General features: G+C 57.8%; 88 protein-coding genes, 1 pseudogene and 1 CRISPR repeat array. Of the genes and pseudogenes, 37 read left to right on the top strand and 52 right to left on the bottom strand.

Annotated features, from left to right (window positions below):
* The first annotated feature begins 445 nt into the window (after positions 1-445).
* The 3 genes from PZA18_RS14365 to PZA18_RS14375 all read left to right on the top strand — a co-directional run bounded on the left by PZA18_RS14365 (position 446) and on the right by PZA18_RS14375 (position 1,822).
* The gene (locus PZA18_RS14365; protein ID WP_284101551.1) at positions 446-988 is read left to right on the top strand and encodes a GNAT family N-acetyltransferase; all 543 of its coding nucleotides are present in this window, start codon (positions 446-448) and stop codon (positions 986-988) included.
* 113 nt (positions 989-1,101) lie between these two features.
* A complete protein-coding gene (locus PZA18_RS14370; RefSeq protein WP_284101552.1) occupies positions 1,102-1,380 on the top strand; it encodes a putative quinol monooxygenase in 279 nt (92 codons plus the stop codon).
* Between the two features lie 94 nt (positions 1,381-1,474).
* Entirely contained in the window at positions 1,475-1,822 is a 348-nt protein-coding gene (locus PZA18_RS14375) for a hypothetical protein (RefSeq protein WP_284101553.1), read from the top strand.
* A 288-nt stretch (positions 1,823-2,110) separates the two neighbouring features.
* On the opposite strand, the gene PZA18_RS14380 is transcribed toward PZA18_RS14375, so the two are convergent.
* The 3 genes from PZA18_RS14380 to PZA18_RS14390 are packed head-to-tail and all read right to left on the bottom strand — an operon-like array spanning position 2,111 to position 5,498.
* Entirely contained in the window at positions 2,111-3,283 is a 1,173-nt protein-coding gene (locus PZA18_RS14380) for an ABC transporter permease (protein WP_284101554.1), read from the bottom strand.
* Positions 3,280-4,047, bottom strand: coding sequence for an ABC transporter ATP-binding protein (locus PZA18_RS14385; protein WP_284101555.1), 768 nt, complete (start codon positions 4,045-4,047; stop codon positions 3,280-3,282). The genes PZA18_RS14380 and PZA18_RS14385 overlap by 4 nt, the downstream gene beginning before the upstream one ends.
* The gene (locus tag PZA18_RS14390) at positions 4,044-5,498 is read right to left on the bottom strand and encodes an alpha/beta fold hydrolase (RefSeq protein ID WP_284101556.1); all 1,455 of its coding nucleotides are present in this window, start codon (positions 5,496-5,498) and stop codon (positions 4,044-4,046) included. Before PZA18_RS14390 ends, PZA18_RS14385 begins: the two co-directional genes overlap by 4 nt.
* A gap of 271 nt (positions 5,499-5,769) precedes the next feature.
* On the opposite strand from PZA18_RS14390, the gene PZA18_RS14395 reads away from it, so the two are divergent.
* The 3 genes from PZA18_RS14395 to PZA18_RS14405 all read left to right on the top strand — a co-directional run bounded on the left by PZA18_RS14395 (position 5,770) and on the right by PZA18_RS14405 (position 9,734).
* Positions 5,770-7,734 (top strand): acetoacetate--CoA ligase, encoded by a 1,965-nt coding sequence (locus tag PZA18_RS14395; RefSeq protein WP_284101557.1) that lies wholly within the window; start codon positions 5,770-5,772, stop codon positions 7,732-7,734.
* 301 nt (positions 7,735-8,035) lie between these two features.
* Entirely contained in the window at positions 8,036-9,220 is a 1,185-nt protein-coding gene (locus PZA18_RS14400) for a response regulator transcription factor (RefSeq protein WP_284101558.1), read from the top strand.
* Positions 9,221-9,281: 61 nt separating this feature from the next.
* Positions 9,282-9,734, top strand: coding sequence for a hypothetical protein (locus tag PZA18_RS14405; RefSeq protein WP_284101559.1), 453 nt, complete (start codon positions 9,282-9,284; stop codon positions 9,732-9,734).
* A 14-nt stretch (positions 9,735-9,748) separates the two neighbouring features.
* On the opposite strand, the gene PZA18_RS14410 is transcribed toward PZA18_RS14405, so the two are convergent.
* Both PZA18_RS14410 and PZA18_RS14415 read right to left on the bottom strand, forming a co-directional pair.
* Entirely contained in the window at positions 9,749-10,351 is a 603-nt protein-coding gene (locus tag PZA18_RS14410; protein WP_284101560.1) for a hypothetical protein, read from the bottom strand.
* Positions 10,352-10,390: 39 nt separating this feature from the next.
* Positions 10,391-11,173 (bottom strand): hypothetical protein, encoded by a 783-nt coding sequence (locus PZA18_RS14415; protein ID WP_284101561.1) that lies wholly within the window; start codon positions 11,171-11,173, stop codon positions 10,391-10,393.
* A gap of 749 nt (positions 11,174-11,922) precedes the next feature.
* Between PZA18_RS14415 and PZA18_RS14420 the strand changes: the two genes are divergently transcribed.
* On the top strand, positions 11,923-13,032 hold the full coding sequence (locus tag PZA18_RS14420) for an aromatic ring-hydroxylating oxygenase subunit alpha (RefSeq protein WP_284101562.1): 1,110 nt from the start codon (positions 11,923-11,925) through the stop codon (positions 13,030-13,032).
* Between the two features lie 255 nt (positions 13,033-13,287).
* Positions 13,288-14,160, top strand: coding sequence for a hypothetical protein (locus tag PZA18_RS14425; RefSeq protein ID WP_284101563.1), 873 nt, complete (start codon positions 13,288-13,290; stop codon positions 14,158-14,160).
* 81 nt (positions 14,161-14,241) lie between these two features.
* On the opposite strand, the gene PZA18_RS14430 is transcribed toward PZA18_RS14425, so the two are convergent.
* Entirely contained in the window at positions 14,242-15,042 is an 801-nt protein-coding gene (locus PZA18_RS14430) for a flagellin (protein ID WP_284101564.1), read from the bottom strand.
* A gap of 141 nt (positions 15,043-15,183) precedes the next feature.
* Positions 15,184-16,083, bottom strand: coding sequence for a LysR family transcriptional regulator (locus tag PZA18_RS14435; protein WP_284101565.1), 900 nt, complete (start codon positions 16,081-16,083; stop codon positions 15,184-15,186).
* A 245-nt stretch (positions 16,084-16,328) separates the two neighbouring features.
* Between PZA18_RS14435 and PZA18_RS14440 the strand changes: the two genes are divergently transcribed.
* The 4 genes from PZA18_RS14440 to PZA18_RS14455 all read left to right on the top strand — a co-directional run bounded on the left by PZA18_RS14440 (position 16,329) and on the right by PZA18_RS14455 (position 22,025).
* Positions 16,329-18,023 (top strand): thiamine pyrophosphate-binding protein, encoded by a 1,695-nt coding sequence (locus PZA18_RS14440; protein WP_308447392.1) that lies wholly within the window; start codon positions 16,329-16,331, stop codon positions 18,021-18,023.
* A 54-nt stretch (positions 18,024-18,077) separates the two neighbouring features.
* Positions 18,078-19,262, top strand: a complete 1,185-nt coding sequence (locus tag PZA18_RS14445) for an acyl-CoA dehydrogenase (protein WP_284101567.1) — start codon at positions 18,078-18,080, stop codon at positions 19,260-19,262.
* An 85-nt stretch (positions 19,263-19,347) separates the two neighbouring features.
* Positions 19,348-20,598, top strand: a complete 1,251-nt coding sequence (locus PZA18_RS14450) for a CaiB/BaiF CoA transferase family protein (RefSeq protein ID WP_284101568.1) — start codon at positions 19,348-19,350, stop codon at positions 20,596-20,598.
* Positions 20,595-22,025: an aldehyde dehydrogenase family protein gene (locus PZA18_RS14455; protein WP_284101569.1), complete on the top strand. Its 1,431-nt coding sequence runs from the start codon at positions 20,595-20,597 to the stop codon at positions 22,023-22,025. The genes PZA18_RS14450 and PZA18_RS14455 overlap by 4 nt, the downstream gene beginning before the upstream one ends.
* Positions 22,026-22,285: 260 nt before the next feature.
* Here PZA18_RS14455 and PZA18_RS14460 read toward each other — a convergent pair whose 3' ends face one another.
* From PZA18_RS14460 to PZA18_RS14475, 4 genes are read right to left on the bottom strand one after another with little or no spacing between them, the layout of a single operon-like run.
* Positions 22,286-22,720, bottom strand: a complete 435-nt coding sequence (locus tag PZA18_RS14460; RefSeq protein WP_284101570.1) for a cytochrome c — start codon at positions 22,718-22,720, stop codon at positions 22,286-22,288.
* Positions 22,721-22,741: 21 nt separating this feature from the next.
* Complete coding sequence (locus PZA18_RS14465) at positions 22,742-25,837, bottom strand: efflux RND transporter permease subunit (RefSeq protein ID WP_284101571.1); 3,096 nt, start codon at positions 25,835-25,837, stop codon at positions 22,742-22,744.
* Positions 25,838-25,839: 2 nt separating this feature from the next.
* Positions 25,840-26,883: an efflux RND transporter periplasmic adaptor subunit gene (locus tag PZA18_RS14470; protein ID WP_284101572.1), complete on the bottom strand. Its 1,044-nt coding sequence runs from the start codon at positions 26,881-26,883 to the stop codon at positions 25,840-25,842.
* On the bottom strand, positions 26,883-27,500 hold the full coding sequence (locus PZA18_RS14475) for a TetR/AcrR family transcriptional regulator (RefSeq protein WP_284101573.1): 618 nt from the start codon (positions 27,498-27,500) through the stop codon (positions 26,883-26,885). Before PZA18_RS14475 ends, PZA18_RS14470 begins: the two co-directional genes overlap by 1 nt.
* Positions 27,501-28,215: 715 nt before the next feature.
* Between PZA18_RS14475 and PZA18_RS14480 the strand changes: the two genes are divergently transcribed.
* Entirely contained in the window at positions 28,216-28,965 is a 750-nt protein-coding gene (locus PZA18_RS14480; protein WP_284101574.1) for a 4'-phosphopantetheinyl transferase family protein, read from the top strand.
* 43 nt (positions 28,966-29,008) lie between these two features.
* On the opposite strand, the gene PZA18_RS14485 is transcribed toward PZA18_RS14480, so the two are convergent.
* The 3 genes from PZA18_RS14485 to PZA18_RS14495 all read right to left on the bottom strand — a co-directional run bounded on the left by PZA18_RS14485 (position 29,009) and on the right by PZA18_RS14495 (position 32,579).
* Positions 29,009-30,142 carry a slipin family protein gene (locus tag PZA18_RS14485; RefSeq protein ID WP_284101575.1) on the bottom strand — a complete coding sequence of 378 codons (1,134 nt, stop codon included), beginning with the start codon at positions 30,140-30,142 and terminating at the stop codon, positions 29,009-29,011.
* 665 nt (positions 30,143-30,807) lie between these two features.
* A complete protein-coding gene (locus tag PZA18_RS14490; RefSeq protein WP_284101576.1) occupies positions 30,808-32,034 on the bottom strand; it encodes an MFS transporter in 1,227 nt (408 codons plus the stop codon).
* Positions 32,031-32,579: a GNAT family N-acetyltransferase gene (locus PZA18_RS14495; RefSeq protein ID WP_284101577.1), complete on the bottom strand. Its 549-nt coding sequence runs from the start codon at positions 32,577-32,579 to the stop codon at positions 32,031-32,033. The genes PZA18_RS14490 and PZA18_RS14495 overlap by 4 nt, the downstream gene beginning before the upstream one ends.
* A gap of 282 nt (positions 32,580-32,861) precedes the next feature.
* On the opposite strand from PZA18_RS14495, the gene PZA18_RS14500 reads away from it, so the two are divergent.
* The 4 genes from PZA18_RS14500 (at position 32,862) to PZA18_RS14515 (ending at position 38,141) form a co-directional block, all read left to right on the top strand.
* Positions 32,862-33,263, top strand: coding sequence for a hypothetical protein (locus tag PZA18_RS14500; RefSeq protein WP_284101578.1), 402 nt, complete (start codon positions 32,862-32,864; stop codon positions 33,261-33,263).
* Positions 33,264-33,802: 539 nt separating this feature from the next.
* Positions 33,803-36,379 (top strand): DNA mismatch repair protein MutS, encoded by a 2,577-nt coding sequence (mutS, locus tag PZA18_RS14505; protein ID WP_284101579.1) that lies wholly within the window; start codon positions 33,803-33,805, stop codon positions 36,377-36,379.
* Between the two features lie 418 nt (positions 36,380-36,797).
* Complete coding sequence (locus PZA18_RS14510; RefSeq protein WP_284101580.1) at positions 36,798-37,202, top strand: hypothetical protein; 405 nt, start codon at positions 36,798-36,800, stop codon at positions 37,200-37,202.
* A gap of 156 nt (positions 37,203-37,358) precedes the next feature.
* Positions 37,359-38,141: a substrate-binding periplasmic protein gene (locus tag PZA18_RS14515; protein WP_284101581.1), complete on the top strand. Its 783-nt coding sequence runs from the start codon at positions 37,359-37,361 to the stop codon at positions 38,139-38,141.
* A 283-nt stretch (positions 38,142-38,424) separates the two neighbouring features.
* Here PZA18_RS14515 and PZA18_RS14520 read toward each other — a convergent pair whose 3' ends face one another.
* From PZA18_RS14520 to PZA18_RS14530, 3 genes are read right to left on the bottom strand one after another with little or no spacing between them, the layout of a single operon-like run.
* Positions 38,425-39,024, bottom strand: a complete 600-nt coding sequence (locus PZA18_RS14520) for an alpha/beta hydrolase (RefSeq protein ID WP_284101636.1) — start codon at positions 39,022-39,024, stop codon at positions 38,425-38,427.
* Positions 39,025-39,047: 23 nt separating this feature from the next.
* The gene (locus PZA18_RS14525) at positions 39,048-39,356 is read right to left on the bottom strand and encodes a (2Fe-2S) ferredoxin domain-containing protein (RefSeq protein ID WP_284101582.1); all 309 of its coding nucleotides are present in this window, start codon (positions 39,354-39,356) and stop codon (positions 39,048-39,050) included.
* The gene (locus PZA18_RS14530; RefSeq protein ID WP_284101583.1) at positions 39,353-40,468 is read right to left on the bottom strand and encodes a hypothetical protein; all 1,116 of its coding nucleotides are present in this window, start codon (positions 40,466-40,468) and stop codon (positions 39,353-39,355) included. The genes PZA18_RS14525 and PZA18_RS14530 overlap by 4 nt, the downstream gene beginning before the upstream one ends.
* A 288-nt stretch (positions 40,469-40,756) precedes the next feature.
* Between PZA18_RS14530 and PZA18_RS14535 the strand changes: the two genes are divergently transcribed.
* Entirely contained in the window at positions 40,757-41,233 is a 477-nt protein-coding gene (locus PZA18_RS14535; protein WP_284101584.1) for a WbuC family cupin fold metalloprotein, read from the top strand.
* A 209-nt stretch (positions 41,234-41,442) separates the two neighbouring features.
* Here PZA18_RS14535 and PZA18_RS14540 read toward each other — a convergent pair whose 3' ends face one another.
* The 8 genes from PZA18_RS14540 to PZA18_RS14575 form a co-directional block, all read right to left on the bottom strand.
* Entirely contained in the window at positions 41,443-42,870 is a 1,428-nt protein-coding gene (locus PZA18_RS14540; protein WP_284101585.1) for a DUF4384 domain-containing protein, read from the bottom strand.
* A gap of 1 nt (position 42,871) precedes the next feature.
* Positions 42,872-43,528 carry a hypothetical protein gene (locus PZA18_RS14545; RefSeq protein WP_284101586.1) on the bottom strand — a complete coding sequence of 219 codons (657 nt, stop codon included), beginning with the start codon at positions 43,526-43,528 and terminating at the stop codon, positions 42,872-42,874.
* Positions 43,525-45,450 carry an adenylate/guanylate cyclase domain-containing protein gene (locus tag PZA18_RS14550; RefSeq protein ID WP_284101587.1) on the bottom strand — a complete coding sequence of 642 codons (1,926 nt, stop codon included), beginning with the start codon at positions 45,448-45,450 and terminating at the stop codon, positions 43,525-43,527. Before PZA18_RS14550 ends, PZA18_RS14545 begins: the two co-directional genes overlap by 4 nt.
* Positions 45,451-45,769: 319 nt before the next feature.
* A complete protein-coding gene (locus PZA18_RS14555) occupies positions 45,770-48,499 on the bottom strand; it encodes a protein kinase domain-containing protein (protein WP_284101588.1) in 2,730 nt (909 codons plus the stop codon).
* Positions 48,500-48,788: 289 nt separating this feature from the next.
* Positions 48,789-49,244, bottom strand: a complete 456-nt coding sequence (locus PZA18_RS14560) for a YybH family protein (protein ID WP_284101589.1) — start codon at positions 49,242-49,244, stop codon at positions 48,789-48,791.
* 14 nt (positions 49,245-49,258) lie between these two features.
* Positions 49,259-49,906 carry a LysE family translocator gene (locus PZA18_RS14565; protein WP_284101590.1) on the bottom strand — a complete coding sequence of 216 codons (648 nt, stop codon included), beginning with the start codon at positions 49,904-49,906 and terminating at the stop codon, positions 49,259-49,261.
* Positions 49,907-50,218: 312 nt separating this feature from the next.
* Positions 50,219-52,939, bottom strand: a complete 2,721-nt coding sequence (locus PZA18_RS14570; RefSeq protein WP_284101591.1) for a M1 family metallopeptidase — start codon at positions 52,937-52,939, stop codon at positions 50,219-50,221.
* A 388-nt stretch (positions 52,940-53,327) separates the two neighbouring features.
* Complete coding sequence (locus PZA18_RS14575; protein ID WP_284101592.1) at positions 53,328-53,750, bottom strand: helix-turn-helix domain-containing protein; 423 nt, start codon at positions 53,748-53,750, stop codon at positions 53,328-53,330.
* Between the two features lie 381 nt (positions 53,751-54,131).
* Here PZA18_RS14575 and PZA18_RS14580 point away from each other — a divergent pair, with 381 nt between their 5' ends.
* The 9 genes and pseudogenes from PZA18_RS14580 to PZA18_RS14620 all read left to right on the top strand — a co-directional run bounded on the left by PZA18_RS14580 (position 54,132) and on the right by PZA18_RS14620 (position 60,981).
* The gene (locus tag PZA18_RS14580; RefSeq protein ID WP_284101593.1) at positions 54,132-54,626 is read left to right on the top strand and encodes a type IVB secretion system protein IcmW; all 495 of its coding nucleotides are present in this window, start codon (positions 54,132-54,134) and stop codon (positions 54,624-54,626) included.
* Positions 54,627-54,663: 37 nt separating this feature from the next.
* Positions 54,664-55,539 (top strand): hypothetical protein, encoded by an 876-nt coding sequence (locus tag PZA18_RS14585; RefSeq protein WP_284101594.1) that lies wholly within the window; start codon positions 54,664-54,666, stop codon positions 55,537-55,539.
* On the top strand, positions 55,536-56,276 hold the full coding sequence (locus PZA18_RS14590) for a hypothetical protein (protein ID WP_284101595.1): 741 nt from the start codon (positions 55,536-55,538) through the stop codon (positions 56,274-56,276). The genes PZA18_RS14585 and PZA18_RS14590 overlap by 4 nt, the downstream gene beginning before the upstream one ends.
* A complete protein-coding gene (locus tag PZA18_RS14595; protein WP_284101596.1) occupies positions 56,269-57,486 on the top strand; it encodes a hypothetical protein in 1,218 nt (405 codons plus the stop codon). The genes PZA18_RS14590 and PZA18_RS14595 overlap by 8 nt, the downstream gene beginning before the upstream one ends.
* Positions 57,483-58,664 (top strand): hypothetical protein, encoded by a 1,182-nt coding sequence (locus PZA18_RS14600; protein WP_284101597.1) that lies wholly within the window; start codon positions 57,483-57,485, stop codon positions 58,662-58,664. The genes PZA18_RS14595 and PZA18_RS14600 overlap by 4 nt, the downstream gene beginning before the upstream one ends.
* Complete coding sequence (locus PZA18_RS14605) at positions 58,664-59,779, top strand: M23 family metallopeptidase (protein ID WP_284101598.1); 1,116 nt, start codon at positions 58,664-58,666, stop codon at positions 59,777-59,779. Before PZA18_RS14600 ends, PZA18_RS14605 begins: the two co-directional genes overlap by 1 nt.
* Positions 59,780-60,009: 230 nt before the next feature.
* A complete protein-coding gene (locus PZA18_RS14610) occupies positions 60,010-60,192 on the top strand; it encodes a type II secretion system protein (RefSeq protein WP_284101599.1) in 183 nt (60 codons plus the stop codon).
* A 188-nt stretch (positions 60,193-60,380) separates the two neighbouring features.
* Positions 60,381-60,497 (top strand): annotated as a pseudogene (locus PZA18_RS14615) (prepilin-type N-terminal cleavage/methylation domain-containing protein); the annotation flags it as partial.
* Between the two features lie 133 nt (positions 60,498-60,630).
* Positions 60,631-60,981, top strand: coding sequence for a hypothetical protein (locus tag PZA18_RS14620; RefSeq protein WP_284101600.1), 351 nt, complete (start codon positions 60,631-60,633; stop codon positions 60,979-60,981).
* A gap of 69 nt (positions 60,982-61,050) precedes the next feature.
* On the opposite strand, the gene PZA18_RS14625 is transcribed toward PZA18_RS14620, so the two are convergent.
* Positions 61,051-62,022 carry a threo-3-hydroxy-L-aspartate ammonia-lyase gene (locus tag PZA18_RS14625; protein WP_284101601.1) on the bottom strand — a complete coding sequence of 324 codons (972 nt, stop codon included), beginning with the start codon at positions 62,020-62,022 and terminating at the stop codon, positions 61,051-61,053.
* Entirely contained in the window at positions 62,019-62,663 is a 645-nt protein-coding gene (locus PZA18_RS14630) for a helix-turn-helix transcriptional regulator (protein ID WP_284101602.1), read from the bottom strand. The genes PZA18_RS14625 and PZA18_RS14630 overlap by 4 nt, the downstream gene beginning before the upstream one ends.
* Before the next feature lie 280 nt (positions 62,664-62,943).
* Here PZA18_RS14630 and PZA18_RS14635 point away from each other — a divergent pair, with 280 nt between their 5' ends.
* Positions 62,944-63,225: an HU family DNA-binding protein gene (locus PZA18_RS14635; RefSeq protein ID WP_284101603.1), complete on the top strand. Its 282-nt coding sequence runs from the start codon at positions 62,944-62,946 to the stop codon at positions 63,223-63,225.
* Between the two features lie 166 nt (positions 63,226-63,391).
* Here PZA18_RS14635 and PZA18_RS14640 read toward each other — a convergent pair whose 3' ends face one another.
* From PZA18_RS14640 to PZA18_RS14695, 12 genes are all read right to left on the bottom strand, one after another.
* On the bottom strand, positions 63,392-63,895 hold the full coding sequence (locus PZA18_RS14640; RefSeq protein WP_284101604.1) for a GNAT family N-acetyltransferase: 504 nt from the start codon (positions 63,893-63,895) through the stop codon (positions 63,392-63,394).
* Positions 63,896-64,585: 690 nt separating this feature from the next.
* On the bottom strand, positions 64,586-66,802 hold the full coding sequence (locus tag PZA18_RS14645; protein ID WP_284101605.1) for an Ig-like domain-containing protein: 2,217 nt from the start codon (positions 66,800-66,802) through the stop codon (positions 64,586-64,588).
* A 540-nt stretch (positions 66,803-67,342) separates the two neighbouring features.
* Positions 67,343-68,665, bottom strand: coding sequence for a TldD/PmbA family protein (locus tag PZA18_RS14650; RefSeq protein ID WP_284101606.1), 1,323 nt, complete (start codon positions 68,663-68,665; stop codon positions 67,343-67,345).
* 130 nt (positions 68,666-68,795) lie between these two features.
* Positions 68,796-70,232 (bottom strand): TldD/PmbA family protein, encoded by a 1,437-nt coding sequence (locus PZA18_RS14655; RefSeq protein WP_284101607.1) that lies wholly within the window; start codon positions 70,230-70,232, stop codon positions 68,796-68,798.
* A 226-nt stretch (positions 70,233-70,458) separates the two neighbouring features.
* Positions 70,459-73,973: a CRISPR direct-repeat array (repeat unit 37 nt; unit sequence GTTTCAATTCGCGGCCGTCTGAATGGACGGCCGAATT).
* 217 nt (positions 73,974-74,190) lie between these two features.
* Positions 74,191-74,481 (bottom strand): CRISPR-associated endonuclease Cas2, encoded by a 291-nt coding sequence (gene cas2, locus PZA18_RS14660; protein ID WP_284101608.1) that lies wholly within the window; start codon positions 74,479-74,481, stop codon positions 74,191-74,193.
* A gap of 38 nt (positions 74,482-74,519) precedes the next feature.
* Positions 74,520-75,548 carry a type I-C CRISPR-associated endonuclease Cas1c gene (gene cas1c, locus PZA18_RS14665; protein WP_284101609.1) on the bottom strand — a complete coding sequence of 343 codons (1,029 nt, stop codon included), beginning with the start codon at positions 75,546-75,548 and terminating at the stop codon, positions 74,520-74,522.
* A 14-nt stretch (positions 75,549-75,562) separates the two neighbouring features.
* A complete protein-coding gene (gene cas4, locus PZA18_RS14670; RefSeq protein ID WP_284101610.1) occupies positions 75,563-76,180 on the bottom strand; it encodes a CRISPR-associated protein Cas4 in 618 nt (205 codons plus the stop codon).
* A 61-nt stretch (positions 76,181-76,241) separates the two neighbouring features.
* Positions 76,242-77,177 carry a type I-C CRISPR-associated protein Cas7/Csd2 gene (gene cas7c / locus PZA18_RS14675; protein WP_284101611.1) on the bottom strand — a complete coding sequence of 312 codons (936 nt, stop codon included), beginning with the start codon at positions 77,175-77,177 and terminating at the stop codon, positions 76,242-76,244.
* Positions 77,178-77,179: 2 nt separating this feature from the next.
* Positions 77,180-78,940, bottom strand: a complete 1,761-nt coding sequence (cas8c, locus tag PZA18_RS14680) for a type I-C CRISPR-associated protein Cas8c/Csd1 (protein ID WP_284101612.1) — start codon at positions 78,938-78,940, stop codon at positions 77,180-77,182.
* Positions 78,937-79,620 (bottom strand): type I-C CRISPR-associated protein Cas5c, encoded by a 684-nt coding sequence (cas5c, locus tag PZA18_RS14685; RefSeq protein WP_284101613.1) that lies wholly within the window; start codon positions 79,618-79,620, stop codon positions 78,937-78,939. The genes cas8c and cas5c overlap by 4 nt, the downstream gene beginning before the upstream one ends.
* Positions 79,621-79,650: 30 nt before the next feature.
* On the bottom strand, positions 79,651-79,836 hold the full coding sequence (locus PZA18_RS14690) for a hypothetical protein (protein ID WP_284101614.1): 186 nt from the start codon (positions 79,834-79,836) through the stop codon (positions 79,651-79,653).
* 318 nt (positions 79,837-80,154) lie between these two features.
* The gene (locus PZA18_RS14695) at positions 80,155-82,551 is read right to left on the bottom strand and encodes a CRISPR-associated endonuclease Cas3'' (protein ID WP_284101615.1); all 2,397 of its coding nucleotides are present in this window, start codon (positions 82,549-82,551) and stop codon (positions 80,155-80,157) included.
* 656 nt (positions 82,552-83,207) lie between these two features.
* Here PZA18_RS14695 and PZA18_RS14700 point away from each other — a divergent pair.
* Positions 83,208-84,833, top strand: coding sequence for an isovaleryl-CoA dehydrogenase (locus PZA18_RS14700; protein ID WP_284101616.1), 1,626 nt, complete (start codon positions 83,208-83,210; stop codon positions 84,831-84,833).
* 409 nt (positions 84,834-85,242) lie between these two features.
* The gene (locus PZA18_RS14705; RefSeq protein WP_284101617.1) at positions 85,243-87,822 is read left to right on the top strand and encodes an Ig-like domain-containing protein; all 2,580 of its coding nucleotides are present in this window, start codon (positions 85,243-85,245) and stop codon (positions 87,820-87,822) included.
* Positions 87,823-87,892: 70 nt separating this feature from the next.
* Here the strand turns inward: PZA18_RS14705 and PZA18_RS14710 are convergent, their stop codons facing one another.
* The gene (locus tag PZA18_RS14710) at positions 87,893-88,342 is read right to left on the bottom strand and encodes a hypothetical protein (protein WP_284101618.1); all 450 of its coding nucleotides are present in this window, start codon (positions 88,340-88,342) and stop codon (positions 87,893-87,895) included.
* A 427-nt stretch (positions 88,343-88,769) separates the two neighbouring features.
* Between PZA18_RS14710 and msrA the strand changes: the two genes are divergently transcribed.
* The 7 genes from msrA (at position 88,770) to PZA18_RS14745 (ending at position 93,654) form a co-directional block, all read left to right on the top strand.
* A complete protein-coding gene (gene msrA, locus PZA18_RS14715; protein ID WP_284101619.1) occupies positions 88,770-89,330 on the top strand; it encodes a peptide-methionine (S)-S-oxide reductase MsrA in 561 nt (186 codons plus the stop codon).
* Positions 89,331-90,035: 705 nt separating this feature from the next.
* Positions 90,036-90,266, top strand: coding sequence for a hypothetical protein (locus tag PZA18_RS14720; RefSeq protein ID WP_284101620.1), 231 nt, complete (start codon positions 90,036-90,038; stop codon positions 90,264-90,266).
* Between the two features lie 448 nt (positions 90,267-90,714).
* Positions 90,715-91,338: a tetratricopeptide repeat protein gene (locus PZA18_RS14725; protein ID WP_284101621.1), complete on the top strand. Its 624-nt coding sequence runs from the start codon at positions 90,715-90,717 to the stop codon at positions 91,336-91,338.
* A 293-nt stretch (positions 91,339-91,631) separates the two neighbouring features.
* Positions 91,632-92,120: an RHS repeat domain-containing protein gene (locus tag PZA18_RS14730; RefSeq protein WP_407951188.1), complete on the top strand. Its 489-nt coding sequence runs from the start codon at positions 91,632-91,634 to the stop codon at positions 92,118-92,120.
* Positions 92,117-92,506, top strand: coding sequence for a hypothetical protein (locus PZA18_RS14735; protein WP_284101622.1), 390 nt, complete (start codon positions 92,117-92,119; stop codon positions 92,504-92,506). Before PZA18_RS14730 ends, PZA18_RS14735 begins: the two co-directional genes overlap by 4 nt.
* A 2-nt stretch (positions 92,507-92,508) precedes the next feature.
* A complete protein-coding gene (locus PZA18_RS14740) occupies positions 92,509-92,883 on the top strand; it encodes a DUF4288 domain-containing protein (RefSeq protein WP_284101623.1) in 375 nt (124 codons plus the stop codon).
* A gap of 366 nt (positions 92,884-93,249) precedes the next feature.
* Positions 93,250-93,654: an RHS repeat domain-containing protein gene (locus PZA18_RS14745; protein ID WP_407951189.1), complete on the top strand. Its 405-nt coding sequence runs from the start codon at positions 93,250-93,252 to the stop codon at positions 93,652-93,654.
* Between the two features lie 59 nt (positions 93,655-93,713).
* Here PZA18_RS14745 and PZA18_RS14750 read toward each other — a convergent pair whose 3' ends face one another.
* The 12 genes from PZA18_RS14750 to PZA18_RS14805 all read right to left on the bottom strand — a co-directional run bounded on the left by PZA18_RS14750 (position 93,714) and on the right by PZA18_RS14805 (position 107,563).
* The gene (locus PZA18_RS14750; protein WP_284101624.1) at positions 93,714-94,055 is read right to left on the bottom strand and encodes an FKBP-type peptidyl-prolyl cis-trans isomerase; all 342 of its coding nucleotides are present in this window, start codon (positions 94,053-94,055) and stop codon (positions 93,714-93,716) included.
* A 321-nt stretch (positions 94,056-94,376) separates the two neighbouring features.
* The gene (locus PZA18_RS14755; RefSeq protein ID WP_284101625.1) at positions 94,377-96,275 is read right to left on the bottom strand and encodes an adenylate/guanylate cyclase domain-containing protein; all 1,899 of its coding nucleotides are present in this window, start codon (positions 96,273-96,275) and stop codon (positions 94,377-94,379) included.
* Between the two features lie 99 nt (positions 96,276-96,374).
* Complete coding sequence (locus PZA18_RS14760; RefSeq protein ID WP_284101626.1) at positions 96,375-97,370, bottom strand: tRNA nucleotidyltransferase/poly(A) polymerase family protein; 996 nt, start codon at positions 97,368-97,370, stop codon at positions 96,375-96,377.
* Positions 97,371-97,376: 6 nt separating this feature from the next.
* Positions 97,377-98,258, bottom strand: coding sequence for a Fic family protein (locus tag PZA18_RS14765; protein ID WP_284101627.1), 882 nt, complete (start codon positions 98,256-98,258; stop codon positions 97,377-97,379).
* Between the two features lie 75 nt (positions 98,259-98,333).
* On the bottom strand, positions 98,334-99,581 hold the full coding sequence (locus PZA18_RS14770) for a lanthionine synthetase LanC family protein (RefSeq protein WP_284101628.1): 1,248 nt from the start codon (positions 99,579-99,581) through the stop codon (positions 98,334-98,336).
* 90 nt (positions 99,582-99,671) lie between these two features.
* Positions 99,672-99,935, bottom strand: coding sequence for a hypothetical protein (locus tag PZA18_RS14775; RefSeq protein ID WP_284101629.1), 264 nt, complete (start codon positions 99,933-99,935; stop codon positions 99,672-99,674).
* 634 nt (positions 99,936-100,569) lie between these two features.
* Positions 100,570-100,785, bottom strand: a complete 216-nt coding sequence (locus tag PZA18_RS14780) for a class I lanthipeptide (protein ID WP_284101630.1) — start codon at positions 100,783-100,785, stop codon at positions 100,570-100,572.
* A 95-nt stretch (positions 100,786-100,880) separates the two neighbouring features.
* Positions 100,881-101,075 (bottom strand): class I lanthipeptide, encoded by a 195-nt coding sequence (locus tag PZA18_RS14785; RefSeq protein ID WP_284101631.1) that lies wholly within the window; start codon positions 101,073-101,075, stop codon positions 100,881-100,883.
* Positions 101,076-101,313: 238 nt separating this feature from the next.
* Positions 101,314-104,454: a lantibiotic dehydratase gene (locus PZA18_RS14790; RefSeq protein ID WP_284101632.1), complete on the bottom strand. Its 3,141-nt coding sequence runs from the start codon at positions 104,452-104,454 to the stop codon at positions 101,314-101,316.
* Positions 104,455-105,281: 827 nt separating this feature from the next.
* Entirely contained in the window at positions 105,282-106,166 is an 885-nt protein-coding gene (mmsB, locus tag PZA18_RS14795) for a 3-hydroxyisobutyrate dehydrogenase (RefSeq protein WP_284101633.1), read from the bottom strand.
* Between the two features lie 99 nt (positions 106,167-106,265).
* On the bottom strand, positions 106,266-106,544 hold the full coding sequence (locus PZA18_RS14800; RefSeq protein WP_284101634.1) for a hypothetical protein: 279 nt from the start codon (positions 106,542-106,544) through the stop codon (positions 106,266-106,268).
* 2 nt (positions 106,545-106,546) lie between these two features.
* Positions 106,547-107,563 (bottom strand): NAD(P)H-quinone oxidoreductase, encoded by a 1,017-nt coding sequence (locus tag PZA18_RS14805; protein WP_284101635.1) that lies wholly within the window; start codon positions 107,561-107,563, stop codon positions 106,547-106,549.
* Positions 107,564-107,835 lie beyond the last annotated feature (272 nt).

A 107,835-nucleotide genomic window follows, 5' to 3' on the forward strand; every position in this document is an offset into this window, starting at 1 on the left:
TCAGTAAGAAATGGACCATGCCAATCCGTGACTGGAAGGCAGCGCTGACTCGCTTTACGATCTGCTACGAAGACAGGCTGCCGCAGCAGTAACACAACCCCGGTTACACAAAATTAGGCACACCCTCCTACGACACGCAATCGCCCTTTCAAAGGCATCTCCATTTCCAATTTGGTGTGGTGCGGACGCTATCAGCGAGTCCGACTACGAAGCTCTCGACGCTGGTGATGTGTCCCGCTTTAACTATCCGCTTGCTGGTGAGCCGAGTGAAATACTGCAAGGGGCGATTGAAACGATTGCAGAACACCACCCGAATGCAACCGTCTGGATTGAGCATGTATCCGCGCTCTAACAAGTCCGCCAATGGGACGGTAAACTGCTGCGGTGTCTGGTTCTCCCCGCTGCGCTCCTGCGCCCGTTACGTTCAAGGTTAGAGGTTCTTTGTATGCCTATTGCATTGCCAGATGAAATCAACACAGACCGACTAGTCTTGCGTCAACCCCAGCTCAGTGATGCTGCTGCTTTATTTAATGCCTATACGCAAGACCCGGTTGTTGTTCGCTATCTGGTTTGGTCGCCTCACAAAAATATGGCAGAGACCGAAAACTTTATCGCCTACTGCCGCGATGCTTGGGATAAAGGTAAAACGCGCCCCTACATCATTTCACCGCAAAGCGAGCCAACTCGCCCGATTGGCATGTTAGACGCTCGCTTTCATCGCCATATGGTTGATCTAGGCTATGTGTTGGCCCGGGAGCATTGGGGGATGGGCCTAATGACCGAAGCGGTCAGTTCGCTTACTAACATCGCCTTGGCTAATCCTTCTTGTTTCCGTGTTCAAGCCACCTGTGATACAGAAAATTTGGCCTCTGCTCGAACGTTGGAGAAAGCAGGCTTTACTCTTGAAGCCACCCTCCAACGCTACATCGTGCATCCCAACATCAGCGACACCCCAAGGGCGTGCTTCATGTATGCAAACTGCAAGTAAGCGAATCTCTATCCGTTCAGTCAACCTGATTACCCAAAGCTACGCTTTGGGCTGCCACTGTTGCTGCGCAACTCCGGCAGCAGGTTATTTCCAACGTTAAGCGTGGAGCCACAATGAGTATTACTCGAATTAATGAGTTTCAATCTGCACCGGGCAAGGAAGAGGAACTGTTTTTGTTCTTGAATTCGATATTGCCATATATTGCTTCGTCAGAAGGCGCCATTTCCTGCGAGGTTTTGCGCCACGCAGAAAATAAAAGCTCTTTTGTTGTAATTGAAAAGTGGCAAAGTATTGAGGCGCATAAACAATCAGTTAGTCAATTTCCAAAAGAAAAAATGCAAGCTGCAATGAGTCTCTTTGGTCTTCCGCCAAAAGGGGCATACTATGCCTAATGCTTCGTTTAACTTGGATCGCCAACAAGGCTGGCAGCTTCACCTGCTTTCGGCTTTGCTGCCTGCCGGTTAACTCAAACTTTAGGCTAGATGCATGACCGAAAAAGAAAAGCTTCACGAAATTCACTATGTATTGAGCAATTTCAGCCATTTGCTTAATGAAAATGAAAGGATTGCACTAGGTGCCTTTGCATTCATTGCTGCTAAAGATGGCCATACTTCCAATGAGTTCGTTTTAAAAGGCGGTGCAGAACCAAATGCAGAATCGAGGCAATTACTTTCCGATGGGATGCAACCTTTAAGGAAAAAATTGGCGGATCGCTTATTGAATGAATACAAAGCGCTTATTTATGAAAATAGCTGCAAACAATGCGGCCGCCTTCCTGCGACACCGCGCGCGAAACAATGCCTTGGCTGTGGTTATTCTTGGCACGCGGGGTAGGGTTTGGCCTAATGTGTGGCTCTAGCCAACACCCAAAAGCGTCGCTTTTGGGTTCCCTCCTCTATGCTCCGATGTGGCTTGACTCTCACGTTAGTGCCGCACGAGCAACCTATGTTTGCCCTACCTCGCGTAAGGATCTGCGGCATTTCCAGCGTTGAAGAAGTTCAATTGGCAGTCCGGGTGGGTGCGTCCGCCCTTGGGTTCGTTTTGCATATGCCTAGCGGACCAGTGTCATCTCAGATGGCATCCCCCAAATAGCAGCGGTTGGCCATGGCCGCTGCAGCCGGTTTAGCGCGAAGACAGCAGTTTTTCTTTGGCGAGTAACTGACTCAGCCCCCACACGCAAAGTATTGAGCCAAGCAGGGGCACCAGCCATGCGGCAAGCCATTCGGTGCCCATGACGGTATCGCCGCGTAGCACTTTACCCAGCAACAGATATTGGCCGTTGATCGGCACCCAGACCAGCCAGTCCGGCTCTTTGGCGAAGCGCAGGATCGACGCCAGTGGCATCAGCCCCGCCAAAGTCAACAGCACGGTGATGGAAGCCTGGGCTTCCTTGACGCTGCGGCCGGTTGAGCCTGCCAGCAACAGGGCTGCCGGCACCAGCGCGGCAAAGGGCGTCAGCACTGCCAGGAAGCCCGCCGCTTCGGGCAGGCCGAAGCGGAAGGCGATGCCGCTATCGGGCAGGGGTACCAGGTTCATGGTGATGTAATAGCCGGCAATGCTGCCAACGACGGCGCAGAGATTGTAGGCGCTGGCGGCCAGCCACTTGCCGGCAGCTATGGCCAGTGGTGATACCGGCAGGGCGATCAAGGGCTCCAGCGACTGTCGTTCGCGTTCGCCGGCGGTCAGCTCCAGTGCGGCGGCCAGCGAGCCCATCAGACCTGTGAACAGGGCGTAGAAGGCGATCAGCATCCCGGCGGAGCTGGCGCTTTGTGCCGGGGTGGCCAGGTCCATTTCCCCGACTTCCAGCGGTTGTGCGACGACCGGCGCAAGGCCCCGCAGCAGCAGGCGGTCTCGGCCCCAGGCTTCGCCATAAGCCTTGAGCAGACGTTGCAGCACCCGCTGCGTGGGGTTGAAGCGGTCGCGTGAGCTGTCGATCAGCAAGGTAACGCCGGCTGCCCGGCCTTGCTGGATCTGGCTGGAGAAGTCTTCGGGGATGAGCAGGACTGCCGCCAGTTCGCCATTGGCAACTTGGCGCCGGTAGTCGGCGCCGGCATTGCTGGTTTCGACTCCTTGCCGTTGCAGGAATGCCAGCAGTGCCGGTGCGCTGGCGCCGTTGACGACCGGCAGCTCGATGCGCGAGAGCTTGTCTTTCTGCGCGTGGGCGGCGAAGGCCAGAATGCCGATCATCAGGGGGCCGGAGGTGATGATGATGATGGCCAGTGCAATCAGCGATTTGCGGTCGCGCCGTAATTCAGTGAATTCCTTGCGGAATACGGTCAGGATCGTTGCGATCATCCGAACAGCCCTTCCTCGGTACCCAGTAGTTTGACAAAGGCATCTTCCAGCTGATCACACCCAGACTGGGCCAGGAGGTCGGATGGAGTGCCTGCGGCGACGACCTGTCCGCCGTGGATGATGAGGATGCGGTCGCACAGGGCAGCAACTTCCTGCATCAGGTGGCTGGAAAACATCACACATTTTCCGGATTGCCGCAGATCTTGAATCAGCCCGCGCATGGCTCGGGTGGCCAGGATGTCGAGCCCATTGGTCGGTTCGTCCAGCAGAATGGTTTGCGGATCATGCACCAGTGCTCTGGCGACGGCGGTTTTCATCCGCTCCCCTTGTGAAAATCCCAGCGCCGGGCGGTCGGCGATCTTGCTCATGCCCAGCCGCTCGATCAGTTGCTGGCTGCGTTCGGCAGCAAGTTGGTCGGGCAATCCTTGCAGCTTGGCAAAGTACTCAATGTTCTCGCGGGCGCTGAGTCGTGGATATAGCCCTTTGGCATCCCCCAGCAGGCCCAGCTGACGACGGGCTGCGGCACCTTCCCGCTCGATGTCATGGCCATCAATGCGGACGCTGCCGGAATCGGCCCGGATGACGCCGGCGAGAATCCGCAGCAGCGTGGTTTTTCCAGCGCCGTTCGGGCCGAGCAGGCCGGTGACCTCGCCATCGGCGGCGGTAAAGCTGACTTCCTTCAGGGCTTCGACCTGGCTTTTGACTCTGCGTAGGCGGCCGGTAACGGTTTCGAAGTGCTTGGCAACTTTGATGACTTCGATCATGGCCGTGCCTCCAGAGTGGAGATGTAGGCGGGGGGGCGTGGTGCGCGCGTCAGATCCCGCACGCAGTCTTCAGACAGCTTGCCAAAGCCTGCTTCGTCGATAAAGGTTGCCAGAAGTTTGGGCATGCAACGATACGGCGAGACAATGTGCCCGTAGTTCGGCAAGACGATATGTCGGCTGTTGCTGAGGGTTTTTCGGGCCATTTCTGCCATGGCGGGAGGGGTGACCGGGTCCATGCCGCCCGAGAGCAGCAGGGTAGGGATGCTGGAGATGGTTGGACGGAACTGATCCGGCGGGGCTTTGCCGTGGGGAAATCGCTGGCAGGTGCTGGCAAATTCACTGGCCATGCCGCCAAAAACCGGGTTGGCCGCGCGGATGGCCGCATGGTCTCGCTGCTGCTGGAAGTCTTCGGCGCACAGCACTGCCAGACGCATCTCGCTGCCTATCTGCTCGCCAATCTTTGACTGGGCTTCAAAAGCCATCGCAAACAGCGGGGCGACGTCACCGGCTTTGGCTTGTTCGATCAGCCGTGGGATCAGTGCGGTGGTTTCTGGTAGATAGAGCAGGGGCTGCAGGGCTGCGGCAACGCTGGCGCGATGGATCTTGCCAGCCAGCGGTTTGCCCGTGGCCGGATGGCTGAACCGCACTGCCAGAGGCTGCTGGTCGAGCTGGTCCAGCCAGCGCAAGAGCCCGGCGTAGCCTTCGGGCTGGGCTTGTCGGCAGGCGGTCTGCTTCTGGCAGTCAGCAAACACTGCCTTGAGCGAGGCTTCGTTGTGGGCGACGAGATCCAGCGGGACGGCTACCGATGACGGTGCGACGCCATCCAGTATGACGCTGCGCACCTGTTGCGGGTAACGCTTCATATATTCGAGCGCGACTCGGCTGCCATACGAGCCTCCCCACAGGTTGATGCGTAGGTAGCCTAATGCGCTACGAGCGGCATCGACATCTCGCAGGTAGTCGAGCGTGGTATGGGCCGCCGGATTGCCCTTGAGGCTGGCCAGGCAACGCTGGATAGCGGCTTCGGCATCAATCTGGCCTAGCAGCGCTGCCAGCGGATCTTTGGCGCCAGGGTCTTCACAATGCAAGGTTGGGCTGCGGCCGGTACCGCGCTGGTCAACCAGCACAATGTCACGTTCTTTGCGGATGCCTGCCAGTGCCTGCGCAACGGGGGCAAGGTTGCTGGCGGCTTCTCCCGGTCCGCCAGCCAGCAGGAACAGCGGGTCGGACTTCGGCGTGCGGGCAGCGGCTGGCAGTACGGCAACGTGAATGGCCAGCATCTTGTCGTTGTTGCCAGGGGATTCTGGAACCATCAGCTTGCCGCAGCGGGCTGCGCTATCGAGCTTGGGCAGCCAGCATTCGGCGAGGGTCAGTTTCTGAGGAGGGGTGGCATGGGCCGGCAAACCACTTAGCAGCGCCAGCGCACTCAGGACGAATACAGAAAATCTCATAAGCAGGAACGGTCTTCGTCGGCGAGGAATGGCAGATTCTCTACGAGCGCTGGCTGTGGCGGCAAGTCTTGTCCGCGTCGATATCCGCCTGCTGGCCCGGCGTTTGTGGGGGCTACGATACTTTTTATGGTGCTGCAGTCGGAGTTCGCGCATGTGGCAGGCGGTTTTCGTGCTGGATTGCGGTAGTATGGGCGCCGCCCAAGAGGCCACTTAGAAAACGTCAATAGAGCCTAACTACATATCACCGAATATCAGATTCTGGAGCGAGACCATGTCCGATACTGTCTGGACCCCTAGCCCGCAAGCAATTGCCCAAAGCCAAATCAGTCGTTTCATTCAATTTGTTAATGCCGAGCATGGCCTCACCCTGCGGAACGATCGCGAGCTGTATGACTGGTCGGTAAAGGAACTGGCCACCTTCTGGCACGACATGTGGCGCTTTGCGGGTATCCGGGCCAGTCGGCAGCCAGAAGTGATACTGCAGGATGGCGACAATATGCCGGGGGCCAAATGGTTTGTTGGTGCCCGTCTCAACTACGCAGAAAATCTGCTGTCACGTCGAGATGACGCACTGGCATTGGTGTTTCAGGGGGAAGACAAAGTCAACCTGAGCCTGACGCATGCCGAACTTTATGATCAGGTGGCCCGACTGGCAGCCACCCTGCGCCGGATGGGTGTGGGCGAGGGCGATCGTGTTGCTGGGTTCATGCCCAATATGCCGCAGACAGTGATTGCCATGCTGGCGACGGCCAGTCTGGGGGCCATCTGGTCTTCCTGCTCGCCGGATTTCGGTATTCAGGGTGTGCTCGACCGCTTTGGTCAGATTGCCCCCAAAGTCTTGTTCACCGCCGACGGCTATTACTACAGCGGCAAGCAGATTGATTCTCTGGAGCGTGTCGGTAGCATCCTGGCGCAATTGCCGAGTGTCGAGAAAGTCGTGGTTGTGCCCTATACCCAGTCTGAGCCTGATCTGGGCAAGCTGGGCGAGTCATCGGGCCGTGGCGTGGTCTGGAATGATTTTCTGGCTGCCGAGCAGGGGCTGGATATCGTGTTTACCCAGGTCGCCTTCGATCATCCGCTCTTCATCATGTATTCGTCCGGAACGACCGGCGTACCCAAGTGCATCGTGCATTCAGTGGGGGGAACCCTGCTGCAGCATGTGAAAGAACACATCCTGCATGGCGATCTGACACGTGACGACCGGATTTTCTACTACACCACCTGTGGCTGGATGATGTGGAACTGGCTGGTGTCGGCCCTGGCCATCGGCGCGACAGTGCTGTTGTACGATGGATCACCGTTCCATCCGGGCCCGCGCGTACTGTGGGAATTCGCGGCCAATGCCAAAGCCACCACATTCGGCACCAGTGCCAAGTATTTGTCTGCACTGGAGAAAACCAGCTATCGCCCTATTGACAAGGTAGATCTGTCAGCGCTGACCGCGGTTTTGTCCACCGGCTCGCCATTGCTGCCGGAGAGCTATGATTTTGTCTATCGCCATATCAAGGCCGATATCCGCCTGAGCTCGATTTCGGGCGGCACCGACATCATTTCCTGCTTTATTCTGGGCAATCCCTGCAAACCGGTGGTCCGGGGTGAATTACAGCAGCGGGGCTATGGCATGGCGGTGGATATTTTCAACGACGATGGCAAGTCAGTCCGGCAGGAAAAAGGCGAGCTTGTCTGCACTCGACCGTTCCCGTCGATGCCGATCGGATTCTGGAACGATGCAGATGGCAGCAAGTATCACGCTGCGTATTTCGAGCGATTCGACAACATCTGGTGTCATGGGGATTACGCTGAATTGACGGCTCATGATGGCATTGTGATTTATGGCCGTTCCGACACAGTTTTGAATCCGGGCGGGGTGCGGATTGGTACGGCCGAGATCTACCGGCAAGTGGAAACCTTTGCCGAGATTGCCGAGTCGATGGCGGTTGGCCAGGACTGGCAGGGGGATGTGCGTGTGCTGCTGTTTGTGAGGATGCAGCCAGGGTTCACGCTGACCGACGAGCTGATCAAGCGTTTGAAAGACCAGATCAAGCTGGGCGCCACCCCGCGCCATGTGCCGGCCAAGATCATTGCGGTGGCGGATATTCCCCGCACCATCAGTGGCAAGATCGTCGAGCTGGCCGTGCGCAATGTCATTCACGGTATGCCCGTCAAAAACAAGGACGCATTGGCCAACCCGGAAGCCCTGCAGTTATTCGAAAACCTCGCCGAGCTGCAGAGTTGAGGATGCGCTGAGCGGGATCAGTGCTGATCGGAAGGGGATGCGCAGGCATCCCCTTTTCATTTGCCCGTGCGGTCTCCTGATCAGGACTTGGTCGCAGATCGGCTATTGCCACAGTTAGGTGGATTGACCTCTCAAAAAGGGCGGCGATCTGAAAATGTCTTGCCTATGATGGATTAGGCGCGATGGATGCTGGCTGCAGTTTTGTCTCGGCTTATCAGCATTCCGTGAAAGACATCAGGTGGGTGCACGCCGGGCGAAGCGCAAGCCAATAATCATTGGTGCATCCAGCGAGGAGGCAGGCATGTCCACAAAGGTATTGGTTGTCGATGACGATGAAGATTTTCGTAGCCTGATCACCGAGTCGATTTGTGATCAGTTTGCCGTGTTGGGGGCTTCCACCGGAGTGGAGGCACTGAGCACGGTGCGACGTGAACACCCCCCCATCGTATTGCTCGACGTCAATATGCCGGGCATGAACGGTTATCAGACCTGCGAATCGCTAAAAGGCATTGATCCCGAGATCCGCGTGGTATTCGTTTCCGCCGAAGACACTCTGGATGCCCGCATCAAAGCTTATGATGCCGGAGCGGACGACTTTGTGCAGAAGCCGTTTCGGGTGGCAGAGCTGGTACGCAAGCTGCGGGTGCTTGAGCAGCTGGTGGACGATGCCGACCGCCTGCGCGAAGCGGTCAAGAATGCGTCGGACTTTGCCATTCAGGCAATGGTTGCCTCGGGCGAGCTGGGGGCGATTGTTGATTTTACCCGGCGCGCCTTTGGCAGCCACGATGCCGATAATTTGTTGAAATCACTGATCGGCGTGTTGTCTTCGCGCTTTGATCTCATCGCCTCGGCCCAGGTGCGGATTGAGGGCGGGCAACGCACGCTCAATAGTGATGGCCGGTCCAGTCCGCTGGAGGCCGAGTTGCTGACAGGTCTGGCCAGCGACAATCGGCGTGTCTTCGAATATGGGCGACGGCTGGTGGTGAACTTCCCGCATGTCACGGTGCAGATTCGTGATATGCCGCTGGAAGATCAGGAAGCTCGCGGCCGGGTGCGTGATAACGTCCAGATGCTGGTGGAAATCGCCGAAACCCGCATCGAAAGTCTGGTCATCGAAAATCGCATCCATGCGCACAAAGTCCATGCGCTGAATGCCATTGAGTCCACCCGTACGGTTGTGGTCGAGCTGGAAGCCGAATACAAGCGTCAAGCCTCGATTTCGCTGGCGCTGTTTCAGGATTTACGCCGCCAGTTTGAAGACCGTCTGCTCTACCTTGGCCTGACCGACAAGCAGGAACAGGCGCTGGTCCAGTTGATTGCGGGTAGCGCAGATCAGGCGGCGGCACTGTATGAGGCAGGCTTGGCGTTGGATAAGCGCTTCGCCAGCATCACCCGCGAATTACAGGAGTCGCTGCAACTCAAGGACGAAGGCAGCGCCGAACTGAAAGCCAAGTCATCAGGCAGTGAGTCGATCATGCTGTTTTGAGCCCATAGCCACAGCGGAGTGGCGGCTGATACGCACTGCAAGGTGAGAGTAGGGTACGCCTTTGATTCACATCAGCTACTTCTTCGGCCTGGCCGCTGCGGGCACCTTCTTCTTGTCGCTGACTCTGGGTTTTGTACTGGAGCAGTGCCTGGACTTACTGGCGCTGCTTGTGGGCATGACGCTGCCCGCAGAATGGCTGCGCCCCCTGATTTATCTATCGATAGCCTTGATCTGGATTGGCTCGCTAGCAGTTTTGGGCTGGCGCAGACGAGGACTGTCGCCGCCGTTGCGCCGCGCGGGCCAACGGGACCGGCTGGTAGTGGCCGGCCACATTCTGCTGCTGACAGGGCATGCTCTGGTGGCGGCAATGCTGATCATCGACAACATCGGCCTGCTTTTGATTCTGCCGCTTATCGCGGTAGTCAGCCTGTATGCCGCCGCCGTGCTATTGCTGGAATTGTCACGGCGCCAGGCACGCCGCCCTTCGCAAGCTGATGACCCAATATCCCCCTGAAAAAGTCGCGCACGCTAATTGGCGGCTGCTTCCGGTGAAAACTGGCAGCTTTTCTCTCCGGGGTCATCGAAGTACAAGCCATTTGCGTGATTCTGGAAGTTGAAGTAAGCGAGAGTGCGTTCTTCAGTCGCCAGAGCCTCGGCCCGCGTCTGCATGATGCGACGATGCATGTCCTGCGGGGTGGTGCGAGCTTTGTTCATGACGGTCGGATTCATCAGACAGGCGATGGCATTGGCAATCTGCTGACCAGCCTGTCGCGCAGACTCTTTGTCGTGGACGGTCTCTACCGCTTGCATCCAGCCGTGCGCGAGTTGGCGCATGCCTTGTCGCGTGACGGCCGAATCGGCAAATTCCTTGTCGATATATTGTTCGATATGGTCAGGCAGCCCATTGCGATCGGCATCGACTTCCAATGCCCGTAGCGCAGCACTATCGCCCGGTTTCGGTTTGAGCATCGGGTGCAGGTTTGGGGTTGCCGAGGTCGCCATCACTGGAGGGGCTGGCGGGGGCGCAGTGGGTGTTGCAAGGGCTGGCGGGGTGGCACCGGGCCACCAGATCAAGGCAACCAGGCCGGCGGCACAGAGCACCGCTGCGACAATCAGAATCCGGGATTTCATACCGATCAAAGCAAGCCCGGCAGAAGCCGGGCTGTTGGTTTAGCGCAGCACGGGAGCGGCAGAACGGCGGTCGATTTCACGCACGATCGCAAGCTCAGCCGGCATGGAGCTATCCATATAGATTTTCGTGAACGAATGGCCGAGGAAATCCTTGAAGGGATGAAAGCCCTGGCTGATGTTGGAGGGCAGTACGCTCTTGATGATGCGTAGTGCCCCGATTACGGCATCGGCAGATGAGGTCACGTAGGTTGAATTTGGCATGGTGCGGGCCGCAGGCGAAGCCACGCCCACTGCAAACACATTGGGTGCTTGCGCTGCAGATTCGCCGATCAGGATATTTTGCGAAATATTGGCGTATAGATTGCCTTGTGAGTGTGGCACCAGAACCAGCTTGCGATTGGCTGAAAGATGCTGCCGATAAAACTTCAGATGCTCGGGCAGCTCGGGGGTGACTTCTTTGCTCAGTGTGGCGACATATTTATCGCGTAGTGCAGTGCTCATCCAGCCGGGGGTGACGTTACCGCCATCGACCATCTGCCAGAAGCCCGATACCTTTTCCCCCTCCTGTCCTTTTTGCTTGAACACTTGGTAGAGGTCGCTGAAGAAGCCATTGGTGGCGTTATAAGCGTTGCCGTAGACATAACCTTTGCCGGCACCACGCGCCGATACCCGCTGCTTCAAAACCTGCATGCTGGCGATGGCGTCATCGAAGGTGTTGTTCATGCCGTTGACAAAAACGACGGCGGTTTCGCCGTTTGCGGCAAAAACCGAGGCGCTGGCAAAGGCCAGCAGCGTGGACATCAGGGGTTTGAGCAGGCGCATTTTTAATTAGGCTCTCCATGCGGGTTGACGTTGTCTCCGTTTCACGCGGGCTGTCTTGTGAAAATTGCAGCCATATTTCGTGAAACTTTTCGCATGGTAGGGGAGCGCGTGCTGCGCAACAAGCTTTTTTGAGTTAATGCTCCATTTAATAAAATCTGAGTTGTACAATAACTCTATAAATGACTGTTGGTCTGCTGCGTCAACGACTTAGTCTTCTCGGGATGGCGGAGACTGGCGCTCCTCGCGGTCTGGTGCCATACAGATTAGGGGCGCCATACGGTATTTAAGATGAGGTTGCGCCAAGAGAGCATTTGCTCTGGTTGCTTGATGCCTTGCTTTTCGCGTGCGCGCCAGCCGTTTTTATCTGGCTAGGGAAATGGCTGATACCCAAAGATGAAGAAATAGGGCAGAGGTGCTGAAATAAGAATAGTTATCAATAAGCTGCGAAGGGGTTCTGGATTTGCGCCAGATCATGAAAACGTCACATTTTGGCTATGTTTTTAATTTTCTTGGCGTTTTAGCCTAGAAAACGGTTGCGCCGGGGGGGGAATTGCTCCACAATCCGCCCTCCTTTTTTGCCGGCAGTTCTTGGGGCGGTTAGTGAGTTGGGCTGAGATATTGGCTTTTTTCATTGATGCGCACTCGATCCAAACCGGCTAGTTGGGTCGATATACTGCGTCGAAACTGCGGCGCGGCATGTCTGGTTTTCTTACACCTTCGGGTTTCCCGATTGCTTGGGGGTATGGGATATGTCCAACCTGGCTCAGTCGAACCTGCTGCAGGCTGCCAATGCGCAACTGCCAGTTTCCGCCTACTTTGACGAATCACTTTATCAGCTCGAATTAGAGCGCCTTTTCGCGCGTGGCCCGCGATATTTTGGCCACGAATTGATGGTGCCGAATACCGGTGACTATCAGGTACTGGAAATGACCGATGGCGCGCACTACCTCAAGCGCGCCGAAGACGGCATCAAACTGCTTTCCAATGTCTGCCGGCATCGCCAGGCAGTCATGCTGCAAGGGCGCGGCAACGCATCCACGACCGTTTGCCCACTCCATCGTTGGACTTACGACAATGGCGGCAAGCTGATTGGTGCGCCGCACTTTCCGCAAAACCCCTGTCTGCATCTGCCTGAAACTGAGCTGGTCAGCTGGAATGGACTGCTGTTTGATGCACGCCGAGATGTATTTGCGGATCTGGCCAAACTTGGTGTTGCCAAGGAGCTGGATTTTGCCAACTACCATTTCCACAGCGTACAGGTCGAACATTACCAAGGTAACTGGAAGACTTTCATCGAGGTGTATCTGGAAGACTACCATGTCGTACCTTTCCATCCGGGTCTTGGGCAGTTTGTTGAATGCGATGACCTGAAATGGGAATTTGGTGACTGGTACTCGGTGCAGACGGTTGGTGTCAATAACCGTCTGGCCAAAGCCGGTTCCAAGGTATATGCCGACTGGCACAAGCAAGTACTGGACTTCTACCAGGGCGAAGTGCCTGCCCACGGTGCGATCTGGCTTACTTACTATCCGGGCATCATGGTTGAGTGGTATCCGCATGTTTTGGTGATTTCCACCATCGTGCCGACGGGTGTGCGTTCTTACAAGAATGTGGTCGAGTTCTACTACCCAGAAGAAATCGCCCTGTTCGAGCCTGACTTCATTGCCGCTGAACAGGCGGCTTATATGGAGACGGCGGTTGAGGATGCCGAAATCATCCGACGCATGGAGGAAGGTCGTGAGGCCTTGTACCGTGCCGGGAGAAACGAGGTTGGCCCGTATCAGAGCCCTATGGAAGATGGCATGGCCCACTTCCACGAGTTTCTGCGTCGAGAACTTGGCGACGCAATTCGCGACTGAGTGGGATCTTGCGTGTCAGAAAGGGAGCTTCGGCTCCCTTTTTTCTTTTGCGCTGATGGTCGGTGGGGGCTGAGGTCAATGGCTCGACTATGCTCAAAGTACAGACCGTAGTTGTTAGGTCGCAGCCGGAGACACGCGGCAAAGTAGTGACGATGGTGGCGTATCCGCTGTTCAGAGGTCATTTCTGTAGCGGATCGGCAACGATGTAGTCAGCAACGGGGTTGTCATTGAGGTCAATACGCGACGAGCCGGATCATGCGCTTCCCACAATATTGGGCTAGTGCCCAAACAGAAATCCTTGTTGATGATCGTCGATTCGCAATCGACATCTGGCGGAGCAGTGATGATAGCCAATCTGCAGCGGTGCTGGCGGCCAGAGAGGCGGCGGAGGCTATGCGCGGCAGAAGCCCTCGTGCTGAGCGCCCTGGTTGCTATGGCTATGGGGACCACCCCTTGCGGGAGGAGGTGCTGACACGCATTCAGGATGAGCGGGGGCGGGAAGTAGCCGTCATCAGCCGTAATAAAATGGGCTGCCGAGTGCTCAATACCCACCACGCCCTGTTTGTAGATATTGATTACCCTACCCATCATCCCTCGCTACTGGAGCAGCTGAAGATCAAAGTTGATCATTGGCTCGGGCATCCAATACTGCCAACTTTGCGCAATGCCGATGAAGCAGTGGCCTTGGAACGCGTGATGCATCTGGTGCGCCGGCATCCCGATTGGCAATTCCGTGCCTATCAGACTTATGGCGGTATGCGGGTGTTGCTGGGTCATGCCCTGTTTGAGCCAACTGATGTGACGACGCTGCAAATCATGGATGAGTTGGCGGTTGACCCGCTGTATCGCCAGCTGTGCATTCGCCAGCGCTGCTTTCGTGCCCGCCTCAGTCCCAAGCCCTGGCGTTGTGGATCACCACTGGCCCCGGGCGCCTTTCCCCGCCAATCACCAAACCAGCGTGAGGATTTTGCGAAATGGCTTGGGCAGTATCAGCGCCGTAGCGCGCACCGGGCGGTGTGCCGTTTGATCGGGATCTACGGCGCAGGAACTGTGCATCCGCAGTTGCAGGCCATTGTGCAGTTACACGATGACGCCACGGGTGTGGGGGAAGCGTGGCCGCTGGCTTGAATGAAAAGTCTTGGTAAGTAGCGCCAATGCCTGACGGGCTTGCGTTGATCAGGCCAGCCAGGCGTTGTTGCTTACATCGATTTAGCGCAGGAGCGACAGGGTGACGGACGGCAAAGCATTGGCTTGAGTCTGGACTGCCAGTGCGGCTTGCTGACTGATCTGTTGCTGCACCAATTGGGAAGTGGCACTGGCGTAGTCCGTGTCGGCAATCCGGCTGCGGCTGGCGGCGAGATTTTCCGAGCTGGTCTGCAAGGCGTTGATCTGGGCGCTGAAGCGACTGCTGACGGCGCCAAGCTGCGCTCGGGAGTCGGCAATCGAACTTAAGGTCTGATCAAGGCTGGTCAAGGAGGCGGATGCAGCCGCTGCGGAAGAAAAGTCCAGCCCGCTGCTCGCACTCTGGTTGGGCAGGCTGAACGAGATTTGGTCGCCGGCATTCGGGCCAGTCTGGAAGTTGAAGCCACTATTGCCCTGGAATAAAGGCTGACCGTTGAATTCTGCTGTGCGCACGATGTCATCATTGGACTGGGCCAGCTGCTCGGCTTCGGCAGCCAATGCCTGCCGGTCCTGTGCGCTGAGTGTGCTGTTGGCGGCAGCCACGCTAAGTTCGCGAATTCGCCCGACATTTGACTGCAGCTGACCGAGTGCCCCTTCAGCGGTCTGCACCAGAGACACGGCGTCATTCAGATTGGCACGCGCCCGGTCACTGCCAAGAATCTGGCTGGCCAGCTGAGACGCAATCTGCAAGCCCGCGGCATCATCGGCGGCCCGGTTGATGCGTGAGCCGGACGACAGTTTCTCCAGCGACTGAGTGATGCCTGTGTTCGCCCTTTGCAGGGGCACACCCGAAACCGCATTTGAGTTGACCGATGTGATGGAATTCATGGTGTGCCTCGTTGCGTGGTGAACCAGTCCAGAACTTTGCAAGCCTTGAGGAATTCAGGATGGATTCACCCATCAGGATAGGGCTTGGCAATTCAAGTTTAGCGAAGATGGCTTGCTGACGGAATTTGACCCGCCAAACGGTCATGTCAGTGGTTGGTCGGGCGCTGCCTGGCGCAGCAGCCAGTCTCGAAATGCCTTGAGAGCAGGGTTGGTGCCATTGGCCTCGGGATAGACGAGGTAGTAGGCGCGGCGAGAGGGGCCGGGGTGGGGATGGGCAATCCGCAGGCTACCGTTGGCCAACTCGTCGGTCACCAGGGCATGTGGCACCAACGCTAGCCCCAGACCCGCCTTGGCGGCACCTACTGCCATCGAAAACAGTTCAAAGCGCGGTCCTTTCAAAGGGTTGATGCCATCCATATCGGTACCGCTAGCCTCAAACCACTCCCGCCAGGCCTGTAGCCGGGTAGGAAGCTGCAGCAGGGTGATGGCTGCAAAACCCTCGGCCCGCAGTCGGGCGTAAATGGCCGGGCTGCAGACGGGTACACATTCTTCTCTGAATAGATAAACGCACTCAGCGCCGGGCCAGACCGGGTCGCCCGCATGCAAAGCCGCATCGAAGCTGGTGTCTGCAAACAGAAACGGTTTGGTGCGCACGCTGAGGTTGAGGGTGATGGCGGGCTGATGTGCGTAGAAATCTGGCAGCCGGGGGATCAGCCAGTGTGTGGCCATGCTGGGAAGTACGGCCAGTTCCAATACGCCGCCAGCACCGCCTTGCGCCATGATGTCCAGTACGTTCTGCTCAATCCGGTCGAGATCAGCCGCAACCTGGCGCCAGTAGCGCTGCCCGGCTTCGGATAGCGTCACGCCCCGTTTTCCTCTAATAAACAGTTGCATGCCGAGCGTGTCTTCCAGCGTGGCGATTTGCCGGCAGACTGCGCTGTGCGTGAGCGCCAGCTCTTCTGCGGCCTTGCTGAAACTACCGTGGCGTGCGGCGGCTTCGAAGGCGAGTAAGGTGCGAGTGCTTGGAATGATGCGACGCATGGGGTTTTGGGTCTGGAAAAAACAAGATGTGCAATTTTTGCACAGTATTGTAAAGATAAATCGCTTGTTTGCTGCAGTGCGGTTTGCCTATTCTCGCGCGTTATTGCGTCGTAAAGCACGATGCTCGGTGGCGATGCCGTGCTGTGTCGGATGCGACGGATGATTTTTTTTCAAGCATTGCTGGCAGGCTCCCGATCTGACTCGGTAGAGCCGGTTCTTAAATTACCGTAAAGAAGCCAATGTCCATGAATTCCACCCCTGTTTCTGCTTCTGCCGGTGTGCGTACTGGCGCCCAGGCGCTGGTTGATGCCTTGCTGGTCCATGGTGCCGATACCGGCTTCTGCGTACCCGGCGAAAGTTATCTGGCGGTGCTGGATGCCCTGTATGACGTGCAGGACCGGTTCAAGCTGGTGGTGTGCCGGCAGGAAGGTGGTGCTGCCTATATGGCCGATGCCTACGGCAAGCTCACTGGCAAGCCGGGTATCTGTTTTGTGACGCGCGGTCCGGGTGCGACCAATGCCTCGGTGGGTATTCATACCGCGTTTCAGGATTCAGTACCGCTGATCCTGTTTGTCGGCCAGGTTGGACGCGATGCCGTCGAACGCGAAGCCTTCCAGGAGGTGGATTACCGCCGCATGTATGGTCAGATGGCCAAGTGGGTAGCGCAGATCGACGACGCGAGCCGGGTACCTGAGTTCATCTCGCATGCTTTCCATATTGCTACCTCGGGTCGTCCTGGCCCGGTGGTGCTGGCGCTGCCGGAAGACATGCTGCACGACCCGTGCCCCATGCCCCAGCCGCAGCCTTATCGCCGGGTGGCGGCGTCCCCTGCAGCGGCGGATATGGCTGAGTTGGCTGATCGGCTTGGCAAGGCACAGAAACCCGTGATGATCCTGGGTGGTCGGGGCTGGACCGAGCAGGCATGCGCCGACATCCGCCGTTTTGCCGAGAGCTGGCAGCTGCCCGTCGCCTGCGCCTTCCGCTATCAGGATTTGTTTGATAACCGGCATCCGCAATATATCGGCGACGTCGGTCTGGGCATCAATCCCAAGCTGGCGGCCCGCATCAAGGAAGCGGATCTGGTGCTGGCAGTGGGGCCGCGCCTCGGCGAGTCGACGACCTCAGGTTATACCTTGTTCGATATCCCCCGGCCCAAACAGACATTGGTGCATGTGCATGCGGGTGCTGAAGAGCTGGGGCGTGTTTATGCGGCCGACCTGCCGATCAACGCCGGTTACCCCGAATTCGCCGCCATGGCAGCGGCACTGCCAGCGCCCGCCAATCTGGCATGGGTCGGCAGCGCCTCGGCAGGCCATGATCTTTATCTAACCTGGAACGAACCAACCCAGACCCCTGGCGACCTGCAGATGGGTGAAGTGATGCGCTATCTGCGTCGCTCCCTGCCGGAAGACGCCATTGTCACTAATGGGGCCGGTAACTACGCCATCTGGCTGCATCGCTTCTATCATTACCGTCAGTTTGGCAACCAGCTGGCGCCGACCAGCGGCTCGATGGGCTATGGCGTGCCATCTGCCGTGGCGGCCAAGATCACGCATCCCGAGCGGGTGGTGGTGTCATTCTCCGGCGATGGCTGCTTCATGATGAACGGACAGGAGCTGGCCACTGCCGTGCAGTATGGTGCCAATGTGGTGTTCATCGTGGTCAACAATGGCATGTATGGCACCATTCGCATGCATCAGGAAAAGAACTATCCCGAGCGGGTAGTCGGTACCCAGCTGCATAATCCGGATTTTGCCGCCTTGGCCCGGGCCTATGGTGCTCATGGCGAAACGGTGACCAAGACCGAAGAATTCATCCCGGCTTTCGAGCGGGCGCTGGCTGCTGGCAAGCCGGCCCTGCTGGAATTGCAGGTAGAGCCCGAGGCGATTACGCCTGCGGCGACGATTACGCAGATTCGTGCTCAGGCCAAAGCCAAGTGAGTGTCGGGTCTGATTTGAACGTGATGTGAAGATTTGAAAGAACAGGAGCCGATCATGGCTGGAAAAGTACAGTTTCACTGGGAAGACCCCTTATTGCTGGAGCAACAGCTGACCGGCGAAGAGCGCATGGTGCGCGAGACGGCCTACAAATATGCGCAGGAGCGACTGGCTCCGCGTGTGCTGGAGGCGTTTCGCAATGAGAAGACTGATGCCGCGATTTTCCGCGAGATGGGGGAGTTGGGTCTGCTGGGGGCGACCATCCCTGCTGAATACGGTGGCGCGGGCCTCAACTACGTCAGCTATGGCCTGATTGCCCGTGAAGTTGAGCGTGTCGACTCAGGCTATCGCTCGATGATGAGTGTGCAGTCCTCGCTGGTGATGGTGCCGATCAACGAATTCGGCAGCGAAGAGACCAAGCGCAAATATCTGCCCAAGCTGGCTTCTGGCGAGTGGATTGGCTGTTTTGGTCTGACGGAGCCGGATCATGGCTCCGACCCCGGCAGCATGGTCACCCGTGCCCGCAAGGTGGCAGGAGGCTATGAGTTGACGGGCAGCAAGATGTGGATTACCAATTCGCCAATTGCCGATGTCTTCGTGGTCTGGGCGAAGGATGACGAAGGCGAGATTCGCGGCTTTGTGCTGGAAAAAGGCTGGAAGGGCCTGTCTGCCCCGGCGATTCACGGCAAGGTTGGCCTGCGCGCCTCGATTACCGGTGAGATCGTGATGGATAGCGTCTTCGTGCCAGCTGAAAACATGTTCCCGACCGTCAAAGGTTTGAAAGGGCCGTTTACCTGTCTGAACTCGGCCCGTTACGGCATTTCGTGGGGTGCTTTGGGTGCGGCGGAAGACTGCTGGCACAAGGCCCGCCAGTATGTGCTCGACCGCAAGCAGTTCGGCCGCCCGCTGGCCGCCAATCAGCTGATCCAGAAAAAGCTGGCCGACATGCAAACCGAGATCACGCTGGGCCTGCAAGGCTGTTTGCGTCTGGGGCGGATGAAGGACGAAGGCATGGCTGCTGTCGAGATTACCTCGATCATGAAGCGCAACTCCTGCGGCAAGGCGCTGGACATTGCCCGCATGGCGCGGGACATGCTGGGTGGCAACGGTATTTCGGATGAGTTTGGCATTGCCCGCCATCTGGTCAACCTCGAAGTGGTCAACACCTACGAGGGGACGCATGATGTGCATGCCCTGATTCTGGGTCGGGCCCAGACTGGCATCGCCGCGTTTGGTAATTAATCGCTGACGAGCCTGCCTCGTCACCGGGCGCCATGCTGTGCGGCGTGGCGCCTTTCCCTTCACTTCCCCTGCAGGAAAACTCCCTATGGGTGCTCTCTCCCATCTCAAGGTTCTCGATTTATCGCGGGTGCTGGCTGGCCCTTGGGCGACCCAGTTGCTGGCTGATCTGGGCGCTGAAGTCATCAAGATCGAACGGCCCGGCACAGGTGACGATACCCGTGCCTGGGGGCCGCCTTGGCTGAAAGACGAAGCAGGCGAAGCGACCTCCGAGTCAGCCTATTACCTGTCTACCAATCGCAACAAACAGTCTGTTGCGATTGATATGGCCAAGCCGGAAGGCCAGCGTCTGTTGCGTGAGCTGGCAGCGCAGGTGGATGTGCTGGTCGAAAACTTCAAGGTGGGGGGGCTCAAGCAATACGGGCTCGATTACGAGTCGTTGCGGGTAATCAACCCCCGGCTGGTCTACTGCTCGATTACCGGCTTCGGCCAGGATGGCCCCTATGCCGCACGGGCAGGTTACGACTTTCTGATTCAGGGGATGGGTGGTCTGATGAGCGTCACTGGCCGACCGGATGGGGAGGAAGGCGCGGGCCCACTCAAGGTTGGGGTCGCCCTGACCGACATCCTGACCGGCTTGTACGCGGCCAATGCGATTCAGGCAGCTTTGCTGAGCCGGGAGCGGAGCGGCCAGGGTCAGCATATTGATCTGGCCCTGCTGGATGTGCAGATTGCCTGCCTCGCCAATCAGTCGATGAATTATCTGGTAGGGGGCCAGCCGCCCAAGCGTATGGGCAATGCCCACCCCAATATCGTGCCGTATCAGGATGTACCAACGCGGGATGGTTACATGATTCTGGCCATCGGTAACGACAACCAGTTCGGCAAGTTCTGTGAAACCATTGGCCACCCCGAATGGGCTGGCGATGAGCGTTTCGCCACCAATGCGGCCCGCGTGGCCAATCGGGCGCTGTTGATTCCGATGATCGGTGAGGTCACCCGAACCCGGGATATGGAAGAGTGGATTACCTTGCTCGAAGCGCAAGCGGTGCCCTGCGGCCCCATCAACAACCTGGCACAAGTGTTTGCCGACCCGCAGGTTCAGCACCGTGGAACACGGGTCGAGATGGATCACCCGCTGGCGGGCAAGGTGCCGCAGGTGGCCAATCCGATTCATCTGTCAGCCACACCGGTCGAGTACCGCAATGCGCCGCCCTTGCTGGGGGCGGATACGCATTCGGTGTTGTCGGGTTTGCTTGGGCTGGGAGAAGGGAGTCTGACCGAGCTGGCTGAATCGGGCGTTATCGCAGCAGTGCGCAAGCAGGAGAAATCAACATGAAAGCGAATTACATCGGCGGTGAGTGGATGGAGTCCGGCCGGAGTCGTCCGAATATCAATCCCTCAAATACCCTCGACATCATCGACCACTACGCACAGGCCGACACGGATACCACCCGTCAGGCGATTGCTGCCGCGACAGCCGCTTTTCCCGCCTGGGCCACTGGTGGCATCCAGGCCCGCTCTGATGCGCTCGACAAGATCGGTGCTGAATTGTTGGCCCGCAAGGATGAACTGGGGGCGCTGCTGGCACGGGAAGAGGGCAAGACGCTGGTAGAGGGCATCGGTGAAGTGGCTCGGGCGGGCTATATCTTCCGTTTCTTTGCGGGGGAAGTGCTGCGTTTACGGGGCGATCGCCTGCCTTCGGTGCGGCCGGGCGTGGAGGTTGAGGTGACGCGTGAGCCGATCGGTGTGGTGGGCATCATCACCCCGTGGAATTTCCCGATTGCCATCCCTGCCTGGAAAATTGCTCCGGCATTGGCCTATGGCAATTGCGTGGTGTTCAAGCCGGCCGATCTGGTGCCGGGTTCCGCCTGGGCGCTGGCAGAAATCATCTCGCGCAGTGGTATTCCCGCTGGCGTGTTCAATCTGGTGATGGGGCGTGGCCGCGAAGTGGGCCAGGTGCTGCTGGAAGATCGTCGCATTCATGGCATCAGTTTCACTGGCTCGGTGCAGACCGGGGCGCAGGTCATGGCCACGGCGGGCGCCCGTTTTGCCAAGGTACAACTGGAAATGGGCGGCAAGAACCCGCTGGTGGTGCTGGATGATGCCGATCTCGATATTGCGGTGAATTGTGCGGTGCAAGGCGCCTTCTACTCCACCGGCCAGCGTTGCACCGCATCTTCGCGTTTCATCGTGCAGAAGGGCATCTATAGCCGCTTTGTTGATGCGGTATCGGCCCGACTGGCGACGCTCAAAGTGGATGACGCGCGCAAGCCCGGCACCGACATCGGTCCGGTCGTCGATGAAGGTCAGCTTGATCAGGATCTGCGTTATATCGAGCTGGGCAAGCAGCAAGGCGCAAGACTGGTGCTCGGTGGCGAGCGTCTGCAGCGTGAACAGCCGGGCTTTTATCTGTCGCCCGCCCTGTTTGCCGATGCTGACGCCAGCATGCAGATTGCGCGGGAGGAAATCTTCGGCCCCGTCGCCTGCGCCATTCCCGCCGATAGCTACGAACATGCGCTGGTGCTGGCCAATGACAGCGAGTTCGGACTCTCTGCCGGCATTTGCACCACATCACTTAAATATGCCAGCCACTTCAAGCGCCACGCCCAGGCCGGCATGGTGATGGTCAATGTGCCGACAGCCGGGGTGGATTACCACGTGCCATTTGGAGGCAGCAAAGGCTCCAGCTACGGTGCCAGAGAACAGGGCAGCTATGCCGCCGAGTTCTTCACGACCGTCAAGACGGCTTATACCGCTCCCTGATGTCGCCGCCGTCCATTGCTTGAACGGGGCAGAGCTGGCAGAAAATGAAGGCGAGGCTACAATGCCCGCCTTTTGTTTTCTCCGGTGCGGTTGGTTGTGATGGCTGAGTGATTCAAAGCTACTCCCATCGGCAGCTAGTCACCGCCCGATTGCTGTGCAGCGGGTAGTCGGTTGCCGCTGAGGCGCTTTTCGTGTTGCCACGCAGGGCTTCATTGCCTACCCGCATCGCACGGCAGCACGGCAGTGTTGCAAGTAAATTCTTACTTGACGAGGAAGTGCTGCTGATAGGATGGACGGAAGGCTTGATGGCAGGCGAGGCAGCTATGCTGCACCTGAGCGTAACGTTTGATTACCTCCTTGCCATCCCCCTTCTTTGCAGCCTGCCCCATGTCTTCTGCTGCCTTATGTACGGCGTGGTCCAGTTCACGGAACTGCCCGGCCCTGTTGCCAAGAAAGTTAAGGATGCGTGCCTTTTCTGCCATCGGCGGTGCAGGGTGTTCTGCGATCAAGGGCGCTAACTCAGCAATCTGCGCCCAGTCCTCGCGCGAAATCGCGCCAGCCACCTGCTGCATATTCTGCCCCAGGTTTTGCATAATGCGCCGCAACTCACCCGGTGTTTGAGACGGTGTGGTTTCGGCGTGGGCGAGTGCAAGGGTGGTGGTGGTGATCATCAAAGCTCGTAAAACAGTACGCATGAAACAGCCTCCAAATTTAAGTCAGTGGGTTGGGGAATGCGGTGAAGTTGGCGCTGAGGCCATCACTGGGGTGGTTTGCTGCTGCGCCCGCCGGCGAAATAGCCGACCCAGCCCATGTTCCAAGTCGTCGACATAGCTGAACACCACCGGCACCATCAGCAAGCTCATTACAGTGGACGACAGCAGACCGCCGATCACCGTGATGGCCATAGGCTGGCGGAAGCTGGCGTCGGCACCGAAGCCAAGTGCGAGCGGCAGCAGACCGCTGATCATGGCAACCGTGGTCATGGTGATGGGCTGGGCGCGCTTATGGCAGGCATCCAGCAAGGCTTCGCTACGGCTCATGCCTTGCTGACGGGCGACGATGGCGTAATCGACCACCAGAATCGAGTTCTTGGTCACGATGCCCATCAACATCACCAGCCCGATCAGCGAGGGCAGATTAAGCTGGCCCTGGGTCAGCAATAAGGCGGCAAAAGCACCACCTACCGATAGCGGCACCGCCGACAGAATGGTGAAGGGCTGGAACCAGTCTTTGAACAGCAGCACCAGCACCGTATACAGCAGCGCTACGCCGGCCAGCATGGCGCCGCTCATGCCGGCAAATAGCTCGGCCTGATTTTCTGCATCGCCCGATTCGAGCAGCTTGACCTGAGTCGGCCTTTGCGCAAGCGCTGGCAAAGCCTTGGCGGCTTTGAGTGCGTCGCCTAAGGCATGGCCAGATAGATCGGCCGTCAGCGTCACCTGCCGTTCGCGATCGAAGCGGTCGATCTGCGATGGCCCTTCGGCCAAGCCGACCTCGGCCACGCTGCCCAGCGGCAGCAAACCAGCACGGCTCGGCACATTCAGGGCAGCGATTGCAGCCAAGTCGTGTCGTACTGCCGCAGGCAACAGCACCCGTATATCCAGCTGGCGTTGATCGAGATTGAGTTTGGCCAGCGCAGCCTGCCTGTCGCCCTGCAAGGCCACCCGCAGCGTATCGGCAATGGCCATGCTGCTGATGCCATGCTCGGCAGCGCGGCTGGCATCGGGCCGCACCACAATGTCCTGCCGCACCATGCCGGCGGTTGAGACGATGTTATTCAGGAAGGGCAAGCCGCGTAACTGCTGTTCCAACTCGCGTGCGCTATGCAGCAGCGCGGCCTCATCGCTGCTCGACAGCACCAGTTCCAGCTTTTCGCCCGAGCTGCCACTGCTGAGCGAGAAGCGCGCGCCGGCTAGTTGATCCAGCCGCTGTCTGATTTGCTGCTCCACCGCACGCTGCGCTGCCCGCTCACCACGTTCGGCCAGCACCAGCACCATGCTGGCACGGCGCACTTCGCCCGCCAGGTTCTGGCTCGGGTTGCCGGCGTAGATAAAGATGGTGCGCACGCCCGCTACATCCTTCACCGCAGTCGCCGCTTGCTGGCTCAGCGCCATGGTTTGCTGCAAGCTGGCCCCAGGTGGTAATTCGATACTGACCGTGGTGCTGCCACGGTCAGCTGGTGGAATAAAGCCGCGTGGCAATAGCGGCAGCAAGGCCACCGACAGGGCAAAGAAGGCCAGCCCGGCCAGCAGGGTCCAGCCGCGATGCTGCAAGCACCAGCGCGCCCATTTCAGGTAGATCGTCATGGTGCGGCCATCTTCATGCTGCGCATGCTGGCCCGGCTTGATCAGCCAAACCGCCATCATCGGCGTAATGATTCGTGCCACCAGAAAGGACAAGGCCACCGAAATCACGATGGTCCAACCGAACTGCTTGAATACCAGCCCCGGCACGCCGCCCATAAAGGCGGTCGGCAGAAAGACCACAATCAGCGCCGCTGTGGTGGCGGCTACGGCTAGCGCAATTTCATTGACGGCATCTTCAGTGGCTTGCCGAGCCGATTTTCCGCCCTGCATATGGCGAGCAATGTTTTCGACTTCGACAATGGCATCGTCAACCAGAATGCCCACTACCACCGCCAGCGCAAGCAGGGTGATGGTATTTAGCGTATAGCCAGCCCACTGCATATAGGCGAAGGCCGGAATGATGGAGAGCGGCAGTGCAGTGGCACCAATCAGCGTGGCACGCCAATCGCGCAGGAACAGGCCGATTACCAACACTGCCAGCAACGCCCCCTCGAACAGCATATGCATCGACCCTTCATACTGCTCATGGGTATGCTCGGTTGTGCCATTGACCTTCTCGATGCGTAGATGCGGGTGGCGCTGCTTCAACTGCTGCAGTACTGCATCCACACCCTTGGCAATACGAATCTCGTCAAAACCCTTGCTGCGCCAGAACTGAAACCCCACCGCCGCTTTACCATCCAGCACAGCAGCCTGGCTGCGTTCGGCTGGACCATCATGTACAGTGGCTACTTGATCGAGGCGCAAACTGCGTCCGTCGCTCAACACCAGCGGCAAGGCACGCAATTCCTCCGCTCTTTGCACCGTGGCAAGCGTACGCACACTCTGCTCGGCCTCACCCAGCTGACCGCGACCGCCCGACGCTTCCAGCTGTACCCGTCGCAGGGCGCGCGAGACTTCCGCGGCCGTGGTGCCCAAGCTATTGAGCTGCAGGGGGTCGAGTACGATCTGTACTTCGCGCCTTACCCCGCCCAGGCGGGTGAAGTCGGCCACGCCCGGCACGCTTTGTACCGCCTTGGCCACTTCATCATCCACCAGCCAGGACAGCGCCTCCTCATCGAGCTGATTGCTAGCGAGGGCATAAGTCGCCATCGCCCCGCCCGGCCCAACCATCACCTTGCTGACTCTTGGCTCTTCCAACTCACTGGGCAGCTCATTGCGGATGCGATCGACCGCGTCCTTAGTATCGGCCAATGCCTCGTTCAAATCGCGCTCAAGGGCAAAACTGACCGTAAGCAATACGCTGCCATCATTGATCTGGGTGCGGATATGTCTTAAGCCACGCATGCTGGCCAAGGCATTTTCCACCTTGCGTGCCACCTCGGTTTCCAGCTGGGCCGGCCCTGCACCAGGTTGGCGTAGCTCCAACTTAACCGTCGGTAGATCAAGATCGGGCAGTTCCTGTATGCCCAGCTTCTGAAAACCGGCCATGCCGGCCAAGGTGAGCAGCACAAACAGCAAGATGGCTGGAATCGGGTTGCGTATCGACCAGGTAGCGAGATTCATGCTTACTTCCCACCTGCTGCGACCACGCTCAAGGCTTCTCCACCCTGTAGAAAGCCAGCCCCTTGCAAGACGACCGACTCACCCGGACGCAGCCCTTGCACAATCTCGACCCACTCGCCTTGCCTTCTACCCGTTTGCACGGCCTGCTTGAGTGCCCGTCCCTGCACCAGTTTGAACACTACTGGCCGTCCATCACGCAACAGCACGGCAGTCGCCGGCAATACCAAGGCTGGCCGGCGGCCGAGCTCGATTTGCCCACTGGCATACATGGCTGCTTTGGCACTGCCGGGCTGAATCAGATCGACATAAGCCAAGCCGAGCCGGCTTTGCCCCTCCAGTGCACCGGCCAGTTGGCGCAATTTACCCTGGGCGCTGCCGCCGTCGGGCAATTGCAGCTGCACAGCAAGGCCAGGCTTGACCTGGGCCAGCTGTTGCGCCGTCAGCTCGGCCCGCCATTCCAGCTTGTTTTGGCGTATCAGTCGAAATAGCTCACCACCCAAGGCAGGCACCTGGCCCAAAGTAGCCGGGCGAGCAATCACCAGACCATCATCGGGCGCCTGCAGCCGGGTATCGCTCAATTTGGCACGCTGCAACGCCACTTGTGCCGCTGCAGCCTGCTGCTGCGCCTGCGCCAAATCGGCCTGGGTATCGGCATTCAGCATGGCCTGATCATTGATCAAACCACTTGCACGCATGCTGCGACTGCGCTCGCGCTCTGCCTGTGCTTGCCGCAGCGCCACCTCAGCTCGCCGCAAATCTGCCTGCGCCTTTTGCAGCTCGGCTTGAATCAGTCGGTCATCAAAGCGCGCCAGCACACTACCGCGCTTGACTTGCTCGCCCACCGCCGCATTCAGCTCCAGCAGCGCGACACCCTGTAGCCGATTGCTCAGCAGCATCTCCTGCCACGGCGCAATCACCCCCTGCGCCGCAATGCTGTCTGACCATAGTTGCTGCTGTAGCTGGGTAGCGCCGACCTTGATGCTGCGCTCCGCCGCCTGCGCCCAGCCAGCCAGAAAAAGAAAGAAGACCAACAGCAGGCGGCTCATCAGCGTGGCTCCAGGCCGCGCTGGAAAATGGCATAGACACGCTGCGCCTCCAGCTTCAAGCGCTCCGCATTGCCCTGCATGATGGTCTGCACCACCAAGCCCTGGATGGTGCCGACATAGAGCGTGGCCGCCGCTTCTTCATCCAGATCAGCCGCAAACTCGCCAGCCTGCTTGCCTTCTTGCAACAGCTTTTCGACACGCTCGCGGTAACTCTGCACCAAGGTCTTCACCATGCGCTTGGGCATGGTCTGCCCCGGCTTTTGCAGCTCGCCCAGCAGCAGGCGTGGTATGCCAGGGTGTTCGGCAATAAAGCCGATATGGCTCGTAAACACCGCTGCCAGCGCCGCTTTTGGCCCATTGGCCTGCTGTGCTGCGGTGTCAACTCGGCTCAGCAAGCGCTCAGCCACCCAGTTCACCACCGCCTGCAAGATGGCGTCCTTATTGGCGAAGTGGCGGAACAAAGCGCCCTGGGTCACCCCCATCCGCTCGGCAATCGCGGCGGTGGTGATGTCATTCGGGTTTTGCTCGGCGGCCAGTTCAACTACCGTTTCCACGGTTTTGGCACGACGTTCTTCAGCAGGCAGGATGACGCCGCTGGCGGGCATAATGGGAGGCATGATTTAGGTAGTAAGTGGTTACTATCTAAATGTATCGATTCGCCTCAGTTATGGCAACCCCTGGCGACATACGGTCAAAGTGCCTTATGGGCAAATGTCGGATAGATGACGCTAGGTTCTGTTGACGTTTTGTTCTCGGATCGTGTTTCGTCGGATTTGGGCCTGATGCAGGGCGAAAAGTGCGCCGCTAAGTGGTAGGCCACGCCATTTCCCATCTGGGCGCGCAGGTTGTAAGGCATTGCGATGCAAACCAACAGTCTGGCGGTCAATGCCGCAGCGGGCCCAAATCTGGCGAAGCCCTCCCTCCTCGCAACGGGGATGCCGTGGCTGTAAGCCGCTTTGCGGCGACAGCCACGCAAGGCCGGGGTCGAGTTTTGGGTGGGGCGTCGTCTGGGTTTGCTTAGTTAGCTCGCTAAACCGCGCTTACCCTACTTCGCGCTGTCCCTGAGTCTTCTCACGCCATCGGCCTGCGGTCGGGTAGAAGTCAGAGGGACCTGAGCAGCAATGGGCGCGAATGCGCTGCCGAGCGATCTGGATTGCTCTGGCATGTTGAGCCTACAGCATCGGCGATCCTGGTTCGGCGGTGGCTACCAAGCAAAGGCGGGCTACAATGCCTGCTTTTGCTTTTTGGTGTGGCGGTGCGGGTTGTTGTGATGGCAGACGGATTGAAAGTCATCACGGCGAGACCTGTGCGCCGGCTTTCCCTGAGAGGATAATGACTTTTTCGCTCGCTTCATCCTGTGCAAGCGCCTCGGCGCTAGTCCTGTCCCACGTTGATACGCTCCTGCCCTTTGATCTGGCCGATCTGGCATTTCAAAGCTGTGAATTCCGGTTTGCCCCCACGGGGTGGGAGACGGTGCAGTCGGTGCAGGTGGCGCCGATGGCATGCGCCGTGAGGGTGCCAGCCCGCATGGAGAGAGCCGTGCCCAAGCGTAAGGCAGAGTTTGTCGCCGGGCGCTTTTGTGCCATGTCGGCGATGCGGGCGTTAACGGACGAGTGGTACGAGGTGCCGATCCACGAAGACCGCAGCCCGATCTGGCCCGCGCATCTATTGGGTAGCATCAGCCACCGTGAAGGGCAGGCGGCGGCGGTGGCGGGCTTGGCCAGTCAGTGGCGTGGACTGGGCCTGGATCTGGAGCCCTTGATTGATGCGGATCAGGCGGAACGCATCGGGGACATGATTGTTTCCGAGGCGGAGCTGCAATTGCAGCCCGTGGGGTGGAGCTTTCCGCAATATCTGACGCTGGTGTTTTCAGCCAAAGAAGCGTTTTACAAAGCCATTTACCCGTTTGTGAAGCGGATACTGGACTTTCATGAAGTGGCCGTTTGTGCCGTCGATGACGGCACAATCACCTTGCGATTGCTGCATAAGCAGCCAGCTGAAGCGCTGCCAGACGTCCAGCTGCCGGTGCGGTATGTGGTGCGGGAGGGGGTGTATCTGACGCTGGTGGCCTGGCGGGCCTGACAATTGGCACGGGCGTTTGCGCCGGCTGCCCACTGGCCACAATTCACTTCAGCTTCACCAGACCATTCAGCAGCTGATCCAGCCCGCCGAATACCGAAATCTTGTCGATCCGCTCAGCCAGTCGCTCCAGCGTCTCCAGTTCCTTCAGGCGCAGGGCGGTGGGGTTGTCTTCCATTACCTTTGCCGTGTTCAGCAGTGAACGGGTCGCGGCCGTTTCTTCCCGACGCCGGATCACATTGGCCTGAGCGGCCTTTTCGGCCTCTACCACTTGTGCCAGTAGTGTTTTCATCTCGCCGGGCAGGATGATGTCCTTCACTCCCAGGCTGCAGACTTCCAGGCCGAAACCCGGCAGCCGCTGTGCCAGATGGGCGTTGACTTCGTCGTCGATCACCTGTTTGTTTTCCAGTAGCTCATCCAGGTTGCGGGTACCTACGGCAGCCCGCAGGCCGAACTGTAGCTCGCGATACAGATGCTCGGCCGGTTTGGCTAGCTGACGGAAAGCCATGTTCACATCGCTGAAGCGCCAGTTGGCGTTCAGGTTGATCCGCAGGCTCACCTTGTCACGGGTCAGAATTTCCTGCCCGCTCACTTCGAGTGCCTGCAGGCGGGTATCCACTGTTTCCACCTTGATTTCCCGATTGAAGCACCAGAAGCCATAGCGCCCAGGCGGCAGTAGCTCTTGCTGCTTGCCATCCACCCGCAGGATGCCGACGTGTTCTGCCGGAATCTGTACGCGCAGTACCGCATTCAGCCCAGAGATGCCACGCCCGCGCAGACCCACCTGCGTCATTGAAGCCAGCAGCGAGTCTGGTACACGAAAGTCCTGTGTCAGATTGATGCGTTCCAGCTTTTGTGGTGCGCCGTCTTTCCAGTAGAGCTGGCGGGAGCCGGGCGGCAGGACTTCGACCAGCAGGCCGTTTTCATAGCGCAGACCGGCTTCGTCATCGCCCAGATCAAATACATGAAAGTGGGTGTCGAGCGTTATGGCTTCATGCTGACGCAGGTAATCGACCAGCTTGTGCTCGAAAACTGTCTGATCCAGCGAGAAGACTTCGGTGCTGTAGCGCTTCTTCCAGTCGAACAGCTTGTGTTCGCCAGAGGTCAGAATCTGCTCAAAGTCACCATCCTTCAGCAGTAGGGCGCGTTCGTTTTTCTTGATATGAAAGTTTTGCCACATACAGATTTCCTTTGATGCGTAGTCCGGTAGGCACCAACCGGGCCGAGAGCCAGGGCGAAGAAGGCGGGGGCCAGGTGGCCTGTCGCGTGATCGGGTATGACCTCGTTCAGACTCACCGCTGCCGCCTTCCTGGCCAGGGCTCCGGGCCGGGTTGGTGGAGGCTGGGCAAGCCGGAGCGAGCCCAGTCTCGCCGGGTATTACTTTCTAATAGCGTCTTTGATGACGATGAATTCAGGAGTCGAACCTGATCGGCGTCAGTCGGTGACCGTTGCCTTACCGTGTGGTGCGGCCCCGGGAATCGAACCCGGCAAAGAACCAATAGCCGTCCGTCAATCTTCCAACGGAGCGGTATGCACGACTGCAACAGGAAATCCTGGCAGCGGGCACCCGTGCGGTCGATAAGCCGCGACGCAAGGCGCCGTTTTGGGATTGGTGGCAGGTATTTAGCGAATGGCGTGCCAGATGGTGGGGCTTTCGGTCATCTTGTTGATAATAAATAGCAATTGACCAAAGTTGCGGTTGTAGAAGGTGGACGGGTTCGAGAAGGTTGTCGAAAAAAATATCGACTTTTATCTTATGGGATAGCTAAAGGCGTGGTAGGTTCAGCAGGCTGCCAGCCGGCCAAAATCGACCAGAGGAGGCAGCTTGCCGTACCAGCCGGAAGTTCAGGTTGGGTTGGGGGGAGGGGGTTCGGCGGGCTTGACCTTGGTTACCCAGATGATCCCGAAGACCACGAGGACAAAAGCCAGCCAGCCAACGTGGTTGTAGCCTTCAATCCGCCCCTGTGGGCCCGTGCTCAGAAACAGGCCGCCAAGCCAGGCGCCAACGCCGGATCCCAGCGACTGCAAGGCGCTGTTGACACTGAGAAAAGCGCCACGCTTGCTGGGTTCTGGCACTGTGGTGAACAGGGCCTGTAGTGGAATCATCCGGCCGGACATGCAAATCATGAACAACGGGAAAAACGCCACCATCCAGATAAATGCGATATCCGGCAGATTGGTCAGGAACAGCAGCGGCAGGGTGGAAAGCCCGGCCATGAACCGGAAGACATCACGCTTGCCGAAGCGGTCGGACAGGCGACCAATCAGGCGTGACGTAAACAAGGTTGCTGCGCCACCAGCCATATAAATCCAGGAGATCTGCTGTGGCGCGACGCCGTGGTTTGCGACCAGCACTGGCGAGATGAAGGGAATGACCAGCATATGTGACACCAGAATCACAAAGGTCAGGGCAAAGGCGATCAAGTGGCGCGGCAGTGTGATCAACGCCCATAAATTGGGCAATGCCTGGGAAAGCGGCGGCGGGGTCTGGCTCAAGTGTGCGGTCAGCGATGGCACCAATCGCATGCCGGCCCCCCAGATCAGCATCGACACCAGAACCAGCACGTAGAACGGCGTGGACCAGCCCAGATGCGCACCCAGTACGATGCCAAAAGGTACACCTGCGATGGCTGCCATTGAAAATGCGGTCATGACGGTGCCGGTGGCTGCGCCGCGCCGTTCCTGCGGAATCACGTCGGCCACGATGGCCATCACGATCGACCCCATGACACCACCGGTTAGCCCGGCAAAGGCCCGGGCCATCAACAACAGAGGGTAATTCGGGGCGGCAGCGCAGATCAGGTTGGAGACGGCAAACAGTAGATAGACCGTCAGTAGCAATTTGCGACGGTCAAAGCGGTCGATGTAGGTAGCTGCAAACAGACCAGATAAGCCAGCACAGATCGAATAAGCCGAAACTGCTACCGCAAAGGCGGCCGGTGTGATGGTGAATGCCTGCATGATCTGCGGGCCTAGCGGCATCATCACCATAAAGTCGGTAATGACGGTAAATTGGGTCAGAGCCAGCAGCCACAGCAATTGGCGTTCGCGAGAAGGGGGCAGGGAAGTCATGCTCCGGAACCTGTCAGCCATTCGTGTTGGAGTAAGGCAAACCACAGGTCATCGACCCATTGGTTTCTGATCCAGCTCGCTTGCACAAACCGGCCTTCTTCTCGCAGGCCGAGTGCGCGCAATAGCCTGATCGAGCCTGCATTGGCCGGGTCACAGGCGGCACTGAGGCGATGGATGCCAAGCTGACCGAACAGGTGGGTGAACAATGCCCGTAACGCTTCGTTGGCGTAGCCTTGACCCTGCGCCGGCTGGCTGAGTGTGATGCCGATTTCCGCTTGTCGCCCTTCGTCGGTCAGGCAAAAAGCACAGTCGCCGATGAGCTGCCCGGTGTCCTTCAGGCAGATGCCGACTTGTCGCCAGCGACCTGGTACAGGCGGCAGGTTGGCATCTGCGTCCTGTATCAGCTGCTGCGCGGCCTCCGTGCTATAGGGCTGGGGCCAACTTTGCCATTGCGCCACGGCCGGATCGTTGCGATAGGCAACAAAGGTATCAAGATCGGCATCTTGCAATGCGCGCAAAACGAGGCGGGAAGTAATAATCTGCATTTATGCGTTTGATTTTACGGATTAAATTAAAAATCTTCCAGGTAGGTTGGCTTGATTTATTTATATCTGGCGTTTTAAAAATGCGGTAATTGATGCGTTGAATGGTTAGGCTGAATGGCCGAGGGTATGGCTTTTCCAGTGTGGCGATTCAGCTACGATTCTGCGGGCGAAGCCCAATGGGCGTCAAATGACGTATGGGTAAATTATTTCCCTTGTTGAGGGAACGACGGGCATGCAGAATCAGCCTATCTATTTACGAATTTATTTTCAGGAGACGACAGAATGCGTGGCGCAGGGGGAACGCAAGGGGGAATTGGCGAATTCGTGCTGGGCTTGATCATGATGTGCGGCGGATTTTATTTGCTGCTGAATGCGATTTCGGTGAATTCAAGTTTTGGCATCGGTTATTCGATATTCGGCTTCTCGATGTTCGGCGGTCATGTTTCGATAACCACTGGCATGGTGATGATTCCGTTCATGATTGGTATTGGTATTATTTTCTATAATAGTAAAAATTGGCTCGGCTGGTTGTTGGCGGGCGGGTCTTTGACTGCGCTGATTTTTGGGGTGATCGCTTCGATCCACTTCAATTTGCGCTCCATGAGCCTGTTTGAACTGATCGTGATTCTGGTGCTGAGTATGGGTGGGTTGGGCTTATTTCTGCGCTCACTCAAAACGCATTGAAAGGATGTCGGCAGCCAGTGTTGAAGGCTGGCTCATTCGTTTAATTGATCAACCATCCGTTTTTCCATTGCACCAATATCCAGGTATCCGGTTCTGTTGACATTTGAAGTAACCGCTTAATTTTTAAGGGTATCAAGAAATTTAAAACTCAGATTTCCAATTTAAAATCAATCGCTTGTGTGAGAGGTTCAACAGGGCCTGGCAAGTAAGGGGCTGATGTGGCGGCGCAATCGGCCTCCTCTCGCTTGCTCCAGTTCGAGGGTGGCTCGGTTAGAATAGCGTCTTTGTCAGCAAAAAATAGAATTTCGAAAGAGCGGCCGCAGGCCGTTTTTCTATTTTAAATCAGTCATGTGCTGACCAGATGTAGCCCCAATGATGAAGTTCGGCGGCGGCTTGGTCTGATATCCAGCCTATTGTTATTAGGCTCGGTTGACACGTCTTTTACGGTCGCGTCGGGCGGCAATACTTGACTCGGCGTGACTGGAAACAAAACCTCAACGGTGCCTAACGCACCATTTACCCAAACAGAAATCCGTAATATGACGAAAAGTGGCGAATCGAATCACACGCCCATGATGCAGCAATATCTGCGCATCAAAAGTGAGCACCCCGATAAACTTGTGTTTTATCGAATGGGCGATTTTTACGAATTATTTTTCGATGATGCAGTAAAAGCAGCGCGTCTGCTCGATATCACCCTGACCGCACGAGGTCAGTCTGGCGGTCAGCCCATCAAGATGGCTGGCGTGCCTTTTCATTCGGCTGAACAGTATCTGGCGCGGCTGGTAAAGCTGGGTGAGTCAGTCGCAATCTGCGAGCAGATTGGTGATCCGGCCACCAGCAAGGGGCCGGTTGAGCGCAAAGTGGTTCGCGTCATTACTCCCGGCACCCTGACGGATTCCGCGCTGCTGGATGACAAACGCGAGAATCGGTTGCTCGCGATCGTTGCGCATCGAGGCAGGCTGGGTTTGGCTTGGTTGACGCTGGCATCGGGCGAGTTCCGTGTGATGGAAACCGCAGCCGACAAGCTGCCGAGCGAGCTGGAACGTTTGCGCCCGGCGGAAGTGTTGGTGCCGGAGGATCTGCCCTTGGCGTTGCCGCAGCAGATGGGATGTGTGGTGAAGCGATTGCCTTCCTGGCAGTTCGATACTGATGCAGCAATGCGCAATCTGGTGCGCCACTTTGGCACTCAGGATCTCTCGGGCTTCGGTGTGGAGCCTGACCAGCCGAACTGGCTGGCAGTGGGGCCGGCCGGTGCGTTGCTTGAGTATGGTCGCGCCACCCAGGGCGGCGCGTTGCCGCATGTTACCGCGCTGACGGTCGAGACAACGGGGGCTTACGTCGAGCTGGACGCGGCGACCCGGCGGAATCTGGAGCTGACGGAAACCATTCGTGGCGAGGCAGCGCCAACGCTGCTGTCTTTGCTTGATACCTGCGCCACCAGCATGGGTAGTCGTCTGCTGGCCCACTGGCTGCATCATCCCCTGCGCCGCCAGTCGAAGATCGTACGCCGCCGTGATGCGACACGGGCCTTGCAGGAGGACCGTCAGTTCGAGCCGGTACGGCAGGTGCTTGGCGCCGTCCTGGATATTGAGCGCATCGTGTCACGCGTGGCTTTGCGCAGTGCCCGCCCGCGTGACTTGTCCAGTCTGCGGGATAGCCTGCGTGCCTTGCCTGAGTTGATTCCGCTGTTGCCGGGTAACGAATTGTTGCAGGAACTGGCGCGTCAATTGCCACCGCCTGCCGGGGTGCTGGAGCTGCTGCAGGCCGCGATGGCCGATGAGCCCTCGGTTGTGGTGCGGGAAGGCGGGGTGATTCGCGATGGCTACGACGCTGAACTCGATGAACTGAGGGCGATCCAGACCAACTGTGGTGAATTCCTGCTGGCTTTGGAGAGTCGCGAGCGTGAGCGCACCGGCATTCACAACCTCAAGGTTGAATACAACCGGGTGCATGGTTTTTATATTGAAGTCAGCAACGGACAGGCTGACAAAGTGCCCGACGACTACCGCCGACGCCAGACCCTGAAGAACGCCGAACGCTATATCACGCCAGAGCTGAAAACCTTTGAAGACAAGGCGCTGTCCGCTCAGGAGCGGGCGTTGGCAATGGAAAAACGCCTGTACGAGGCCTTGCTGGAACAACTGCAGCCCCATGTACCGGCCCTGCAGCTGACGGCAGCGGCAGTGGCCGGGCTGGATGTGCTCTCGACCTTTGCTGAACGCGCCTCCGAGCTGGATTGGGTTGCGCCGGAGTTTGTTACCGAGCCGACATTGAATATTGTGGCTGGCCGTCACCCGGTTGTGGAGGCGCAGCTTCGTCAGGCACAGGCTGGTGAGTTCGTCGCGAACGATCTCAACTTTCACGCAGGGCGCAAGCTTCTGCTGATTACCGGCCCGAATATGGGTGGTAAGTCTACTTATATGCGGCAGGTGGCGTTGATTGTGCTGCTGGCGCACTGCGGCGCCTTCGTGCCTGCCAGAGCGGCCACCATCGGGCCGATAGACCGCATCTTTACCCGCATCGGGGCCTCGGATGATCTCGCCGGGGGGCGCTCCACCTTCATGGTGGAGATGACCGAGACCGCCAATATTCTCAACAACTCGGCCGAAGCTTCGTTGGTCTTGATGGATGAGGTCGGGCGTGGCACCTCTACCTTCGATGGGCTGGCCCTTGCCTGGGCGATCGCCAGGCAGTTGATCGAGAAAAACCGCAGCTACACGCTATTTGCCACCCATTATTTCGAGTTGACACGACTGGCCCTCGACTACCCACAGGTTGCCAACGTCCATCTTGATGCGGTCGAACATAAGGACAAGATTGTGTTCCTGCATAGCGTGGAAGAGGGGCCAGCCAGCCAGAGCTATGGCTTGCAGGTGGCCCAGCTGGCGGGGGTGCCAAGAGAGGTGATCCGGGCGGCACGCAAGCATCTGGCCGAGCTGGAACAGCAGAGTGTCACTGCATCTGGTCAAGGCGATCTGTTTGCCAGTGCCCCTGTTGTCATCGAGCCGGAACCCAACCCGGCCTTGGAACGTTTGCTGGCGACCGATGTCGATGAACTCAGTCCGCGTGCAGCGCTTGAGTTGCTGTACGAACTCAGGCGCCTGGCGAGCTAGGTGCTGTTGACGTTTTGCTTCCGGCCACTTCTGGCCGAGGATGCCGCGTCAGCGGTTGCTGGGGAGTACGGTTGGATTGTCTGGTGATTGGCTGTCATGAACAGATGATTGTCAGACTTGAAGATCGTACTTGGTAGACGCGCAAAAATTCGCTATAAACGGATGATCAGGATATTTATCAGTAATTCCTGATCCAGACATGCAGGACGACGAGGCTTTGGCTGGTACAAATTCAAATTTTTGAAATTGTCCAGGCAGGCAGAAACGAAGCTGAAAGTGAAACTTAAAAAAGCGAACAACAAACCGTGTTGTTTGCATTGCCGAAGCTTCAGCTTCTTCGGCGTTCAGTGAGTAAAGCCGGACGGGCGGGGGCCGGGCCGGCATTAGCCCAAGGAGTTTATGAACGGTGGATGCAGAAGTGAAACAACTTGACGCGGGCATTGCCCGCATCTTTGGCGCAGATCCGGCGGAGCCGGGTCTGAATCTGGACAATATCCGTACCAAGGCATCGACCAATCTGGCCGCCTATGCCCGGCATCTTTCCGAGCTGTTTGCCCGGCAACAGGTGCCAGTGCCGCCGCCAGTCAACCTGCAGTGGTGGCATGAAGGCAGCCGTATCATGGTGGTGGGCAACCACCCAGACCGTGAGCGGATCGAGATCCTGCTCAATGGCGATGGTGAGCTGGTCGAAGAATTCAAGGAGCTCGAATTGCTGCACGAAATCGTGCGCAATGCCGAGCTGGCCGGGGAGGCAACAACCGAGAACCAGCACTTCAATATCGGATTGACCTCGACAGGGGCATTGGCATTCTTTACAGCCTGATCCGGCAGAGGTAATCGAATAAAGCGGCCGGGGAAACCTGGCCGCTTTTTATTTTTTGGCCGCTGCAAGGCGTTGTGGACACCTTTTTACGGCGACCGGAAAAATGTGTCCGCAGCACCTAAGCTGGCAGAATCCGAACAGACAAAGGAATAGCGTATGAGCTGGCAACGTGCATTGTTGCTGGGCAGCGTGAGCAGCCTGCTCTCGACTGCCATCTGGGCGCGCACCCCTCTGACCATATGCTACGAAGACGTGACATTGCGCCCGTGGAGCATGCCTGAAGGCAAAGGGCTGAGTCTGGACTTGTTGCGTAGCGTTGAAGCGAAGCTGGGGGAGTCGTTCGTACTGGTCAGCAAGCCCTGGAAGCGCTGTCAGGCGGAACTGAAGGTTGGTAATGTCGATGCAGCCTTGGGTATGGCGCACACCGCAGAGCGGCGCAATTTTGCCGTATTTCCAATGCTCGCAAATGGGGGGGTGGATCGCACGGCAGCTCTGTTTGAGGACGACTTCCATGTTTTCGCCCTGTCTACCAGCGCACTCGAATGGAACGGGTCTACTTTCCACAACCTGAACGGGCCTGTTGCCGTACAGGCTGGCTATGTGGTCGAGGGCCGTTTACGTGCGATGGGGATCACGGTAATCAGCGAGGATAAATCAGTACAGGATGGATTACGCATGGTTGAGAACGGCACGATGGCGGCTGCCATCCTGCAAGGGCACGAGAGCGTGCTACTGGCTACTGGCAACGAGCGCTTCAAGCGTACAGTAAGGCGCTTGCCGCAGCCGTTTTCTCACGAAGCCTTCTATCTGCCCTTCAGCCGGCAGCGATATGCCAATGAGGCCAAACGCATCCGCCGGATCTGGGCCACCATTGCCGAGTTACGCAAGTCTGCCGCTTATCAGCAAAAAGAGGCCGATGCGCTAAAGGCAGCTCGTTGATTCGCCAAGCGGGAGCGCGGTTGGTTGTTCTCAACCCCGCTCCAGGCGGCTAGGCTCTGTTGACGTTTTGTTCCCCGGCATCCCCCTTGCGGGGGCGGAGGGTTTCGCCGGATTTGGGCCTGCTGCCGTGTTGACTGCCAGGCTGTTGGCTTGCGATGCAAGCCTTACAGCCTGTGCGCCCAGACGGGAAATCGCGTGGCTTATCACTAAGCGGCGCGCTTTTTGCCTTGCATCAGGCCCAAATCCGACGAAACGCGATCCGGAAATAAAACGTCAACAGAGCCTAGGCGCGCCATTGATGGGTGACGATTTCAGCCAGTTGCGTCAAGCGGCCGTGAAAGAAATGACTTACGCCAGGAACGACGATGAGGGGAAGGTGCTGTGGGCGGGCCCAGTCGAGCACGGCGGATAATGGAATGACTTCGTCCTGCTCGCCATGTATGACGAGGGTGTCGGCGGGGACGTGCGGAATGGCGTACTTGCCGCAAGCTGGGCCAGCCATTATCAGGCGTTCGATGGCGCTTTCCCCCAAGCGCTGGGCAAGCCGGGCCTGCACGTAGGTGCCGAATGAAAATCCTGCCAATACGATCGGCAGGGTACCGTGCTCGGCCTGCACGTAGGCGTACACGGCGGCCATGTCGTCCACTTCGCCCTGGCCGTGGTCATGTTCGCCCGCACTTTTGCCAACGCCGCGCAGGTTGGGGCAGTAGGCGATGTAGCCCAGGCGCGAGAGGGTCTTGGCCAGGGTATGAACGACTTTGTTGGTATTGGTGCCGCCCTGGGTCGGATTGGGATGGGCCACGAGGGCGATGCCGCGCGGGGCGCCATCGGTGCTATGCGGCAGCCGCAAGGTGTCCAGCTGGCCAACCGGCCCATTGATCATCAATGGCTCGAATTGGGGAGCTTTCACAGCTTGAGCCTTTCTACGACGCGGTTGTGGACGAAGTGCTCTTCGATGATTTCATCGATGTCTTCGTTGTCCACATAGCGGTACCAGGTTGCCTCGGGGTAGATGACCAGCACGGGGCCTTCCGCGCAGCGATCCAGGCAGCCAGCCTTGTTCACGCGGATCTTGCCGGCGCCAGCTAGCCCCAGTTGTTTGACTTTGTCTTTGGCGTGGCGAAAGGCTTCGCTGGCACCGCAATTGTTGCAGCACTGTTCGCCTTCCTGGCGCTGGTTCATGCAGAAGAATACGTGTTTTTCAAAGTAGCTCATGGCTGTCCCTGGCGGTTGGCGGTGGTGTCGTGGGCGGTGGGGAAGTAAGGCAGATCGTCTTTGAAGGCAGGCTGTACTTCGGTCAGTACACGGATGTCGTCGATCTGGCATTCGCGCAGCAGGGCGCTGGCGTTCTGCTGGATCAGCTCAACTGAGTCCAGAGGGTCCAGTGGCCAGACGAATCCTTCCCAAAGTTCTGAATTGCCTGCGGCGCTGAGGGTGAAACGCAATTCATTCTGTGGGTGGGCACTCATTACTGCCACAGGGGTTTCTGCGCTCTGGCGGATTTTGCGGATGATGTTGCTGGCAAAAAACTGGAAGTGCAGTTCGTGACGGGCAAAGTGGCCAACGTGGCGGGCTGCAAGCCAGCTATTGGGTTGGCGCGGAATGGCAAATAGGGTGACTCCATCCTTTTTCAGGGCATCGCCCAGCAACTTGGTCAGCGGCATGCCCCATGCGCCGACTGGCCCCCCGAAGTGGACCGGATTCGGGCAGGTATCGATGACTTCGGCAAACCCGACGATGTAGCGCAGGAATACCCCATCACCGCCAACTTCGATCGGTGCGGCTGGCTGGTGGACGAAGGCGGCACCTGGGTCGTTGATCAACTCCCGGGTCCAGCGGCGCAGGGCTTGTGGGCCGACTTCGTCGAATACCTTGCCGGCAATCAGTTTGGGTGACAGATAAATCCTGGCATCTCGATTGAATACGCCGTGGCTGGTGAGCAGGTCTTTGATGGCTTCGATATTGCCAAGGGTGCCAAGCAGGCTGGCCTTGCCTTTGACGCCGGCAACCAGAATGACCGGGATCGCGAATGGTAGTGCCCATCGGTTGCCAGAGCCGCGTACGCCGGTTTCGATGGACTGATTGATCAGTTCATATACTTGCTGGCTGGGGGCGTTGGCCAGCGCGGTTTCCAGCAAGGCTGCGTCATCTTCAATGCCACGATTGATTTCAGTAAGCAAAGCCAGGCGGCGCTCTGGCTGGCGGGCCGCATCGGCCTCGGTCAGCAAGGCCATGGCAGTACGGATGATGGGGTGCTTGGGGTCTACTCTCGGGTAGAGCCGTGGATCGGGCAGGTGCATGGCGTACAGATCGTCCAGGTGCGACAAAGTACTGATTATATCAGCCTGCCCCCGGCCTGATCCGTTTGCTCCGAAGTGTGCACTATCTTGGTGCAAAAAGTCGCTGACCTCACCGTGGCGCGCCTGTTTCGCACCATTTTATTGCGCACCGCACCAATTTGGGTTGACAGCGGAAGGTAAATAAACCGATAATGCGCCCCGTTGAGATGCATTGATTGCTTCTTGATAGTTTCTCCTCTATTTCTCCTTTGTAGAATTCAGCCCGGATTGTCAAATCCGGGCTTTTTTTTTGAATTTTTCATAAGGAGAAATCCGATGTCCTCTGTAACCCGCATCAGCGCTCAATTGTTGGACACGGTGACCGCCGCCGCACAATCACTTCCACGCCGTCGGCGCAATCATAATTTTCATAATTCAGATTCGGCAATTTGCCACAGATTATTAAATGCTGTTGAGCCGGAGAGCTATGTCGCGCCCCATTGTCATCTCGATTCAACAAAAGATGAAATGATGGTTGTGTTGCGGGGCAGCATAGGCATCGTGATTTTCGATGCCGAAGGCGTTGTGATCGACACTGTAGTGTTGAGCCAAAATGGTCCGGTTTACGGGGTGGATCTCCCGCCGGGCACCATTCACAGCCTTGTGTCCTTAGAGTCGGGCTCGGTTATTCTGGAAGCCAAGGCTGGCCCCTACCTGCCGCTGTCGGATGAAGAAAAGATGCACTGGGCGCCCGCGGAGAATGCTCCGGGTTGGGAAGTCTACCGCGACCGGCTGATTGCTCTCTTCAAGTAGGCCGATTATTTCATAAACCCATTGCGGGGCGGGATGGGCCAGATACCGGGCGTGCGTGGTACGCACAAACTTTGGACTGTCTACTGCCTCGGTGGCGCTGGTGTGGCGGACAAAATTTCACCCGTGAGAACGGAAAGCAGGCTCATTGTGGCCTGCTTTTTGTTTTTCAGCGTGAGCTACTCCAATAAGCTCCCGTATCCAGGGATACGCTATTTGACTTCACGAATCGTCACCAAAGCGGCGCCGAAGGCGTTTGAGCAGGGATTAGTGGCCGAGGTGTCGCTCTGACAGTGACTGGTCTGGCTGCCACTGGCCAGCGCCTGCAGGCTGCGGCTGGCGCTACGGCTGACGGCGAGAGCTGAAAACGGGCCGGAGGGGCGCATGCCCAAGCCGGAGAAGTCTCGCGGGGTATCCGTCACGATGGCGAGCAATTGGTTGCCGCCCGCTGGGCCCTGCGCCGTGATCTGCCAGCTTTCGCGGGGCAGTCGTAACGGCTGGCCGGCGGTGACGAAGTTGTCGCGGTCGATCTGATTCGGGAACAGCAGATCGAAGCTTTTACCGTCCGAACCGACCATCAGCACATAGAGATAGCCCGACTGATTGCTGGTAACGGTGAAGTCGAGGCTATCTTCGCCGATTTTCAGCTCAGGTTTGGCTGGGGCGAGGCTGACGACGCGGCGGTCATCCCGACTATTGAATAGATCGCGTAGCGTGGCGCTGGCGGGGGCATCTCTGCTGCCCGTTTTGCCGGCGCCTTCGGGCAGGGCAAAGACCGAGCGGCTGTTGCCGGCCAGGGTGATGGTGGATGGCTTGATGTCTCGGGCGCCGGCGAGTTTTTGTTCCAGCTTGTTTTGCGCACACAGGCGCAGCTCATCAACACTGAGGCCGCCGCTCCGATCGGTATCAGCCCCCGCATTGATGCAGGCCAGCCAGGCGGAGGTGACCAGCCCGCCTTCCTTGGGATGGTCGAACGATACTTCATTGGCCTTGGCTGCTGCGATGTAAACGTAGTTGTTGCCACCGCTGCCCAAGGAACGACTGGCGACCCGCAGGTGTTCGCTCAGAATGTTGACCGGGACCGAGCAGCTATCCTGTGCGCCGGCCCTGACGGCAAATTTGGGGCGTAGTCCTGCCAGATCGGCGCTGCGCTTGTTTACCGAGCGGGTGGTCACGCCGCCAGAGTGGCAGGCGTCAATCATCACAACCAACCGGCTGGCCTGCTCGCCAAGCCTTTTCAGGCGCTTTTCCAGTTCAAAGTCGAAAAACAGCAGGCCATCGGTGGCGACCAGTCCTTCCGCACAGCGTTCGTTGGGGTCTTGCACCAGGGCACGGCCACCGTGGCCCGAGTAATAGACGAAGACCTGATCACCCTGACGGACGCGCTGTTCCAGTTCATCGAAAGCTTTGTTGATGCCGGAATAAGTCAGCTCGCTATCTTTGTAGAACCGCATATTCGCTTCGCGAATGCCCATGCGACGGCTGATTTCGCGTGCATTGTCGATATCGTGCCGCACACCGGGTAGTCCTGGCATATCGCTGGTGTATTGGCTGATGGTCAGGATCAGGGCGTGCGTTTCGGCAAGGGCGGGGCCCCAGCACAGGCTGGCGGCTAGGGTCAGACCCAGCAGGCTGCGCATTTTATTTACCTCCTTCGCCGCCCATCTGATCATCCATGCGCTTTTTCATGGCTTCGACGGTCTGGTTGGCTGGCTGCCGCTTGTGCATATCGGTCAGCAGTTTCTGCGCCTCCTGATATTGCTTGAGGCTGATCAGTTCGTTGAGAAAGTAGAGGTCGGGCAGCAGATCATCCGGCGCAGCTGACTGGCGCAGGCCGGCATAAGCCTCACGCGCCTTGGTCAGCTCGGAGTTCTCGCCGCCTCCTTGGCGAATGAACAGCACGCCGGAGAGTTGCTTGACCTCGCCGACTGTCGTGGGCGCCCGGTTGAGGGCCTGCTTCAGCAGGGGAGGCAACTGTTTGACTTCAGCGGGGGTGGCGCCGGCACTTCCCTTTGACTCCACTTCACCCACCTGCAGTTCGGAGGGGCCATTCCACGATTCCTGCCGGCCGGAATTTGACCAGGCGATCTGCAGGCTGGCCTTGCTTGCCAGTTTCACCCGATCGCCACTATGCAGTTGCATGAAGGCTTCAACAGGTTTGGCGCGGGCCTGCTTGCTGGTGTAGCTGACCTGACCTTCGACCTTGGTGACCAGGATGGTCACTCGCTCGGTAGCCAGGCTGCTGGCGGTCAGTAGCCAGAAGATGGCCAGCGCACAGGCGCGGTGTAATGACTTCATGATGCTTCCTCTCTGATCCCGACGACTTCGAATACTTCGACTGCTTCTTCCCGTCCCTTAACCTGTAACGAGCGCTGGGCACCGGTAACGATGCCGCTGCCGGCAGCGCGGACGGTTGCCGCACTGGCGGCAACCGTGCAGCCCAGAACCTTGGTGAGCCCTTCCAGCCGGGAGGCGATGTTCACGGTATCGCCCACGGCGGTGTAGTCGGCTTTCTGGGTTGAGCCGATATTGCCCAGCACGGCAGTGCCGGTGTGAATGCCAATGCCGATACGGAACAGCGGCAGGTCATGCCGGGGAAAGCGTTCGTCCATCCACTGCTGGAACTCAATGGCGATCTCCCGCATCCGCAACGCAGCACGCAAGGCCCGGCGTGCGTGGTCGGGCAGGGGCAGCGGCGCCCCGAATTCAGCCATGACGGCATCGCCAATGAATTTATCCACGCTGCCGCCTTCTTTAAGAATAGGCTCGCAAACCCGTTCAAAGTAGGCGTTCAGCATTTCCACCACTTCATTCGGGGCAAGTTTTTCGGAAATAGTGGTGAAGTCCCGCAGATCGGCAAACAACACCGTCACTTCAGCGGCTTCGCCACCCAGATCGGGCATGCGGCCGCTCTCCAGGACGGCTTCGAGTACGGCGGGTGATACGTAGCGCCCCCATGCCTGGCGCGCCAGCGCACGGTCGCGGGCTTCCTGCGATAGCCGGGCCGCAAACGCCAGCAGCAGGGCGACAGCCAGACCCAGTTGCAGGCTGGCCAGCGGTAGCATCCAGTCGGCGAGGAAGGCTTGAAAGGCGGTCGAGGCGGCCACTGCCGATAGCGCGGCAAAGGCGATCAGGGCGGGGGTGGAGCGCAGCCGCCAGAACAGGGCGGTGCCAACCAGCAGGAAGCTGCCAAGCCAGGCCCAGCGCCAGTGGTCGGGCGCCGCTTCGTAACGACGGCCACTCAGGAGGGTTTCCACGGCATTAGCCAGGATTTCGGCGCCCGCCATGAAGCTACCGTGCTGGATCACCCCCACGGCGTAGGGCGTCTGGTGCCAGTCGAACAGCGCGGTACTATCGGCGCCAATAATGACCACCTTGCCGCGTAGCGCCAGAACCTGAGGATCTTGCAGAGCCCCAGGCGCCAGCAGGCGCGAAATGGAGACGCGGGGCACAGTATTCGGTGGTCCGTAAAAGGCGATCGGGAATGGCGGATCTCCCGGCAGATACTGGCGGCCACCAATATTCCAGCCAGCGGCGTCGGCTTTGAGGCCAGCAGCCCGGACCGCGAGCAACGCAGGGAGTGATAGGCGCGGCGAACCTTGGCGTAACTCGGGCCGTAGGTTGATGGGGGGGGCAAAGGGCATGCGGCGGATCAGGCCATCGCTATCAGGCGGTAGGTCGGCCAGGCCCACGGTCGATACCAGATCGGGGGCTGAGAGCAGCACTTCAGGTTGGGGGAGGCGGAACTGATCGTAGCCGGCATCAATCGCCGGCTGGGTTGTGGCTGCAAGGGCCACCTTGCCCGAGGCGACTTCTCGCCGGAAGTTCTGATCAAAACGGCGCGCAATGTCGGTGTTGGGCAAGTCCATCTTGGCCAGCCAGCGCTCGGGAGAGATTCCATACAGAATATCGAGGCCAATCGCCGAAGCACCCACCTGCCGCAATACCTGCGAGGCTTGGGCGACATAGGGGGACCAGAATACCAGCGGGTCATCCGGATATGCCGCCAGGCTCTGATCGTCGATCACCACCAGCACCACATGGCCGGGCGTGGCGCGCACTCCGGCAAGGCGGTGCCACAAATCACTGTAGAAGTGCTCAATCCGCTCCGTCGCATTGCTGCGATACAGCCCCTCGGCGGCCGTCAATGCTGCCAGCACGGTGGCGACCAGCGCCAATCGTCGCCGCAAGCGAAAACCGATGAAGGGCAGAAGGGGCATGGCGTCTGTACACCTGTTCAAATTCGCGGCGACTGCCGCTTGCGGCTGAGGGGGTGCTGAATGGGTGGGACGACTGGCTAGGTTCTGTTGACGTTTTGTTTTCGACTGGAAAGTAGAACGTCAACAGCGCCTCGTACTGGTTTCAGTATCGTCAAGCCCATGGCCATTTGCCATTGCTGGCGGCGATGACCGATTAACGGTCGCGTCGGTGTGGTGGGCCTTGAGTCGGAATTGATCTTGCGGCAAGGCGAAAATCAATCAATTAACGTTCAAGGAGTCAGGCTCTGCCTGGGTCGAAAGCGCGGGCGTACCAACGAACTTAGCGGGAAACCGCCTCCTGCAGGGTGCGCTGAATTCTTTCTCTCAGAATGTTGGCCTTGGCTTTCTCCCCTTGCGAGTCATCGGCGGTCTCTATGGCCGCCAATGCCTTATCGGCGGATGTCAGGAGTGCCTGGGCCTTGTCCCGATGTCCTTCGAGCAAGGCCAGACGGCCGAACTCGTATTGCAGGCGGGATTCCCACAAGTTGGAGCGCTGCGTTGCAAAGAGTGTCTTGGCACTCAAACCAGAGAGCAATTCGGCCACCCCCTGGATTTTCTTTTGATCGAGCCGGGCGCTTGCCAAATTGTATTGAAGGATTTGAATGGCAGGGCTGCTGGCCTCGATTTTGGGGCTGGCGAGCGCGAGTGCTGCAATCAGAATTTCCTCTGCCTTGGCTGGCTGTCCGACGCGTATGAAATTGGATGCTGCATTGGCATAGATCACCGCAGAAAATTTAACCTTGCCGTTGGCTTTCTGATTCATTTCTGCAGCACGCAAAGCTGTATTGGCCGCAGCCTCAAACTGACCGGCATTGCCGTACACCCGACTCAAGGTGTGGTAAGCGCGCGATAGGCTCAGATTATTATCACCAATTGCTTGTTGCATGCAGGCTATGGCGTCCTGGGCATCCTTGATGCTCTCGGTGCTTAGCCCTCGCACTGAGCGTATTTCGGCCATACTCCGCATGGCTTCACAGCTCAGGTAGTGCTTGCTCCCGAAACGGGCTTGAGCCTGATCCCATTGCATTTGCGCGATCTGCTGGGCCCCTGCCAGATTTCCGGTCATGCGCGTCGACTGCGCATTGGCGTGGATAATCTGGTGGCGCAGCACCGGGTCGGCCTGCCCCAGACGATCCTGAATTGCCAGCGCATTTTCATAAGCTTGTATCGAGGCTTTCCATTGAAAGTTGCTGCCAAGAATACGGCCCCTTACAAACCAATAACGAGCCTGGGTGTCGTCAGTGGCGAGGCGCTGCAGAAAGCCGGATTTCTCAACCAGATCAAGCTGTGCGGCAGCGTCGGCATTCTTGTCTTGATTGATGAGGCTACGTGCATAACTGATCCGGATTTGTGCAATGAGTGTCGGATCAAGCCGGGTGGCTTGATTGGCGGCAGCCAGCGCTTTCTGCGCCTCGGCGGTTGCTTCACCGAATTCATCCAGTTCGTTGAGGGCTGTCTGGGCGGCGGCATGGACGGTAGCGCGGATCTCGGGTGACAGCGGGTTTGGGCCTTGATCAATCTCGGCTGTGGCGGTTTTGAGTGCCTCGGCCAGGGTGATGCCGACGCGGCCCGAAACAGCCGGCCCGGCCTTGGCCACCAGATCACGGGTCAGAAACCGGTTCAGGGCGCTGATGTTCCGGTGTTCTGCGGCCAATGCCTGCTCACTGCGTTTGAGCGCTGAATAGGCATAGAGGCTCGTTGCCAGCCCCGCGATCAGTGTGACGACAACACTAATCACCCAAGGCCGACGGGCCCGGTTGCGGCGAATGGCTTCGCGATCGCGTGCAATCTGCTCGCGCTCTGCGATTTCCTGCTGGCGTTGCGCATGGCGTTGCGACAGGTTGGAAATCTCTTCCAGCAGGGCCTGGGCGCTACCGGTGCGTTGTTCGGGGTTGCCGTCGGTGGCGTGGGCGATGGTTTCGACCAGCAGGGCGTCATCGATCTCGCGTTCCCAGCCAGGGGCCAGCGCCCGCTTGAAATCGCCGATCAGCAGCTGATACAGCATCACGCCCAGCGCAAATACATCGCTACGTTCGGTCGATGTCTCCCCTCGCAGTACCTCAGGTGAGACATAGAGGGTCGTTCCGAATGCAGAGTCGAGTGCCAGTGTTTGTACCCCGGCAGGGTAGTGATCGGCCTGACCGGAATCGATCAGCCGTGCCGGGTCACTCAGGCGGCCACTGCCAAAGTCCACCAGCTTGAGCTGGGCACCGCTGCCGGCTTGGGGGGTGATGAGCACATTGGCTGGTTTGAGGTCTTTATGCAGTACGCCAACAGAATGGGCGGCCGCCACGGTAGTGGCAATGCGGCAAAACAGGCTTAGCCTGTCGGCGCGGGGCAGCGATGCCAGGGCTTGATCTTTGGCGGACCATTCCACCAGATTGATGCCGCCATACTCGCTTTCCAGAAAATAGGGCTGCTCGGTGAAGTTCCAGTCGAGAACACGCAGAAAATCGGCGCGCTCGCCCAGTTGATCATGCAGCAGGCACGACAGGCTGGCTTCGCGTTTTAGCGCCTGCAATCCCTCTGCGTTATGGCTGTATTTGAAGACACGCTCGATGCCGCGCTTGCGCTGCCGGGCGAGCCACACTTCCGCCCCCTGGCTATAGCCAAGTTGCTCGACCAGCTCGAATGCGTCGCGCAATGGCGCGGTTTTACCCGCTGCGAATGCCGTCGTGGTATCGGCTGGCCTCTCAATCGCTTGGCACACCACTGGCGCAGTGATGCGATAGCCCAGTTTGGGTAGCGCTTCAATCAACCCGGCATGCGACTCCCCTAGTGTAGTGCGCAACCGGGTGATGGCGCTGGCCAGTACGTTCTCGCCAACATGCCGTCCATTCCAGATGTTTTCCTCGATTTCAGCCCGGGGGACCAATTCGCCGGCACGCGCCAGCAGCAGGCAGAGGATGCGCCAGGACTGTGGCTGGATTTCCACTTCCAGCCCGTTGATGGTCAAGGTGCCGGTGGATTCATCAAGAAAGCTGGCTCCAAACTGATATCGATTAGGCATACGCAAGGTAGAAATTTGACAATGAGCGTTAGGGGGGCGGTTTGCCTTCCAGACACGCCAACGAGAAGCTGCCGCAAAAGGAGTGGCGTTGAGGCCGGGCCGACGACGTGTGATTCGCCAGAAGAGTTGACTATGTTACTCGCATTACCCGTTTGAAAGAATTTTGTAAGCAAATGCGGCGATATTGCGCCAGGAGGATCTGCCTCGGGAGAGATCTGGCAGCCAAAAAGGGCGGGTGCTGGTTTCATCGCCTTCTGGATGAAGACCAGGCACCCGCCATTGGCAGCGCTTAGCGCTTGGCGATCAAGGTATTTTGATCATGCACCAGGGCCCAATGCGATCCTTCTTTTTTGAAAATCAAATTCAAGTAGTAATCAAGATGATGCAGTTTTCCGTGTTCGTCCTTTTCGTCATAGCTGACAAGTAATAAAGCACTCGCCATATCGACCGACTTTTGTTTGCTGACGAGGCGGTATTGGAGTTTCCAGCTTTGATCGGCAAACCATTCTTTCATCATGGCCCGAAATTGCTCGGCGCTCTCACTGAAATGGCCATTAGGCAAAATCAAGGTGAGATTTTTGCCCTTGGTAAGCGTCTTCTCAAATGCCGGGTAATCCCGTTTCTCTATGGCATTCAGGTGCTGTTGCAAAGTGCAGTCAAAATCGCATTCTGCAGCTTCGCTGATTTGGGTGGTTTCCAGCATAAGGGCGAATCCTAAAAAGAGTATTTTGAAAAATCGTTTCATTTCAAATATCCGGTTTACTGGGTTTTGCTGAGCGCCAGCCTGGCGGCCATTCCCCAAAACAGCAAGCCGAGAAGACCACTGCTGTGCCGGGAAAATCGAGCCGACATCACGACCCTGGCGCGCGCCCTGGCAAAGATCCAGGCGGCCAGCAGGTTGTAGAGCAGCGCGAGGCTGGTCAGCAGCATGCCCAGGGTGAACAGCTGCAGACTGCTGTGGCCCAAGGTCGGGTTGACGAACTGAGGCAGGAACAGGCTGAAGAACAACAGGGCTTTGGGATTGAGCAGGTTGTTGACCAAACCTGCGGTGATCAGCCTGGAAACCGGAACGTTGCGGGGCGTGGGCCGGTGGTTCGGAGTGGGGCTGGTCTGCGTACGTGCCCAGTTCCGCACCAGACCGAATCCCAGCCAGGCCAGATAAATCGCTCCGATCAGTTTGATGGCAAAAGCCACGTTCGGCATGGTTTCGAGGATATGCCCAAGACCGAAAGTCACCAGCAGCGTTTGAATCACCCCTGCCAGGGCAATACCCAGACCACAAGCGGCACCATGCCGCCAGCTATTACTGACCGACTGCGAGAAAATCAGCAGCATGTCCGGTCCGGGTACGGCCAGCAAAATGGCAATGGCTGACAGGAATAAAGGCAAGATAGTTAAGTCAATCATTCGGCGGTCTCCTGTAAAGGGCATTGGCCAATTTGGATGAAATAGAGGGCAATTAATTTATTTTTCAGATGAATCGATTCGCGGCCATGAATCACCCTGCTTGCATTGTAAGGTTTGGGGCATTTGAAAATATCTCTTTATCTATTCAAATCGCGGCACCGGCATTTTATTTACTCGTCAGAATGTTTTGCGGTGCCTGAATATTTTCTTGCCATACGTGGGATCACGCCGGGAAAACAAATCGCCACCCATAGCGGGTGGCGATTGTTGGATGGACTGATCAAGACCACTTCCGTTCAGGTGATACGGGCTCTAACTCTGGCCAAAAATGCTGGCCAGACTGGCCGACTGCTGCTTGCGTGTAGCCAGACACTGGTCGATTGACTCCAGCGCCAAAGCCAGATCGCGGGGGCCGCCTTCATACTTGTCGGCCCGTTTGCCCATAAAGCTGGCTAGTTCCTGCCGTGCTCCGGCCTCGCACAGGTGGCTGACTTTGTGCGGAAAGCCTGCCGGGTAATCGCGTGGCAGGCGCTTGGCCAGCTCGTCGAAGTTCGACTGCAGGAAGGCCCAGGTATCGGCGGCCAGCAAGGAATCGCGTCCCCCTTCGCTCAGAATGGTCATGGCTTCACGCGGATCAAGCTCGGGTGCCAGGGTCAGCTTGCGGGCTGCGGCAGCACGCCCCGGATCGCTGAAGCTGCCCAGTGCCTGATACAAGCGGCGCAACTCGGCGCGGTCTTTGCTCGTTCTGACTGCTTTGACCAGCGCATCGAACAAACTGGCGTCGCCATGCCGAGCGGCCGCGACCAGAATCGGCTCCACCAGCGAGCCGGCAATGGCCTTGCGGTCTGCCAGCCATGATCGGGCACGGCGGGTCGCTTCCTGTGCCAGCTGCGGGTCATCTCCCAGCTTGCCGATCAGCCGGATCAGGTTGGCCCGCAGCATCTGGTCGTCGTCACTCTCGCCGGGCTTTTCGTCCAGGCCCAGTGCGGCCAGTCTGGGGCCATAGATCTTGCGCACCAACGCGGCAAAGGCTGGCCGCTGTTTGGCCTCCAGCAGGCGTTCAGCCGCTTCGACGATTTCGGTGGTCTGCTCGACCACTTCACGTCGCGGATGGGCGGCATAGCGTTCTGCAATGGCCAGAGCTTCAGTGGCTGGCAGATCACCGCTGTTGAACTGGGCTTGCACGTCGTCGAGCGTTGCCAGCAGGCCATTCAGATTCTTGCTGTCGATGGGGCCATCCAGCAGCGCCATCAGGCCGCCCTTGGGATAGATCGGCCGGTAGTAACCCACGCCACCCGGATTGGCATCCAGCACAGTTGGGCAGCCGGCAAGGGTGATTTCTGTCTGTGGCGTTTCAATGACTTCACATTTTGTTGCGGCACCATCTGCGCTGTAGCAGAACGGCAGTGTCCAATGCTGGTTGCCACCGCCCCAGCGGCTTTGCTTGATGCTGAGCCTGGTGTTGCCGTTGTCGCAACGGCTGGTCAGATCAAGGCGGGGGATGCCCGGCTGGTCGATCAGGCTACGGAAGGAAGCCGCCACTTTCGGTGAGTCGCCGGCAACAGCCTTGATGAAGTCTTCGGCCGTGGCATTGCCCCAGGCATGGGTTTTCATGTAGCGGCGAACGCCATCGCGGAATTTCTCCGGCCCCATCCACGATTCGATCATGGTCAGCATCGCCTGGCCTTTGCTGTAGGTAATGCCATCAAAGGCATTGCCGAGATCGTGGTAAGTGGTCACCGGCTGACGAATCTTGCGGGCCGAGGCCAGGCGGTCGGCTTGCATGGCATTGGCGCGGGCGTAGGCGCTTTCGACACCCCAATTCCACTCGGGTTTGACTTGATCGGTGATCTTGTCCCCCATCCACGAGGCAAACGATTCGTTCAGCCACAGATCATCCCACCACTTCATGGTGACGAGGTTGCCGAACCACTGGTGCGCCAGCTCGTGCGCAGCCACGGCCACATAGTCGCGTTTGAAGTGAGCGGTTTCAAATTCGGGCGCAGCCAGCATCAGGCTGCTGCGGTAGGTGATGAGACCGGCGTTTTCCATGGCACCGAAGCCCACGGTCAGTGGCAGAACCATTGAATCCAGCTTCTCATAGGGGTAGGGCATGCCGAAGTAGCGTTCCAGCCGGTCCACGATGCTGGCAGTGACTTCTGCGGCATAGCGGGCATCGGGGCCGCGCCCTTTCGGGGTGATGAAACGGATTGGCATGTCGCGTAGCGATCCGCCATCGACCACGTCGAAGCGGCCAACGCCAAAGGCAACCAGATAGGTCGGCAATGGCTTGGTCGGGGCAAAGCGGACGATCTTCCAGCCCTTTTCAACCGGGGTCTCGGACACCATTGGCGAGTTGGCAACGGCCACATGGTCCTGCGGAACGCGCAGACTCAAGGTCCAGGGGGTTTTCCAGCCGGGTTCGTCAAAGCACGGAAAGGCGCTACGGGCGCCGGTTGCCTCAAATTGGGTGAAGGCATACCACTCGTTGCCGTCTTTCTGGCGGAACAGGCCGTCAGTGTCCTTGCCCTCGATATGGCCGGAGAAGGCCATTTCGAGCTTGGCTGTGCCGGCAGGCAACGAGCGCTTGAACCGCAGGATCACCGTGTGTTCGCTGTCTCGCTCAACCACTGCACGTTGCGGATGGCCACCTGCTGGTGTCAGCTCGGCCATGCCGATCTTCAGATCGCGGGCGGAAAGCCGGATCTGGTTGGTCGCGGCAGCCAGCTTCAGATCGATTTTGACATTACCAATATGGCTTTCACGATTGGGATTGACGGTCAGCTCGACGGCGTAGGCGGTCGGTGTGACCGACTTGTCCAGCTGCATCGCCGCTTCGCTGGTCTGGCTGGTTTCCTCGGCCTTGGCTGGGGTCGCAACAGGCGGTGCCCTCTTGGACTTGGCAGCCCGAGTGCTGTGTTTGGCTTTGGCGGGCTTCTTGCTGTGGTGACGGGCAGCTTCTGCGCCGGTGCTGGAAAGCCCCAGCGCAAGGCCGATGGCCAGGGCAATCAGGGACTGACGGGGTGTAGGCATGCGGACTCCTCTGCGGTCTATTGACGGACCGCCAAACGGGGGCTGGATGTTGGCGCATCGCCCACCGGAAAATGGGATGGGTATCTGGTCACTTAGGCTCTGTTGACATTTTATTTCCGGATCGCGTTTCGTCGGATTTGGGCCTGATGCAAGGCGAAAAGCGCGCCGCTTAGTGAGCTAAGCAAGCGGTTTTTAACACCGCAGCAGGCCCAAATCCGTCGAAACCCTCCGGGCCCGGCGCGAGCGGAAACAAAACGTCAACAGAGCCTAGGTTCTGTAAACCTTACGTCAACAGAACCTGGGGGAGCCGGTGACTTCTTGTCGGTGTTTGACTGCTAAAAATCGGTTTCCAGGCGCTGCCCACGGCTCTCTGACAGCCTTGAAACGCCTACAGGCCACACAGACTACTTAAGTAACCAAGGAAGTTGCGTGCGGCCACACGGTCGTAGCCGCCATCTTCCAGCCGGGTGGCTTGCAGGTATTGGTACAGCGCAATGACCAGTTTCATGGCTCTGGGTTCGTGATGAACATTGGTCATATTTCCCAGCCGATCAAACGTCAGGCTGGCGGCCAATTCCAGAGCGTCCAGATCAATCGCTTCAGTTTGCCGGTTGCGCTCGCCGTCCCCGGTGGCTAGCCATTCGAGCGAGCAGCCCGTCGCTCGGGCAATCTGGCTGGCACGACCCAGGCTGGGTTCAGAACCGGTCAGATACTTACGCAGCAGGCTTTCACTCAGGCTCACCCGGCGAGAAAACACCGACAACGGCTGGTCGCCGATCAGTTCTCGCAGACGTGAGGCAAAGTCGGACACGGTTGTCAGGTTTCTGTAAATAGGGGAAAGCGGCCGAGCATAACATGGACAAACGACGCTGCAACTATCCAAACGATGGAAGCTCTTTAAGCGACGCCGTTCTTGTGATGGCGCTGGCCGGCCAGGCGGCTGCTGGACTTAGGTCAATATGCCGATGTCCCGGTATTGCTGCCTTGGTCGGACAGCCCGGCAAAAGCAAGCTGATTTGGCGAGGTTTCGCATTTGGGGTGGGCTGGTGTCATGGCGGGGTGAAATAGGTATTTCAAATCAGGCAAGTCACTTCAAATTGGTCTAATACTGAATTCAAAACCTGGCACGGGATTAAATAGATTGTTTATATCCGTATTGAACAAATACGAACGGATAGGCCCGGAATTGGATTTGTCTGAATTGGCTGTCGAGCGTTTTGTCAGCGAATGTCTGGGTCAAGATTTATTAAATACTATCCGTGAGTTAGAACAGTCTGAAGACTGGACGGCCGACCATCCGGCGCATTCGCCACGAGAGGTGGAGGAATGGCTGGATGCGCTGACGCAATTTGGTCGCGAATCGGCTAAATACCTCGATCCGCGTTCCGGCCGGTTTTATGATTTGATGGCGCATTTAAGTTTTGGCCGCCGCATGGCGTGCCTGGCATTTATGTGGAAGCAGCATCCTGATTTTGCCGAGGTATTTACCCAGCTATTTGCCGAGGGGGACGCTATTGCCGACGCCAATTGGCAATTGGTGAGGCGTAGCGTTCTGCTGGTGGACCATCTGCTGGAAGTGAAACAGGCCGCTGAAGCAGAAAGTCGGCAGCGGCTGCGTCGGCAGGCGGTCCGGCACGATGCCGAGCCGGACGATGACTTGCCGCAACCTAACGTCAACAGAGCCTAGGTGGTGTTCGTGCGTTGCGGTGTCTGGAGGGTACGCGATGAATCTGTCAGCCTGCCTTGACTGGCTCGGTTATCAGCGTGATTACGCCAAACTGGCGGCGATGTTTGCGGGTGGGATGGCGTTTGCGGTGATGATGCTGGCTACGGCGGGTTCGTCGGGCAAGGTGGATTCTCAGACCTGCGAGCTGAACAAGGCTGCAACCGATGGTTTGTCCATCCATACCGAGATGGCGGCGATTGCGCCGGATGCCTCGAAATATTTCTCGACCTGTCTGCACGACTGGGCCAGCCAGGATGTCGATCTCTCCGGCCTGATTACCGATTACACCGGCAAGGTGTCTGCCCAGCTGTCTTCACTCAACAAGCAATACGACCCGGCCTTGCGCAATGTCTGCCGGGCGGTACGCAGTGCTGCCGGCGATACCATCGAGAACCTCAACAACGGTCTGCAGGCACGCGGGATCGAGCCGCGAATCAAGGCCGGGGCACAGCCTGCAGGGGGGGGAGGCGACTATGGAAGCGGTCAGGGCACTGGCGGTGGAGCGGGGGCCTTTTTGCCAGCCGGTGCTAGCGGTGGGGGCAAGACCGATGTACCGACCTTCCCCAGCGAAAGTATCAAGGGCACGAAACTCGACCTCAGCAAGATCAAGGAAGGCACGCAGGGCCTGTTCAGCCAGAACCTTGGGGAAATCCAGTCCGCCGCGCAGCGCGAATACACCGAGGCACGTACTGAGTACGACCGATTGCGCCAGAACGGCACCAAGGGGGAGGGGTTGACCGCTGCCAAGGACCGTCTGGACCGGGCCCGCGACAGCCTGCAGGCCGTCGAGAACGTCAACAGTAACTACGGGGTATCGTGGACCAAGCCGAGTGATCTTTCAGCGCCCGGCAGCACGGCAGGAGGCAAGCAATGAGACGCGGGCACTGGCTGTGGATGGGGCTGGTCATGAGCGGCATCACTACCGGCACGCTGGCCAGCTACGACATCCGCAACTGGCAGGATGCTTCGCGTGAAGCGGTGGCAGCCTGGAAGGTGGTGGACAAGCAGGAGGCGGTGATGGCCGACAAAGTGGCCGCCACGGTCAAAGCGGGGAGCGATGGTCAGGCGACGGGTGTGGTGTCGATATCGGTGAATCGCCGCATTCTGGACAAGGTGCGCGATTTCGGCCGATTTGCCGGTCAACCGCTGGCGACGTCCTGCGACACCCTGCAGCGGGATCGCTATTGGGCGCGCAGTCTGGCAGCGATGGTTGACGCCACGGCCGACAGCACACTGGCCCTGGCCAGCCGGGGGGGGCTGGATCTGCTTGAGCTGTCAAAGAGTCAGATGGATCAACACAAGCGCCTGTATTGCAGCGTGGCTGAGGCGCAGGCTCATGCCTGCGAGCTGGTGCCCACTGCCTTGCAGGGCGGCGATGCGGACTACGGCGCGTGGGCGGCTCCGCTGGTGCTGGATCGTCCGGGCATGGCGGCCGGCATGGACTATGTACAGCAGGTAGCCTCCTTGCGCAGCACGCCGGAGAGCGCCTGCAAGCAGGAGGAATGCAAGGCCATCAAGCTTGAGGACTTGTCACGCAATGCCGCCAATGCGCTGGTTGGCCATGTTCTGCTGGAGCAGCTGAAACAGCGGGGGGCCGGCGACGATGAATGAGTGGCGGCGCTCTGCACTGCAGGCTTCATCTGTTCTGGACCTGCTGCCGGGGCATGGCAGGCGGGGCATGGCGGCACTGGCACTGGCAGGTGCGCTGGCCAGCGGCGCGGCATTTGCCCTGCAATGCGGCGGGCCGGCGGAGGCGATGGTGATTGCATCGGGCATCATTCCGACGACCGAGATGACGCTGGAGTGGCTGGCCGAGGCGACTGAAACCATCGTCAAACAGCTGAATGACGATACGCGGGAGATTCTGGCGGCGATCAAGGTCAACACCAAACAGGTGGTGGTGAGCACCGACAAACTGGCTGCCGTGACCAAGGCCAGCAAGCAGGCATTGGCCAAAACCATCGTCGAAACCGACAAGGAAGCCGCCCGCCAGGATGTCATGGCGCGTTTTGGCGCAAGTACCGGCCAAGGCTACTTTGCCTGCAAGGTACAGACCGACAGCCAGAAGCTGCGCCAGGCTTATCAGGATCTGCCTGAGCAGGTCTGGACGGCGGTGCGGGAGCTGGATGGCACCGCCGGCCGCTTTGGCGACCCGGTGAACACGTTGCGTGATCGCATCACCCGGCATATCTACGCCCACTGCACCGAAGAGGAAGCCAAGCTTGGGCTCTGTGCCAACAAAGGGCCGGCGGCAGGCGCGGATAGTGATGCCTCGCTGTTGTTCCGTCCGCTCGACCCGGACAGCGAAACCCGCAAAGGCCGGGATCTGTTTATTGCCAATGTGGTGGGCCTGCCCGACCCTTCGCCGCCGCACGCCGACGGCAAGCTGTCTCCCGAGGGCGAGTCTTATCTGTATTACAAATACCGCAAGGACACACTGACTTCGATTCCTGCTTATAGCCTGCAGGCGGTCGCGCTGGCCAATACCCGCAGCAAGGCGCTGGATGGCAAGTCGCCAAGCGAGCTGCTGGCAAATCGTCTGGGCCAGTATTTTGGTGGTGACGGTGCGGCGCAGTGGACGGCCTCGCTACAGCAACAGGTTGGGCGGGGGGTGCTGATTGAAGTCAACAAGTTGCATGGGCTGGAAGCCTGGCTGCGAGTGGAAGAGTACCGGCGCAACGAGCGTATCAGTGCCAATCTGGCGGCCATGCTGGCGCTGCGCGGCGAGCGTCTGCGCGAAGAGGTTCTGGCCGCGCATGTCGCGCTGGTGCGCTCGCGGACGACTGCAGCAACCATGAATTCGGCAGGGGGAAGCCCATGAGTTTGCCGCTGGAGAGGGGATTGCCGCAGGGGCGGCGTCTGTTGCTGCTGCCTGCGCTGTTTACTTCGGCAGCGCTGGCGACCTACTACTGCCCCGACTTCATCTGGCCAATGGTCAATGCGGCGTTTCAAACCAGCCAGAATGTGATCGACCAAGGCATCCAGACCATGGTGAAGATCATTTCGAAGCAGGAGGAGCGGAATTTTCAGGAGATCATGGCGGCGCTGAAGGTGCTGACCAAGCAGAAGAATATTTCGTCAGAAAAGCTGGCGGCCGTGAACAAGGCGGGGGATGAGGCCCTGGCAACCGTGATGGTCGAGACCGATCGTTCACGTCGTATCCAGAAAGCCTATTTTGATTTTCACCCCAAGTTCGGACAGGGCTTCGAACCCTGCAACACTTACGCGGCGTCTCGCAAGCTGACGGCAGCCGCAGATGCCCTGAGCGAAGAGGCGGCCAAGGCTGTGGGGCAGCTGGATGCCGGCCCCGGCAAGTACTTCAATCCGATCTGGACGCGTAACCTGAGTGTGACCAATAACCTGCGCTATTGCGACAAGCAGTTGTCGAGCAACGGTCTGTGCTCGGATACGACCGAGCTGCTGGGCGAGGACAGTATCGGTGCCAGCGTTCATTTCGGCAGCCTGCTCGATGGTGACAAGCCCAATCGGCAGCGGGCGCAGCAGGTTTTCCTCAACAATATGTTCGGCCAGCCCGACCCACCGCCGCCCACCTTGCCTGCGAACAGCCCTCCCCATTCCCTGCACGAGATGGATGCCTACCTTGCCATCAAGCTGCGCAAGGACGCCTTGCTGGCGCCGGCCATGCAGACCATGCAGGAAATCCGCCTTGCCCATAGTCCGCGTGAAGGCGATGAACCCGGTCTGGTCAAACAGATGGATCAGCTTGCCGGGGTCTACTTTGGTGGCGATAAACATCAGGACTGGAACAAGGCCCTGGCCCGCCAGACCGAACGGGGCCTGATGGTCGAGTTGCTGAAGGTCAAGGGGTTCGATCTGATGGTGCAAGGCCAGCAGTATCGGCAATGGGAGCGGATGGAAGCCATGCTGGCCAATCTGGTTGCCAGCGAGATTGCCAACTCTCCGCTCTCTGCCAGAGTCGAGGCCAATCGCCGGGCCAGCGTTGACAGTCAGATCCGCAACCGTTCCGGAGCACCCTGATGGGGTGGCGGTGCTGGGCGGCGCTGGGCATGTTCTGGCCTTGGCTGGCGATGGCGGGCGAACAATGTCTGGTTGACCCCGCCAAGGGCAAGCTGGTGGCGGTGGCACCGTATGGCCGGTTGCCGGACGGGCGTAGCCATGCCGGCCTGGATTTCGAGCTGGCACGGGCGGGTCAGCTGCAGGCGCCTGCCGATGGCGAGATGCGTTCGACTTACCTCAGTGGCCAGGGGAATATGGTCGTGATCGAGCGTAAAAACGGCGATGCCGTGTTTCTGAGCGGCCTGGATGCCGTGCTCGAACCGAAAGAGGGCCAGCCGTTCCGGCGGAGCATCCATGCCTCAGGCGGCTTTGAAAAGGCCGGCAAGGCCAATGCCGGCAAGCCGATTGCTGTTGCCGGCCAGGCAAGCGATGCCGGCACGGCGGGGAATGAGGCTGCCAAGAGCCGCTTTCATCTGGCGTATTCCCGTGCGGCGACAGGGCGCAAGGAGCTGGATCGCTGGTTGCTGCAAGGCCGTGCCAAGGCTGACATCACGGCTACCCATGGTTTACCGGAAGAAAAGCAGGCTTGGGAAGCTGTCGAGCCCGGCAGCCAGCTTTGCACGAGCTTTCCGCTGCAGGAGGCCGGGCAGACCGCTGGCGATACCCGCGCGCTCAGCCAGCAGCGCAAGCAAGGTGAGCTGCCGCTGGAGGAGGGGCCGCAATGGGTGGCCGCACAGGACCTGCAACGCTCCAAGACGTCGCCCCTCAGCAATGGCAGTCGCTACGGCATGAGCAATCCAGCCCTGCCACGCCACTACGGCCAGCTCTCGTTTGCCGCCATGCTGCAGACCGAAGCCAGCCGCCGCTTCGCATCGTGGGAGTGGAACGAAGGCTTGACCCGCTGGAGTGATCGAGCACTTTGGGTGGAATACGCGCGCATGATGGCTACCACGGCACGCCTGCGGCAGGAGATTGACCGCAAGAAACAACATGCCGAGCTGCTGCTGTCTTTATGGACCCTCTACGCGACGCAACGCGAGCTGAAACCAAGGGTCGAGGCCAATTTCCGCAGCGCGCAGGATAGCCGGATGAAGGCAATGACGAGTCAGCAGGAATCTGCACCAATCAAGAAATAAGCATTTGACATATATAGATTTTTGTGTTCGTGGTGCCGCCACGCAGCAAGATGTGACATTTCTTGACAGGCAACTGTGCGCGAACGCGCGGCGTCATCCAAAACATCCCACCGCTCGGCGGTTGCATGGCGCCTTCTGTCTGGTGTGAACCGATCATCCCGCCCAGTCACCGCATTGGCATTGCCATTGCTAAGGTAAGGCTAACCAAGAATTTTGCTGTGAGGCGTGCTATGAAAAAGCTGCAGCGAGGCTTCACCCTGATTGAGTTGATGATCGTCGTGGCCATCATCGGCATTCTGGCCGCCATCGCAATAGTGCAGGCCTTGGGTTTCATCCGGCGGGCTGAAGACAAGTCAGCGCAGTCTGATGCGCGCAATTTCATCAGCGCCGCTACAGCAAACTCCAGCAACTAGGTGCTCTTGGTCTTGAGCTCTTGTCGCTGGAGGGAGAGTCGCCGCCCTTTTGGGGGGAGAGGGTTTGTGTCGGGTTGTCGACACGAGCTTGGTCGTTGCGTTGGCAGGGAGTGGTTCGAGGGTCCAGTTTTCGCAGTTTGGTGTGACAAACAACCTGGTAGTCTCAATTTGAACGAAAGGATGTTGCAATGAAGAACTTGCAGAAAGGTTTTACCTTGATTGAGCTGATGATCGTTGTTGCCATCATCGGCATCCTGGCAGCGATCGCCATTCCGCAATTCAGCGAGTACCAGAAGAAAGGGCAGGATAAAGCTGCCCAGGCGGATGCCCGCAATTTCCTGACTTCGGCTGCTTCGAATACCACAAGCTAAGCCGAGTTTGCTCCGATTCTTTCAGCGGTTTTTGATAGTGTAAATCGTGCATTCAGGAGAATAAGTCATGGAAAGAAGCAGCAAGATTGTCATCGTGGGTGGGGTTATTGCACTGGGCATTGCTTCGGGCTCTGCGAGTGCGCAATCCGAGGCCGCTAGCGCGACGGGCACGACCGGCACCTGGTCTGTGACGGCTGGAAATTTCGTTCAAAATGCCTTTACGTTCAAGCTCTCGAATAACGTCGCTTTGATTGCCAATGATAGCCCGACTGCGGTGGCGGTCAGCACCGCCAGTACCAAGGGAACCCGTGCTTTCGGCGGTGGTAGCAGTGGGGGTGGTGTGAGGGATTGCGATGGCTCCAGCGTGGCCACTCCAGCACCGAAGACCGCTACCGCAACGGGGGATGGTTGCTCCTGAGTAGGTCGAAGTGACGCTTAAAAAATGGCGCAGCGATTGCGCCATTTTTTTCGCTTTTATTCGATCTTCTCAAGCAAGCGGGGCCACCAGCTCGGCGAAGCGTCGCATATCGACATTCCCGCCAGAAATCACGATGCCTACCCGTTTATCCTGAATGTCGAGTTGGCCTGACAGTGCCGCTGCGGCTGCCAGGCAACCTGTCGGCTCGACAACCATCTTCATGCGGCTGGCAAAGAACTGCATGGCAGACGCCAGTGCCGGGTCGCTGACGGTCACGATGTCGTCAACGTATTCACGAATAACCGGGAAGGTATGCTGACCCAGGGCCTGGGTTTGCGCGCCATCCGCAATGGTCTGCGGGGTGTCGATGCGGATGATTTGCCCCGCTCGTAGACTTTGCTGGCCGTCATTGCCGGCCTCTGGTTCGACACCGATGATGCGCGTGCCGGGGCTTAGATGCCGGCTCGCCACCGCGCAGCCCGATAGCAGACCTCCCCCGCCCAGACAGACCAGCAGCAGGTCCAGCTCCCCGACCTCTTCAATCAGCTCCTTGGCAACGGTGCCCTGGCCTGCCATGACGTGGGGATGATCATAGGGCGGGATCAACGTCAGGCCACGCTCTTCGGCCAGCTGGCGACCAATGGCGTCTCGGTCCTGGGTGTAGCGGTCGTAGAGAACCACTTCGGCGCCATAGCCGCGCGTTGCGGCGACTTTGATGGCAGGGGCATCTTCCGGCATGACGATTACCGCCTGCATGCCAAGTTCCTGTGCCGACAAGGCAATGGCCTGGGCGTGATTGCCCGAGGAGAAAGTCACTACCCCGGCCGCCTTCTGTGCCGGTGTGAACTGCGACAGGGCATTGAATGCCCCACGCATCTTGAAGGCCCCCATGCGCTGAAAGTTCTCGCATTTGAAAAACAGCTGTGCGCCGGTTTGCTGATCGGCCGTACGCGAGTGCAATACCGGTGTACGGTGGATCGCTGCGGCGATACGGGTGTGTGCTGCGGCAATGTCTGCAAAGTCGATGGCCAGTTTGCTCATGGGGGATCACCTTCTGGTGGGAGGTAGGTGTAAACGGTGGATCGGGCGACGCCGAGCATCTGCGCGATGTCGGCGACAGCATTGCGTTGCAGCAGCAAGCCATTGGCCGCCAGGGCGCTGATGGCTTCACGTCTTTGTGCGACAGTCATGCCCCTGGGCGTGGTATTGCGGCTTGCTGCAAAGTGCTCCAGCGCGCTCTGGATTGCGTCGATGCGGGTGCGTGCCGGAGTGCCTGCGTGGTCGAGCGGTGAGTGCTCGGTTTGAATAAGCTGGGTGAGGCTGTTACTGACTGCCGCTAGCTGGCTGGTGTCCATATTCAGGCAGATGGCTGCAACGAAGTGCCCCTGGCTGTTTTTCAACCCAATCGACGTACTTTTGGCGGGACGGCCGTCGGCAAACTGGCTTGGGTAGTTTTGCAACACTTCAGGAAAAGCCGGGTCGAGAATCCGTGCAAGGCCTATATTGCTGGCTGGTTCACCAATGGCTCTACCCGAGAGATTGTTGGCGATTGCAGTGATGGCATGGTCAGGGCGGGTCAGGTCGTGCAGAACGACTTCTACCAATGGCGCCAAGGTCTTGCCGAGCGCTTCGACAATTTTCTGGCCCTCTCGCAGCAATAATTGGTCTTCGGTCAGTAACATTTTGACAAAAAGTCAATAATTGACGATTTGTTTATTCTGGTGCTGAAGTTCCTTCTTCGCAATACCTTTGCTATTTTCGCTGGAAGGCCGATATTGGTATCAGGGCCAACAGCAACAAGCATTAGTTCGCGCCGACTGGTATCGTATCGGCCGCAGAGGTGGGTTCCGGCCAGCCGGGCCACCCCATTACAGCTTTCTGAGTAGTTGGCTTGCCAATGCTTGACTGCCAGAATCCGGTCTTAGCTCTTGATCGACCCAATGTAAAAAAAAGAGGATTTTTATGCGCACCAAAAAAGAACTTATCGACACACTGGCAGAACGTACCAGCCACACCAAGGATTCCGTCGAAACCCTGATCGACGCTTTGGGTGAAGCTGTGCAGGCTGCTCTGGCGCAAGGCAATGAAGTGGTGCTGCCTGGTGTTGGCAAACTGACGGTCAAGGAGCGTGCAGCCAAGGCTGGCCGTAACCCCAAGACTGGTGAAGCCATCACCATCGCGGCACGCAAGGTGCCGGCTTTCTCGGCGGCCAAGGCATTGAAGGATGCGGTTGACGCCAAGTAAGCCGTATCGCAGCCACAACGGTTTCGCCGTTTTGGGCACAGCAACAAAAAGGGTCGCATCGCGACCCTTTTTGTTTGCCACTCGCATCAGCGCACCTTCCTGATGCCGCTGCTGTTAGGCGTTGTTGGCACTTTATTTCCGACTGGAAACAAAACGCCAACAAAGCCTAGTGGGCGATTTCCAGCAGGCGTGCCATACCTAGAGCGTCACGGTACTGCTCGCCAACGCGGGCGTGGCGACGGAATTTGCCTTCGATTTCAAATCCGAGCTTCTGGTAGAAGGCAATGGCGGGTGCATTGTCTTCGAACACTTGCAGCTCAATTCGATTCAAACCCAGTTCAGCGGCAGCCTTCAATGCCAGCTGCACGAGTGCCTGCCCCAGCCCCTGATTGCGCCAGGCGGGCAAAACGCCCATACCCAGTGTGCCAACATGCCGGTAAGGCAGTGATAGTTTGGGTTTGATATCGATCCAGCCCACCACCACGCCATCAACCATGGCGACAAAGTGCTGCAAATGGTGGCGTAGTTGCTCCAGCAGCTGGGTGCGCAGGGTGTCGAGCGGCGGTGCTTCGGTGATCGGCAGGTACTTCTGCTCGCGGACGATTTCTTCGAGGACGTGGTGAAAGCCGGGGATCGTATCCTCGGTAAGCGGCGTAATCTGGATATTCATTATCTGATCGTTATTCTGGGTTATGGGTACAAACCCTGTCCGATCAGCACATCGGCAGGGGCACGAAGGGTCTGCCGCTGACACTGCGGGCCAAGGCCGGCAGTGTCAGGATCTCTTTAGGCTCTGTTGACGTTTTGTTTCCGGTCGCGCCGGCCCGGAGGGTTTCGCCGGATTTGGGCCCGCTGCAGTGTTAAAAACCGCTTGCTTAGTCCACTAAGCGGCGCGCTTTTCGCCTTGCATTAGGCCCAAGTCCGACGAAACGCGATCCGGAAATAAAATGTCAGCAGAGCCTAGGCTTCGGGAGTGCCGGCCCAGCAGTGCGGGCCGCGAAAACCGTCTGTCAGGATCAAGGGTCAGACCTGCACCTCGGGCTGCCTGCACGGTCTGATAAAAAGACCTGTTGTGCGTGGCCGCCAGATGGTGGAGTTCATCCGTGCCGGCTTATATCCGGCACGAATCAGAGGCGATGAAAAACCTGTTGCCAGATCTTGTCAACTCGGCAATCTGGTTGTCTGGTTGTTTGGCAGATGGGTTGTATTCCAATTTTGCGGAACGTGCCCTGCGGAAATCCTGCCGCGTGGTACGGGGGCTACCTGTGGTCAAGCGCGATCAGAGAGCGGCTGCCCTGCGCAGATGAAACCCGGTCCCGCCGCTATGATCGTGGCGGGACCGGGTTTGTTGGCAGCTGGATCAGCGACGGTAGGCTGGAAGCTCGATGACGTAGGTATCAACCGTCCGCTCCCCGCCCCAATCGCTGCCGAACAGCAGGCGAGTGCCGGTTGGGCTGATGACGACATGCGGCTCGGCCCAGTAACCCAGATTGCCACAGGCGCCGCTACCGCCACAGGAACGGTGATGGGCTAGTCGGCAGGTCTTGCCACCCTGGTTGGTATTGACCAGCAAAATCTCGTTTTCCAGCAGACCTTGCCCCATCTTGCCATTGCGGGCATCCCCGACGATCGACAACGCCAGCCAGCCCGGATTGCGATAGGCAAGGGCAGACATATGGGTGCCTGAGGGCGGATAGGGGTAGCCGGTTGCAGGGCCGATCAGCACGCGGCTGGCGCCGGTTGTCATGTCCGATGCCACCAGTGACCCTTCCAGCGGCGCGTCGAATTGCACACTGAAAAAGGTGTCACGACCATCCTGCATTCCCAGCGAGCCGTGCTCGTTGGAGCTGGGCAGGTTGAGCTGGCGCAGGACATTCATATCCTTATCCAGCACATAGCCGGCTCGTCCCAGATAGTTGAGGAAGTAAGTGTTGCCGGATGCCGAAGCCTGGGGCGCATTCTGCGAGCCGCCTTCTCCCGTCGTCATGGTCACGATCTTACCGACCGTATCGGTTGCCAGGTTGTACGAGAACAGCCGGCGCCCGCAGGAGAAACCAAGTTGTTTTGAATCCCAGGAGGTGAACATTGGATCAGAACCACCGATCAGATCTTCCGACGCGGTACATGAAGTCGGTGCCCGTGAGAAGTCATGGATGACGGCTGATGTCGCATGCGTATCCGTTTCGACATTGAATCGATGCAGCTTGCGGGTGACGCGATCGGCGTAATAGAGAATCTTTGGATTGCTGGTATCCCAGTACACCTGCTCCAGGTCGGCCGGGCGGATATCCAGTGGCTTGAGGTAACGGTAAGTCTTGCCGTCATACAGATGGTGTCCGCCCGGCGAGCCGGCGCCCTCCTGGCTGGTGTGATAGAGAATCAGATAGCTCTCATCGGCATTCCAGGCCTGAATGGTGGAATACATGGGCTTGGCCACATTCCAACGGCCGGCGGCGGCATCCGAGATTCGGCGGATGCTGCCACCAAACTGCGGATCAACCACCACTTGCCCCAGCGAGGGCTTGGCCATGGCGCTCATCGGCCGGGCCAGCTTGTCCTGCGGGAAGTTGGCACATAGATCATCGCCTGAAGCGGGCGGGTAGGCCCGGCAGCTATCGGTGCTGCCTCCGTTGCTGCCCTGGCAACCCCACTGCCAGGGGCCGCTACCGCTGACGCTGGTGGCGGTACCGACTGCACAGAGATTGCTGGTCGGCGCGGTGGGGGTGGTGCTGCCATTGGCGCTGCCACACCGGCCATTGACCGGGGCCGGGGGCTCTATCTTCACTTCGGCACGGCAACCCACCGTGCTGCCACCGTTGCTGCCTGCGCAGGCCCAGGTCCAGGGACCTGTGCCGTAGAGGGCGGATGCCAACCCAACCGAACACAAGCCACTGGTCGGTGCCGAGCTGTAGGCCTGGCCGTTGGCCGGGCCGCATTTGCCGTTAACGGGCGTTGGCGGCTCTATCTTCAGCTCCGCCCGGCAGCTGGCACTTGTGCCACCCCCGGTGCCGGCGCAGGTCCAGGTCCACGGGCCGGTGCCGGCCAGCGCCGAAGCTGCGCCAGCCGCGCATAAACCACTGCTTGGGGCGGAGGGGAAGGCCTGCCCATTGGCGCTGCCGCACTGGCCATTGGTGGGGCCGGTTGCTGGCGTGTAGCGCACGGTGAGTGGCGCTGTCCAGGTTTGATTCTGACTGGTGTCATAGGCCAGTGCTTTCAGTACATAGTTGCGACCCTTCTTGGAGGAGGGTGTCCAGTAGTAGCTATAAGTGGCATTGGGCGATGCCTTGCACATCGCGGTCTTGTAAGTGTTGTCGATGTACAGGTCTACACAGGACACCTGCACATCGTCCCTGGCCTGCACTTCGATCTTGATCTTGCCGCTGATTTCCTGGCCGTCGGTGGGTGAGACAAAACTGACCGTCGGTGCCGTCGTATCGGCATCGACCTTGGCGGCATTGCTTGCCCAGATCGGGGGGGCTGCCAGGGTCAGGCCGCTCAGGGCAAGCATCAGCGGAAGGGGGCGACGGCGGGAAGGCGAGGGGTGGCACAACCTGCTTACTGCATGGGGTATCTGCATGAGAGTCTCCTGAATGCGGGAACGGTCAGCGGCATCCCCTCGGGCAGGTTCAGGGCTCAAGGAAATGTGTCTGCTGACATGACGTTTGCGTATGCTTTTGTCGTTATTGCAGCAGGAAGGGGGCGACGCAATCTGTTTTTATAGGTATGTGAATTATTCACAATGTTAATGTCTATCAAGTTTATCAAATCAATCATTCCAACGAATAAACTTAAAATTCTTACGGTATTTTATTGATTTTATAATGAAAAATTATTTGGTACGGTTTGGGTTTTGGGTGATGTAGCAAACAAAAATAATATAAGTGTTGACATTTTCTTAATGATTGGTCAGCGATTTCTATGTGTGGATAGAGATTGTGGATAAGGTAGTTGGTAGGCTAGGAAGGGCAGTCGTGCCGAGCTCTTGGTGAACGGCGTATCCGCCGCAGTGGCCATCTGGAGGAGTGTAAAGAAGAACCAAAGACCCATTGAAAAAGCCCCGCGCAGTGAAACTGGCGGGGCTTGGTGGTGCGTAGCCTAACCTGCTGTAAGACAGAATCTAGAGCACGAATTCCAGCCCCTTGAGCAAGGCGCCCGGCAATAACAAGCTGGAAGTCGAACGCTCGCCATACGTGGCGGCATCGGGCAGGAACTCCCGCTCCTCAGTTAGCGCCAGCAAGTTGTCGCCGAGCATCCGGTACAGGCTGTCATCGAAGCGCATAACATTCAGCGGTGCCACAATCTTGCCGCCTTCCACCCAGAACGAGGCGAAACGCGTCATGCCGGTCAGCCGGCAGGCGGTGCGGTCGGAGTAGTTGAGGTACCACAGATTGCTGATATACAAGCCGGTATCCAGCGCTTCGAGTGCCTGCGACACCGGCAGCTCACCGGCAGCCATCTGCAAAGACTCCGGAGCTTCACTGGCATTGGCGCCATTCGTGGTCAGGCGGTATTCGCGTGCCGTGCGAGGCGAAATCAGGCTGCCTGCGTAGCGGCCACTCTTGATCAGCGGCGTGCTATCTGGCCGCAGAAAACCCTCATGCTGAAACGCAGGAGCCAGGCCGCCAGCACTGACTTCAGCCAGCGACACCAGCGGCGACAGGCGCGCAGAGCCTTCTCGCAAGCGAAGCAGCGGGCTGCGCTTGGCTTGCAGCTCCTTTTCAGAGAAACCACCCCAGTTCAGGGTATCCAGCACCTCGCCAAGCGCGGACGGCGTCAGATAACTACGATAACTGCCTGGGGCAATGGTCCGGGCCGGGCGCTGCAACAGCTCCAGCTGGCTAGCCGACTGATGGATTGCCGCCTCCATCCCTTCCCTTTGCCAATCAAAGCCCGCATAACTGTGTTTGACCGCCTTATCGCCGCCCGCGTACAAGCTCCAGTCGAAATGAAAGCTCGCTGTTTCGTGCCAGTTGCGCTGGCCTTCCGAACTGGCGAAGCCGTGGCAGACCGGGCCTGCCGCCAGAAAGCCGACCAGATCGTAACGGGCGGCGGCACTGACAATTTCCTCCACCATCGCTTCGGCCGGTGGCAGGCGCGAAGCTTCTGTTCGCTCGGTTGAGTGCACCTCATCCGCCAGCAGCAGATGCGGATCTTCAGCGACATCGGTCAACGCATCGCGCAGCCGCAGCAACTCTGCCGCCAGCAGCTGCCGGTCGTTGTCGAAATCGGCCGAGAGCGAGATCGACGCATGCACATGCCGGTAACCCTGCACCAGCCGGAGTGAGAGATACCACTGCCTGACCTGGCCGGACTGGCGTACCCGACCATGATTGAACCGGATGAACTGCGAAGCCTCGCCAGACAGCCAGAGGGTGTAACGTTCACCGCCGCGCAGCTGGGTCTGCACATGGTCGGCGAGCTGGTAAAAATATTGCTGCATAGTGTTGGTCTCTTGGGCGCAGGTGCGCCAGTGGTGATCCGTCCGGCGCAGGTGCGCCAGTGGTGATCCATCCGGCGCCTATGCGCCAGAAAGTGGGTACGGTTGCATCGTTCATAACCTGAACGGCTTCTCAGATTTCGCCGCCGAAAACCTCGACGTCGCCAAACAGACAAGCCGGCGATGCGTGCCCAACCCGGATCGCCTGATTCGGCTCGCCCTTGCCGCACGAAGGCGTACCCATGACTTCAAACGTCGATTCATTGCCAACCTGCTTGAGCGAACGCCAGAACGTAGCCGAAATCCCCCGATAGCCGGGATTCTTCACCATGCCGGTGATTTCGCCGTTCTCGATCAGCCAACCCACCTCACAACTGAACTGGAACTTGTTGCGAGAGTCGTCGATAGACCACGACACATTCGTATCCATCAACACCCCACGTTCAATCGAGCCAATCATTCCTTCCAGCGTTGACGAACCCGGCTCGACATTCAGATTGGCCATGCGATCAATCGGCGGCCGGTTCCACGAGCACGCCCGCGAATTGGCTACCCCAGGCATCCCCGCCCGGGCCTGCGAAATTGCCCCGCCCAATGGACGCTCCAGCAGACCATCCCTGATCAACCAGGTTTTCTCGCCGGCAGAACCATCATCATCCCAACCAAACGTTGCAAACTCATCCTGCCGGCTGGGGTCGTAAGTCACATTCAATAGCGCCGACCCATACTGATACTGGCCGAACATATCCAGCGTCACAAAACTCGTCCCCGCATAATTACGCTCGTCGCCCAGAATCCGATCCAGCTCTAGCGGATGACCAATCGACTCATGAATCTGCAGCATCATCTGCTCGGGCATCAGTAGCAAATCCATCGAACCCGTCGGGCAATTCGGCGACGCCAGCAACTGCAAAGCCTCATCGGCCACGCGGCGGCCCGACCCCACCATCCGGCTACGCTCGATGATCTCGACGCCACCCTGCTGGCAATAGCCATTTCCCTGGCCGCCCAGACTGCGGGTTTGCGCCTCGCCATCGGCAAAAGCCGTCACCATCACATTCGGAATCACATAATTGAACCGCTGCATCACCTCGCCGCCATCGTTGGTCAGATACAGCTGCTCGACCTCGGCCATCATCAACGCCGCCGACCAGTCCACAATCCGCTCATCCCGTTTTGCAGCGGCCGACTCGGTATGCAACAAACCCAGCATATCGCGCCGGTTCCAGTGCAGCCGGGGCGAATCCACCTGATAGCGGCCCTGCGGATGCCCCAGGCGCGCCTGATTGAAATCAAAAACCGAATGCCGTCGCGTACGCAAAGCCCAGGCTTTGGCCTGCTCCAGTGCAGCCTTGATCCCATTACTCGAAAGATCACTCGTTGCGGCGTAGCCATAGCCCCCCTCGTGGATCACGGTGATCATGGCTCCCCGATCAATCCAGGTAGACAGCGGCTGCTCCACATTCTGCCGCACACACAACTGCTCTCCTCGTTCCTCGACATAACGCAGCGAACAAAAATCCACCTGCGTATTCAATGCCCGAAAGCGCTCTCTTACAGTTTCAATCACGATTCGCCTCTTATTTTGGTTACAAGCGATGGGTTAACAGGAAGCGCGCACACAAACAGCCTTCACCATCATAGGCCATCCTCGGTACCTGCCCTGCCACCCAAGCCAGTCGGCCGGCCGCTCACACAATTATCAGCCGTGACAACGGGCAGACATTTTAATTTGCAGCTGTCTGAAAGGGCGGCTGAATTCCGGCCAGAATGTCGTAGTAGGTACAGTTATTGATGTTTCAATTCGCGGCCGTCTGAATGGACGGCCGAATTATCCCAAGGGCGATGCGGACCTGTTGCGCCGAATGTTTCAATTCGCGGCCGTCTGAATGGACGGCCGAATTCAAGCGGCGGCCGAGCGACTTTTTGGTGGTCAGTGTTTCAATTCGCGGCCGTCTGAATGGACGGCCGAATTCTGGCTAGCTCGACTGCGACCCGTGCCATTGTCTCGTTTCAATTCGCGGCCGTCTGAATGGACGGCCGAATTGCTGTGATAGGCCGACTGATGCAGTCTTTGGAGTCAAGGTTTCAATTCGCGGCCGTCTGAATGGACGGCCGAATTATCAAGCGGAAAAAGAGGGAATTGACAACGTAACTGTTTCAATTCGCGGCCGTCTGAATGGACGGCCGAATTTGGAGGTCAATCGAAAGCGATCCGATGCCAATGTGTTTCAATTCGCGGCCGTCTGAATGGACGGCCGAATTGTGCAAGCATCTTCGCTGATCATGCAACGCTACGCCATGTTTCAATTCGCGGCCGTCTGAATGGACGGCCGAATTTCTACGTCGTGGGCGGGGATTGGCTCGCTCAATCTGTTTCAATTCGCGGCCGTCTGAATGGACGGCCGAATTTACTTTCGGACGAGGGCATAAAAGGCGCGATTAAGGGTTTCAATTCGCGGCCGTCTGAATGGACGGCCGAATTCGGCATTGCCGCAAGGCTCTTCAGAATGGTCCTACGTTTCAATTCGCGGCCGTCTGAATGGACGGCCGAATTAATAGCCAAGCCTATTAGGCCGAGGCGCCCCCGCAAGTTTCAATTCGCGGCCGTCTGAATGGACGGCCGAATTGAGATGGAGCGACTGGTTGGCGAGGATGTTCAGGTGTTTCAATTCGCGGCCGTCTGAATGGACGGCCGAATTACGTTACGTCCGTCAAATCCATTTTTGATAAAAAGGTTTCAATTCGCGGCCGTCTGAATGGACGGCCGAATTCCTGTTCTACGCCATAACGCCAGTCTGCACTACTGAGTTTCAATTCGCGGCCGTCTGAATGGACGGCCGAATTTTTCCGCTTGTGGTATCTGTCCAGACGACAACATAATTGTTTCAATTCGCGGCCGTCTGAATGGACGGCCGAATTTAACAAGTGCTCACTGATCACGAGCAGCGCTTACGGTTTCAATTCGCGGCCGTCTGAATGGACGGCCGAATTACGGTGTTGCCGGAAACGGACACGTCTACTCCGGTGTTTCAATTCGCGGCCGTCTGAATGGACGGCCGAATTTAGCAACACCAGACAAAGCGATAGGTGTAATCATTGTTTCAATTCGCGGCCGTCTGAATGGACGGCCGAATTCACATATCGGTAAATGGTGCCATTCTGCTCATTTCGGTTTCAATTCGCGGCCGTCTGAATGGACGGCCGAATTTTCGTCTAGATCGAGCGTCAGTATTGGCAAATCGTTGTAGTTTCAATTCGCGGCCGTCTGAATGGACGGCCGAATTTCTGATTGCCGAGCGTGCCGCCCTGGACCTGGAGTTTCAATTCGCGGCCGTCTGAATGGACGGCCGAATTTTGCTGACTAGATAGATACTCATCGGCGTAAGAATCGTTTCAATTCGCGGCCGTCTGAATGGACGGCCGAATTTACATTATTGCGCTGCCAGCCCGGCCTCCAATCAACTGTTTCAATTCGCGGCCGTCTGAATGGACGGCCGAATTCTTGCGGGCGTGGCGTTCCGAATGATGACCGACCAGTTTCAATTCGCGGCCGTCTGAATGGACGGCCGAATTTCTCCTGGTGCTCGGTGATGATGACCGCCACGTTGTTTCAATTCGCGGCCGTCTGAATGGACGGCCGAATTACCTTCATCGCGGCTTACGAAACCGCCAGAGCAGTTTCAATTCGCGGCCGTCTGAATGGACGGCCGAATTAAGGCTGGTAGCGAAACCGTGCCATACGGCCTGTGGCGGTTTCAATTCGCGGCCGTCTGAATGGACGGCCGAATTACGAATGGCCGCTTGTTGTGCCGCGATCTTGTCACGTTTCAATTCGCGGCCGTCTGAATGGACGGCCGAATTATTTCACCGACCTTTTGCTAGGCAACCGGCAATGTTTCAATTCGCGGCCGTCTGAATGGACGGCCGAATTACGAAGCGATGAAGGTTCGTGCGCTCGGACTGATGTGGGTTTCAATTCGCGGCCGTCTGAATGGACGGCCGAATTGGAAATCCGCCTAACCTGCTGGCGGTGAACAGTGCGTGTTTCAATTCGCGGCCGTCTGAATGGACGGCCGAATTCACTGCGTGATTGAAATCGCACAGATGCTGGAAAATGTTTCAATTCGCGGCCGTCTGAATGGACGGCCGAATTCCGCCTGCAAATGGCGGCACAGCCACAACGCCATGTTTCAATTCGCGGCCGTCTGAATGGACGGCCGAATTACAGAAAGACCCGGAAAGTATTGCCTGCAAAGCGGTTTCAATTCGCGGCCGTCTGAATGGACGGCCGAATTACTGGACGGGTACGAAGATCTCGAGGCAACTGTTAAAGTTTCAATTCGCGGCCGTCTGAATGGACGGCCGAATTGTCTCTAAACGTGGGATTTTCAAATACCATGCCGTGTTTCAATTCGCGGCCGTCTGAATGGACGGCCGAATTCGCAAAGCAGTTATCCACTGCTGTTCAAGCTCATCGTTTCAATTCGCGGCCGTCTGAATGGACGGCCGAATTATGGAGTGACTATAGCGCAGCTGAAAAATAAAAAGTTTCAATTCGCGGCCGTCTGAATGGACGGCCGAATTGTCGGAGTAGCACGTAGGCTGGCCAGCCGGCGGTGTTTCAATTCGCGGCCGTCTGAATGGACGGCCGAATTAGGCAAATGAAAGGCGAAGAATTTGAAAGGCTTATAAGAGTTTCAATTCGCGGCCGTCTGAATGGACGGCCGAATTCCGCCACCTCAGACCCAGGCATGTCAACCCAGATGTTTCAATTCGCGGCCGTCTGAATGGACGGCCGAATTAGCTCTTCATCGGTTAAGCCCTTATCAGCTAATAGCTGTTTCAATTCGCGGCCGTCTGAATGGACGGCCGAATTGCAGTTATTACGTAAACTGTCAAGCAGGCGTCAGAGTTTCAATTCGCGGCCGTCTGAATGGACGGCCGAATTGTCGCGCCGGTCAGCTGACAGCTTCTGTTTGACGGTTTCAATTCGCGGCCGTCTGAATGGACGGCCGAATTCATGTCGAGCAAGATGAGCAGGGAGTGTTGCACGTGTTTCAATTCGCGGCCGTCTGAATGGACGGCCGAATTCCGCTAAATACGAACCAAGCTTCGATCCGTATCGGTTTCAATTCGCGGCCGTCTGAATGGACGGCCGAATTGCCAGAAATCACGGCTAGATAGCACATTCCACGGTAGGTTTCAATTCGCGGCCGTCTGAATGGACGGCCGAATTTTACGGTGAATAAAGGTGATCCTGCTACATATCCAGTTTCAATTCGCGGCCGTCTGAATGGACGGCCGAATTCCTTCTTCTGCAAGCTACTGAAAAACAAGTGAAAAAAGGCAGGCTTGCGCGTACCTCGTCTGTTTGTCAGTAAGTTGTCAGCAGGTTTGGGTTATGGCTGTTGTTTCTCCATGTTTTTAAAGAGTTTTTGGCTTGCGCGAACCTGCCGGGAATTTCAGGGGTGATAGGGGTTCGCGCAGGCCGGATTGGGTCTCTCATTATAGCTGGGGCGCGTGGCTTATAGCGCCAATGGGCCTTCGAAGTCGATGGCGCGGAATACGCCAAATTCCCGTACTTCTGTCCCTGCGCCGGCATTGAGTCGATATAGGCGCAGGTTGTCTTGTTGAATGTCTATTTCGGCCAGCAGGCGTCTTTGCAGGTCTTCAAATTGCATGAGGTTTACCTGGCATTCAAAAACGGACTTCTGAACGCGCTGGCCGGTGCTTTCGCAGACTTTGGCTACCCGGCGCAGGCGGCGACGGCCTTCGCGGGTTTCGGTGTTGACGTCGTAGCAGACGATGATGAGCATGTTTTTTCCTCGGCCTGAATAGAAAGGCTCTCAGGCGGTTAACGGAAGGTAAACGGCAGGTAGCCTGCTGTTTCTTGTCGAATGGCGCGGGCCATCAGTCTGGCTTGCACCAGCGGTAGCAGGCCGAGTGCGATGGTCTGTTCGAACAGCGGGTGGCTCATCGCTTCCTGTTTTCTTTCCTGATAGGCCACCGAGACGTTGCGGCGAGCGTCGCCTTCAAGCAACACGGCGCCGCCTTCATAGGTCTTGAAGTCTTGCGGGGTGACTTGTTTGCGATTGATGAGGCTGAGCACCAGCCGGTCGGCAAAGGGGCGGAATTCTTCGACCAGATCAAGCGCCAGTGCGGGCCGACCTGGCCGTACCACATGCAGGAACCCTAGCTGCGGGTCGAGCCCTGCTGCTTCGCAGGCGGCGCGGCAATCGTGGGTGATCAGGGTGTAGAGGAAAGAGAGCAGGGCATTGACCGGGTCGCGCGGTGGGCGCCGGGTGCGGCCTTCGAACCGGAAGTGGGGTCGTTGGTCTGCGCGTATCAGGTGGTTGAGGCAAGCAAAGTACTGGCGGGCAGCTTCGCCTTCGGTGCCTCGCAGGGCGTCGAGGTTTTCGGTGGTGGGGAGCGCGCGCAGGCTGGCAGCCAGGTCGGCTGCGCCGCGTTCAAGCGCCTGCCGGTCTGATTCGTCTTTGGCTTCGCGTGCGCCGCGCAGCAGCACCTGCCGGCAGTTTTTCAGTTTTCCGGCCACGCAGGCGCGGGCGGTGCTCAGGGCAAAGGTGGGGTCGGCGGCGCGGGCATGTTGGGCTTGGCGCAGCAGAATGTTGCCGGTCTGGGCGCCTTCGAGCCGGGCTTTGAAGCGGCCGTGGGTGTCGAGCAGGGTAAGGGTGATGGCTTCTTCTGCCAGCCGGTGCATCAGGGGGGCTGAGAGGTTGACGTGGCCAAAGGTCACAACGCCTGTGAGGTGGTGCAGGGGGACTCGCAGGCGGGTCTCGCGCCCTATTTCGACTCTCAGGGTGTCGTTGTCGAGGTGGAGGTAAGCCTCGGGCAGGGTGACGTAGAGGGTGTTGAGTAGTTGCATGGCTAGGGCTCTGACTAGGGCTGATAGAGCTGTTGCAGCAATAGTGTTTGGCGGCTGGTGTCGGCCAGGGCTTGGGGTTGGCAGCGGTCGTAGAGCGAGCAATCGCGGCAGCGATCGTCGTTGACTGGGGGCGGCAGCTTGCCTGCCTGCAGCATGCTGCGTACGGCTTCGGTTGCTTGCTGTACTTGCTGCCGCAAGGAGGTATCTATGGTCACCACGCGCCGCTTGCCCGAGCTGGCGTAGAACAGCGCGCCTTCGGGTACGGCTTTGCCGATCATTTCTTCCAGGCAGAGGGCTTGGGCGGCCAGTTGCAGTTCATCGTAGCGCTTGGCCTTGCGTCGCCCTTGTTTGTATTCGATGGGGTAGGGGCTGCCATCGGGCAGTATTTCAACGGCGTCGGCCCGGCCGATCAAGCCCAGTTGTTCGCTCCAGATCGGCATGGCGCGTATCACGCGATTGCCGGCATGCCGGTCTTCACCGGGGGTGTCTACCCTCGCGTGCAGGGCGTTGCCACGAGCGGTGTAGACGTTGTCGTCAAAGGTTTGTTCGATGTGGATCAGTGCACATTGTCGCGGGCAATAGCGCCAGTGTTGCAGGGCCGAAATCGGTATCGGGTCGAGTGGTTCGGGCATGGTTGCGGGCCTTGGCAGGAGGGCGGCCGAAGGGGCCGCCCCGGGCTGATCCGATTCGCCGTTATCCGACGCGCCGGATCAGGCTGACGCCGGCAGGGAGATTGCTGTCATCAATGCTGATCTGGAAGTCGGCAAAGCTGCGCAAGGGTTCTCCCTCAGGTTTGCCGGGTTTTATCCGGATGCGGTCGAACAGGCTGTGGGCGTGGGCGTTGCCGAGTTCCGACTCGTGTTTGAACACGTAGAGGCCACGGGTAGCCATCTGGCCGCGTGCGGCCGAGCGATCATGCTCGAACATGTTTTCGAGGGCGGTAAAGAAAAGCTCAAGATCGTCTTCGGAAAAGTGGGTCTGTTTGGCCAGAAACGATGAGACAAAGCCATGTGCCACATATAAGCCATAGGGCACGGTGTATTTGCGGCCCATGGTGCGGTTGTCGCCTTCCTGCTTTTCGGCTTCGGCTTCGGTGGTGACGGCCATGCGGGTGATGCTGTGTTCTAGCAAGGCAATGGGGCTGACCGAGCGGGCAAAAGTCAGTTGCACTGGACCACGCACCTGGCCGCAGTTAACGCCGGTGCTCATCACGGCGCCGAAGGTGCGCACGTCGTAGAAGTTCTGGCACATCCAGCGGCGGGCATCGTTGCTGGCGTCGCCACCGCCTTTGCGTTTTTCCTTGGGTTTCTTTTTGCCATCGCTGCCTTTGTCGCTGCTTTCTTCGGCGGTGGCGGTCAGCTGGTCGGCGTGGTTGGTTTGAATGTATGCCGTTTCGTGCAGCTTGTTGAGAATGGCCTTTTCTTTGACGTAGATATCAAACGGCGCCTGAAAGTCTTTGACCAGGCCGACAAAGTTGCGCACTTTGCGTTTGAGGCAGACATCGGTAATCAGGCCCTCGCCGGTTTCGGTATCGATGCGCGGCAGGTTGCCGGCATCCGGGTCGCCATTGGGGTTGCCGTCTTTCACGTCGAATAGCAGAACAAAATCGTAGCGGTTGGCGAGTGTCATGGTCAGTTTTCCTCCTGATTGGTGTTTTCGGTATCGCTGGGGGTGTGCTTGGTAAAGAGTTCCTGCCGCTGCTGGTAGTAGCCAAGCCAGAAACTGCCCTGATCGACGAGTGTCAGGTGGGCGGGAAAGCGGCTGCCGAGTCCGAAGACAATCTCGCTGATCAGCCGTTCGAGGTTGATGCTGCGGCCACGGTTGAGCTTGGCCAGATGGTGGGGCAACAGTCGCATCAGGGTGGGAAAGACGGAGGCCGGCGTGCTGGAGGCGGCACCGCAGAAACGATCACGGATGGTGGCGTTGATGCCGGGCTGGGCTTCTTCCTGCACTTTTTCGAGCGCGGCAAACAGTCGGCCCAGCCGGTAGCCGGGTTGCGTGTTGTCGAGGTCTAGCATGGGCTTGAACTCCTTCTCCTGGGTATTGTGGGTACGTTGGTGTCGGTTGAGCCAGGCTTTGATGGCAGCTGCTCTGGCGTAGGTGATCTTGCGTTCGGCCCGGCAGCGCAATACCGCTAGCTGGATCATCTGCATCGGGTAGACGCCACCGGTGAGGATGGCGCGCAGAACATCGCCACCCAGTCGTGGCGGAATATTGTCGGCCTTGCCCTGCACCACCAGAGAGACCAACAGCCGGAACAACGGCAGGTGGTCGGGCTCGTGGCTGCCGTGGGTGAGTGCGAGGTCGTCAAAGTGCTGGACGATGCGTTGCGCCAGTTCGGCCAGCGGCAGGCACTGGTAGTCGCGGATGGCGATGCGGGCGGCGTTGGGCGCCAGCGCCAGCACATGAAACCGGGTCTGGCCGAGGTCGCCTTGATAGCTGCCCTTGTGGATTGCGGCGTATAGCTCGGCAACCCGGCTTACGTTCCGGTCGGGGTCGTCCACCACGGCCCGGAAAGCATGGGTCATGATGGGGTCGTCGTTGTCGGCCCAGAAAACTGTCGAGGCATCGGCCACTTGCACCCGGTTCGGCGAACCGCTTGCCAGCATGGCATTGAGTGCGGTGGTGTAGGTCTGGGCGGCAATGTTACCCACCGGGGCGTTATCACCTTGGCCTTTGCCGTAAGAATCAAAGGCCGATAGATTGAAACTGACGATCTTGGCTCCCGAGGTCTGAGCTTCCCAAACGCCTTTGATGGGCGGATGCAGCCGAGCGATAGTGTCGGGCACGCCGCGCACCAGGCATAGGCGCTGTTCTGCGTCGTCGCTATCACTGGCCCCGGCCAGCGATTGCAGAATGGCGGGGCGCTGGCAGATAAGGCCGTGGTATTCATCGTCGTTGAGCTCGAAGGTGAGGTTGGGCTTGACCTTGGCCTCAATAATCTCCAGCCACAATGCTTGGGCTTGCAGTTTGGCGAGTTCTCGGTCTGGCAGGTGATCGAGAAAGGTCAGAACCGCCCTAAGTCCCGCATCGCTGGCAGCTGGCTCTTCCAGCGCCTGTAGACGGTTTCGGAATGCTTGGTGTTGTGCAGCCGCTCTTTCGGGATTGCCTTGGATATCAACGCCGAGAACGTATTCGGCAGATTGCCAGAGTAGATTTGCCTCAATACCTGAGGTTTTATCTTTTCCTCGCGGCACCAGAAACACGCCCGGCTCATGCTTCTTGCCCCGCAGCTCCCCCGTCTTGCGCAGTTGTACCAGCTGGCCGCTGCGGTCTATCACGATCAGATAACCGATTGCCTGATCAACCAGCCCGATGGGGGCCAGGCGGCGGGTCGGGTCGGGATGGGCGGCGCGGCGGCGATAGTAGTCATCAAGCGCTTGCAGAATCATGCGAGCGTCTCCTTGAAGTCCGGCACGTCAACGCGGCCATCGCGCAGGCTGGCGGCAAAGAAGTGCGGCTGCGGGTTGGCCGGATCGGTGAAATCGAGGTCGTACAGCATATAGCCCAAATCGCGCGGGCGACCGAAGCCCAATTGGGCGCGGTCGGTGTCGGTAAGTTGGCTGTAATCGACTTCGGTAACCGGATCGACGAGGCGGAAGCAGGCGCTGAACTCGCGGCAGCCAAGATAAGGTTGGTTGATGCACTGGCCCCGCCCCGCCCGGCGCAGAAACATCTCATGGTATTTGGCCGGCGGGTCGCCGCCGGGCTTTACCAGCAATTCGGCATGCAGCCGATAAGCGACATCGCGCAGAAATAAGCCGGCCCGTTGCTGCCGTTCATCTTCGATAAACAAGCCCAGATCTCCCCGGCCCTGCTTCATCGCGCTCCCCACGCTGCCGACCGGAATGGTCTTGCCGACCTCGTTGCGCCGCAGGTTGAGCCAGCGGATCGGTTTGAGTACGTCGATGTGGTGAATGCGCCAGTCGATCTGCGGCTTCCACAAAATGGACTGGAAGATATTACGGGCGGCTGACGGGGTGATGACTTCGTAGCTGACCCGCTCGACTTTCATTTCGGGGCGGGTGAAGCAGGCAAAGTTACCGCCTACTTCAAGACAGAAGCGACTCATGGTTTCTTCTCCTGCGGTGGGTGTCTATGTCTAGTTTTGGGGGGAGGGTTGATGCGAGCTGTTGCGGGAAGCCTCAGCATTGACATGCTGATTGCAAGAGACAAGTGCAGGTGACAATAGAAGCAGCGCCAGCCCGCATAGCTTGCCGGCAGAGCCACGGCCTGTTTTTAACTTGAGCTGCTTCCTCTGTTTTGTGATGTCGATTTTCAGATTCATGAGAGTCCACCTCCTTAATGTTGTGGATCGCATCATGAACCTGAAGTTGTTTTGCTGTCAATGCAGATATAGAGAATTTACATCTAGTTCACATGAAGAATTAAATTTGATTCGCCTGATTGTATGAAGTGTGCCGATACGGGATTTCGTCGGCAGACGTTAACGTCGCATTGACAGGTATACTAGGCGGCTGCCGCATCTTTGCATGGGGCGTGAATTGAAACATGTGAGCTAGTTGCAAAATTCTTCCATAGTTGAAAAAAGGGCGGCCTTGGCCGCCCTTTTTACTATGCCAAACGCGCCTTGCCTGCGCATGAGTCAAAAGCAGTACCCCTTCGCCGAAAAAATCAGCTGGTCGGACGTCTGCAGGCCCAGGTATGGGTGGTAACGCTGCGCATTCATCAGCCGGTAGCTGCCAGGCATCACCGGTTCCAGTTCTCCTGATGTGTGTAGGTGTTTCGCATCTGAAACGGAAATCGTCACCACATAGCGCTGTAAATCTCTTAGCAGCAAGCGGTCGGGTTTACCGCGATCAAGCTGCTCCAGCTTTTTGAGAACGGCAGGGTCGTCTGCCGGATAGGGCACGTAGACCAGAGCGTCCTCCCGCTCTTCGATCAGATGAAAATTGTTGGCAGCCGTCCTGAATGAGACGGCAAGGGGGTCATGGTCATCGAGAACGCCTTTCGTCAGGGCCTGCACGATGCCCGGCCGGTCGTGTCCTTCGGCATCGGTATAGAACCTGGCGAAGTACTTAGCCATCAGCGCCCGGTCGGCCAGCAGGTCTTGCGGGTTCGGGTAGTCATGCAACAGCTTGCGGGTGGTTGCGGCGGCATTCTGCATCTGACTGGTGTTGGGTTCGCCGTTGGGGGAGACGAACAGCCGCAGGCGGCCCAGCCCGGCCAGCTCGCCTTCACGGTTGCAACGGCCTGCCGCTTGGGCGATCGAATCCAATCCCAGTAATGCGCGCCAGACCACAGGAAAACTGATGTCCACCCCGGCTTCAACCAAGCTGGTGCTGACGACACGCAGCGGCTCTTGGTCGGTGCCTGCACGCTTAGCGGCCAGCCGCTGCCGTATCTGTTGCAGCAGCGTGGCGCGGTGGGCGCCGCAGAGTTGGGTGGTCAGATAGAGGGTGCCTTCGGGCAGCTTGTTCCAGAGTTCGAGCGCATCATTCTTGGTGTTGACGATAACCAGTACGCAGTCTTCCTGGCTGATTTCGTTGACCAGGGCCTCCCAGCTGCTGCGGGTGTTGAGATCGGGTGGTAACTCGACTTGCACCCGCCTTAGCTGGTTGAACAGGTGGTCGGGGTCGGCAATGATGTCGCGCACTTCTCTTGGGGCGAAACCTCGCAGATTGCGGCGGGTATCGAGTAGTTGCCGGCTGGTCAGCACTGGTTGGGTGGCGGTGCAGAACACGACGCTTACGCCGTAGTAGGCAATCAGCAGCCGTAGCACATCCAGAATGGGTTGCAGCAGACCCACCGGCAACTGCTGTGCCTCGTCCAGAATTATTACGCTATGGGCCAGGTTGTGCAGCTTGCGGCAGCTGGAGGTCCGGGCGGCAAACAGGCTTTCGAACAGCTGCACATTGGTGGTGACGATCAGCGGTGCATCCCAGTTTTCACAGGCCAGCCGGCTGGCGAGGCTGTTGCCATCCTGTTGCGACTGGCTGTGGTGTTCGATGACCGGATTGGGCTGTACCTCTTTGAATACTTCCCGGAAAACATCGGCTGTCTGCTCAATGATGCTGGTGTACGGAATGGCGTAGATTACCCGCCGTTTGGTGTGAAGCACGGCATGCTCCAAGGCGAAGGCCAGGCTGGAGAGTGTCTTGCCACCACCTGTCGGAACGGTCAGCGAGAAGGCACCCGGTGCTTGCTGCGCCGCAGACCGGCATTCCGCCAAAATGCCGGCGCGCAGGCGATTGAGTGTCGAGTCGGGCTGCACGAGCGCTGCCGTTTTGTGGTCCATATAGAGGTTGAAGGCAGGTAATAGCTGGTCTACTTCAGGAAACCGGCTGCGCTGAGCGAAGTCCTGCGGGTTCATAAAGCGCTCGGTGTCGAGAAAGTCGGCATCGACCAGTGCAGAGAACAGCATGCGTACCCAAAGCGCGAAAGCGCCCTTGGGCTGTGTCGTGTCGGTTTGTTCTAACTGGGTCAGCCCGAGTATCGGGTTCAGGGCCTGCATGGGGTCAAAGCCATCATCGGTCAACACTTCGGCCGGTGGTAAGGCTGCTAGCGCCTGCTGATATTCGAGCTCGCCGTTTTTGTCATTCAGGCGGTTGCCAAGGCAGGGTTGAGTCGCGTTGTGCCAGTCGTAGAGACCTGCGTGATGGCTGGCAATGAGGTAAGCGAGCACTCGTGCAGCAATTCGGCCATTCTCGCCAGACCGCTTTTCAAACTGCCGGATCGCATACAGGGCACCTGCCGTTGAGTGGCTGATGGAGTGCAGTCCCCCCTCAACTTCAATGTGGGCATCAGGGTCGTAGCCGCTGCGCAATTTGAGCTTGGCCTGAAACGGCGGCCGATACTTGCCCAAGTCATGCCAGCGACCAGCCAGACGGGCCCAATCTGCGCCACCGAACGGCGCCGCATTGTCGGCAGCGAGCTTCGCGACTTCATGCAGATGTTGGTCGAGTGGGTGCAGGGCCCAGCCTGTTTCGGTCTCGGGGGCTGGGCGGACGTGGGCCAGTGGCATGTCTGTGGGGGATGACAAGATTTCCTCCTTATTGGGGGCTGCAAAGCGGCCTGTATGTGATCTTGCTACAAGGTATGCATGGACTCTGGTGTTGGGGGCTGTATATTTGACCCGGACAACAGATGTTTTAACGGTAGGTGCGGCTTTAGCCGCGAAAACTGCGTGATTCGCAGCTAGGCTCTGTTGACGTTTTGTTTCCGGTCGCGCCGGGCCGAGTTTTGGGGCAGGGCGAGTGAGGTTTAGCGAGCTAAATTAAATGAACCCTAACGACGCCCTGCCCCAAAAATCGACCCGGCCCGGAGGGTTTTGCCGGGTTTGGGCCTGCTGCCGCGTTAAAAATCGCGTGGCTTATCACTAAGCGGCGCGCTTTTTGCCTTGCATCAGGCCCAAATCCGACGAAACGCGATCCGGAAATAAAACGTCAACAGAGCCTAAAGCTGCACCTACAAAATTCAAACTTCAAAAGCCCGGATCAATAGTTTCTGATTCGGCAAGCCCTTGGTGGATGCATATTTAAAGCTCAGACCAGCTTTTGCGTCTAAAACAAAACGTGTTGCCGGCGGTTTGGCGTATTGGGGCGATGAATAGATTTAGAAACCAAGCGCTTGCTTGACTTGGGGGTGTGGTCAATGCAGGCTCGGCGACTTCAATAAGAATGTCGAGGAGACTCTTTCATGGTCTGGCAGACCCACAAGGTAATCAATCAGTCTGGCCCGCTTGCGGACTACAACCTGTTCAGTACCGATGTTGCCCTGAATGAGGCCGTGCGGCGGGAGGGGGCTGGGTGGGCGGTCGAGTCGCTGCTGGCGATGGGGGCCGAGTTGGGGAGTGCAGATAGCTTCGAGCATGGCCGCCTGGCTAACCAATATCCGCCCGTGCTGCGCAGTTTTGATATGAAGGGCAACCGGCGCGATCAGGTGGAGTTTCATCCTTCCTGGCATGCGCTGATGCGTGGCATCGTCAGCCGGGGGTTTCATACGGGGCCGTGGGCTGATCCGCGCCCCGGTGCGCATGTGGCGCGGGCGGCAGGCTATCTGCTGCAAGCTCAGGTGGAGGCCGGTTCTCTCTGTCCGACCACGATGACTTATGGTGCGATCCCCGCTTTGCGACGCCAGCAGGAGCTTGCGTCCCACTGGCTGCCGACTTTGTTCTCGCGTGAGTACGATGAGCGCGATCTGCCTTTCGCGCAGAAGCGGGGCGGCTTGATCGGTATGGGCATGACCGAGAAGCAGGGCGGTTCCGACGTCCGGGCCAATACCACGACGGCACAGACCGATGGCCATGGCGGCTATGTGCTGACTGGGCACAAGTGGTTCTTCTCTGCTCCGCAAATCGACGCCCATCTGGTGCTGGCGCAGGCGCCGGATGGTTTGTCCTGCTTTCTGGTCCCTCGCTGGCGGCCTGATGGCAGCAAGAATCCGGTTGAGATCCAGCGTCTGAAAGACAAGCTGGGCAATTGCTCGAATGCGTCGAGCGAAGTCGAGTTCCGTGGTGCCTGGGGGCAATTGCTGGGCGAGGAAGGCCGTGGCGTGCCGGTGATTCTGGAGATGGGCACTTATACCCGGCTCGATTGCGTGTTGGGGACCACCGGCATGATGCGCCAGGCGCTGAGTCAGGCGATTCATCATTGCCGCCATCGCAGCGCATTTGGCGCCAAGCTGGCTGATCAGCCGCTGATGCGGAATGTGCTGGCCGATCTGGCGCTGGAGGTTGAAGCCGCAGTGGCCTTGAGCCTGCGCATGGCGCGTGCTTTCGATGTGCAGGATGACGAGAGTGAAACGTTGCTGCGTCGCCTGCTGACCCCGGCCGCCAAATACTGGATCTGTAAACGCGGGCCGGAACTGGCGGCCGAAGCGATGGAGGTGATGGGGGGGAATGGTTATGTCGAAGAAGGCATACATGCCCGCATCTACCGTGAGATGCCGGTGAATTCGATCTGGGAAGGTTCGGGCAATGTGATGTGCCTGGATGTCTTGCGTGCCATTGCCAAAAGTCCCCGCACGGTGGAGGTGCTGCAAGGGGAATTGGCCCTGGCGACGGGCCGCCATGCCACTTACGACCAGTATCTGACGCAGCTGCAACGGCAATTCAGCCAGCCCGAGCGGGAGACCCAGGCCAGACGGCTGACCCAGTCACTGACTCTGGCGATACAGGCCAGCCTGCTGCTGCAGCATGCGCCCGAGGCGGTGGCTGATGCGTTCTGCCGTTCTCGCCTGGCAGGGGATTGGGGGGACAGCTTCGGCACGCTGCCGGCGAATACGGATTTTGCCTTGCTGATCGGCCGCGCCCTGACCGAATAGCCTCACGACTCGCGAAGTGGTCCGCAAGGACGAGACTGGGCAAATGGCATGCCCTTTTCCGGCCAACAATTCACATCCACTGGCATGCATCCGGCGCTGACATTGCGTGGGATTGAACTATCCTGAATGGGGAGCGACTTCGCTTGTCGCTTTCCGTTTCGCTGGCCTAGCGCGCTTGAGTCAGAGTCTGGCAGCGCATGTAAAACGCCGAACTCGGCGTTTCAGGCCGATGCAGGATGCAGGCACGGCGCTTGCGCAAACGAATTGTTGATATCTACAGAATCTGTTCAGCATCTGTATCGCGCAACCGAGAACGGCTTGAATTGGCCGGTGGCGGGGGCCACCGCGCCTGGCAAGCCGCTCTGGTGAGCGAACAGATTCCCGGACTGACCGACTACCCGGATCTGCCATGCCCAAGTTCGCTTCTTTCCGATTATTGTCTGCTTTGTGGATGCTGCTGGCAGGTGGCCTACTTGCTGCACCCGCATCGGCTGCACCGGCAGTCATTACCGGGGTAACCGGCACTGCCACCCCGACCACTGCCAAAGTGGGAGATGTTGTCACCATTACCGTCACCTTCAGCCCGGCGGTAACCATTACGCTCGGCGGCGGAACGGTAACGCTGGACCTGAACGCCGGGGCATCTACCGTCGCCAACTGTGCAGCGGTAAGCAATGCGACCGCAGTGACCTGCACCTATACCGTGGCAGCCGGCGACACCACCGCTGGCGCCAAACTCGACTACGACGCCACGACCTCTCTGGTGGCGACAGGCGGTGCAACCGTCTTGACCCCTTCTGATAGCAATTCAGCGGCGAATCTCACCTTACCCGCACCGGGCACCGCGGCATCGCTTTTCAATAGCAGTCTAAAGGTCGATGGTGTGGTGCCAACGGTTTCTTCACTGACGTTTGTAGATAGCACCAAGCTCCGCGTGACTTTCAGCGAACCGATGGACCCGACCACGGCCGCCACTGCCAGCAATTACACCTTGTCCAGCACGGGGCTGGCGACGGCGCTGACTGGCGCACCCAGTGCAGCAGCCTTGAGTAGCGATGGCCTGTCGGCCACCCTGACCATTCCGGCGCAGACCGCGATTGCCAATGGCAATACGATTACCGTGACCATTGGTACTGGCGTGAAGGATGTCGCGCTCAACCCGCTGGCAGCGGCCGTACCGGCGTCGATCACAGCCGATGTCACGCCAGCAGCGTTTACCTTCAATGCGCTGACGAACGTCATCGCCAAGAAAACCTATGAGTCGGAGCCGGTGACGGTCTCCGGCATCAATGTGCCGGCGCCGGTTGCCATCGTGGCTGGGTCTGATACCAGCCTGATGTGCGCGATTGCTCCGGCGGCGACCGGGACATTCGGCGCCTTTGCCAGCTGCACCGCGACGCCGCCGCTGACCCTCAATAGTGGTGACAAGATCAAACTGCAGCTGATGAGTTCAGCCTCGGCCAATACCACCTTGACAGGCGGTGTCAGCATTGGTGGCCTGGCGGCCACGGCAGATTTTCGTGTCTCGACCGCTTCTGCCGTCGGGATACCCGCCGGCGTAACCGTGACGGCGCTCACGGCGGTGACCAATGCCTTTACCACGCCTGATCCGGCCATTTACATCAGTGCCAATGGCGTAGCGGTCATCCCGAAGACCATCACAGCCCAGCAGACCATCGCACCGACCATCGCGGGAGGTACGGCGATCCTGCTGCAGAACACGGGCACCTACCAGCTCAGCCTTCTGGGGCAGATCCAGACGATCAAGCCGGTGGAAGGGGATGTGATCGTGATGTCCCGCTCATACAGCATTGACGGTGTTGCCGGGATTCCCGTGCTCGAATTACTGGCGGGGCGAGCCACCATCAGCTACACCGGTTCGGCCAGCCCAAGCTTGGGCGGCCTGTTTTTGGGAAGCGGCACCACCACCAAGCAGATCCTGATCGGCACACAAGGTACAGCGCCGGTTGCGTTTGAATACCAGCGCACCGACATCGGCGAAGGAGTCGTTGCCCTGACCGGCGGCAAACTGACCCTGCGGCTGGCGTCTGGGGCCTCGACAGTTGCTGTCGCCGACAAGGCCACCGTGGTTTACGCCAACGAGGTCGTCTCGCTGGATGAAGCCGGCAAGATCAAGGATATGCGCGTTGGCTCGCTGGCAGGGACGGGCGCTGGGGTGGGGGACCCGCTGACCTTGCAGCTACCGGTTGGCATTACCAGTAAAGCCAAGATTCCCAATCTGAACCCGCCGCTGGAACGGGTTGATCCGAGTCGTTCGCTGATGTCGGCATTGTTTGATTTTGTCGGGTCGCGCACCACGCTCACCTCCACATCGCAAGGCGTTACCGGCCAGATACCCTTGCAGCTCGATCAGCTGCCACTGTTTATTACTCCGTATGGCGACGTAAAAATCGACACCCAGCGGCCCGATGGCATCACGCTTGGCGATGATGGCCACTACGAGGTCTGCGCCAAAGGGGTTTGCGTCAAGCTGACAACCACCGTCGCCGGCATGAGCTTCTTTGCGTCGGCCGTGCAGACGGCTTACGGTGGCAGCGTGGTCATTACCCAAGACGGCACTTTTGAAATCAACAAAGGCGGCCGTACCTTGCTGGTCAGGCCTTCGATGACGGCCCCGGTTTCAGCCTCCAGTACCATCGGCCTCACCCAGAACGAGAAGAACCAGCTGGTATTCCAGACTCTGGGTTTCGATCAGGTGCTCTACCCGCACTTTTATGACCTGAAGCAGCTGACCGTCACCTTTGCATCGTTCGACGACAAAATGACCTTGCGCGATAACCTGGATGGCACCATTACCGCCAATGTCAAAGGCACAGCTTACACACTGACCCCCGAGTACGAGGTGCTGAGCCCCATTGGCGGTATTCCCCCGGAACATCGCAATGATCCGTGGTGGACCGATGCCAATACCGGGCTGCTGTACTTCAAATACCCAACCGGCGGCGCGCAGGGCTTCTCGGTGCGCTGATTCCCCTCATGGGCACTCGCAAACAAAAACGCCCGTCAGATGACGGGCGTTTGGCTTACTGCGTTGTGGATTAGAAATCCAGGCGGTTGGTGATATAGCCGCTGTAGTGCCATTTTTCACCCATGCACTGCTCGTCGCCGATATATACCTTGAAATAATTGCCGGCTGGCGCGTGAATGCCATATGCCTTGCCCATACAACCGTTACAGACCAGCACGCCATTGCGATAGATATCCCAGATGCCCGAGATGATATCGGTAGCGCTGCTGCTGATGCTGACCAGATTGAACTCGTATGAAAGGTTAGGGTTGGCCTGTGCGGTAATGTGCATATGGCCGTAGCGTGTCTTGCTGTTCCAGGTAGAAGCCATCGAACCCTTGATTGGTGCGAAGCTGCCCTGTGTCGGGTCAACCAACGCCAATGGCTTTTCCGACCAGACACTATGCGTAGCGGCCTGTGCGCCAGCAGACAACGCCAAACCCATTGCGATGGCCATGCTGAATTTGGTAATGGCTTTCATTTATTGCTTCCTTTCTTTTGTAATAAACGTTCTAAAAAAAAGAATCTATAGCGGCTTGCACAATATATCGTCTGCCTAACGGTTATCAAGTGGCAGACCGGCAGATGGATTGTTGGAATATCCGCGTAGATGGCTATATTTTCTGAAAATAACGGAAGTTGCCGTGTGCTTGCTGTAAGAAGCGGAAACAAAATAAATCGCAAAGATGATTACCCTGTAAACCTTTACAGGTAAATCTATGTCAGTAAATATTACCAATATGGCGCAAAGGAGTTGGGCTGCGGGCTAAGGTTGCGATGCTTGAAAAGCACGATGTCGGCTGGGCGAGGAATAGGTGCTGCTTGCCGTCATGAAAAGCCCCCTGAGAAGACCAATCAAAAGCAACATACAATGAAATGTTGCGGACTCGTCCTCTCTGGAGAATGCCATGAGCCAATCATTCAATTCCGGCAGCGACCACGACATAGCCACCCTGGCAGGAGGCTGCTTCTGGTGCTTGGAAGCCGTGTTCCAGCAACTCAAGGGCGTAGACAAAGTCGTGTCAGGCTACATTGCCGGCCATGTTGCCGACCCAAGCTATCGCGAAGTCTGCAGTGGCGAAACCGGCCATGCTGAAGCCGTTCAGATCCTGTTTCGACCGGCAGAGATCAGCTTTGCTGACCTGCTCGATGTCTTCTTCGCCATCCACGACCCGACCACCCTCAACCGACAGGGCAACGACGTCGGCACCCAATATCGCTCAGGCATCTACTATCACAGCACCGAGCAAAAACGCATCGCCGAGCAGATGATTACCCGGCTGGATGCCGAACAACGCTGGACCAGCCGCATCGTCACCGAATTGGTACCGGCCAGCCACTTCTACCCGGCAGAGCCCTATCACCAGCACTACTTCGAAAACAACGCCCGCCAACCCTATTGCCAGCTGGTTGTCGAACCCAAAGTCGCCAAAGCCAAAGCTAAATTCGGTGCGAAGATGCGGCGGTAAGTGCAATACCCGAAGGACGGTGCTAACACATCCATTGATATGGGCGCTCGTTTGGGTTTTCGCCGGGCCTATACAGAAACCGTCTTAACGGTGATCAACCCAATGGATGGGATTGGATATTCTTGGAAGATATTTTGATCAATGATGGCTGACGTAATTGCTTTCAGAGTTTTCATATTCTCGCTTTTGATTTATGGGATTTTCTTGATCGTAAATCCAAGTGGAATTTCAAGTTTGCAGCAGAAGATCGGGTCACCGAATTTTTGGGTAAGGTTGTTTCACAAAAATGCTTACAGAACGAGGTTGCTTGGATTTTTTCTATGCTTTTTCTCGATAATGGCAATTTATATGCACTGTTCAGATTAGGTATTGTCGCGGAAGCGGATCTCGGGGGCTTGTTGCGCCAGACATAAGGAATTTGTACGCTAAAGTCCCAAGGCGCACCATTATTGAGCAAAAAGCGACCAAGATAATAGATAAATTAACAGGTAGGCAGTCTGAATCTTATGAGAGATTTAAAGAGCTTAATTCAAGGGGGCTGCCAGGGGGAAACAAGCATGGTTTGAACGGAGACCGTAAGGGCACTTCTGCATTTGATCTAAATGGAAGTGGGGGCGAGGTGGTGTGAGAATTGTTTATACCAAAACAAAAAACGAGGTCGTTATTCATGAAATTACTAATTACCATTAAAAATAGGGGTTTGGAATGGGAACTTGGAATTATCGAGTAGTGAGAAAAGAAGAGAAGCTGGCTATTCATGAGGTCTACTATGACGACAATGGAGAAATAAACGCTTTTACGTCACTTCCTATCGCTCCTTATGGGGAAGATATTGAGGATTTGGGATATACATTGGGTTTTATGAAAAGAGCATTGGAGTTGCCGGTTTTAGATTATGATGAGCTAATGCTGATTGAATATAGGCCGCCAGATTGATTTGCCACTTTAATTCTACAAATGCTCTGGGTCGGTGGAGATTAATTTCTCATAAGAAGCGTTTAGTTGATTAACCAAATTTAACTTGGCAGATTCAACTGGCCCGCTCTAAACTGAAGTGCAACACTTTCGCATATGTTTGAAGGTGTTGCACTTCAGTTTAGAGCGGGCCCATAAGTTGTCGTTGTGCGAAAAGATGGGACACTTGTTCCAGAAAATCCTGATGCGTTATCGGTTTCGGAGAAAAAGGTAATTCGCGACTTAAATGAAGGTGAGAAAAGATATCTCAGAAAAGCTTGTAAGGAAGTTTTTCATAATAATGCTCCAGCATTGCCAAAATTAAGAGGGAAGTATTTGGGGGTCTTGGGTACTATTACCTCGTTGATTAGCATTGTGCGAGCATGTGATGCAGACATCAATCATCAGATCCAAGAGGGAGTGTGTGAAGATGAATAGGTCTAGCGGAGGATTGATTGAGGTAAATGAACTATTGAGGCAGGCAGAAATGCTTTATGAGGAGGAGAGTTTTGAACGAGCTCTTGAAATATTTCAGCAGCTTGCGTTGTTGGGTGTTGCTGAGGCATACAAGTATATTGGCTTGATTTATAGGTATGGCGAGGGGGTTCTTTCTGAAGGTAGCCATCAATCAGAAATCTGGTTTTCTAGGTATATCGACCAGTTACATGAAAATTTGAGAAATGGAGATTTGGAGTCTGGCTATATCTTAGCATTGAGCTATCAGTATGGTGACATGGTAGAGATTGATGAAGAAATGGCTAAGAAATTGTTCATGTCTTGTGCTGAGAAGGGACACGGACCATCTCAATTTCGCTTGTCCACATTATGGAGATATGGTTGGTGTGGCTTAGAAGTGGATATTGAGAGATGTATGCATTGGCTTGATAGGGCAATTTCTTCTGAATATCCAGAGGCTCTATATCAGAAAGGCTTGGATCTAGTAAATATGGGAGGGAAAGAAGCTGAAGTGCAGGCTATGACTTTAATAAGTAATGCTGCGCAAAGAGGCTTTTGGCCCGCAGAGGATTATTTGAAAAATTGTAGTATTAGATAGTCATAACTCCCTTGTTTGGGGTTTGTAAACCGAACTGTGTAAATTCCGTTATTGCAGACACCCCAGCTACAGCTTTTGGCCGATATTGGCTGAAAGTGCTGTGGCAAGGGGCATCACCTTAAACCCCAACACAGCCGGTGCCGATTTATCCGCACCGGCTTTCTTTCATTTTATTGCCGTATTTTAGATAAAGCCTCGGCGGCAGCGCCATCCAGCTCGACCCCAAGGGCAACCAGCTTAACGACGGCAAGATAGCCGACAGCTACGACGATAGCGGCCGGCTGGTGCAATCCGTGGTCAACGGCAAAACGATCACTTTCGGCTACGACCCGCTGGGCCAGCGTGTCAGCAAGACCAGCGACGGCAAAACCACCCGCTTTGCTTACGACAGCGAAGGCCACCTGATCGGCGAATACGACGCCGACGGCAAAGCCCGGCAGGAAATCGTCTGGCTGGGTGACTTACCGGTCGCGCTGTTCACCTATGAAGCCGGCAAACTCAAAGACAGCTTCGCCATCCACACCGACCACCTCGGTACCCCGCGTGAACTGACCCGCCAAGGCAACACCGTGGTCTGGCGCTGGGAAGGCGAACCCTTCGGCAACAGCCTGCCGAATGAAGATGTTGATGGCGATGGCCAGAAAGTCAGCTTCAACCTGCGCTTCCCCGGCCAATATCACGACAGCGAAACCGGCAGGTTCTATAACTACTTCAGAGACTACAACCCAGCCACTGGCAGGTATGTGCAGAGTGATCCGATTGGGTTGGCGGGGGGGGGATGAATACGTTTGGGTATGTGGGGGGGAATCCTGCTATCTATGTGGATCCCCAAGGAACAAACCCCGTGGCAGCTGTGGCGTGGTGTGCATCCAATCCAGGTTGCGCAGCTGGTGTCTTGGGTATAACTGCTTATGTTATTGGGAAAAATAATGAGAACCACGGAGGGTCTTTACCAACCCCTGATCCTTTGGAGATGGCAAAGGGAGGTAGGCAAAATAAGGACAATGAATATTCCCGTGAAGCTAATATGATGCCGGATCCTTGCGGTTGGTTAAAGCAGCAATATAAACAGGCATCGAGCAGCGCAGAGAAAATGAAAATAAAGACTGCACAAAAAGTATTAGGGTGTCGTCAAAATTCTACGCTTGATGATAAATGTGAGAGATGAGAATGACTTGGTTTGTTGCTAGCTTGGTTATGAGTATTAGGATTAAGTCTGGTGTTCAATTTGAACTTCCTGTGTATGAGAACTTTGTTTTGATGGAGGGTGAGTCCTCGGATGTGGCACTGAAAAAAGCTATTGCAATTGGAAAAAAAGAGGAATTAATAAATGATGATTTAGAGCTTGATGGGTTGCCCGCTAGAATGTGTTTTGAAGGAATTAGAAAGTTGATCAATGTGAGCAACCCTGAGCCTCTTGATCTAGATGGAGATCAACCTGTATCTGGGACGGAGTTAACATACTCTCAATATTTAATCCAAGGAGAGGAGGCATTAAAATCTCTGGTGAATGGAGATGAGGTGGAATTAAAGTATATTGAGTGACTATTTGTTGGGTTTCACCAGATTCCATTCCACGACGCAGCTGGCCGCTCTATCGGGCCAGAGACCTTTTGCGTAGTTGTTGGGTTCCGCCTGTTTGCATGCCTAATAGTGTAAATTCCGTTATTACAGACACCCCAGCTACATGCTTTTAGCCGATATTGGCTGAAAGCGCTGTGGCAAGGGGCGTCACCTTAAACCCCAACACAGCCGGTGCCGATTTATCCGCACTGGCTTTCTTTCATTTTATTGCCGTATTTTAGATAAAGCTTCGGCGGCAGCGCCATCCAGCTCGACCCCAAGGGCAACCAGCTTAACGACGGCAAGATAGCCGACAGCTACGACGATAGCGGCCGGCTGGTGCAATCCGTGGTCAACGGCAAAACCCTCACTTACGGCTACGACCCGCAGGGCCAGCGTGTCAGCAAGACCCGCGATGGCAAAACCACCCGCTTTGCTTACGACAGCGAAGGTCACCTGATCGGCGAATACGAAGCCGACGGCAAAGCCCGGCAGGAATTCGTCTGGCTCGGTGACTTACCGGTCGCGCTGTTCACCTATGAAGCCGGCAAACTCAAAGACAGCTTCGCCATCCACACCGACCACCTGGGCACCCCACGCGAACTGACCCGCCAAGGCAACACCGTGGTCTGGCGCTGGGAAGGCGAACCCTTCGGCAACAGCCTGCCGAATGAAGACGTCGATGGTGACGGCCAGAAAATCAGCTTCAACCTGCGCTTCCCCGGCCAGTATCACGACAGCGGAGTGACCTGATGGATTTATCAAGATGGTATGGTCTGGGTACAAGGTTTCGCGGTTGGAAATTCGGGAGCTCAATCATCCCGCGTCAATACTTCCAGTAGTTCGATTTCGAAAATCAGGTTGGAGTTCGGTTGGATGTGGGCGCCGATCTGGCGTTCGCCATAGGCGAGGTGGGCAGGGACGTGCAGTTTGCGTTTGCCGCCGACTTTCATGCCCATCAGGCCGATGTCCCAGCCTTTAATGACGCGTCCAGTGCCGATAACGCATTGAAAGGGTTTGCCGCGATCATAAGACGAGTCGAACTGGGTGCCATCTTCGAGAAAGCCCCGGTATTGCGTGGTGATCAAGGCACCTTTTACTGCGGTCTTGCCGTCGCCAATGGCGATGTCTTCGATGATCAATTCACTAATCATAATTAACGCCTTGTTTTGTATGAATGATGCCGAACCTGTGAGCTCGGGAAATGACTGGGCGCCCATGATAGCGGCAGGCGCCAGCGCTCGCATCTTGGTAATGGCTGCAGAGGAGGCTGGAGGGGCTTGGGCGCGGTTGATGTTTTGCTTCCGGATCGCGCCGGGCCGGGTTTTGGGGCAGGGCGAGGCAGGGTGAGAGCGGTTTGGCGAGCTTTGATATGCAACCCTTAACGACGCGATGCCCCAAAGCGGCATGCCTTTCGTCTTGGTTCAGGCCCAAATCCGACGAAGCGTGATTCGGAAATGAACCGTCAACAGAGCTTAATTCTGATCGGCAGCGGGTAGCGGCGTAGAAGTCAGCACTGGCTCTTGCCGTTCTTGCGGGGTGAGCAGGATCGGGGTGTAGACCTCTACCGCCTGGATTTTGCCTTTTACCGTTGCTTCGCCGAGCTTTTTCAGGGGGATGCGGTCATTGATCTCGGTGGCGGTGGCGCCGGATAGCAGAATGCCGGTGCCGTATTCCTTGTTCATGCCTTCCAGCCGGGAGGCAAGGTTTACTGCGTCGCCAACGGCTGTGTAGTTGACGCGACCGATGCGCGAGCCGAGGTTGCCGATCAGGGCCTGACCGGTATGTAGGCCGACGCGCATTTTGATCTCTGGCAGCCCTTCTGCAGCGAAGGCGGCGCGTAGGCGCTCCATTTCCGCCTGCATTTCAATGGCGGCCTGCGTGGCATGCAGTGCGTGCTCGGGGTCGGTCAGCGGGGCACCCCAGAACGCCATGATGGCATCGCCGATGAATTTATCGACAGTACCGCCATAGCGGATGACGATTTCGTGCATGGCGGTGAAGTGGCGGTTGAGTACTTCGGCGACCGTTTCTGGCGCTGCCGATTCTGACATGCTGGTAAAGCCTTCCAGATCGGTAAACATCAGGGTGACTTCGCGTCGCTCGCCGCCAAGAACCAGCTTTTCTGGGTGGATGGCGAGTTCGTTGGCGACGGCCTCGGGCACATAGCGCGAGAAGGTGCGACGGATTTCTTCACGCTGGCGGCGTTCTCCCACATAACCAACGACGGCCTGGCTGGCATAGACAATCGGCAGCGGCAGAAGGGCGTCGGCTACGGGTAGCCAGTAGGCTGCAAAGACAAACAGACAATAGCCCAGCGTCAGCAGGCCGACGGAGCTGAGAATGACCATGCCGGCGTAGGTCAAGGGGCGAAAGCGGCCTCGGCCCATAATCAGCAGCGCCAGAAATGCCACACTCAACATCAGCCCGCTTCGTGAGTCATCTGGCGCGGTCTGGATCGTCAGGCCGCGCACGGCGTTTTCGATCAGCGTCGCATGGATTTCCGGTCCGGGTGTGTGTGCGCCGTTGCCCAGGCTGCTGTACGGTGTGGCAAAGGTATCGGTCTTGGCCATTGATAGTTCGGCAGTCGATGCTGCTGTGCGGCCGATGATGACGATGGCGTCTTGTAGTTCGGGGATGGCTGCGGGCAGGTTGCGCTTCAAATCCAGCGCCTGGTAGTACGACACACGCGGAATCACGCCCGGTTCACCCAGATAACGCAGGCGGGGATTGGATGGCAAGGGGTGATAACCGGGAAAGTCTGGTACGCGTTTGGCGCCCATATCCAGAATGGCACGCCAGAAAGCGTTGTCTTCGGTCGGGGCAATCCGCACGACCCGATCAGCATCGAAATAAATATTCACCCGGCCTTCTGTGGCGCCTGCCTTGCGAAAGCGGATCAGGGGGCGTTTGAGCAGTGTGGTGTAGCCATATTGGGTTTCTTCCTTGATTTCGCCCAGTGCCAGTACCACATTGCCGGCGCGGCGGATGGCGGCTTCGAGCGCGGCGTCATCCGCCTCGGAAGATGGGGTGTCGAATGTCACGTCAAAAGCAATCACGCCAACGCCGGCGGCTTTCAGCTCGTCGATGAGCTTGGCATGCAGGCGTCGTGGCCAGGGCCAGCGCTGATTGAGTGCGGCAATCGAGCTATCGTCGATGGCGATCAGAAAAATCGGCAGCTTCGACGTTGGCGCCGGGCTGGAGACCGTCCACAGGTCGAATTCCTTCAGCGCAAACTCGCGCCACGGCGGCGTCAGCGTTATCAGCCATGCGAACAATATCGCTGCCAGCCCCGCCAGCGGTGGCCAAAGCTTCTGCCATAGCTTCTTCAGACGAGTACGCTGAGGGGAGGGGGCTGGCGGATAAGACTGCATGTGCAGGGGCGTGAGCGGATGGGATGGCAAAAGGGATAAGAGGGCAATCCAAACCGGCGCCCTCTATCACTTTAGCAGCTTGATCCTTGGAGCTGGCATTCAGATAAGCACAGAGGCGGTGGCTTTTTGTAGCGTGTTGCGCCGTGCATGCAGGATAGCCCGCCAGAAAGCTGGCCGGCGTTCCGCAGAAACGGGCAGACAGGGGCCAATGGCATGATCCAGCGCCGCCATCATGGCGGGGTTGTGCTGAGTCGAGGTGGGAAAGTTGGCAAGCAGGCCATCCATCCATGGCCGATAAAGTTCGGCAATCAGTTGGTGAAGGCCTACGGGTGCCTGGGGCGTTTGCGTATCAAGAGCTGCAGCAAAATGCAGCAGGCGGGCCTCATAGTTGGCAGGCAGAAAATCAAGTGGGATTTTGAGTAGATTGCCGCTGTGGACGCCTAGATCCAGCAGCTGCCTGATGCACCAGTGGGCGCGGCCACATTGAAGCAGCTTGCAATACTCGGCCACGGCTCGTGCCGCTGGGGTGTGTTGCAGGGCGGCGAGAAGCCAGGGTGCATGCAGTAGTTGCGGGTCGGTGATAAAGCCTTCTCGTGCCAGAAAGCGTACCAGTCGCAACAACAGGTGAGGCTGATAGACCGGTACGGCGTGCTCGGATAGAACAGGGCGCAGGAGATGTTGCTGCAAATCGGCCAGACCGTTGTATGGGTCGGTCAGGATACCGCGCTCAGGGTCCAGGCATAGTGTGTTGAGGGTGAAATCTCTTTGGGCCAGATCAATGGCTACGGCTTCGTCGAAGGTCTGGCCTGAGCAAACATCGACTTCCAGCGAGGCTATATCTATTTCGATGCCTAGCGTGGCTTTCAGCACGATGCTGGCGTCGCGCACGGGAATGCCCGCTGCCGGCAGGCGGTGCAGCAAGGTGGAGGCTGGTGCAGAGGTCAGCAGATCCAGGTCGCGCGGCGAGTGGCCCAGCAACTGGTCTCGAATCCAGCCACCGATGATCAGATAGCTGTATCCGGTTCGGCGGAATACGTTTTGTAGGGCCGCAAAGCCTGGGGGCAGTGCAGACAGCAGATTCTGCGTCGCAATCATGAAAAGTTACGGATGCCGTGATGCGCGGCGAGGCTGCTTCAGGGCAGAGCGTGTCATCACCGAATAGGCTGTGATGACGCGACCAAAGAACAATGCCAGATCAACATAATCGCCTGTCAGATCGAAATGGCGCAGGCGGATTTCCTGGCCGTAATCCGCCAGGTCGAAACACTCACGTAATGGCAGGTAGTGGCCACGCAGAATACCAACACCTTGCAGCAGACTATGCAACAACGCGCGAGCTACCCTGCCATTGCCATCGGTAAACGGATGAATGGCGAGAAGCATGGCGAAGATTCTGACTGCCAGTGTGAATTGGTGGATGGATACTTCGCGCCGCTTAGCGGTTTCTGCCGGCAGGGTGACCAGCTTCCGGCAAAGCTGATGCAGCATTTGCAGGTTGGGTTGAACCGCCGATGCGGCCAGATATTGCCAGCGCCGCCCATTCACATCGGCCACAGTGGCAATCTCGCGGCTACGAATGACCGTCTGCTGGCCGGTCATGGCGGTGCCACAGGCTTCAAGTGCCGAACAAAAGTTTGCGAAGTCATCGCCACAGCATGCCGCCCAAAGGTTTGCCTGGTGCGCATGCAGTACAGCCTGCTCAACCTGACTCGCTGCCTGGATCTGATCCAACCGAGGTCCAGGGTCAGGGGAGCCGCGTTTTATTTCCACGGCATGGGCGGATAGTTCATGCTCAAGCTGGCGTAGGCAGCCACGTTTCCGGTTATAACGGCGAGAGTGCGCCAGTTGCCATAGTGTGGACTGAAGTGGGCAGTGCGCGGTCTGTTGCAACGTTCGTATTGCTCGCTGGATTTGCCTGCGTTGTGCGACTGAAAGGCGGATCTCGACAGAGAAATCCAGTACAAGCGGGGGCGTCAGTTTCATGTGGGGTGGCTCAAGTGGGGCTGCCAGGCGCTGTTGATACGTTTTCAGTGGTCACAGAGAAAGTGTCAGCAGCACCTATTGCTCGGACAATCCAAATACCAAAGGAGCGGCCCATTTAAGGGTGCTACCGGTGGCCAAGGTGAGACAGGTGAGGGCAACCCCTGTATGTTTACCTAGCAAGCCGGTCTGAAAGCCCTCGCGCTCAAGCTCAGCTTCGGTCAACCGGATCGCCCGTTGCAGCCAGTCATTCCGTATCTTGGCAAGCTGCTCGTCACGGTTGATCCGATATAGCCACTCGGCGATCAAGGCAATGCCGGCCGCGCCGTGGCACAGGCCGCTATCACTCACACCACTGGATACTTGCGAGTTGAGGCAGCGCTGCTGGAAGAGGCTGCAACCTGCTTCCAGCAAGCAGGCGTCATCGGCGGTCAGGCCACGCAAAGTCTGGGTGATGGCAACGCCCAGGTCGCCATAGCACCAGGCAAGGCGCGAGTCCATTTCGTGACCCACCCAGCATGAATATCGGCTATGTGCCGGGTGAGGGCGTGCCTGTCGCTCCATCCAGCGCATACCGCCCTGAATGAGATCATCTACTTGAAGATGGGGCTCGCGGGACGTCAGCGCCACCAGCGCTGCAATCACCCCGGGAACGCCATGGGCGTAACCCAAATCTAGCGGTTCTGGTTGATTGGGTGGGAACGGCTCACGCTTGTAACGGCCAGGAAACATCCGCCAGTGAACACCGCCTTCGGCATCCATGACGGCGCCTTCACGCAGGCGGGCGGCAATGGCATGACGCAGCTGTGAGACCGTGGCACTGTTCTCGCGCTCGGTGGCGTAAATGGCTTGGCTGGAGAGGCCGGAGATGATGTCGAGGTGCCGGCCCGACTCTGCACGCGATGTGTAATGCAGCAAATGCTCGTCATACTCACCCATCAGCTCGGCAATCGCTTCGCGGTGCAAGCCATGTCTGCGCCCGGCGTAGTCAAGCGTCCACATGATCCCGCAGATACCACTCCATAGCCCGGTAGGAAGTGGAGTGGACTCCACTGCCTCGGTTACCACCTCAAACAGCGCCTCGATTTTCAGGTCGATAGCAGCCCTGGGCTGATGATGGGCATATTCCAGCAAAAGCAGCAGGTCGCCGCTTGTACCGCGGGCCAGGGTAATGCCCTCGGCAGCATTTGCTGGCTGCGCCAGTACTTCCGCGACGAGCCGATCGGCAAGGTCAAGGGCTTGAGTGGTCAGGGGGCCCGGCAGCGAAAAAGAGGCGGAATCCTCTTTGCGGGTCTGGATGGGAGAAGGTGCAGGCGCCAGCGTCATATCAATTTGAATCGGAAGGGAGATCGGATCAGCGCTACGGCCGCTGCGTTACGGCAGTAGCGCTTGCATACTGATGCGGCTATCGGGTACTCAGACTGGACAATCGCAAGTCACCTGGGTTTCGCAGGTGATATTGGTCGGGCAGGCATCTGAGGGCAGGGTAATGCTTGGGCAAGGCATGGTGTCCTCGCCTGGGCCGCAACCGCCAAAGGCTTCAATGCAGGTATCCGTGCAATCATCTGTAGGGCAGGGGGTGGTTTCTTTATCGGTTAGTGCCCCGCCTGCCACTAGCTGGGCTTCGTCCTCTGTCAATACACGCAGGGTTTTCTTATTCAGCTTGAGTTTGCTTGCCATGAAAAGTACTCCTGTTGATGAAAGATAAGGAGCGGCGTATCCGTTGCGACCGCAGCACTCCCGACTACAGAACGCCAACCTGAACAACTTCCAATGAACCTACGGGCTGTGCGCTCGATGCGTCTGCGGCACTCGCCGCTGCCGCAAATCAAAAACGATGCGCCCACATCGCCACGCTCTTGCCGCCTGTTGCGAATGATCGTGTGGGCCGTGTTTGGAATGGCATCACGCCTCAATTCGGCGAAATGCGATCAGCAAATCTAACGCCAACAGAGCCTAGCAACCTTCGCTTGGGCAGTAACACTCCGAAGGACTGACGCTTGGCGGGCAATCGGCGGATGGGTCGGTGCAGCCATCAGCTGTTGGCTGCGGGCACTCCATCATGGAAGGGCAACCATCATCGGCAGAAGGGCCACACCCACCCCACGAACAGTCGTCGGTCGGGCAGAGTGACGTATCGGTCCGGTCCGTCATCGCGCCGCCAGCTACCAGTTGCGTTTCCTCCTGAGTGAGTACGCGCAGGGTTTTTTTGTTGAGTTTGAGCTTCTCGGTCATGATTTATCCTCGGGGTAAAAAAACGACAATTCAGCTACTTGTTGGGTGCGGCCAGATTTCAAGTCGAGATATTGATGAATTAATTTCCTGGTGGCTCTGGCGGGCAATCTGTGGTTTCGACGGTTTCCGTACAGAAATGATCAGTGGGTTGATGACACTCGTCATATATTTCGGTATCACAATTTTCCGACGGGCAAAAATCCGTTTCATCGGTACGTGCGCCACCTGCTACCAGATTTAATTCGTCTTCTGTTAAAGAGCGAAGGGTTTTTTTGTTTAATTTAAGTTTTTGCACTGGGTGATCCCTTTTCTAAAATCTGATGCCGATCCAAGTTTCTGCATGGCATCCGGCGTGACTGCCAGACGCCAGGCATCAACAGCTGAGATAACTTATTCGCGTTCTACCGGTGCAATGATGGCCTCGGTACAGAAATGCGCGGTGGGGCCGCAGGAGTCGTCGTCACTGACACAGGGAGAAACCCGCAACGAACCTTCGCCTGGCCTGCCTGCGCCGCCAACCATATCCAGCACTTCATCATTCAGTACCGACAGCGTTTTCTTGTTAAGTTGTAATTTGCTTTTCATTTGAAAATTCCTTTTAATTTGTCGTAAATAAAACAAATGCCTAATCTGGCATTTTCGACGAAAACAAGTGATTATCCACCCGGATTTCGTCATCATTGCAAAGTGACTTTGCAAATCCTTTTATCGTTATAAAATGCAAAATGGTATAGGTGGTACGGGCCCTGTTTTCCCGAATCGGCGTCCGAGATAAACCGGTACCTATTTTTTTGGGGGGGAGTGCGGATTATGGATGAAAGCATCAGGCCGTCTCCCTTAAAGCTGAATCGATTTTTTCTATTATTTTCTTTTTCCGTGTTGAGGGTTTGCGATGACTTTGCTCCCGCCTGAAAAGGCGAGCACAGATCGAGCGTGCGCAATATTCGCGAATCTGGGAGTTGCCGCTTAAATACCGATTACAGAACATGTGGATCAGACTATCGAGCAGCCCAAAACTCAGATCGCTGTCAGCCGGATGGATCTGCGATAGCGCCCGCCAGAAATTCTCATAGGCTGGCTTATGCCGGTTAAGCAACTGGCGGGCTTGCTCCAGTAGAGGACTGACGGGCTGATTTTGGTGAAAGTCCCACAATGTAGGGTTGATCTGGCGGAACAAATCCCCGGCTTCGATTTCTCGGCGACTTACACGGCCTACTCGGTTATGGGTGCGACTGTGTTTGGCTAGATAGCGATCTTGTGTTGCCTGCTCAGGCAGGTATTGCTGAATGGCGTGGTGAATGCGGCTTGCGGCGACGACCATCTGTTGATCGGGTGTCAGCTCCAGAGTCAGCAATTCTTGGGCCAGCTGGCTTTCATTGCAGAAATGTTGTTCACAGAGCTCCAGGCTGTCAGCCCCGCCATAACGCTCAATTTCCGGCCAGTAGGTCGCATACTGCATATCGCTGACCAGCCCGGCTTCCAGCATCGGACACAGCGTGATATGCAGGGTCTGCATCAACATTGGCAGCCAATCAGCCTGCGTTAGCCTGAAACGGATGCGCAGGTGGAAGTCCGGGTCGCGGTATCGGATGAAAAACCATGAAAGATCAGGCACGGCATGGCGTTGTGCCCAAGCGGGCAGCGTCGCGACGATCTTGCCCAGAACTTCGTTAGCGAGTGATTCACCGCAGTAGACTTTCAGATACAGCCAGTCCGAGCCTGGTGCTTTGAAGCGGGGTAAGGTTGCGGTGGTGAGAGCCTGACGGAATGTCTGGTTGTGCTGCCCCCATGCTCTGCCGGTTGTTTGGTGCAGCATGGGAATAACAATTTCATGCGCACAGGGTTCATCGCCCAGTCGCGAGTCGTAGGCAAAGTCACTGGGAAATAACTCAAGCAGATCGTAGCTGCGTCCACTGCGCAGCTCATCAACAAAAGCCTCAATACTGGCAGGACTCTTCAGATCGACGGTCAGCCAGTGATCGGATACTTCAAGTATGAAATGGCGAGGCAGCTGACGACGTTGTGCCAACAAAGGCATCACGGTTTCAAGCGTTCCTGCTTTCTGCGCCTGCTTCAACTCTCGCGTTTCTTCACCAAACAGATGCCAGCGCGCCAAAGCTAAAACCGTGTTGCGGTAGGTGATGCGCGGGCAATGCCCGTGCAGGCGAGCATGATCCACCCAGGGTTTGTGGACGTGGACATCCCCTTGGCTGGCGAGACTGGCAAGAAATTTATAGAGCTTGAATTTGTCGGTCGAGACGTTGTGCGCACAGTCAAGTCGAGGTACGACTTCCTTGTCCAGAGTGCGCGAGAACAGCACCACTCGCTCGTTGATGACGGCCAGCCACAGATCATCGAGTGCAATGGCTGTGCCTTGTCCATCGGTGTGGTCGGCAAACGGCGAGATGGAAAACTCCCGCAAGGTGGGGCGACTGATGAAGTTGGCAAAACGAGGCTGGGGCACATGCCTGAGTTCGGCCAGAATTGCGCCATCGTACTGTGCCTGTTCGTGGGCCAGCATGGCTTGCAGCCGCTGGTGCAGCGTGGCATCGGCAGCGGTGAAACGGCCGACGACGGTTGCAGGGTTATTGCTGCCGCACGACTTGAGCAGAATGCGTGGTGGGCTGCCGGGGGCGTCGGGCGCTTGTTCGAGCACCACCAATGCATGTAGCGCCCCCTGAATCTTTTCGGCAGGAATGGCGGAAAAGCGCTCAAGGTCGGAATCGCTCAGAGCGATTCCGACGCCCTGTTCCGACGGTGAGGGCTGGCGGTCTCGCCACCAGCTCTCGAATTGCTGTTTGCGGTCGTTGGCCAGATGGCTGTCAGGGCTGGTGGCGATAAACAGACTGCGTCCCAGCCCGATTTCTTCATCTATCGCTTGCAGCAAGGGGACCGCCCGCCGCTCATAACGCTTGCTGAATGCTTCGCGGAAGCTGCGCAAAGGGTCGGATGGAACGCCGAAGCGGGTAAGCAAAACCCCGGCTGCTGCCTGGACTTCCTCGACCACGGCAAATGAAATTTCGCAGCGATCGGCTGTCGGCGTGCTGATGATGTTCAGGATCTTGGAGGCATCCTTGCTTAGCCCCTGATCCAGCACGGATGAGACAAGCTGTCGATAAATATCCAGGCTGCTGGTCTGTGCGGCAGCTTGCCGGTCTGCCTGCACCAGCCACGCATCAATTTGTGTTCTCTGTGCAGTGCTGTCTGGGTGGCTGGTGGGGCTCCAGAGGCTGTGGGTCAGAGGGGGTTGGGTCAGGCGGGGTTCGGTATCTGCCAGCAGCAGTTGGTTGTGGATCAATTCGCTGATGAAATCAGCGGCCTCGTCGGTTTCGATTTCTGCATCAAGTTCACGTAACCCTGCGATGAGGGCGGGCGGATATCCTGGCTGTTGTCGGCAGACATTCAGAACGTATTGCAGGTAAAGGCTGTCATCAACCTGACTTTTGATGTACGAAAATTTCCCGCCATGCAGCTGGCGTTCGATGTACTGCACCGTATCGTTGACCTTCAAGGCTGTTGGATTGGCATGTAGCCGGGTCCGGGTAGCCTCAATTTGCTGGCTGGTCTGGCATTGCTGATAAGCGATCTCGAAGTCAGCGCGTGAAAAACGCGGGTTGAAAGCCTGCTGTGCAATCTGAATCTGGTTCGCTGAACCGATTTCGCCGAGCGTGCCGCCCGCAAACAGGCCGAATGGCGTGGTGCGCAAGGTGAGCCGGGCCAGAATATTGGTGAGTGTCCGACCTTCTTTTACGCCCAGCTCGGCGCCCTCGTCCAGAAATCCTGAAATCGATTCATACAGTGTTGGCGAGTAAGTGAACAATGCTTCCCGCACTTTAGGCTGCGAAAAAATCTGGCGCAGATGCTCGGTGTGCTCGCACGCATCGCTACCGATGGTGGTATAGGCGCTCACGGGTAGCAGAGGCGTGCGGACGAAAATGAAATCGCTGACGAATTTAGCTTGCATAAAGCATGTGGTATCCACCCAGGCCTAGGCTCTGTTGACGTTTTGTTTCCGGTCGCGCCGGGCCGAGTTTTGGGGCAGGGCTAGGCAGGGTGAGCGTGGTTTAGCGAGCTAAATAAGCGAATCCTAACGACGCCATGCCCCAAAAATCGACCCGGCCCGGAGGGTTTCGCCGGATTTGGGCCTGCTGCGGTGTTAAAAATCGCTTGCTTAGCCCACTAAGCGGCGCGCTTTTCGCCTTGCATCAGGTCCAAATCCGACGAAACGCGATCCGAAAACAAAACGTCAACAGAGCCTAGCTCAATTAACATTTTTAGCCGGCTAAACCGCAGTCACTCTGGCGTGCGTGGGGGTTAAGGCTTCAGCCCCTTGGCGTCCACGGCTTATTCCTTGCGGGGGTCGCCCTGAGCTAACACTCGACCCGGTGCGACGGTAGACCTGATGTCAACAGAGCCTGGACAGGCAGAATGTATCGGGCATCCTTAATTAAAACATTTTGTCTGATTGCAAATTGTTGATCAATTGTCCGTTGGGTCAGGTTTTCAACAGAGGATGAGTCGTTGGTGGGGTAGGAGAAATATAAGAAATTATTAAATTTTTCATGCAATAACAGCGCTATTCATGAATTTATAGTGCGATGAATGTTGTTCATGCAGTTTGGTGGTTATTCTACGAAGAGAGAAGGGCCGGTCGGTAAAGCGTCAGACTTTACGGTGGACCCGGAACGAGGCAGGAAGCGCGCAAGCGCTTGGTGCTGGCGGGAATTGATGGGGAGATGGGGGTAGGAAGCTGCAGAGAGCAGCCCCGGCATTGGCGCCGGGGCGATGAGGTCAGCGGCGGCGCAGGCTGTTGACGACGCTGGAGAAGTCGGCCCCGCCGTGGCCGGCGGCGCTGTGCATGGCATAAAGGTTACGTGCCGCTGCACCCAGCGGGGTTGGAGCGCGGGTGGCGAGCGCGGCTTCGAGCGCCAGGCCCAGATCCTTCAACATCAGATCGCTGCCGAACCCCCCTTCGTAATTGCGGCTGGCTGGAACATTGTCCATGACGCCTGGCCACGGGTTGTATTTTTCCAGGCTCCAGTTGCCACCAGAGCTGACGCGCATGATGTCGGACAGCACCTTGGGGTCGAGCCCATGCGCCACACCCAGATTCAGCGCCTCGGCGGTGCCGATCATATGAATCGCCAGCAGCATGTTGTTGCAGATCTTCGCTACCTGGCCGGCACCGCTATCGCCTGCGTGGAAAATATTCTTGCCCATCTTGTCGAGAACCGGGCGGGCGCGTTCGAGGTCGCTGGCGCTGCCGCCAACGATAAAGGTCAGCGTGCCGGCTGCGGCGCCTGCCGTACCGCCGGAAACCGGGGCATCCAGCATGGCCACGCCACGCGCCTGGGCGGCCTTGGCCACCTTGCGGGCGCTGTCCGGGGCGATGGTCGAGCATTCCAGAATCAGACTGCCGGGGCGGATGTGCTCTACCAGTGCGGTTTCGCCCAGATAGAGCGATTCAACGTGCTGGCTGGCCGGGAGCATCGAGATGACGACTTCGGCTTGAGCAACGGCGGTGCGGGCATCTGTGGCGGCGGTGGCGCCAAGTGCGACGGCGGCTTGCACCGAAGCGGGGACCAGATCGAACACTGTCAGGCTGTGCCCGGCTTTGATCAGATTGGCTGCCATGGGGCCGCCCATATGGCCCAGACCGATAAACGCGATTTGCATGTTGTCTCCTTGTGGGATGTTTTGAGTCGCGCCCTTGGCGCGGGTAGCGCGATCAGGGCTGGCGGGAGTCTCGCCCTCTGCGCGGCATGATGCAAGGGGCTACTTCGATTTATCTGCCTTGTCCGCCTTGTCCGCCTTGTCCAGTTTGTCCTTGCCGGTGGTCGGGGCATCAGTTCGGGGGGCGTCGTCATCGCCCGCTACTGCTTCGGCCACTTTCACCACCGCCTTGCCCGTACCGACGGCCACCTTGGTGGCAACCTGTACGCCAGTAACGGTGACATCCACTGCCGCACTGGCAACGGTCGCACCCAGGCTGACCACGGCACAGCCGCTGCAAAGCACACAGGCGGATAGCACCGCAAACAGGGTTTTATTCATGGTCATTCCTGTGGGTTGTTTTGCTGTACTTCGGTTTGGGCAACGGCGGGCGGAAAGGTCAGTACCACTTTACCCAGATTCCGATTGGCTTCGAGATGGGTATGGGCAGCGGCAGCAGCGGTCCAGTCGAAGGTGCGATCCAGCGTTAGCCGCAATTCGCCACGCAGAATGCCAGGCAGAATCTGCTCGCGGAGTGCTGCAGTTAGCCGTGCCTTCACCGCCAGGGGCTGACTGCGCAGAGTAGACCCCTGCAGGCGCAGCCGTTTAACCAGAACCAGGCCGAGGTTGAGGCTGGCACTGCTGCCCCCCATCAGCCCGATGTTGATCAGCCTGCCATCGGGTCGCAAGGCAGCCAGATTGCGGTCGAGATAATCGGCGCCGATGCAGTCAAGAATCAGATCGACACCCCCTGCCGCTTTGACCGCGCCGGCAAAGTCCTGCTGGGTGTAGTCGATGGCCAGATCGGCCCCCAGCTCACGGCAGTGGGCGCACTTGGCTTCACTACCGGCCGTGGCGAAGATGGTTGCACCAAGCCGGCGTGCCAGCTGGATCGCCGCCGAGCCAACCCCGCTGGCGCCGGCATGAATCAAGACTGCCTGCCCGGCCCGCAGCTCGCCATGCTCGACCAGATTGAACCAGGCAGTCATCCAGGCCTCCGGCAGGCTGGCGGCTTCAGCCCAGCTCAGCGCGTCGGGCTTGCGCAGGGCAAGATCGGCATCCAGCAGCACGTATTCGGCGTAGGCGCCGCCAGCAACCAGGCCGAACACCGGATCGCCGGGCGCGAAACCAGTTACGTCAGTGCCAATCGCGACCACCTCGCCTGCAGTTTCCAAACCGAGGATGGGTGAGGCGCCCGCCGGCGCTGGATAACGCCCTTCGCGCTGCACAATGTCGGCCCGATTGACGCCGGCGGCGTGGCTGCGTATCAGCAACTGGCTGGCGCCGACGGTCGGCATCTCAATCCGGCCGAGTTGCAGGGTCGAGGCATTGCCGGGCGCGGTCTGGATTATTGCTTGCATGATAGGCTCTGTTGACATTTTATTTCCGGATCGCGTTTTGTCGGATTTGGGCCTGATGCAAGGCGAAAAGCGCGCCGCTTAGTGGACTAAGCAAGCGTTTTTTAACACCGCAGCAGGCCCAAATCCGGCGAAACCCACCGGGCCGGGTCGATTTTTGGGGCATGGCGTCGTTAGGGTTCGTTTATTTAGCTCGCTAAACCGCACTCACCCTGCCTCGCCCTGCCCCAAAACTCGGCCCGGCGCGACCGGAAACAAAACGTCAACAGAGCCTA

It is taken from the genome of Parachitinimonas caeni, assembly GCF_030129945.1.
Lineage (GTDB): Bacteria > Pseudomonadota > Gammaproteobacteria > Burkholderiales > Chitinimonadaceae > Parachitinimonas > Parachitinimonas caeni.

Coding starts and splice junctions, on each gene's coding strand:
- PZA18_RS14415 (WP_284101561.1), bottom strand. CDS start 11,173: ATGCGCCTGCTCAAACCCCTGATGTCCACGCTGCTGGCCTTTGCCAGC.
- PZA18_RS14525 (WP_284101582.1), bottom strand. CDS start 39,356: ATGAGCTACTTTGAAAAACACGTATTCTTCTGCATGAACCAGCGCCAG.
- PZA18_RS14395 (WP_284101557.1), top strand. CDS start 5,770: ATGTCCGATACTGTCTGGACCCCTAGCCCGCAAGCAATTGCCCAAAGC.
- PZA18_RS14500 (WP_284101578.1), top strand. CDS start 32,862: ATGCGTGGCGCAGGGGGAACGCAAGGGGGAATTGGCGAATTCGTGCTG.
- PZA18_RS14545 (WP_284101586.1), bottom strand. CDS start 43,528: ATGAAGTCATTACACCGCGCCTGTGCGCTGGCCATCTTCTGGCTACTG.
- PZA18_RS14410 (WP_284101560.1), bottom strand. CDS start 10,351: ATGAAATCCCGGATTCTGATTGTCGCAGCGGTGCTCTGTGCCGCCGGC.
- PZA18_RS14600 (WP_284101597.1), top strand. CDS start 57,483: ATGAGTTTGCCGCTGGAGAGGGGATTGCCGCAGGGGCGGCGTCTGTTG.
- PZA18_RS14775 (WP_284101629.1), bottom strand. CDS start 99,935: ATGGCAAGCAAACTCAAGCTGAATAAGAAAACCCTGCGTGTATTGACA.
- PZA18_RS14760 (WP_284101626.1), bottom strand. CDS start 97,370: ATGATTGCGACGCAGAATCTGCTGTCTGCACTGCCCCCAGGCTTTGCG.
- PZA18_RS14750 (WP_284101624.1), bottom strand. CDS start 94,055: ATGATTAGTGAATTGATCATCGAAGACATCGCCATTGGCGACGGCAAG.
- PZA18_RS14625 (WP_284101601.1), bottom strand. CDS start 62,022: ATGAGCAAACTGGCCATCGACTTTGCAGACATTGCCGCAGCACACACC.
- mutS (WP_284101579.1), top strand. CDS start 33,803: ATGACGAAAAGTGGCGAATCGAATCACACGCCCATGATGCAGCAATAT.
- PZA18_RS14450 (WP_284101568.1), top strand. CDS start 19,348: ATGGGTGCTCTCTCCCATCTCAAGGTTCTCGATTTATCGCGGGTGCTG.
- cas1c (WP_284101609.1), bottom strand. CDS start 75,548: ATGCAACTACTCAACACCCTCTACGTCACCCTGCCCGAGGCTTACCTC.
- cas7c (WP_284101611.1), bottom strand. CDS start 77,177: ATGACACTCGCCAACCGCTACGATTTTGTTCTGCTATTCGACGTGAAA.
- PZA18_RS14430 (WP_284101564.1), bottom strand. CDS start 15,042: ATGAATTCCATCACATCGGTCAACTCAAATGCGGTTTCGGGTGTGCCC.
- msrA (WP_284101619.1), top strand. CDS start 88,770: ATGAGCCAATCATTCAATTCCGGCAGCGACCACGACATAGCCACCCTG.
- PZA18_RS14565 (WP_284101590.1), bottom strand. CDS start 49,906: ATGATTGACTTAACTATCTTGCCTTTATTCCTGTCAGCCATTGCCATT.
- PZA18_RS14790 (WP_284101632.1), bottom strand. CDS start 104,454: ATGCAAGCTAAATTCGTCAGCGATTTCATTTTCGTCCGCACGCCTCTG.
- PZA18_RS14520 (WP_284101636.1), bottom strand. CDS start 39,024: ATGATCAATGGGCCGGTTGGCCAGCTGGACACCTTGCGGCTGCCGCAT.
- PZA18_RS14570 (WP_284101591.1), bottom strand. CDS start 52,939: ATGCCTACACCCCGTCAGTCCCTGATTGCCCTGGCCATCGGCCTTGCG.
- PZA18_RS14535 (WP_284101584.1), top strand. CDS start 40,757: ATGTCCTCTGTAACCCGCATCAGCGCTCAATTGTTGGACACGGTGACC.
- PZA18_RS14550 (WP_284101587.1), bottom strand. CDS start 45,450: ATGCCCCTTCTGCCCTTCATCGGTTTTCGCTTGCGGCGACGATTGGCG.
- PZA18_RS14380 (WP_284101554.1), bottom strand. CDS start 3,283: ATGATCGCAACGATCCTGACCGTATTCCGCAAGGAATTCACTGAATTA.
- cas2 (WP_284101608.1), bottom strand. CDS start 74,481: ATGCTCATCATCGTCTGCTACGACGTCAACACCGAAACCCGCGAAGGC.
- PZA18_RS14630 (WP_284101602.1), bottom strand. CDS start 62,663: ATGTTACTGACCGAAGACCAATTATTGCTGCGAGAGGGCCAGAAAATT.
- PZA18_RS14800 (WP_284101634.1), bottom strand. CDS start 106,544: ATGAATAAAACCCTGTTTGCGGTGCTATCCGCCTGTGTGCTTTGCAGC.
- PZA18_RS14605 (WP_284101598.1), top strand. CDS start 58,664: ATGGGGTGGCGGTGCTGGGCGGCGCTGGGCATGTTCTGGCCTTGGCTG.
- PZA18_RS14585 (WP_284101594.1), top strand. CDS start 54,664: ATGAATCTGTCAGCCTGCCTTGACTGGCTCGGTTATCAGCGTGATTAC.
- PZA18_RS14650 (WP_284101606.1), bottom strand. CDS start 68,665: ATGCAGCAATATTTTTACCAGCTCGCCGACCATGTGCAGACCCAGCTG.
- PZA18_RS14370 (WP_284101552.1), top strand. CDS start 1,102: ATGAGTATTACTCGAATTAATGAGTTTCAATCTGCACCGGGCAAGGAA.
- PZA18_RS14590 (WP_284101595.1), top strand. CDS start 55,536: ATGAGACGCGGGCACTGGCTGTGGATGGGGCTGGTCATGAGCGGCATC.
- PZA18_RS14770 (WP_284101628.1), bottom strand. CDS start 99,581: ATGACGCTGGCGCCTGCACCTTCTCCCATCCAGACCCGCAAAGAGGAT.
- PZA18_RS14420 (WP_284101562.1), top strand. CDS start 11,923: ATGTCCAACCTGGCTCAGTCGAACCTGCTGCAGGCTGCCAATGCGCAA.
- PZA18_RS14435 (WP_284101565.1), bottom strand. CDS start 16,083: ATGCGTCGCATCATTCCAAGCACTCGCACCTTACTCGCCTTCGAAGCC.
- PZA18_RS14765 (WP_284101627.1), bottom strand. CDS start 98,258: ATGAAACTGACGCCCCCGCTTGTACTGGATTTCTCTGTCGAGATCCGC.
- PZA18_RS14495 (WP_284101577.1), bottom strand. CDS start 32,579: ATGCAGATTATTACTTCCCGCCTCGTTTTGCGCGCATTGCAAGATGCC.
- PZA18_RS14465 (WP_284101571.1), bottom strand. CDS start 25,837: ATGAATCTCGCTACCTGGTCGATACGCAACCCGATTCCAGCCATCTTG.
- PZA18_RS14375 (WP_284101553.1), top strand. CDS start 1,475: ATGACCGAAAAAGAAAAGCTTCACGAAATTCACTATGTATTGAGCAAT.
- cas4 (WP_284101610.1), bottom strand. CDS start 76,180: ATGCCCGAACCACTCGACCCGATACCGATTTCGGCCCTGCAACACTGG.
- PZA18_RS14690 (WP_284101614.1), bottom strand. CDS start 79,836: ATGAATCTGAAAATCGACATCACAAAACAGAGGAAGCAGCTCAAGTTA.
- PZA18_RS14610 (WP_284101599.1), top strand. CDS start 60,010: ATGAAAAAGCTGCAGCGAGGCTTCACCCTGATTGAGTTGATGATCGTC.
- PZA18_RS14740 (WP_284101623.1), top strand. CDS start 92,509: ATGACTTGGTTTGTTGCTAGCTTGGTTATGAGTATTAGGATTAAGTCT.
- PZA18_RS14620 (WP_284101600.1), top strand. CDS start 60,631: ATGGAAAGAAGCAGCAAGATTGTCATCGTGGGTGGGGTTATTGCACTG.
- PZA18_RS14385 (WP_284101555.1), bottom strand. CDS start 4,047: ATGATCGAAGTCATCAAAGTTGCCAAGCACTTCGAAACCGTTACCGGC.
- PZA18_RS14555 (WP_284101588.1), bottom strand. CDS start 48,499: ATGCCTAATCGATATCAGTTTGGAGCCAGCTTTCTTGATGAATCCACC.
- PZA18_RS14390 (WP_284101556.1), bottom strand. CDS start 5,498: ATGAGATTTTCTGTATTCGTCCTGAGTGCGCTGGCGCTGCTAAGTGGT.
- PZA18_RS14700 (WP_284101616.1), top strand. CDS start 83,208: ATGGTCTGGCAGACCCACAAGGTAATCAATCAGTCTGGCCCGCTTGCG.
- PZA18_RS14805 (WP_284101635.1), bottom strand. CDS start 107,563: ATGCAAGCAATAATCCAGACCGCGCCCGGCAATGCCTCGACCCTGCAA.
- PZA18_RS14455 (WP_284101569.1), top strand. CDS start 20,595: ATGAAAGCGAATTACATCGGCGGTGAGTGGATGGAGTCCGGCCGGAGT.
- PZA18_RS14445 (WP_284101567.1), top strand. CDS start 18,078: ATGGCTGGAAAAGTACAGTTTCACTGGGAAGACCCCTTATTGCTGGAG.
- PZA18_RS14635 (WP_284101603.1), top strand. CDS start 62,944: ATGCGCACCAAAAAAGAACTTATCGACACACTGGCAGAACGTACCAGC.
- PZA18_RS14490 (WP_284101576.1), bottom strand. CDS start 32,034: ATGACTTCCCTGCCCCCTTCTCGCGAACGCCAATTGCTGTGGCTGCTG.
- PZA18_RS14595 (WP_284101596.1), top strand. CDS start 56,269: ATGAATGAGTGGCGGCGCTCTGCACTGCAGGCTTCATCTGTTCTGGAC.
- PZA18_RS14705 (WP_284101617.1), top strand. CDS start 85,243: ATGCCCAAGTTCGCTTCTTTCCGATTATTGTCTGCTTTGTGGATGCTG.
- PZA18_RS14755 (WP_284101625.1), bottom strand. CDS start 96,275: ATGCAGTCTTATCCGCCAGCCCCCTCCCCTCAGCGTACTCGTCTGAAG.
- PZA18_RS14475 (WP_284101573.1), bottom strand. CDS start 27,500: ATGCCTCCCATTATGCCCGCCAGCGGCGTCATCCTGCCTGCTGAAGAA.
- PZA18_RS14785 (WP_284101631.1), bottom strand. CDS start 101,075: ATGAAAAGCAAATTACAACTTAACAAGAAAACGCTGTCGGTACTGAAT.
- PZA18_RS14440 (WP_308447392.1), top strand. CDS start 16,329: ATGAATTCCACCCCTGTTTCTGCTTCTGCCGGTGTGCGTACTGGCGCC.
- PZA18_RS14365 (WP_284101551.1), top strand. CDS start 446: ATGCCTATTGCATTGCCAGATGAAATCAACACAGACCGACTAGTCTTG.
- PZA18_RS14400 (WP_284101558.1), top strand. CDS start 8,036: ATGTCCACAAAGGTATTGGTTGTCGATGACGATGAAGATTTTCGTAGC.
- PZA18_RS14710 (WP_284101618.1), bottom strand. CDS start 88,342: ATGAAAGCCATTACCAAATTCAGCATGGCCATCGCAATGGGTTTGGCG.
- PZA18_RS14720 (WP_284101620.1), top strand. CDS start 90,036: ATGGGAACTTGGAATTATCGAGTAGTGAGAAAAGAAGAGAAGCTGGCT.
- PZA18_RS14485 (WP_284101575.1), bottom strand. CDS start 30,142: ATGTGGCAAAACTTTCATATCAAGAAAAACGAACGCGCCCTACTGCTG.
- PZA18_RS14540 (WP_284101585.1), bottom strand. CDS start 42,870: ATGCGCAGCCTGCTGGGTCTGACCCTAGCCGCCAGCCTGTGCTGGGGC.
- PZA18_RS14515 (WP_284101581.1), top strand. CDS start 37,359: ATGAGCTGGCAACGTGCATTGTTGCTGGGCAGCGTGAGCAGCCTGCTC.
- PZA18_RS14560 (WP_284101589.1), bottom strand. CDS start 49,244: ATGAAACGATTTTTCAAAATACTCTTTTTAGGATTCGCCCTTATGCTG.
- cas8c (WP_284101612.1), bottom strand. CDS start 78,940: ATGATTCTGCAAGCGCTTGATGACTACTATCGCCGCCGCGCCGCCCAT.
- PZA18_RS14735 (WP_284101622.1), top strand. CDS start 92,117: ATGAATACGTTTGGGTATGTGGGGGGGAATCCTGCTATCTATGTGGAT.
- mmsB (WP_284101633.1), bottom strand. CDS start 106,166: ATGCAAATCGCGTTTATCGGTCTGGGCCATATGGGCGGCCCCATGGCA.
- PZA18_RS14645 (WP_284101605.1), bottom strand. CDS start 66,802: ATGCAGATACCCCATGCAGTAAGCAGGTTGTGCCACCCCTCGCCTTCC.
- PZA18_RS14425 (WP_284101563.1), top strand. CDS start 13,288: ATGCGCTTCCCACAATATTGGGCTAGTGCCCAAACAGAAATCCTTGTT.
- PZA18_RS14725 (WP_284101621.1), top strand. CDS start 90,715: ATGAATAGGTCTAGCGGAGGATTGATTGAGGTAAATGAACTATTGAGG.
- PZA18_RS14460 (WP_284101570.1), bottom strand. CDS start 22,720: ATGCGTACTGTTTTACGAGCTTTGATGATCACCACCACCACCCTTGCA.
- PZA18_RS14470 (WP_284101572.1), bottom strand. CDS start 26,883: ATGAGCCGCCTGCTGTTGGTCTTCTTTCTTTTTCTGGCTGGCTGGGCG.
- PZA18_RS14640 (WP_284101604.1), bottom strand. CDS start 63,895: ATGAATATCCAGATTACGCCGCTTACCGAGGATACGATCCCCGGCTTT.
- cas5c (WP_284101613.1), bottom strand. CDS start 79,620: ATGAGTCGCTTCTGTCTTGAAGTAGGCGGTAACTTTGCCTGCTTCACC.
- PZA18_RS14480 (WP_284101574.1), top strand. CDS start 28,216: ATGACTTTTTCGCTCGCTTCATCCTGTGCAAGCGCCTCGGCGCTAGTC.